This window comes from Kribbella voronezhensis (assembly GCF_004365175.1).
Classification (GTDB): domain Bacteria; phylum Actinomycetota; class Actinomycetes; order Propionibacteriales; family Kribbellaceae; genus Kribbella; species Kribbella voronezhensis.
On the sequence record NZ_SOCE01000001.1, the window covers coordinates 4,731,434 to 4,842,637 of the forward strand.

The 111,204-nt window shown below is 68.2% G+C and carries 117 protein-coding genes (2 of these 117 only partly in view); 97 read left to right on the top strand and 20 right to left on the bottom strand.

The window, feature by feature from the left end; translation table 11 throughout:
- The 16 genes from rpsQ to EV138_RS22195 all read left to right on the top strand — a co-directional run.
- Positions 1-273: the 3' portion of a 30S ribosomal protein S17 gene (gene rpsQ, locus EV138_RS22120; protein WP_112243203.1), read on the top strand. 30 nt of this gene lie to the left of the window's left edge; 273 of the gene's 303 nt are visible here — the last part of the coding sequence; its start codon lies off the left edge, out of view; the stop codon is at positions 271-273.
- A gap of 103 nt (positions 274-376) precedes the next feature.
- Positions 377-745 (top strand): 50S ribosomal protein L14, encoded by a 369-nt coding sequence (rplN, locus tag EV138_RS22125; protein WP_077019238.1) that lies wholly within the window; start codon positions 377-379, stop codon positions 743-745.
- 1 nt (position 746) lies between these two features.
- Positions 747-1,139 carry a 50S ribosomal protein L24 gene (gene rplX, locus EV138_RS22130; RefSeq protein ID WP_112243171.1) on the top strand — a complete coding sequence of 131 codons (393 nt, stop codon included), beginning with the start codon at positions 747-749 and terminating at the stop codon, positions 1,137-1,139.
- The gene (rplE, locus tag EV138_RS22135) at positions 1,139-1,711 is read left to right on the top strand and encodes a 50S ribosomal protein L5 (RefSeq protein ID WP_112243169.1); all 573 of its coding nucleotides are present in this window, start codon (positions 1,139-1,141) and stop codon (positions 1,709-1,711) included. Before rplX ends, rplE begins: the two co-directional genes overlap by 1 nt.
- Before the next feature lies 1 nt (position 1,712).
- Positions 1,713-1,898: a type Z 30S ribosomal protein S14 gene (locus tag EV138_RS22140; protein ID WP_012923674.1), complete on the top strand. Its 186-nt coding sequence runs from the start codon at positions 1,713-1,715 to the stop codon at positions 1,896-1,898.
- A gap of 97 nt (positions 1,899-1,995) precedes the next feature.
- Positions 1,996-2,403 (top strand): 30S ribosomal protein S8, encoded by a 408-nt coding sequence (gene rpsH / locus EV138_RS22145; RefSeq protein WP_112243167.1) that lies wholly within the window; start codon positions 1,996-1,998, stop codon positions 2,401-2,403.
- Positions 2,404-2,430: 27 nt separating this feature from the next.
- Positions 2,431-2,973: a 50S ribosomal protein L6 gene (gene rplF, locus EV138_RS22150; protein WP_133980723.1), complete on the top strand. Its 543-nt coding sequence runs from the start codon at positions 2,431-2,433 to the stop codon at positions 2,971-2,973.
- 2 nt (positions 2,974-2,975) lie between these two features.
- Entirely contained in the window at positions 2,976-3,359 is a 384-nt protein-coding gene (gene rplR / locus EV138_RS22155) for a 50S ribosomal protein L18 (protein ID WP_112243163.1), read from the top strand.
- A 33-nt stretch (positions 3,360-3,392) separates the two neighbouring features.
- A complete protein-coding gene (gene rpsE, locus EV138_RS22160; RefSeq protein WP_112243161.1) occupies positions 3,393-3,992 on the top strand; it encodes a 30S ribosomal protein S5 in 600 nt (199 codons plus the stop codon).
- On the top strand, positions 3,992-4,174 hold the full coding sequence (gene rpmD, locus EV138_RS22165) for a 50S ribosomal protein L30 (protein ID WP_020388092.1): 183 nt from the start codon (positions 3,992-3,994) through the stop codon (positions 4,172-4,174). The genes rpsE and rpmD overlap by 1 nt, the downstream gene beginning before the upstream one ends.
- A gap of 1 nt (position 4,175) precedes the next feature.
- The gene (rplO, locus tag EV138_RS22170; protein ID WP_133980724.1) at positions 4,176-4,616 is read left to right on the top strand and encodes a 50S ribosomal protein L15; all 441 of its coding nucleotides are present in this window, start codon (positions 4,176-4,178) and stop codon (positions 4,614-4,616) included.
- A 133-nt stretch (positions 4,617-4,749) separates the two neighbouring features.
- The gene (gene secY / locus EV138_RS22175) at positions 4,750-6,051 is read left to right on the top strand and encodes a preprotein translocase subunit SecY (RefSeq protein WP_112243157.1); all 1,302 of its coding nucleotides are present in this window, start codon (positions 4,750-4,752) and stop codon (positions 6,049-6,051) included.
- Positions 6,051-6,623 carry an adenylate kinase gene (locus EV138_RS22180; protein WP_133980725.1) on the top strand — a complete coding sequence of 191 codons (573 nt, stop codon included), beginning with the start codon at positions 6,051-6,053 and terminating at the stop codon, positions 6,621-6,623. Before secY ends, EV138_RS22180 begins: the two co-directional genes overlap by 1 nt.
- Positions 6,624-6,629: 6 nt before the next feature.
- Positions 6,630-7,454, top strand: coding sequence for a type I methionyl aminopeptidase (gene map / locus EV138_RS22185; protein WP_133980726.1), 825 nt, complete (start codon positions 6,630-6,632; stop codon positions 7,452-7,454).
- Positions 7,455-7,536: 82 nt separating this feature from the next.
- The gene (locus EV138_RS22190) at positions 7,537-7,989 is read left to right on the top strand and encodes a DUF1707 SHOCT-like domain-containing protein (protein ID WP_133980727.1); all 453 of its coding nucleotides are present in this window, start codon (positions 7,537-7,539) and stop codon (positions 7,987-7,989) included.
- A gap of 80 nt (positions 7,990-8,069) precedes the next feature.
- Positions 8,070-8,828, top strand: a complete 759-nt coding sequence (locus EV138_RS22195) for a type III secretion system chaperone family protein (RefSeq protein ID WP_238158284.1) — start codon at positions 8,070-8,072, stop codon at positions 8,826-8,828.
- Here the strand turns inward: EV138_RS22195 and EV138_RS22200 are convergent.
- Positions 8,812-9,696 (bottom strand): NAD(P)-dependent oxidoreductase, encoded by an 885-nt coding sequence (locus EV138_RS22200; protein WP_133980728.1) that lies wholly within the window; start codon positions 9,694-9,696, stop codon positions 8,812-8,814. The genes EV138_RS22195 and EV138_RS22200 overlap by 17 nt on opposite strands.
- Before the next feature lie 91 nt (positions 9,697-9,787).
- On the opposite strand from EV138_RS22200, the gene EV138_RS22205 reads away from it, so the two are divergent.
- The 13 genes from EV138_RS22205 (at position 9,788) to EV138_RS22265 (ending at position 18,776) form a co-directional block, all read left to right on the top strand.
- The gene (locus EV138_RS22205) at positions 9,788-10,126 is read left to right on the top strand and encodes a winged helix-turn-helix transcriptional regulator (RefSeq protein WP_133980729.1); all 339 of its coding nucleotides are present in this window, start codon (positions 9,788-9,790) and stop codon (positions 10,124-10,126) included.
- 195 nt (positions 10,127-10,321) lie between these two features.
- Complete coding sequence (gene infA / locus EV138_RS22210; protein WP_012923661.1) at positions 10,322-10,543, top strand: translation initiation factor IF-1; 222 nt, start codon at positions 10,322-10,324, stop codon at positions 10,541-10,543.
- Between the two features lie 29 nt (positions 10,544-10,572).
- Positions 10,573-10,686: a 50S ribosomal protein L36 gene (rpmJ, locus tag EV138_RS22215; protein ID WP_008361054.1), complete on the top strand. Its 114-nt coding sequence runs from the start codon at positions 10,573-10,575 to the stop codon at positions 10,684-10,686.
- Positions 10,687-10,873: 187 nt separating this feature from the next.
- The gene (gene rpsM / locus EV138_RS22220; RefSeq protein ID WP_012923660.1) at positions 10,874-11,245 is read left to right on the top strand and encodes a 30S ribosomal protein S13; all 372 of its coding nucleotides are present in this window, start codon (positions 10,874-10,876) and stop codon (positions 11,243-11,245) included.
- Positions 11,246-11,289: 44 nt separating this feature from the next.
- Positions 11,290-11,697 carry a 30S ribosomal protein S11 gene (rpsK, locus tag EV138_RS22225; RefSeq protein ID WP_012923659.1) on the top strand — a complete coding sequence of 136 codons (408 nt, stop codon included), beginning with the start codon at positions 11,290-11,292 and terminating at the stop codon, positions 11,695-11,697.
- Positions 11,698-11,721: 24 nt separating this feature from the next.
- Positions 11,722-12,330 carry a 30S ribosomal protein S4 gene (rpsD, locus tag EV138_RS22230; RefSeq protein WP_133980730.1) on the top strand — a complete coding sequence of 203 codons (609 nt, stop codon included), beginning with the start codon at positions 11,722-11,724 and terminating at the stop codon, positions 12,328-12,330.
- A 103-nt stretch (positions 12,331-12,433) separates the two neighbouring features.
- Positions 12,434-13,459 carry a DNA-directed RNA polymerase subunit alpha gene (locus EV138_RS22235; RefSeq protein ID WP_112243143.1) on the top strand — a complete coding sequence of 342 codons (1,026 nt, stop codon included), beginning with the start codon at positions 12,434-12,436 and terminating at the stop codon, positions 13,457-13,459.
- Positions 13,460-13,509: 50 nt separating this feature from the next.
- Positions 13,510-14,223: a 50S ribosomal protein L17, sunset domain variant gene (gene rplQ / locus EV138_RS38675; protein ID WP_133980731.1), complete on the top strand. Its 714-nt coding sequence runs from the start codon at positions 13,510-13,512 to the stop codon at positions 14,221-14,223.
- 96 nt (positions 14,224-14,319) lie between these two features.
- A complete protein-coding gene (gene truA, locus EV138_RS22245; protein ID WP_133980732.1) occupies positions 14,320-15,132 on the top strand; it encodes a tRNA pseudouridine(38-40) synthase TruA in 813 nt (270 codons plus the stop codon).
- Positions 15,125-15,745 carry a class I SAM-dependent methyltransferase gene (locus EV138_RS22250; protein WP_133980733.1) on the top strand — a complete coding sequence of 207 codons (621 nt, stop codon included), beginning with the start codon at positions 15,125-15,127 and terminating at the stop codon, positions 15,743-15,745. The genes truA and EV138_RS22250 overlap by 8 nt, the downstream gene beginning before the upstream one ends.
- Before the next feature lie 16 nt (positions 15,746-15,761).
- Complete coding sequence (locus tag EV138_RS22255; protein ID WP_232828439.1) at positions 15,762-16,289, top strand: SigE family RNA polymerase sigma factor; 528 nt, start codon at positions 15,762-15,764, stop codon at positions 16,287-16,289.
- Positions 16,282-17,046, top strand: coding sequence for a hypothetical protein (locus EV138_RS22260; protein WP_133980734.1), 765 nt, complete (start codon positions 16,282-16,284; stop codon positions 17,044-17,046). Before EV138_RS22255 ends, EV138_RS22260 begins: the two co-directional genes overlap by 8 nt.
- Before the next feature lie 47 nt (positions 17,047-17,093).
- Positions 17,094-18,776 (top strand): ABC-F family ATP-binding cassette domain-containing protein, encoded by a 1,683-nt coding sequence (locus EV138_RS22265; RefSeq protein ID WP_133980735.1) that lies wholly within the window; start codon positions 17,094-17,096, stop codon positions 18,774-18,776.
- Here EV138_RS22265 and EV138_RS22270 read toward each other — a convergent pair.
- Both EV138_RS22270 and EV138_RS22275 read right to left on the bottom strand, forming a co-directional pair.
- A complete protein-coding gene (locus EV138_RS22270) occupies positions 18,773-19,807 on the bottom strand; it encodes a glycoside hydrolase family 18 protein (protein WP_133980736.1) in 1,035 nt (344 codons plus the stop codon). The genes EV138_RS22265 and EV138_RS22270 overlap by 4 nt on opposite strands.
- Positions 19,804-20,379: a TetR/AcrR family transcriptional regulator gene (locus tag EV138_RS22275; RefSeq protein ID WP_133980737.1), complete on the bottom strand. Its 576-nt coding sequence runs from the start codon at positions 20,377-20,379 to the stop codon at positions 19,804-19,806. The genes EV138_RS22270 and EV138_RS22275 overlap by 4 nt, the downstream gene beginning before the upstream one ends.
- A gap of 106 nt (positions 20,380-20,485) precedes the next feature.
- Here EV138_RS22275 and EV138_RS22280 point away from each other — a divergent pair, with 106 nt between their 5' ends.
- A complete protein-coding gene (locus tag EV138_RS22280; RefSeq protein WP_133980738.1) occupies positions 20,486-20,941 on the top strand; it encodes a nuclear transport factor 2 family protein in 456 nt (151 codons plus the stop codon).
- Positions 20,942-21,014: 73 nt separating this feature from the next.
- Here EV138_RS22280 and EV138_RS22285 read toward each other — a convergent pair whose 3' ends face one another.
- The gene (locus EV138_RS22285; protein ID WP_238158285.1) at positions 21,015-22,301 is read right to left on the bottom strand and encodes a citrate synthase; all 1,287 of its coding nucleotides are present in this window, start codon (positions 22,299-22,301) and stop codon (positions 21,015-21,017) included.
- Positions 22,302-22,605: 304 nt separating this feature from the next.
- Between EV138_RS22285 and rplM the strand changes: the two genes are divergently transcribed.
- The 5 genes from rplM to EV138_RS22310 all read left to right on the top strand — a co-directional run bounded on the left by rplM (position 22,606) and on the right by EV138_RS22310 (position 26,948).
- The gene (gene rplM, locus EV138_RS22290; protein ID WP_112243122.1) at positions 22,606-23,049 is read left to right on the top strand and encodes a 50S ribosomal protein L13; all 444 of its coding nucleotides are present in this window, start codon (positions 22,606-22,608) and stop codon (positions 23,047-23,049) included.
- A gap of 37 nt (positions 23,050-23,086) precedes the next feature.
- Entirely contained in the window at positions 23,087-23,608 is a 522-nt protein-coding gene (rpsI, locus tag EV138_RS22295) for a 30S ribosomal protein S9 (protein WP_112243120.1), read from the top strand.
- A gap of 7 nt (positions 23,609-23,615) precedes the next feature.
- Entirely contained in the window at positions 23,616-24,962 is a 1,347-nt protein-coding gene (gene glmM, locus EV138_RS22300; protein ID WP_133980740.1) for a phosphoglucosamine mutase, read from the top strand.
- 115 nt (positions 24,963-25,077) lie between these two features.
- A complete protein-coding gene (locus EV138_RS22305) occupies positions 25,078-26,124 on the top strand; it encodes an ABC transporter substrate-binding protein (protein WP_238158286.1) in 1,047 nt (348 codons plus the stop codon).
- A gap of 299 nt (positions 26,125-26,423) precedes the next feature.
- The gene (locus EV138_RS22310) at positions 26,424-26,948 is read left to right on the top strand and encodes a hypothetical protein (RefSeq protein WP_133980742.1); all 525 of its coding nucleotides are present in this window, start codon (positions 26,424-26,426) and stop codon (positions 26,946-26,948) included.
- Positions 26,949-27,151: 203 nt separating this feature from the next.
- On the opposite strand, the gene EV138_RS22315 is transcribed toward EV138_RS22310, so the two are convergent.
- A complete protein-coding gene (locus EV138_RS22315; protein WP_133980743.1) occupies positions 27,152-27,475 on the bottom strand; it encodes a hypothetical protein in 324 nt (107 codons plus the stop codon).
- A 502-nt stretch (positions 27,476-27,977) separates the two neighbouring features.
- Between EV138_RS22315 and EV138_RS22320 the strand changes: the two genes are divergently transcribed.
- The 7 genes from EV138_RS22320 (at position 27,978) to EV138_RS22350 (ending at position 37,515) form a co-directional block, all read left to right on the top strand.
- Positions 27,978-29,786: a glycoside hydrolase family 3 protein gene (locus tag EV138_RS22320; protein ID WP_133980744.1), complete on the top strand. Its 1,809-nt coding sequence runs from the start codon at positions 27,978-27,980 to the stop codon at positions 29,784-29,786.
- 8 nt (positions 29,787-29,794) lie between these two features.
- Entirely contained in the window at positions 29,795-31,087 is a 1,293-nt protein-coding gene (locus tag EV138_RS22325; protein ID WP_133980745.1) for an exo-beta-N-acetylmuramidase NamZ family protein, read from the top strand.
- Positions 31,084-32,808 (top strand): serine hydrolase domain-containing protein, encoded by a 1,725-nt coding sequence (locus tag EV138_RS22330; RefSeq protein WP_238158287.1) that lies wholly within the window; start codon positions 31,084-31,086, stop codon positions 32,806-32,808. The genes EV138_RS22325 and EV138_RS22330 overlap by 4 nt, the downstream gene beginning before the upstream one ends.
- 35 nt (positions 32,809-32,843) lie before the next feature.
- Entirely contained in the window at positions 32,844-33,746 is a 903-nt protein-coding gene (locus EV138_RS22335) for a MurR/RpiR family transcriptional regulator (protein WP_112243103.1), read from the top strand.
- A gap of 32 nt (positions 33,747-33,778) precedes the next feature.
- Positions 33,779-34,684 carry an N-acetylmuramic acid 6-phosphate etherase gene (gene murQ / locus EV138_RS22340; RefSeq protein WP_133980746.1) on the top strand — a complete coding sequence of 302 codons (906 nt, stop codon included), beginning with the start codon at positions 33,779-33,781 and terminating at the stop codon, positions 34,682-34,684.
- Between the two features lie 72 nt (positions 34,685-34,756).
- Entirely contained in the window at positions 34,757-35,761 is a 1,005-nt protein-coding gene (locus EV138_RS22345; protein WP_133980747.1) for a GNAT family N-acetyltransferase, read from the top strand.
- 392 nt (positions 35,762-36,153) lie between these two features.
- Positions 36,154-37,515 (top strand): class I adenylate-forming enzyme family protein, encoded by a 1,362-nt coding sequence (locus tag EV138_RS22350; protein WP_133982061.1) that lies wholly within the window; start codon positions 36,154-36,156, stop codon positions 37,513-37,515.
- Here EV138_RS22350 and EV138_RS22355 read toward each other — a convergent pair.
- A complete protein-coding gene (locus EV138_RS22355) occupies positions 37,446-38,078 on the bottom strand; it encodes a 4'-phosphopantetheinyl transferase family protein (protein ID WP_133980748.1) in 633 nt (210 codons plus the stop codon). The genes EV138_RS22350 and EV138_RS22355 overlap by 70 nt on opposite strands.
- Before the next feature lie 17 nt (positions 38,079-38,095).
- Between EV138_RS22355 and EV138_RS22360 the strand changes: the two genes are divergently transcribed.
- The 14 genes from EV138_RS22360 to EV138_RS22425 are packed head-to-tail and all read left to right on the top strand — an operon-like array spanning position 38,096 to position 51,895.
- The gene (locus EV138_RS22360) at positions 38,096-38,350 is read left to right on the top strand and encodes an acyl carrier protein (protein WP_112243095.1); all 255 of its coding nucleotides are present in this window, start codon (positions 38,096-38,098) and stop codon (positions 38,348-38,350) included.
- Positions 38,350-38,655 carry an acyl carrier protein gene (locus tag EV138_RS22365; protein WP_133980749.1) on the top strand — a complete coding sequence of 102 codons (306 nt, stop codon included), beginning with the start codon at positions 38,350-38,352 and terminating at the stop codon, positions 38,653-38,655. The genes EV138_RS22360 and EV138_RS22365 overlap by 1 nt, the downstream gene beginning before the upstream one ends.
- The gene (locus EV138_RS22370) at positions 38,648-39,688 is read left to right on the top strand and encodes a beta-ketoacyl synthase N-terminal-like domain-containing protein (RefSeq protein WP_133980750.1); all 1,041 of its coding nucleotides are present in this window, start codon (positions 38,648-38,650) and stop codon (positions 39,686-39,688) included. The genes EV138_RS22365 and EV138_RS22370 overlap by 8 nt, the downstream gene beginning before the upstream one ends.
- Entirely contained in the window at positions 39,685-40,212 is a 528-nt protein-coding gene (locus tag EV138_RS22375; protein ID WP_133980751.1) for a beta-ketoacyl synthase chain length factor, read from the top strand. The genes EV138_RS22370 and EV138_RS22375 overlap by 4 nt, the downstream gene beginning before the upstream one ends.
- Complete coding sequence (locus EV138_RS22380; RefSeq protein ID WP_133980752.1) at positions 40,209-41,813, top strand: class I adenylate-forming enzyme family protein; 1,605 nt, start codon at positions 40,209-40,211, stop codon at positions 41,811-41,813. The genes EV138_RS22375 and EV138_RS22380 overlap by 4 nt, the downstream gene beginning before the upstream one ends.
- Positions 41,810-43,087 carry a beta-ketoacyl-[acyl-carrier-protein] synthase family protein gene (locus tag EV138_RS22385; RefSeq protein ID WP_133980753.1) on the top strand — a complete coding sequence of 426 codons (1,278 nt, stop codon included), beginning with the start codon at positions 41,810-41,812 and terminating at the stop codon, positions 43,085-43,087. The genes EV138_RS22380 and EV138_RS22385 overlap by 4 nt, the downstream gene beginning before the upstream one ends.
- On the top strand, positions 43,087-44,160 hold the full coding sequence (gene hppD, locus EV138_RS22390; RefSeq protein WP_133980754.1) for a 4-hydroxyphenylpyruvate dioxygenase: 1,074 nt from the start codon (positions 43,087-43,089) through the stop codon (positions 44,158-44,160). Before EV138_RS22385 ends, hppD begins: the two co-directional genes overlap by 1 nt.
- Complete coding sequence (locus EV138_RS22395) at positions 44,157-45,065, top strand: phytanoyl-CoA dioxygenase family protein (protein ID WP_133980755.1); 909 nt, start codon at positions 44,157-44,159, stop codon at positions 45,063-45,065. Before hppD ends, EV138_RS22395 begins: the two co-directional genes overlap by 4 nt.
- A gap of 13 nt (positions 45,066-45,078) precedes the next feature.
- The gene (locus EV138_RS22400; protein WP_133980756.1) at positions 45,079-45,879 is read left to right on the top strand and encodes a DUF3050 domain-containing protein; all 801 of its coding nucleotides are present in this window, start codon (positions 45,079-45,081) and stop codon (positions 45,877-45,879) included.
- Between the two features lie 3 nt (positions 45,880-45,882).
- On the top strand, positions 45,883-46,833 hold the full coding sequence (locus EV138_RS22405) for a thiamine pyrophosphate-dependent dehydrogenase E1 component subunit alpha (RefSeq protein WP_133980757.1): 951 nt from the start codon (positions 45,883-45,885) through the stop codon (positions 46,831-46,833).
- Positions 46,833-47,816, top strand: coding sequence for an alpha-ketoacid dehydrogenase subunit beta (locus EV138_RS22410; RefSeq protein WP_133980758.1), 984 nt, complete (start codon positions 46,833-46,835; stop codon positions 47,814-47,816). The genes EV138_RS22405 and EV138_RS22410 overlap by 1 nt, the downstream gene beginning before the upstream one ends.
- Positions 47,813-49,159: an ATP-grasp domain-containing protein gene (locus EV138_RS22415; RefSeq protein ID WP_133980759.1), complete on the top strand. Its 1,347-nt coding sequence runs from the start codon at positions 47,813-47,815 to the stop codon at positions 49,157-49,159. Before EV138_RS22410 ends, EV138_RS22415 begins: the two co-directional genes overlap by 4 nt.
- Before the next feature lies 1 nt (position 49,160).
- Positions 49,161-50,534: an ATP-grasp domain-containing protein gene (locus EV138_RS22420; protein WP_133980760.1), complete on the top strand. Its 1,374-nt coding sequence runs from the start codon at positions 49,161-49,163 to the stop codon at positions 50,532-50,534.
- Positions 50,531-51,895 (top strand): hypothetical protein, encoded by a 1,365-nt coding sequence (locus tag EV138_RS22425; RefSeq protein ID WP_133980761.1) that lies wholly within the window; start codon positions 50,531-50,533, stop codon positions 51,893-51,895. The genes EV138_RS22420 and EV138_RS22425 overlap by 4 nt, the downstream gene beginning before the upstream one ends.
- Before the next feature lie 2 nt (positions 51,896-51,897).
- On the opposite strand, the gene EV138_RS22430 is transcribed toward EV138_RS22425, so the two are convergent.
- Together EV138_RS22430 and EV138_RS22435 are read right to left on the bottom strand one after the other, a co-directional pair.
- On the bottom strand, positions 51,898-52,869 hold the full coding sequence (locus tag EV138_RS22430) for a methyltransferase (protein ID WP_133980762.1): 972 nt from the start codon (positions 52,867-52,869) through the stop codon (positions 51,898-51,900).
- On the bottom strand, positions 52,866-54,122 hold the full coding sequence (locus EV138_RS22435) for an MFS transporter (RefSeq protein ID WP_133980763.1): 1,257 nt from the start codon (positions 54,120-54,122) through the stop codon (positions 52,866-52,868). The genes EV138_RS22430 and EV138_RS22435 overlap by 4 nt, the downstream gene beginning before the upstream one ends.
- A 158-nt stretch (positions 54,123-54,280) precedes the next feature.
- Between EV138_RS22435 and EV138_RS22440 the strand changes: the two genes are divergently transcribed.
- Positions 54,281-55,555, top strand: a complete 1,275-nt coding sequence (locus EV138_RS22440) for a cytochrome P450 (protein WP_133980764.1) — start codon at positions 54,281-54,283, stop codon at positions 55,553-55,555.
- Here EV138_RS22440 and EV138_RS22445 read toward each other — a convergent pair.
- Positions 55,521-56,222 carry an SDR family NAD(P)-dependent oxidoreductase gene (locus EV138_RS22445; RefSeq protein ID WP_166678656.1) on the bottom strand — a complete coding sequence of 234 codons (702 nt, stop codon included), beginning with the start codon at positions 56,220-56,222 and terminating at the stop codon, positions 55,521-55,523. The genes EV138_RS22440 and EV138_RS22445 overlap by 35 nt on opposite strands.
- A gap of 239 nt (positions 56,223-56,461) precedes the next feature.
- On the opposite strand from EV138_RS22445, the gene EV138_RS38500 reads away from it, so the two are divergent.
- Positions 56,462-56,968 carry a CatB-related O-acetyltransferase gene (locus EV138_RS38500; protein ID WP_305000175.1) on the top strand — a complete coding sequence of 169 codons (507 nt, stop codon included), beginning with the start codon at positions 56,462-56,464 and terminating at the stop codon, positions 56,966-56,968.
- A 328-nt stretch (positions 56,969-57,296) separates the two neighbouring features.
- Here the strand turns inward: EV138_RS38500 and EV138_RS22455 are convergent, their stop codons facing one another.
- From EV138_RS22455 to EV138_RS22465, 3 genes are read right to left on the bottom strand one after another with little or no spacing between them, the layout of a single operon-like run.
- Positions 57,297-57,968: an SGNH/GDSL hydrolase family protein gene (locus EV138_RS22455; protein WP_133980766.1), complete on the bottom strand. Its 672-nt coding sequence runs from the start codon at positions 57,966-57,968 to the stop codon at positions 57,297-57,299.
- Positions 57,965-59,203 (bottom strand): MFS transporter, encoded by a 1,239-nt coding sequence (locus EV138_RS22460; RefSeq protein WP_133980767.1) that lies wholly within the window; start codon positions 59,201-59,203, stop codon positions 57,965-57,967. The genes EV138_RS22455 and EV138_RS22460 overlap by 4 nt, the downstream gene beginning before the upstream one ends.
- A 31-nt stretch (positions 59,204-59,234) precedes the next feature.
- Positions 59,235-60,797, bottom strand: a complete 1,563-nt coding sequence (locus EV138_RS22465) for a class I adenylate-forming enzyme family protein (RefSeq protein ID WP_133980768.1) — start codon at positions 60,795-60,797, stop codon at positions 59,235-59,237.
- Positions 60,798-60,988: 191 nt separating this feature from the next.
- Here EV138_RS22465 and EV138_RS22470 point away from each other — a divergent pair, with 191 nt between their 5' ends.
- The 7 genes from EV138_RS22470 to EV138_RS22500 all read left to right on the top strand — a co-directional run bounded on the left by EV138_RS22470 (position 60,989) and on the right by EV138_RS22500 (position 69,241).
- Positions 60,989-62,278 (top strand): SGNH/GDSL hydrolase family protein, encoded by a 1,290-nt coding sequence (locus tag EV138_RS22470; RefSeq protein ID WP_133980769.1) that lies wholly within the window; start codon positions 60,989-60,991, stop codon positions 62,276-62,278.
- 3 nt (positions 62,279-62,281) lie between these two features.
- The gene (locus EV138_RS22475) at positions 62,282-63,493 is read left to right on the top strand and encodes a cytochrome P450 (protein WP_133980770.1); all 1,212 of its coding nucleotides are present in this window, start codon (positions 62,282-62,284) and stop codon (positions 63,491-63,493) included.
- Positions 63,490-64,710: a cytochrome P450 gene (locus EV138_RS22480; protein ID WP_133980771.1), complete on the top strand. Its 1,221-nt coding sequence runs from the start codon at positions 63,490-63,492 to the stop codon at positions 64,708-64,710. Before EV138_RS22475 ends, EV138_RS22480 begins: the two co-directional genes overlap by 4 nt.
- Positions 64,711-64,728: 18 nt before the next feature.
- Positions 64,729-65,658: a LipP1 family hormone-sensitive lipase gene (lipP1, locus tag EV138_RS22485; RefSeq protein WP_133980772.1), complete on the top strand. Its 930-nt coding sequence runs from the start codon at positions 64,729-64,731 to the stop codon at positions 65,656-65,658.
- On the top strand, positions 65,651-66,703 hold the full coding sequence (locus EV138_RS22490) for an alpha-hydroxy acid oxidase (protein WP_133980773.1): 1,053 nt from the start codon (positions 65,651-65,653) through the stop codon (positions 66,701-66,703). The genes lipP1 and EV138_RS22490 overlap by 8 nt, the downstream gene beginning before the upstream one ends.
- Positions 66,703-67,986, top strand: coding sequence for an aminotransferase-like domain-containing protein (locus EV138_RS22495; RefSeq protein ID WP_133980774.1), 1,284 nt, complete (start codon positions 66,703-66,705; stop codon positions 67,984-67,986). The genes EV138_RS22490 and EV138_RS22495 overlap by 1 nt, the downstream gene beginning before the upstream one ends.
- A 67-nt stretch (positions 67,987-68,053) precedes the next feature.
- The gene (locus tag EV138_RS22500; protein ID WP_133980775.1) at positions 68,054-69,241 is read left to right on the top strand and encodes an MFS transporter; all 1,188 of its coding nucleotides are present in this window, start codon (positions 68,054-68,056) and stop codon (positions 69,239-69,241) included.
- Between the two features lie 81 nt (positions 69,242-69,322).
- Here the strand turns inward: EV138_RS22500 and coaA are convergent, their stop codons facing one another.
- Positions 69,323-70,276: a type I pantothenate kinase gene (gene coaA, locus EV138_RS22505; RefSeq protein WP_238158289.1), complete on the bottom strand. Its 954-nt coding sequence runs from the start codon at positions 70,274-70,276 to the stop codon at positions 69,323-69,325.
- 93 nt (positions 70,277-70,369) lie between these two features.
- Here coaA and EV138_RS22510 point away from each other — a divergent pair, with 93 nt between their 5' ends.
- From EV138_RS22510 to EV138_RS22520, 3 genes are read left to right on the top strand one after another with little or no spacing between them, the layout of a single operon-like run.
- Positions 70,370-70,720 (top strand): holo-ACP synthase, encoded by a 351-nt coding sequence (locus tag EV138_RS22510; RefSeq protein WP_133980777.1) that lies wholly within the window; start codon positions 70,370-70,372, stop codon positions 70,718-70,720.
- 1 nt (position 70,721) lies between these two features.
- Positions 70,722-72,149, top strand: coding sequence for an NAD(P)H-hydrate dehydratase (locus EV138_RS22515; RefSeq protein WP_133980778.1), 1,428 nt, complete (start codon positions 70,722-70,724; stop codon positions 72,147-72,149).
- A gap of 40 nt (positions 72,150-72,189) precedes the next feature.
- Positions 72,190-75,180, top strand: a complete 2,991-nt coding sequence (locus EV138_RS22520) for a PIG-L family deacetylase (RefSeq protein ID WP_133980779.1) — start codon at positions 72,190-72,192, stop codon at positions 75,178-75,180.
- Here the strand turns inward: EV138_RS22520 and EV138_RS22525 are convergent.
- Both EV138_RS22525 and EV138_RS22530 read right to left on the bottom strand, forming a co-directional pair.
- Entirely contained in the window at positions 75,177-75,956 is a 780-nt protein-coding gene (locus EV138_RS22525; protein ID WP_238158290.1) for an META domain-containing protein, read from the bottom strand. The two genes, EV138_RS22520 and EV138_RS22525, sit on opposite strands and share 4 nt — an antisense overlap.
- 60 nt (positions 75,957-76,016) lie before the next feature.
- Complete coding sequence (locus EV138_RS22530; protein WP_133980780.1) at positions 76,017-77,057, bottom strand: aminotransferase class V-fold PLP-dependent enzyme; 1,041 nt, start codon at positions 77,055-77,057, stop codon at positions 76,017-76,019.
- A gap of 75 nt (positions 77,058-77,132) precedes the next feature.
- On the opposite strand from EV138_RS22530, the gene EV138_RS22535 reads away from it, so the two are divergent.
- The 10 genes from EV138_RS22535 to EV138_RS22580 all read left to right on the top strand — a co-directional run bounded on the left by EV138_RS22535 (position 77,133) and on the right by EV138_RS22580 (position 85,357).
- Positions 77,133-78,017 carry a LysR family transcriptional regulator gene (locus EV138_RS22535; protein WP_133980781.1) on the top strand — a complete coding sequence of 295 codons (885 nt, stop codon included), beginning with the start codon at positions 77,133-77,135 and terminating at the stop codon, positions 78,015-78,017.
- Positions 78,014-78,661, top strand: a complete 648-nt coding sequence (locus tag EV138_RS22540) for an HAD family hydrolase (RefSeq protein ID WP_238158291.1) — start codon at positions 78,014-78,016, stop codon at positions 78,659-78,661. The genes EV138_RS22535 and EV138_RS22540 overlap by 4 nt, the downstream gene beginning before the upstream one ends.
- 108 nt (positions 78,662-78,769) lie before the next feature.
- A complete protein-coding gene (gene alr / locus EV138_RS22545) occupies positions 78,770-79,927 on the top strand; it encodes an alanine racemase (protein ID WP_133980782.1) in 1,158 nt (385 codons plus the stop codon).
- Entirely contained in the window at positions 79,927-81,045 is a 1,119-nt protein-coding gene (locus EV138_RS22550; protein WP_133980783.1) for an alpha/beta fold hydrolase, read from the top strand. Before alr ends, EV138_RS22550 begins: the two co-directional genes overlap by 1 nt.
- Complete coding sequence (tsaE, locus tag EV138_RS22555) at positions 81,042-81,965, top strand: tRNA (adenosine(37)-N6)-threonylcarbamoyltransferase complex ATPase subunit type 1 TsaE (protein ID WP_133980784.1); 924 nt, start codon at positions 81,042-81,044, stop codon at positions 81,963-81,965. The genes EV138_RS22550 and tsaE overlap by 4 nt, the downstream gene beginning before the upstream one ends.
- Before the next feature lies 1 nt (position 81,966).
- Positions 81,967-82,635 carry a tRNA (adenosine(37)-N6)-threonylcarbamoyltransferase complex dimerization subunit type 1 TsaB gene (tsaB, locus tag EV138_RS22560; RefSeq protein ID WP_133980785.1) on the top strand — a complete coding sequence of 223 codons (669 nt, stop codon included), beginning with the start codon at positions 81,967-81,969 and terminating at the stop codon, positions 82,633-82,635.
- Entirely contained in the window at positions 82,632-83,084 is a 453-nt protein-coding gene (gene rimI / locus EV138_RS22565) for a ribosomal protein S18-alanine N-acetyltransferase (protein ID WP_133980786.1), read from the top strand. Before tsaB ends, rimI begins: the two co-directional genes overlap by 4 nt.
- A complete protein-coding gene (gene tsaD / locus EV138_RS22570; RefSeq protein WP_133980787.1) occupies positions 83,077-84,129 on the top strand; it encodes a tRNA (adenosine(37)-N6)-threonylcarbamoyltransferase complex transferase subunit TsaD in 1,053 nt (350 codons plus the stop codon). The genes rimI and tsaD overlap by 8 nt, the downstream gene beginning before the upstream one ends.
- Positions 84,129-84,605 (top strand): GNAT family N-acetyltransferase, encoded by a 477-nt coding sequence (locus EV138_RS22575; RefSeq protein ID WP_133980788.1) that lies wholly within the window; start codon positions 84,129-84,131, stop codon positions 84,603-84,605. Before tsaD ends, EV138_RS22575 begins: the two co-directional genes overlap by 1 nt.
- Complete coding sequence (locus EV138_RS22580; RefSeq protein WP_133980789.1) at positions 84,602-85,357, top strand: dienelactone hydrolase family protein; 756 nt, start codon at positions 84,602-84,604, stop codon at positions 85,355-85,357. The genes EV138_RS22575 and EV138_RS22580 overlap by 4 nt, the downstream gene beginning before the upstream one ends.
- Before the next feature lie 291 nt (positions 85,358-85,648).
- On the opposite strand, the gene EV138_RS22585 is transcribed toward EV138_RS22580, so the two are convergent.
- From EV138_RS22585 to EV138_RS22595, 3 genes are all read right to left on the bottom strand, one after another.
- Positions 85,649-86,005, bottom strand: a complete 357-nt coding sequence (locus EV138_RS22585; RefSeq protein ID WP_133980790.1) for a MerR family transcriptional regulator — start codon at positions 86,003-86,005, stop codon at positions 85,649-85,651.
- 186 nt (positions 86,006-86,191) lie between these two features.
- The gene (locus tag EV138_RS22590) at positions 86,192-87,349 is read right to left on the bottom strand and encodes a class I SAM-dependent methyltransferase (protein ID WP_133980791.1); all 1,158 of its coding nucleotides are present in this window, start codon (positions 87,347-87,349) and stop codon (positions 86,192-86,194) included.
- Positions 87,350-87,371: 22 nt separating this feature from the next.
- Entirely contained in the window at positions 87,372-87,974 is a 603-nt protein-coding gene (locus EV138_RS22595) for a peptidoglycan-binding domain-containing protein (RefSeq protein ID WP_133980792.1), read from the bottom strand.
- Between the two features lie 302 nt (positions 87,975-88,276).
- On the opposite strand from EV138_RS22595, the gene groES reads away from it, so the two are divergent.
- From groES to EV138_RS22645, 10 genes are all read left to right on the top strand, one after another.
- Positions 88,277-88,573, top strand: coding sequence for a co-chaperone GroES (gene groES, locus EV138_RS22600; RefSeq protein ID WP_112243007.1), 297 nt, complete (start codon positions 88,277-88,279; stop codon positions 88,571-88,573).
- Between the two features lie 121 nt (positions 88,574-88,694).
- Entirely contained in the window at positions 88,695-90,314 is a 1,620-nt protein-coding gene (gene groL, locus EV138_RS22605; RefSeq protein ID WP_133980793.1) for a chaperonin GroEL, read from the top strand.
- 893 nt (positions 90,315-91,207) lie between these two features.
- Entirely contained in the window at positions 91,208-91,828 is a 621-nt protein-coding gene (gene shbA, locus EV138_RS22610) for an RNA polymerase sigma factor ShbA (RefSeq protein WP_112243003.1), read from the top strand.
- Complete coding sequence (locus EV138_RS22615) at positions 91,821-93,224, top strand: hypothetical protein (RefSeq protein WP_133980794.1); 1,404 nt, start codon at positions 91,821-91,823, stop codon at positions 93,222-93,224. Before shbA ends, EV138_RS22615 begins: the two co-directional genes overlap by 8 nt.
- Before the next feature lie 163 nt (positions 93,225-93,387).
- A complete protein-coding gene (gene guaB, locus EV138_RS22620; RefSeq protein WP_133980795.1) occupies positions 93,388-94,899 on the top strand; it encodes an IMP dehydrogenase in 1,512 nt (503 codons plus the stop codon).
- A gap of 139 nt (positions 94,900-95,038) precedes the next feature.
- Positions 95,039-95,221, top strand: a complete 183-nt coding sequence (locus EV138_RS22625) for a hypothetical protein (protein WP_133980796.1) — start codon at positions 95,039-95,041, stop codon at positions 95,219-95,221.
- On the top strand, positions 95,215-95,949 hold the full coding sequence (locus tag EV138_RS22630) for a DUF7674 family protein (protein ID WP_133980797.1): 735 nt from the start codon (positions 95,215-95,217) through the stop codon (positions 95,947-95,949). Before EV138_RS22625 ends, EV138_RS22630 begins: the two co-directional genes overlap by 7 nt.
- A 214-nt stretch (positions 95,950-96,163) precedes the next feature.
- Positions 96,164-97,270: a GuaB3 family IMP dehydrogenase-related protein gene (locus EV138_RS22635; RefSeq protein WP_133980798.1), complete on the top strand. Its 1,107-nt coding sequence runs from the start codon at positions 96,164-96,166 to the stop codon at positions 97,268-97,270.
- A gap of 43 nt (positions 97,271-97,313) precedes the next feature.
- Complete coding sequence (locus tag EV138_RS22640; protein WP_133980799.1) at positions 97,314-98,042, top strand: acyl-CoA thioester hydrolase/BAAT C-terminal domain-containing protein; 729 nt, start codon at positions 97,314-97,316, stop codon at positions 98,040-98,042.
- A 128-nt stretch (positions 98,043-98,170) separates the two neighbouring features.
- Entirely contained in the window at positions 98,171-98,569 is a 399-nt protein-coding gene (locus EV138_RS22645) for a hypothetical protein (protein WP_133980800.1), read from the top strand.
- Here EV138_RS22645 and EV138_RS22650 read toward each other — a convergent pair.
- The gene (locus tag EV138_RS22650; RefSeq protein WP_133980801.1) at positions 98,566-99,483 is read right to left on the bottom strand and encodes a TIGR03086 family metal-binding protein; all 918 of its coding nucleotides are present in this window, start codon (positions 99,481-99,483) and stop codon (positions 98,566-98,568) included. The two genes, EV138_RS22645 and EV138_RS22650, sit on opposite strands and share 4 nt — an antisense overlap.
- 45 nt (positions 99,484-99,528) lie before the next feature.
- Positions 99,529-100,974 (bottom strand): tetratricopeptide repeat protein, encoded by a 1,446-nt coding sequence (locus tag EV138_RS22655; RefSeq protein WP_238158293.1) that lies wholly within the window; start codon positions 100,972-100,974, stop codon positions 99,529-99,531.
- Positions 100,975-101,101: 127 nt separating this feature from the next.
- On the opposite strand from EV138_RS22655, the gene EV138_RS22660 reads away from it, so the two are divergent.
- The 9 genes from EV138_RS22660 to EV138_RS22700 form a co-directional block, all read left to right on the top strand.
- Positions 101,102-102,694 carry a succinic semialdehyde dehydrogenase gene (locus tag EV138_RS22660; RefSeq protein WP_133980802.1) on the top strand — a complete coding sequence of 531 codons (1,593 nt, stop codon included), beginning with the start codon at positions 101,102-101,104 and terminating at the stop codon, positions 102,692-102,694.
- Entirely contained in the window at positions 102,691-104,391 is a 1,701-nt protein-coding gene (locus EV138_RS22665; RefSeq protein WP_133980803.1) for a GMC oxidoreductase, read from the top strand. Before EV138_RS22660 ends, EV138_RS22665 begins: the two co-directional genes overlap by 4 nt.
- A gap of 78 nt (positions 104,392-104,469) precedes the next feature.
- Positions 104,470-105,390, top strand: coding sequence for an alpha/beta fold hydrolase (locus tag EV138_RS22670; protein WP_202866794.1), 921 nt, complete (start codon positions 104,470-104,472; stop codon positions 105,388-105,390).
- 554 nt (positions 105,391-105,944) lie between these two features.
- Positions 105,945-106,940: a biotin synthase BioB gene (bioB, locus tag EV138_RS22675; protein ID WP_112242981.1), complete on the top strand. Its 996-nt coding sequence runs from the start codon at positions 105,945-105,947 to the stop codon at positions 106,938-106,940.
- Positions 106,941-106,942: 2 nt separating this feature from the next.
- Positions 106,943-107,134, top strand: a complete 192-nt coding sequence (bsaP, locus tag EV138_RS22680) for a biotin synthase auxiliary protein BsaP (protein WP_133980804.1) — start codon at positions 106,943-106,945, stop codon at positions 107,132-107,134.
- A complete protein-coding gene (gene bioA / locus EV138_RS22685; RefSeq protein ID WP_202866795.1) occupies positions 107,131-108,525 on the top strand; it encodes an adenosylmethionine--8-amino-7-oxononanoate transaminase in 1,395 nt (464 codons plus the stop codon). Before bsaP ends, bioA begins: the two co-directional genes overlap by 4 nt.
- On the top strand, positions 108,525-109,781 hold the full coding sequence (locus tag EV138_RS22690; protein ID WP_133980805.1) for an 8-amino-7-oxononanoate synthase: 1,257 nt from the start codon (positions 108,525-108,527) through the stop codon (positions 109,779-109,781). The genes bioA and EV138_RS22690 overlap by 1 nt, the downstream gene beginning before the upstream one ends.
- Complete coding sequence (gene bioD / locus EV138_RS22695; protein ID WP_133980806.1) at positions 109,778-110,551, top strand: ATP-dependent dethiobiotin synthetase BioD; 774 nt, start codon at positions 109,778-109,780, stop codon at positions 110,549-110,551. The genes EV138_RS22690 and bioD overlap by 4 nt, the downstream gene beginning before the upstream one ends.
- A 126-nt stretch (positions 110,552-110,677) precedes the next feature.
- On the top strand, positions 110,678-111,204 hold the 5' portion of the coding sequence (locus EV138_RS22700; RefSeq protein WP_133980807.1) for a cytochrome P450 family protein. 517 nt of this gene lie beyond the right edge of the window; 527 of the gene's 1,044 nt are visible here — the first part of the coding sequence; the start codon lies at positions 110,678-110,680; its stop codon lies off the right edge, out of view.

Sequence of the window (111,204 nt, forward strand, 5' to 3'; positions counted from 1 at the left end):
GTGAGCACGACCCCCGACACGAAGCGCAACAGCCGCAAGACCCGTGAGGGCCTGGTGCTGAGCGACAAGATGGACAAGACCGTGACGGTCGAGGTCGAGGACCGGGTCAAGCACAAGCTGTACGGCAAGGTCATCCGCCGCACCAGCAAGCTCAAGGCGCACGACGAGCAGAACGCCGCCGGCATCGGCGACCGCGTCCTCCTGATGGAGACCCGGCCGCTGTCCGCCACCAAGCGTTGGCGCGTCGTGGAGATCCTCGAGAAGGCGAAGTAGTCGTCCTGAGGGCACTGCAACGCCCAGCTGTACCCCATCGAAATTATTCGTTCCGCAAGGCTCACGTCAGTGAGAACCAGCGAGACAACCAGGAGATCAACAGATGATCCAGCAGGAGTCGCGACTGAAGGTCGCCGACAACACGGGTGCCAAGGAGATCTTGTGCATCCGCGTGCTCGGTGGCTCCGGTCGGCGCTACGCCGGTGTCGGTGACACGATCGTCGCCACCGTCAAGGACGCGATCCCGGGCGGCGGCGTCAAGAAGGGCGACGTCGTCAAGGCCGTCATCGTTCGTACCGTGAAGGAGCGCCGGCGTCCGGACGGCTCCTACATCCGGTTCGACGAGAACGCCGCGGTGATCTTGAAGGCCGACGGTGAGCCGCGTGGTACCCGCATCTTCGGGCCGGTCGGCCGGGAGCTGCGCGAGAAGCGCTTCATGAAGATCATCTCGCTCGCTCCGGAGGTGCTCTGAGATGGCAGCCCAGAAGAAGCTGCATGTGAAGAAGGGTGATCTCGTTCGCGTGATCGCCGGTAAGTCCAAGGGTCACGAGGGCAAGATCATCTCGGTGTTGCCCGAGGCCGAGAAGGTCATCGTCGAAGGCGTGAACCGGGTCAAGAAGCACACCAAGGTGCAGCAGGCCCAGCGCGGCGGCACGACGGGTGGCATCGTCACCCAGGAAGCCCCGATCCACGTCTCCAACGTGATGCTGCTCGTCGAGACCACCGACGCGGATGGCAAGAAGGTCAAGGTCACCACGCGCGTCGGCTACAACCGCGTCGAGGTGCAGAAGCGGCGCCCCGACGGTTCGACGTACACCGGGTTCCGCAGCGTGCGTATCTCGCGCCGCACCGGCGAGGAGATCTGATGACTGCTACGGCAACCGAGACCAAGGTTCAGCCGCGGCTGAAGACCAAGTACCGCGAGGAGATCGTCGCCAAGCTGCGCGACGAGTTCCAGTTCGACAACGTCATGCAGGTGCCCGGCCTCACCAAGATCGTGGTGAACATGGGCGTCGGCGAGGCGGCTCGCGACTCGAAGCTGATCGACGGCGCGATCAAGGACCTGGCCGCGATCACCGGCCAGAAGCCGTCGGTGACCAAGGCCCGCAAGTCGATCGCGCAGTTCAAGCTGCGCGAAGGCATGCCGATCGGTGCGCACGTCACGCTGCGCGGCGACCGGATGTGGGAGTTCCTGGACCGGCTGCTCGCCTTGGCGCTGCCCCGGATCCGTGACTTCCGTGGCCTGTCGGCGAAGCAGTTCGACGGCAACGGGAACTACACCTTCGGTCTGACCGAGCAGGTGATGTTCCACGAGATCAACCAGGACCGGATCGACCGGGTCCGCGGGATGGACATCACCGTGGTGACCACCGCCAAGAACGACGACGAGGGGCGCGCGCTGCTGCGGCAGCTCGGCTTCCCGTTCAAGGAGAACTGACGTGGCGAAGACAGCACTCAAGGTCAAGCAGGCCCGGAAGCCGAAGTTCGCGGTGCGCGGTTACACCCGTTGCCAGCGCTGCGGCCGGCCCAAGGCCGTCTTCCGCAAGTTCGGCCTGTGCCGGATCTGCCTGCGGGAGATGGCGCACCGGGGCGAGCTGCCCGGCGTCACCAAGTCCAGCTGGTGACCCACCGCTTCTCCAGCACCGATCTTTTCTCCAACCACCATCTAGTCACCGTAGGTCGCCGGCCGGCGAAACCACGGCGGGAAAGAGGCCCCAGGCCATGACGATGACCGACCCGATCGCAGACATGCTGACACGTCTGCGCAACGCCAACCAGGCGTATCACGAGTCGACCCAGATGCCGTACAGCAAGATCAAGCAGGGCATTGCCGACATCCTTCAGCAGGAGGGTTACATCTCCTCCTACAAGGTCGAGGAGCCCAAGGAGGGCACCGTCGGCAAGACCCTCGTGGTGGACCTGAAGTTCGGTCCGAGCCGCGAGCGCTCGATCGCCGGTGTCCGGCGGATCAGCAAGCCCGGTCTGCGGGTGTACGCGAAGTCGACCAACCTGCCCAAGGTGCTCGGTGGCCTCGGCGTCGCGATCATCTCGACGTCGCAGGGATTGCTGACGGACCGGCAGGCCAAGCACAAGGGCGTTGGCGGGGAAGTCCTCGCCTACGTCTGGTGACGAAGAACCGGAAGGAGGACCACTCTCATGTCTCGCATCGGTAAGCTCCCGATCACGGTCCCGTCCGGCGTCGACGTCACGATCGACGGCCAGACGGTCACCGTGAAGGGCCCCAAGGGTCAGCTCTCGCACGTTGTTGCGGAGCCCATCGTGGTCGGTCGCGACGAGGACGGCACCATCGCCGTCTCGCGTCCGGACGACCAGCGCAAGAGCAAGGAACTGCACGGCCTGTCCCGCACCCTGATCGCCAACCTGGTGACCGGCGTGACGGACGGCTACGAGAAGAAGCTCGAGATCGTCGGCGTCGGTTACCGCGTCCTGTCCAAGGGCCCGGGCACGCTGGAGTTCTCGCTCGGCTACAGCCACACCATCACGGTGGAGGCGCCGGAAGGCATCACCTTCGTGGTGGAGTCGCCGACCAAGTTCTCGGTGCAGGGAATCGACAAGCAGTCGGTCGGTGAGGTCGCCGCGAACATCCGCAAGCTGCGCAAGCCTGAGCCCTACAAGGGCAAGGGTGTGCGGTACGCGGGCGAGCAGGTGCGCCGCAAGGTCGGAAAGGCTGGTAAGTAACCATGGCGATCGGATTGCGCCACAACAAGCACTCCGCCAAGAAGACCTCTTCCCGGCTGCGTCGTCAGATCCGCGTCCGTAAGAAGGTCAACGGCACGGCCGACCGGCCGCGCCTGGTGGTCAGCAAGTCCTCGAAGCACCTGTTCGCTCAGGTCATCGACGACGTCGCCGGCGTCACCCTGGTCTCGGCCTCCACGATGGAGTCGGACCTGCGGGGCGCGGAGGCGAACAAGACGGACAAGGCCAAGACCGTGGGTGGGCTCATCGCCGACCGCGCCAAGGCCGCCGGTATCGACTCGGTCGTCTTCGACCGGGCCGGGAACAAGTACCACGGCCGGATCGCGGCCCTGGCCGACGCCGCCCGTGAGGGCGGCCTCGGCTTCTGACATGGCGACACAAAAGGAAGAAGGTAGTTCGAAATGAGCGGAGGCCAGCAGCGTCGCGGAGGCGGCGCCGGTGGTGAGCGCCGTGGCCGTGACGGTGGTCGCGGTCAGGCAGCTGACAAGACCGCCTACATCGAGCGCGTGGTAGCCATCAACCGTGTTGCCAAGGTCGTGAAGGGTGGTCGTCGCTTCAGCTTCACCGCCCTCGTGGTCGTCGGCGACGGTGAAGGCACCGTCGGTGTGGGGTACGGAAAGGCCAAGGAGGTGCCCGCGGCGATCGCCAAGGGTGTCGAGGAGGCCAAGAAGGCATTCTTCAAGGTGCCGAGGATCCAGGGCACCATCCCGCACCCGGTCCAGGGCGAGAAGGCCGCAGGCGTTGTCATGCTGCGTCCGGCCGCTCCCGGTACCGGTGTGATCGCGGGTGGTTCGGCGCGCGCGGTACTGGAGTGCGCCGGGATCCACGACATCCTGAGCAAGTCGCTGGGGTCCTCGAACGCGATCAACGTGGTGCACGCCACGGTGGCCGCGCTGCAGGCCCTGGAGACCCCGGAGGCCGTGGCCGCACGTCGCGGCATGCCGGTCGAGCACGTCGCTCCGGCGGCTCTGCTGAAGGCGCGGGCGGAGGTCGCATCCTGATGGCACGCTTGAAGGTGACCCAGACCCGTTCCGGCATCGGTGGCAAGCAGAACCAGCGCGACACGCTGCGCACCCTGGGCGTCAAGCGGATCGGCGACACCGCCGTCCACGAGGACAAGCCCGAGGTTCGCGGCATGGTGCGTGCGGTTCGCCACCTCATCACCGTCGAAGAGGTTGACTGACATGACGCTCAAGGTTCATCACCTGCGTCCGGCGCCCGGAGCCAAGACCGCCAAGACCCGTGTGGGTCGTGGTGAGGGCAGCAAGGGCAAGACGGCCGGCCGCGGTACCAAGGGCAGCAAGGCCCGCAACAACATCCCCGAAGGCTTCGAGGGTGGTCAGATGCCGCTGCACATGCGGCTGCCGAAGCTGAAGGGCTTCAAGAGCAGGAACCGAGTGGAGTTCCAGGTCGTTAACCTGGACAAGCTCGGACAGCTCTTCCCCGAAGGTGGCGAGATCGGCGTTGCCGACCTGGTCGCCAAGGGTGCGGTCCGGCCCAGTCTCCCGGTGAAGGTGCTGGGCGACGGCGAGCTTACCGTTGCACTGCAGGTTTCGGTTCACAAGTTCTCGAAGTCCGCCAAGGAGAAGATCGCGGCGGCCGGGGGAACCACCACCGAGGTGTGAGTGCCAGGGCTCGTGCGAGCCAGCGTTTGTTATTGTCACGCTGGAGTTCGGACGAGCCCTGGTTCGTCTCTTGCCCAGCTGCTTTGCTAGGCCCCTGCCCTGACCGGGCACGGGAAACTTGTGGGAGGACAGGGTGTTAGGCGCCTTTGCCAACGCGTTCAAGACTCCGGACCTGCGCCGGAAGATCTTGTTCGTGCTCTTCATTGTCGTGATCTTCCGGATCGGTTCGGTCGTGCCGGCGCCTGGCGTCAACGTCAAGTCGCTGAACACGTGTCTGAAAGCAGCCACGTCGGGTCAGAACGCGAACCTGTACAACCTGATCAACCTGTTCTCCGGTGGGGCGCTGCTCCAGCTCGCGGTCTTCGCGCTGGGCATCATGCCGTACATCACCGCCAGCATCATTCTGCAGCTGCTCACCGTGGTCATCCCGCGGCTGGAGTCGCTGAAGAAGGAAGGCCAGGCGGGGCAGACCAAGATCACCCAGTACACCCGGTTCCTCACCGTCGGCCTGGCGATCCTGCAGGCGACCGCGTTCGTGGCGCTGGCGCGCACCCCCGGCCGGCTCTTCCCGAGCTGCCAGGAGCCGCTGCTGCACAACGACAAGTGGTTCACCGTCGTGGTGATGGTGCTCACGATGACCGCCGGTACCGGCGTGATCATGTGGCTCGGTGAGCTGATCACCGACCGTGGTGTCGGCAACGGCATGTCGATCCTGATCTTCACCCAGATCGTCGCCACCTTCCCGACGCAGCTGTGGAACATCCGCAAGCAGAAGGGCATCGGCACCTTCATCGTCGTGCTCGCCATCGGCCTGGTGATCATGGCGGCCGTCATCTTCATCGAGCAGGCGCAGCGCCGGATCCCGGTCCAGTACGCCAAGCGCATGGTCGGCCGGAAGATGTTCGGCGGCACCTCCACCTACATCCCGCTGAAGGTGAACCAGGCCGGCGTCATCCCGGTCATCTTCGCCTCGAGCCTGCTCTATCTGCCGGTGCTGGTCAGCCAGTTCAAATCGCAGGAGAAATGGGCCCAGTGGATCCAGGGCAACCTGGTCAAGGGCGATCACCCGATCTACATGGTGACGTATGTCGCCCTCATCATCTTCTTCACGTACTTCTATGTCTCGATTACCTTCAATCCGAAGGAAGTTGCAGACAACATGAAGAAGTACGGCGGCTTCATCCCCGGGATCCGGGCGGGCCGGCCGACCGAGGAGTACCTCTCCTACGTCCTGTCCCGCATCACGCTGCCGGGGGCGATCTACCTCGCGGTGATCTCGATGATCCCGTTGGTCGCCCTGGTGCTCTTGAACGCCAGCCAGAACTTCCCGTTCGGTGGAACGTCGATCCTGATCATGGTCGGCGTCGGACTGGACACGGTGAAGCAGATCGAGAGTCAGCTGCAGCAGCGTAACTACGAAGGGTTCCTGCGCTGATGAGAATGTTGCTGATGGGTCCGCCCGGGGCGGGTAAGGGTACGCAGGCAAAGGTGCTTGCGGACCGGCTCGGCATCCCGGCTGTTTCCACCGGCGACATCTTCCGTGCGAACGTCAAGGACGAGACCCCGCTGGGGCTCGAGGCGAAGCGCTACATGGACGCGGGCAACTACGTGCCGGACGAGGTCACCAATGCGATGGTGCGCGACCGGCTCTCCGACGCGGACGCGGGGGAGGGGTTCCTGCTCGACGGGTACCCCCGCACCCTGCCCCAGGTCGGCACCCTGGACGACATCCTGGCCGAGCACGGCCACAAGCTCGACGCCGTGGTCGCGCTGATCGCCGACACCGACGTGCTGGTGGACCGGATGCTGCGCCGGGCCAAGACCGACGGCCGGGCGGACGACTCCGAAGAGGTCGTCCGGCACCGTCAGGACGTGTACGCCGCCGAGACCAAGCCGCTGCTGCAGGTGTACGCCCAGCGCGGCCTGCTGGTCGAGGTCGACGGCGTGGGCGAGATCGACGAGGTCAGCGAGCGCGTGCTGGCCGCCCTCAAGTCACTGACCGAGTGACCTGCGGTGATTTTCAAGGACCGCGGGATCGAACTGAAGACCCGCGAACAGATCGTCGCGATGCGTGCGGCCGGCCTCGTGGTCGGCCGCACCCTCGAACTGCTCCGCTCCGAGGTCCGGCCCGGCATCACCACCGGCGACCTGGACGCGATCGCCGAGGACAGCATCCGGTCGGCCGGCGCGACACCGTCGTTCAAGGGCTATCACGGCTTCACCGGCTCGATCTGCGCGTCGGTGAACGACGAGATCGTGCACGGCATCCCCGGTGACCGGGTGCTGGCAGAGGGCGACCTGATCTCGATCGACTGTGGCGCGATCGTGAACGGCTGGCACGGCGACGCGGCGATCACCGTCGGTGTCGGCGAAACGGCTCCCGAGCTGCTCGAGCTGGCCCGGATCTGCGAGGAGTCGATGTGGCGCGGCTTCGCGGCCGCCCGGCTCGGTGGCCGGCTGACCGACATCTCGGCTGCCGTCGAGCAGCACGTACGCGCCAACTCGTCGTACGGGATCGTCGAGGACTTCGTCGGGCACGGGATCGGGTCGGCGATGCACCAGCCGCCGAACGTGCCGAACTACGGCAAGGCCGGCCGGGGTCCCAAGCTGGTCGAGGGGCTCGCACTCGCGGTGGAGCCGATGCTCACCCTCGGCAAGCAGGACAATCACACACTCGAGGACGACTGGACCGTCGTCACCGATGACGGCACGGTCGCTGCGCACACCGAGCACACGTTCACGTTGACCCCGCAGGGTCCGTGGGTTCTGACCGCCCTCGACGGCGGTGAGGCGAAGCTCAAGGAGCTCGGCGTCACCTTCGGTCCGCTGGCCGACTGACGCAGGAGCGTATGGGAGTACTACGCCGGGGTCCGTCCGTCGGGGGACGCGGTGCGCTCCCGGGCTGAGGCACACTTGAGACATGCCCAGTCAGTACCAGCCCCACCAGCGTTTCACCGAGGCCGACCGCGACAAGATCGCCGGCCGGCTGCGCGACGCCTTCGCCGACGGCCGGCTGGACCAGCCCGAGTTCAGCTCGCGGCTCGACCAGCTGTACACCGTCCAGACGTACGGCGAGCTGGAACCGCTGGTGCGCGACCTTCCCCCGGTCCGGACCTACCAGACCCCGGCGAACGTGCAGGACGTCGCGCCGGCGCCCGCCCCCGGGCAGTTCCCCGAACGGCAGCGGAACAAGCAGGCGCAGCAGCACGGCCGGCGCAACCTGGGCGGCTTCACCGGCATCGTCATGATCAACGTGGTCATCTGGTTCGTGATCGGGTTGGGCAACGGCGGCCACTGGCCGCACTTCTGGCCCGTCTGGCTGCTGATCCCGTGGGCGATCATCGCCATTGGCCAGCTCGGAAAGCGACGTTGACGGCGGCCCCGGTCAGTCGCCACCCCCGCCGGTCGCGGCTGCGGCCGGACTGGGTGTGGCAGTTCCGGCAGGGGTCGGCCGTGGTTTTCGTGCTCTGGTTCGTGATCGCGGTCCCGTTGGCGATCGCCGGGTTGCTGCTGGAGCCGCGCTGGGTCGGCTGGATGATGATGGGCTGGTTCGTCGTCCTGGTCGTCTTCACGCTGGGGATGCGGTGGTCCGAACTGCGGTTGCGCCGGGCCTGGGAAGACGTCGTCGAGCAGATGGGCTGGCATTTCAGTGCGGTCGAGCCGGCCGTGCGCGACCGCTGGCCGTTCCCGCCCTTCGACGCGGATCCGAACGCGGAGGTGGTCGACGTGACGTCCGGCCGGCACCGCGGCCGCGAGTTCTGGACCGGCCGGTTCCGGCACCAGGTACGGCGGCGCCGGCTCGGCTTCGACTTCCTCGATCTGGAAGTGGAGCGCCCGCTGCCGCCGCTCCAGGTGCTCCCCGCCCCGCTGGCTCCGGTCGCCGCCGCGAGCCTGCTGCCGATCAAGCTCGAGATCGACGGCTCGACGGAGTCCTACCTGGTGTTCAACGGTCGCGAGGATCTGGCGGTGGAGGTCCTGCATCCACGGGCCGTCGACGTGCTGGCCCAGGTGCCGCCGTTCGGCTTCAGCTGTGAAGGACGCCGGTTCGTCGCGATCCTCCCGGCGTACCGCGATGCCAGTACTGCGCTGGCGCACCTGGACGCCGCCTGCGACCTCCTCGACCTGATGCCAGAACACGTCTGGCAAGCCGGCGAACAATGGCTCGCCACCTCAGTAGCGCAGCCTCCCGAGTCCGCTAACCCACCCGAGTGACTTCGGTCGCGAGTCGGGGGACCAGGGCAGACAGGTCCTGATCGCCCAGTCCAGCAGCAACGGCGCTTTCCAGGAGTCGCTGGACCGGACGGAGGAGTGCCGCGCTCACTCCTTGGTCCTCGGCCGCCTGGATCAGGTTCACGAATCCGGCCGCCTGCATGGCGAGGTTGGATCCGGCCGCACCCGGCTCCGCGCCGTACTCGAGGTCCGCGGCCATCCGTGGCAGTGAGGTGAGCATTGCGGTGAGCCAGGGCACCAGCAGGTCCGCGGTGAACGCATTCGGGGAGACCTTCTCGCTGCCGATGAGCGCGTAGGCCTGCAGCGCTCCGGCGAACATGCCGTACATGCCGCTCAGCAACGCGATGTCGTGCAGCGGAGCCAGTCCCGGGTCACTGCCCAGATAGGTCGCGCGCCCGAGTGTGGCCAGCGCGGCCTCGTGCTGCTCGAAGGCGCTGGCGGAGCCGCTGTAGAGCACGAAGGCGGCCGGACCGCCGATCATCGAGGGCACCGCCATGATCCCGCCGTCCACGTACTGCGACCCGTGCTGCCGCGCCCATTCCGCCGTACTGCGGGCTTGTGCCGGCGTGCCATTGGTCAGGTTGACCAGCACTCGCCCGTCCAATGCGGCGGCCGCTGGATGGAGTGCTTCGGAGACGCCGGCGTAGTCGAGGAGACAGACGATCACCAGTTGGGCGGAGGTGACCGCCTCGGTGATGTCTTCGGTCCGGCGGGCGCCGAGGTCGTCGAGTTCGGCGGAGCGGCCGGGGGTGCGGTTCCAGATCGTGGTCGGGTGGCCGGCGGCCAGGAAGGCGCGGGCGAGGGCGGTGCCCATCGCGCCGAGGCCGAGGACGGTGACAGAGGTCTTCATAGGTCCCAGACTTGCCCGGATGCTTTAAAGTCGACAAGTACCTACTAAATAGTCAGGTACTTACCAGGAAGTCAGTAGTGGGAGGACGCGGATGGCCACGATGGCGCCGTACACCTGTGGGCTGGATGCCGCCGCCGATGTGATCGGTGGGAAGTGGAAACCGCGGATCCTCTGGGCTCTGCACCATGGGCCGCGACGGTTCGGGGAGTTGCGCAAGGACGTCTCCGGTGTGACGGAGAAGATGCTGATCCAGCAGCTCCGCGAGCTGGAGAGCCGGCGGATCGTGCACCGGGAGGTCTACCACCAGGTGCCACCGAAGGTCGAGTACTCTCTGACAGCGCTCGGTGAGTCCCTGAACACCGCTCTCGCGCCGCTGGATGCCTGGGGCGCGGACCATCTGGACGAGCTCACCGCTACCCGGAGTTGCTGACCGCCTGGGCCCGATTGGGTTTCCGGCGGGTTGGTGGCGTACACTCTTTCCTTGGCTCTTTGTGGCCTCTGATCGTGCTGCCCGCGGCTGCTCGATGTGCGTGTTTCTGCGCGCCGTCGGGAGGGTGGCTGGTGTTCAGCGGTGTTGAGCTACCAGTAGTACTTTCCATCCAGTTGTCTACAGAAGTGCGAGGACATGCCCAAAAAAGAGGGAGTTATCGAACTCGAGGGCACCATCGTCGAGGCCCTGCCGAACGCGATGTTCCGTGTTGAGCTGTCCAACGGGCACAAGGTGCTCGCGCACATCAGCGGCAAGATGAGGCAGCACTACATCCGGATCCTCCCCGAGGACCGGGTCGTCGTGGAGCTGTCGCCGTACGACCTCACCCGGGGTCGCATCGTCTACCGGTACAAGTAACCAGCCCACCTGTCGAAGAAAGAAGCTCGATGAAGGTCAATCCGAGCGTCAAGAAGATCTGCGACAAGTGCAAGGTGATCCGCCGTCACGGCCGGGTCATGGTGATCTGCGAGAACCCGCGGCACAAGCAGCGGCAAGGCTGATTTCAGCCCCACCTCGAAGCTCCACCCTGCACTTTCGCACCACAGCGCGCATGCTCGTCCAGCACCGGATCCACGCTGGATGTTGCCCCCGGAACAGAGGCCGGGGCCTTGCCGGTGAACAACTCACCGAGGCGGGCAAGGACGCAGCGCGCCACCACACCTCTGCCGACGAAAGGAACACCGCCACATGGCACGCCTCGTAGGGGTCGACCTGCCGCGCGACAAGCGCATCGAGGTCGCTCTCACCTACATCTTCGGTGTAGGTCGTACTCGCGCCCTGAAGACGCTCGAAGCCACCGGGATCTCCGGTGACAAGCGCGTCCACGAACTGGGCGACGAGGAACTGGTCAAGCTCCGCGACTGGATCGAAGGCAACTACAAGATCGAAGGTGACCTCCGTCGTGAGGTGACCGCGGACATCCGCCGCAAGATCGAGATCGGGTCGTACCAGGGTCGCCGGCACCGCAGCGGCCTGCCGGTGCGTGGTCAGCGCACGCGGACCAACGCCCGCAGCCGTAAGGGTCGCCGTAAGGCGATCGCCGGCAAGAAGAAGAAGTGACCCGGATGACCCACAGCCTCGACCTTTCCAGGAGTAACTGACCTATGCCTCCCAAGAGCCGCACAGCGGCCGGCGCGAAGAAGGTGCGCCGCAAGGAGAAGAAGAACGTGGCCGCCGGCCACGCGCACATCAAGAGCACGTTCAACAACACGATCGTGACGATCACCGACCCGACCGGCGCGGTCATCTCGTGGGCCTCCGCGGGCACCGTCGGCTTCAAGGGTTCGCGCAAGTCGACCCCGTTCGCCGCGCAGATGGCAGCCGAGGCTGCCGGCCGGCGTGCGATGGAGCACGGCATGCGCAAGATCGACGTCTTCGTGAAGGGTCCCGGCTCCGGCCGTGAGACCGCGATCCGTTCGCTGGGAGCTGTCGGCCTCGAGGTCGGCACCATCCAGGACGTCACCCCGACCGCCCACAACGGCTGCCGCCCTCCCAAGCGGCGCCGGGTCTGACCCAGAGAAAGGTAGGCAGCGAAAATGGCCCGTTACACCGGACCCATGACCAAGAAGTCGCGCCGTCTCGGGGTCGACCTCGTCGGTGGCGACAAGGCGTTCGAGCGTCGTCCGTACCCGCCGGGTATGCACGGCCGCGGCCGTCCCAAGGAGAGCGAGTATCTGCTCCAGCTTCGTGAGAAGCAGAAGGCCCGCTACGCGTACGGCGTACTCGAGAAGCAGTTCAGCCTGTACTACAAGGAGGCCTCGCGGCGTCCTGGTAAGACCGGTGACAACCTGCTGATCATCCTCGAGTCCCGCCTCGACAACGTCGTGTACCGCGCCGGTCTGGCCCGGACGCGTCGTCAGGCCCGTCAGCTCGTCGTGCACGGTCACTTCACCGTGAACGGCATCAAGGTGAACATCCCGTCGTACCGGGTCGCGGCCCACGACGTGATCGACGTCAAGGCCAAGTCGGCCGAGACGACGCCGTTCATCATCGCCAGGGAGACCCACTCCGAGCGAGTGGTTCCGGCCTGGCTCGAGGCGCTGCCGGACCGGCTGCGGATCCTCGTGCACCAGCTGCCCACCCGGGCACAGATCGACACCCAGGTCGCCGAGCACCTGATCGTCGAGCTCTACTCGAAGAACTGACGTACGCCGGCCGCCGTGGCTCGCGCCGCGGCGGCCGGATCGTCGGTCTTCGATTCGCGACCTCAAATAGTGGTCGTCGCGGAACCAGAAAGAAGAACACCCAGTGCTTATTGCGCAGCGTCCCACCCTGGCCGAAGAGGTCGTCGACGAGCACCGCTCGCGGTTCGTGATCGAGCCGCTCGAGCCGGGCTTCGGCTACACCCTCGGCAACTCCATCCGCCGTACCCTGCTGTCGTCCATCCCGGGCGCGGCCGTCACCAGCATCAAGGTCGACGGTGTCCTGCACGAGTTCTCGACCGTCGCCGGGGTGAAGGAAGACGCCACCCAGCTGATCTTGAACCTCAAGGACCTGGTCGTCTCCTCCGAGCACGACGAGCCGGTCACCATGTACCTGCGCAAGCAGGGCCCCGGTGACGTCACCGCCGCCGACATCGCGCCGCCGGCCGGTGTCGAGGTGCACAACCCGGACCTGAAGATCGCCACCCTGAACGAGAAGGGCCGGCTCGAGATGGAGCTGGTCGTCGAGCGGGGCCGCGGCTACGTGTCCGCGATCCAGAACAAGTCCGCGGACGCCGAGATCGGCCGGATGCCGGTCGACTCGATCTACTCCCCGGTCCTGAAGGTCACCTACAAGGTCGAGGCGACCCGTGTCGAGCAGCGCACCGACTTCGACCGTCTCGTCGTCGACGTCGAGACCAAGCCGTCGATGCTGCCGCGCGACGCCGTGGCGTCGGCCGGTAAGACCCTGGTCGAGCTGTTCGGCCTGGCCCGCGAGCTGAACGTCGAGGCCGAGGGCATCGACATCGGCCCGTCGCCGGTCGACGAGCAGATGGCCGCCGACCTGGCGCTGCCGGTCGAGGACCTGCAGCTGACCGTCCGGTCCTACAACTGCCTCAAGCGCGAGGGCATCCACACCGTCGGTGAGCTGATCTCGCGCAGCGAGCAGGACCTGCTGGACATCCGCAACTTCGGCTCCAAGTCGATCGACGAGGTCAAGCTGAAGCTGGCCGAGATGGGCCTGTCGCTGAAGGACTCGCCCCCCGGCTTCGACCTGCGCGCAGCCGCCGAGGCGTACGGCGACGACGCCGAGGACGAGGACGAGAGCTTCGCCGAGACCGAGCAGTACTGAGCCCATCCAAGGCCCGCACCCGGGCCTGAGATTTCCTGGAGTTACAGAAAATGCCTACCCCCACCAAGGGAAACCGTCTCGGCGGCAGCGCGGCGCACCAGAAGCTGATCCTCAGCAACCTGGCCACCTCGCTGTTCGAGCACGGCGCGATCACCACCACGGCGACCAAGGCCAAGCGCCTGCAGCCGCTGGCGGAGTCCTTGATCACCAAGGCCAAGCGCGGTGACCTGAACTCGCGCCGCCAGGTGATGAAGCGGATTCGCGACAAGTCCGTCGTGCACGTGCTGTTCACCGAGATCGGCGAGCGGTTCGCGGACCGTCCGGGTGGCTACACCCGGATCATCAAGCTCGGCCCGCGCAAGGGCGACAACGCCCCGATGGTGAAGATCGAGCTGGTCGAGGCACTGGCCGACTCGCCGAAGGCGAAGGCTGCCGCGAAGAAGGCCGCCCCGGCCAAGAAGGCGACCGCGAAGAAGGCCGCTGCCAAGGACGAGGCTGCCAAGGACGAGGCTGCCGAGGCTCCGGCCGAGGACGCCAAGGTCCAGGACACCGTCGAGGGCAAGTTCGGCGCCGACTCGGCCGCCCCGAACGCCGACGGCTCCGCGCCCGAGGGCTTCGACATCAAGGGCAACGAGAACTCGATGAAGTACCACACCACCGACTCGCCCTGGTACGACCAGACCGAGGCCGAGGTGTGGTTCCGCACCGAGGAGGCCGCCGCGGCCGCCGGCTTCACGAAGGCCGGCGAGACCGAGGACAAGTAGCTCCTCTGCTGGTCACCAGCAGCGCCCCTGCACTTCTAGTGCGGGGGCGCTGTTGCGTTAGAATGAGCGGCTTTTGCCAGAGCTGGAAGGGTTGCTGTGCGCTTGCGGATTGATCTGAGGTACGACGGCACCGGATTCCACGGCTGGGCCCGTCAGACCGCCCTCAGGAGCGTGCAGGAGACCCTGGAGGAGGCGCTCCGGACCGTACTGCGGATCGCGGAGCCTCCGATGATTACCTGCGCCGGCAGAACCGACACGGGCGTGCACGCCCGCGGCCAGGTCACCCATGTCGACCTGGAGACGGACATGCCGACCCGCGAGCTGCTGAGGCGGCTCAACGGCGTACTGCCCGAGGACGTCGCGGTGACGGCGGTCGCGGTGGCGCCGGAAGGCTTCGACGCCAGGTTCTCGGCCGTTGCCCGGCGCTACGTCTACCGCGTCTGCGACGAACCAGCGGCCTGGGATCCCCTGCGCCGCAAGGAAGTACTGCGAGTAGGCCGGCCACTCGACGTGGACCGGATGAACGAGGCCGCCACCAAGCTGCTGGGCGAGCACGACTTCGCTGCCTTCTGCAAGAAGCGCGAGGGTGCGAGCACTGTGCGAGCCCTGCTGGCCTTCAGTTGGGACAGAGTGGCACCGGGCTTGCTGGAGGGCACGGTGATCGCTGATGCCTTCTGTCATTCGATGGTGCGAGCCCTGGTCGGTTCAGTGATCCCTGTCGGCGACGGGCGGCGTGAGGTGGATTGGCCGGGCGCAGTGCTCGCCGCTGGAGTGCGGGACTCGGCAGTGACCGTGATGCCCGCGCATGGGCTGACCCTGGAAGAAGTGCGATACCCAGCAGACGAAGAACTGGCCAAGCGGGCGCAGGAGTCCCGCCAGGTCAGGGGAGAGGTGCACCAGCGTGGCTGACCACTACTTCTCGGCAGAGCCCACCTCAGCCGACGTACGCCGTGCTGTGCAGGCGCGGATCTGGGGCAAGGAGTACACCTTCACCACAGCGACCGGCGTGTTCTCCCGGGATCGCCTGGACCTCGGTACGTCGGTGCTGCTTCGCGAGGTGCCGCCGCCGACCGGGAGCCACACCGTCCTCGACCTGGGCACCGGGTACGGCCCGATCGCCGTGGCCATCGCGGTGGAGGCGCCCGATGCGCAGGTTTGGGCCGTGGACGTGAACTCCAGAGCCCTCGAACTCACCGCGGAGAACGCGAAGGCGGCCGGTGTCGGCGACCGCGTGCACCCGGTGCTGACGGACGGCGTACCGGAAGACGTACGGTTCGACGAGATCTGGTCGAACCCGGCGATCCACATCGGCAAGCCGGAACTGCACAAGATGCTGCTGCACTGGCTGGCCCGGCTCGCCCCGCAGGGCGTGGCCTGGCTGGTGGTCGGCAAGAACCTCGGCGCGGACTCGCTGCAGAAGTGGCTGGGTGAGCAGGGCTACCCGTGCGAGCGGACGGCCAGCGCCAAGGGATTCCGGGTCCTGAAAGTCACTGCAACGAACCAGGCCGCGACACCGTCCTGAGGGTATGGAGGCGGCCTTGGCGGCGGCAGAGACAGGAACCGAGGCAGGCGCACCCGACTTCGAGTTGTTCGTGACGGAGCGGGTCGACGCCCTGCTGCGGTTCGCCTATGTGCTGACCGGTGACACCTCCCTGGCTGAGGACGCCGTCCAGGACGCCCTGACGACGGCCTGCGCCCGCTGGGGGCGGGTCAGCCGTGCAGACGACCCAGAGGCGTACGTGAAGCGGATGGTGGTCAATGCGCACATCTCGTGGTGGCGTCGCTTCCGGCGCCGCGAGGCACCCGCTGCGGAGCCCACCCGGACAGCGCCGCCCAGTGTCGACGGTGCTGCCGCCAGGGCCGACGCGGAGGCCGTCTGGGCTCTCTGCTCGACACTGCCGGACAAGCAGCGAGCAGCCGTCGTACTGCGCTTCTACGAAGAGCTCTCGTACGCCGAGATCGCAGGGCTGCTCCACTGCGCCGAAGCGACGGCCAGGTCGCATGTACACAGGGCATTGGCGTCACTGAAGGACACACTGAGCAAGGAAGGAGCCGAGGATGCCTGAGCACGAACCAGAGCAGGAACTCGGCCCCAAGATCGCAGACGCCTTCCAGACCAAGGCGGACTCGGCGCGCGGCTTCCGCTCGCAGGGAATGGCCCGGATCGCCCGCGGCAGGGTTCGTCGTCGGCGGCAGACGCTGATCATCGCTGCGGCGACTGTAGTGGTCGCAGTGTCGATCGGGGGCGTCTGGGGCGCCATTGGTGGGCCGTCACCGGTCTCCACCAGCGCCGGCGACAGCAAGGCGGCCGCCGAGGGCAGTGGTCCGCTCAGCGACAGTCCTCAGGCACCTAGCGAGGACAGCGGCACGGCGTGCCCGCAGAGCCATCCGATCGAGACAGCTCCCGGGCCGGAGGCGGTGCCGCCGGGCACCGGCCTCGACGTAGAACAGCCCGTGTACGGGCTCCAGGCGTGCCGCTACCGCATTTCCCCGGGTGACCCGATGCTGCTGGGCTCGGCGGGCTTCAACGCCGACACAGCGCAGCAGGTGGTCGATGCGATCAAGGTGCTGCCGGAGCGCAATCCGGACCTTCCGGTGTTCAAGTGCGCCCCGTCGGCCCGCGCCAAGGAGGCGATCGTGCTCCGGTTCGACACCTCGCGGGGACAGCGGGAGATCTGGGTCGCGTACGACGGGTGCGCGTCGGTCGGGTTCTTCACCGGCTCGCGGACGTTCGGGCTGTACGCGGCACCGCTCAAGTTGTTCATGAAGGGCACTGTTCGCCCCGCCGGCGGGATCTACCTGGACCACCTGAAGGGCTGGTAGGGCATAACCGTTCGCCGTACCGCGAACTGCCGGTCAGACTGGTGGGCATGGGTCACGTGGATGTCGCCGGAATCGGGTTCGAGTTGCCGGACGGGCGGGTGTTGCTGGACGACATCACCTTCCGGGTCGGGGACGGGGCCAAGGTGGCCCTGGTCGGGGCGAACGGTTCCGGTAAGACCACGCTGACCAGGATCATCGCGGGCGACCTGAAGCCGCACAGCGGCAGCATCGCGCGGTCCGGCGGACTCGGGGTGATGCGCCAGTTCGTCGGCTCGGTCCGCGACTCCTCGACGGTCCGCGATCTGCTCCTCGGGGTCGCGCCGGCCGCGGTACAGGAGGCCGCCGTCAAGCTCGATCAGGCCGAGCTGGCGATGATGGAGGCCGACGACGAGAAGACCCAGTTGCGTTATGCCCAGGCGGTCGCGGACTGGGGCGAGGTCGGCGGCTACGACGCCGAGGTGCTCTGGGACGTCTGTACGACCTCGGCGCTCGGCATCCCGTACGACAACTGCCGCTGGCGTGAGGTGAAGACCTTGTCGGGCGGTGAGCAGAAACGCCTCGTCCTGGAAGCGCTGCTGCGCGGCCCCGACGAGGTGCTGATGCTGGACGAGCCGGACAACTACCTCGACGTACCGGCGAAGCGCTGGCTCGAGGAGCAGCTCAACGCCACCCAGAAGACCGTGCTCTACATCAGCCACGACCGCGAGTTGCTGGCCAACACCGCGACCCGGATCGTCACCGTCGAACTAGGTGCCGCAGGCAACACCATCTGGACGCACGGCGGTGGCTTCAAGACGTACCACGAGGCCCGCAAGCACCGGTTCGAACGGTTCGAGGAGCTGCGTCGCCGGTGGGACGAGGAGCACGCCAAACTCAAAGCCCTGGTGCTGATGTACAAGCAGAAGGCGGCGTACAACGACGGCCTCGCCTCGCGCTACAAGGCCGCCCAGACGCGGCTGCGCAAGTTCGAGGAGGCCGGGCCGCCGCAGGCGATCCCGCGCGAGCAGAAGGTCAGCATGCGGCTCACCGGCGGCCGCACCGGCAAGCGCGCCGTCGTTGCGACCGGGCTCGAGCTGACCGGCCTGATGAAGCCGTTCGACCTGGAGGTCTGGTACGGCGAACGCGTGGCCGTCCTGGGTTCGAACGGTTCCGGCAAGTCGCACTTCCTGCGGCTGCTCGCCAATGGTGGAACGGATCCGGACATCGAGCACCAGCCGGTCGGCGACGTGCCGATCAAACCGGTCGCGCACACCGGCAACGTCAAGCTGGGCGCACGGGTCCGGCCCGGCTGGTTCGCGCAGACGCACGAGCACCCGGAGCTGGTCGGCCGGACGCTGCTGGAGATCCTGCACCGCGGCGACGACCACCGCGAGGGGATGGGCCGCGAGCTGGCGTCGCGCAAGCTCGACCGGTACGAGCTGGCGCACGCCGCCGAGCAGACCTTCGACAGCTTGTCGGGCGGGCAGCAGGCGCGGTTCCAGATCCTGCTGCTGGAGTTGTCGGGCGCTACCTTGCTGCTGCTCGACGAGCCGACGGACAACCTGGACGTGGAGTCTGCCGAGGCGCTGGAGGAAGGCCTGGACTCCTTCGACGGAACGGTGCTCGCGGTCACCCACGACCGCTGGTTCTCCCGCGGCTTCGACCGCTACCTGGTCTTCGGCAGCGACGGTTCGGTCTACGAGTCCCCGACCCCGATCTGGGACGAGGGCCGGGTGGAACGCGCTCGTTAATCGTTGAGGCACCAGCCGTCGCGATAGGCGGCCCAGTGTTCGGGGGTCGCGGCGAAGTCGACGTACAGGGCCAGGCCGAAGTTCTGCCGGGTCGATTTGCCGAGGCCGAGGCGGGCGCCGCGAACAGCGGCAGCGACGGTCTCGGCCGATCCGCGGTGGGACATGTCGTTCTCGTAGTACGCGGGTAGTCCAATCAACAGGTCGGTGCCGGGTGGGGTCGCGGCCAGCGCCATTTCGGTCTGCTGGGCAACGAAGCCGCCGTACAGGGATTCGAGTGGCATCGCGGTGTCGTACGACATCACCGCGATCTGCTCGACCCGGCGGGCGACCTCGCCGAAGTACTGCTTGGACCACCACTTGCTCTGGCCGGTGAGCGCGACCAGTACGCCGTTCATGCCGGGCCGCGGGTTGAGTTGTGCGGCGGCGACCGACAGCGGTACGCCGCGGGTCTTGGTCATCGCGTGCACCTGATCGAGCAGGGCGAGGAAGCTCTCGGAGCCGGACTGCAAGGGTTCCAGGTCGAAGTGGATGCCGTCGAAGCCTTCGTCGAGCACCTGCGAGGAGGATGCGGTCACGCGGTCACGGACGGCCGCGTCGTCGAGGTCCATGCCGGGATTCTTCTGCGGCAGCACGACGTCGCCGAGCCAGGCCTGCACGCGGACGTTCGGCATCGCCCGGTGGACGGCATCGAGGAACCAGGTGGCCTTCGGCGCAACGGTTGCCAACGGCAAGGATCCGTCGTGCTCCAGCGGCCCTGTGTGCACGTAGAGATCGCGGATGCCGGTGCCCTCGAGTTGTTTGGCGAGGGCGGTGATGTCGGCCTGCGTCTTACGGCCGTCGACCCAGGCATGGCCGAGCCACAGCGCGTCCTGGCCGCGAGTTCTTGCTTCGCTCGACGGCTCACCGGAGTACGAGATTCGGAGTGACGCGGCGTGTAGTCCGAGTGGCACCGGAATCGCCAGCAGGAAGGCGATCGCGAGGACGAAGAGGATCCGGCGACGGCGCGACCAAGCTCGCCAGCGCTGCCTCATCCGGTCGGCGCCGGGCGAAGTCCGTCGTACAGGATGTCGAGCATCTTGTCCCGGACGGCCGGGTCGAGTCCGGCAGCCGTCGCGCCGCGGGATGCGCCGATCAGCAAGGCATACACCTCGGGGAAGTCGGCATCGGCCCGTACTGCGTTGCTCTGCTGCGCGCGGCTGAGCAACTTCCCGAACGCCTCCCGCATTCCCGCGCCCGCGCTCCTCGCCGTTTCGCCGGCCGCGGACCCCGAAGCGACCAGCGCCTCAGAGATCGCGAGCTTGGTCGACGCCTCGGCGACCACCTGACTGAAGAACCCGTAGAAGGCGGCACCGGCATCCGGCTCGTCGGCGAGTTCGGTGGCGCGGTCTCGCAGTCGTTCCAGCCGCACGGTGAGGACCGCCTCGAGCAGTTCGACCTTGGTCGGGAAGTGCCGGAATACCGTGCCGATCCCCACCCCGGCCTGCTTGGCGACGTCCTCGGTGGAGGCACCGGGCGTCCGGCCGAAGATTTCCTCGGCGGCCGCCAGGATCCGGTTCCGGTTGTCCTGCGCATCAGCTCGCACCAGCCACGCCTCCTTGGTCACCGCACAGCGTAGGAGACGCCGATGTCCGTCGAGAAGTTGTAAACGGAGTCGCTACTCCATATATTCGGAGTCGCTACTCCGTTTAACCACGAGAAGGGTTCCGCGTATGACTCCCACCGAGGTGTTCCTGCAACTGGTCCACGGCGTCTGCGACCGCCGGTACGACGAACTGCCCGACCTGTACGCCGAACAGACCGACGTGCGGCACCCGTTCTCGCCGTACGGGGAGAAACCACTGCTTTCCCGGCAGGCGCTGCGCGAGCACTTCGGCGCGGTAGGGCCGCGGGCCGGCGCCGCCATCCGCTTCGAGCCGGCCAATCTCCAGATCCACGAGACCAAGGATCCGGAGGTGATCGTGGCCGAGTTCGACTACGCCGGCACCGTGATCGAGACCGGCGAACCGTTCACCGTGCCCTGCATCTTCGTCCTGCGGATCCGCGACGGACTGATCGTCGAGTCCCGCGACTATCTCGACCACATCGCGATGTCCCGCGCTCGTGGCCGGCTGGACGAATTGATCGCAGTACTGCGGGAACCGCTCGGCGAACCCGCCGCGTCGTAGTTGCCAGAAGCGCAAAAACGACCCCGGTCCGAGGCCTTGCACCCGGACCGGGGTCGTTCCAATGCTTACTGGGTCAGCGGTCGCCCATGGGGACGTACTGGACGCCGCGCTCGCCGGTGTAGATCTGCTTCGGGCGGGCGATCTTCTGGTCGCTGTCGCCGAGCGACTCCGCCCACTGGGCCAGCCAGCCCGACGTCCGCGGGATGGCGAACAGCACGGTGAACATCTCCGGCGGGAACTGCAGCGCCTCGTAGATCAGGCCGGAGTAGAAGTCCACGTTCGGGTAGAGCTTGCGGGAGACGAAGTACTCGTCCTCCAGCGCGATCTTCTCGAGCTCGACGGCGATCTTCAGCAGCGGGTTGATGCCCGTCACCTCGAACACGTCGTCGGCGGCCTTCTTGATGATCTTGGCGCGCGGGTCGTAGTTCTTGTAGACCCGGTGGCCGAAGCCCATCAGCCGTTCCTCGCCGGCCTTCACGCCCTCGATGAACGACGGCACGTTGTCGACCGAGCCGATCCGGCGCAGCATCTTCAGCACCGCCTCGTTGGCGCCGCCGTGCAGCGGGCCGTAGAGCGCGGCGATGCCACCGGTGACCGCGGAGTACGGGTCGACCTGGGTCGAGCCGATCGCCCGGACCGCGTTGGTGGAAGCGTTCTGCTCGTGGTCGGCGTGCAGGATGAACAGGATCTCCAGCGCGCGCACCAGACGGTCGTCGGCGGCGTACTTCGGCTCGCTCATCTTGAACAGCATCGACAGGAAGTTGGCCGCGTAGCTGAGCTCGTTGTCGGGGTAGACGTACGGCTTGCCCTGCGCGTGCCGGAAGGAGAAGGCGCCCAGCGTCGGCATCTTCGCGATCAGCCGGCGGATCTGCAGCGCCCGCGACTCCTCGTCGAAGATGTCGCGCGACTCCGGGTAGAAGGTGGACAGCGCGCCGACCGAGGCCAGCAGCATCCCCATCGGGTGCGCGTCGTACCGGAAGCCCTGCATGAAGGTCTTCAGGTTCTCGTGCACGAACGTGTGATACGTCACGTCATGCACCCAGGCTTCGTACTCCGCCTTGTTCGGCAGCTTGCCGTTCACCAGCAGGTACGCCACTTCGAGGTAGTTGGACTGCTCGGCGAGCTGCTCGATCGGGTAGCCGCGGTACTCTAGGATGCCCTTGTCGCCGTCGATGAACGTGACGGAGGACCGGGTGGAGGCGGTGTTGACGAAGCCGGGGTCGTAGGTGGCCAGGCCACCGTCTCCCTCGGCCGCGCTGATCTGCTTGAGATCGGCGGCGCGGATGGTGCCATCGGTGATGGCAAGGTCGTAGTCCTTGCCGGTCCGGTTGTCCCGGACGGTGAGCGACTGTTCGGTCACAATGCCCTCTTCGCAAGCTGGCGTCATCGCCCGAGGAAAGCCCCGTGAGTGAGGGTCATCGTCGCCGGCGGGACGCGGATCGGACTTCAATCTTCACCGCTAAACTAGTGCGGTCCTCAGCTCGTTCCAAGCCGGGGTCCCCAGCTGGCCTGGGCTCACTTTGACCCAAAGGCTCCCGCGCCGGTATTCTGGGCTGTCGTTGTGCGTTTCTAGGCCTGTCCCCGGTAGGAGTTGGGGTATGGCGGGCCGCTCGCCGACGTCTGTATCTGTTTTGTCAACCTCTGAGAAACGAAGGTCAACGACCGTGCGCACGTACAGCCCGAAACCTGCTGACGTCACCCGTGAGTGGCATGTGATCGACGCCACCGACGTCGTGCTCGGTCGGCTCGCCGTCCAGATCGCCACCCTGCTGCGCGGCAAGCACAAGCCGACGTTCGCGCCGCACGTGGACGGCGGTGACTTCGTGGTCGTCATCAACGCCTCCAAGATCGCCCTGTCCGGCAACAAGCGGACCGACAAGCTGGCCTACCGCCACTCGGGTCACCCGGGTGGTCTGACCGCTACACCGGTCGGCGAGATCCTCGAGAAGGACCCTCGCAAGGCCGTCGAGAAGGCTGTCTGGGGCATGCTGCCGAAGAACCGTCTGAGCCGGAAGCTGCTCAGCAAGCTGAAGGTGTACGCCGGCCCGGAGCACCCGCACAGCGCCCAGCAGCCGAAGCCTTTCGAGATCACCCAGATCGCTCAGTAGTAGCGGTCGACGAGCCAGTTAAACGAGGATTCCCAGCGTGAGCGACATCACCACCGAGACCGAAGACTTCGACACCGAGGTCCCCATCGACACCGAGGGCCCGGTCGCCTACACCTCCGAGACGAACCCGACTCCGGAGCAGCGCGCCGAGTCCGGTCGCGTCGCGGTGATCAACCCGGCCGGTGCGACCGGTCGCCGCAAGGAGGCCGTCGCTCGCGTCCGCCTCATTCCGGGGACGGGCAACATCACCGTCAACGGCAAGCCGATCGACGTGTACTTCCCGAACAAGGTGCACCAGCAGCACGTGAACGAGCCGTTCGTGGTTGCCGGTCTCGAGGGTTCGTACGACGTGATCGCGCGGATCAACGGCGGCGGCATCACCGGCCAGGCCGGTGCGCTGCAGCTGGGGATCGCCCGCTGCCTGAACGCCGCCGACGAAGAGGCGAACCGGCCGGGTCTGAAGAAGGCCGGTCTGCTCAGCCGCGACGCGCGGATCAAGGAGCGTAAGAAGGCCGGTCTCAAGAAGGCCCGTAAGGCTCCGCAGTACAGCAAGCGCTGATTTCCTGATGTCGCGTTTGTTCGGCACGGACGGTGTCCGTGGCCTGGCGAACGTGGACCTGACCGCGGAGCTGGCGCTCGACCTCTCGGTCGCCGCCGCTCACGTACTCGGCGAGGCCGGTGCCTTCGAAGGGCACCGGCCACGCGCCGTTGTGGGCCGGGATCCACGTGCCAGCGGTGAATTCCTGGAAGCCGCCGTGGTGGCCGGTCTGGCCAGCGCCGGCGTCGATGTCGTCCGGCTCGGCGTCCTGCCGACCCCGGCCGTCGCGTATCTGACCGGTTCGACCGGGTCCGACCTCGGCGTGATGCTGTCGGCCAGCCACAACCCGATGCCCGACAACGGCATCAAGTTCCTGGCCCGCGGCGGGATCAAGCTCGACGACGCGATCGAGGACGCCATCGAGGTCCGCGTCGGCGAGGAATGGCAACGCCCGACCGGCGCGGCTGTCGGCCGCGTGCTCGACGACGGGCAAGGCTTCGAGACCTACGTCTCGCACCTGGTCCGCTCCGCCCCGAACCGTTTCGACGGGGTCAAGGTCGTCATCGACTGCGCCAACGGCGCCGCTTCGCTGACTGCCCCGGAGGCGCTGCGCCGCCTCGGCGCCGAGGTGATCACGTACGGCGCCTCGCCGGACGGACTCAACATCAACCTCGACTGCGGTTCCACCCACATGGAGGGCCTGCGCCGTGAGGTGATCGGCCACCGCGCCGACCTCGGCATCGCGCTCGACGGCGACGCCGACCGCTGCTTGGCCGTCGACGCCGCCGGCGAACTGGTCGACGGTGACCAGATCCTGGCGATCCTGGCGCTGGCCATGCGCGACAGCGGCAAGTTGCACAACGACACCGTCGTGGCGACCGTGATGAGCAATCTCGGGTTCGTCCAGGCGATGGTCCGCGAGCAGATCGCGGTCGAGCAGACCAAGGTCGGCGACCGCTACGTGCTGGAGGCAATGAAGGCCGGCGGTCACAAACTCGGCGGCGAGCAGTCCGGGCACGTGATCCTGTCCGACCACGCCACCACCGGCGACGGCACGCTGACCGCGGCGATGCTGCTGGCCCGGGTCGCCCAGACCGGCAAGTCACTGGCCGACCTGGCCGCCGTGATGACCCGTCTCCCGCAGATCCTGGTCAACGTCCCGGACGTCGACAAGTCGCGGGCCGGCACGGACCCCGAAGTACAGGCTGCTGTAGCTGCTGCCACGGCCCGCCTGGGTGACAGTGGGCGAGTGCTTCTCCGGCCGTCCGGCACCGAGCCTTTGGTTCGTGTGATGGTCGAGGCCGAGTCCTCTGCCATCGCTGACGAAGTGGCGCACGAGTTGGCCGCTGTCGTGGCCAACTCGCTCAAACTCTGACCTCGGCTGTTGGGCGATCGGTTATCGGCTTGCTTTGCCGATAACCGGTTGCCTGCCGGGGATGCAGACGGATGCAATGGCGGGCATGGCCACATCTGGGGTGGATGGATCACCTGTGCGCATTGGCGCTCTCGTTCCGCTGACTCGGCCGGGGTGGGTCGAGGCCGGGCGGCATCTGCTCGCCGGGCTCGAGTTGGCCGTGCGCGACGTGAACGAGGCCGGCGGTGGGCCTCTTGAGCTGCTGGTCCGGGACACCGCGGCCGATCCGGAGCGGGCTGCTGCGGCCGTGGACGAGTTGGCTGAGCTGGGCGTGGTGGCGTTGGCGGGTGAGTATCACAGCGTCGTAGCTCGTGCCGCTGCCAGCAGAGCCGACGCTCTCGGTCTGCCGTTTGTCTGCTCCTCGGCAGTTCTCGACGCGCTGGTCGATCGTCCGACGGAATGGATCGCGCGCCTCGCGCCCCCGCAGTCGCGAGGTTGGCAGACCTACGCGGACTTCCTCCTCGGCGCGGGCCACAGCCGAATCGCCGTGGTCTCCCAGCCGAGCGTCTACTGGGCAGCCGGAACCCGCATTCTGCGGGACCACCTCACGCTTCGCGGTGGCTCGCTCATCGAGCTCGACCTGAACGCGCCTGCTGCGATATGCGACGACTTGGTGGAGCATGGCGCGACGGCTCTCCTTCTTTTGGTCGGCATCCCGGAACCGGCCGTGCCGATCGTCAAAGCCGTACGCCGAGACCAGCGCCTCGCGGACCTCTTGCTCGGCGCTCCAGCCGGCCAGCCGGAGTTCGCCGAATGGGCGAAGCTACTGGGCGAGGACGGCACCGCGATCCCCTTCCTGCGTTACCTTCCCGACCACCTCACCGCGCTCGGCGCCCGAGTCGACGCCACCCTCCGCGATGAGTTGCCCGAGGCCCCTTCTTTCGTAGCCTTCGAGGGCTACGACACGATAGTTGTCCTGGCCGACCTCCTGCGTTCCCACGGCACAGACCGCCGGCGCTTGGCCAACTCCTGGCAGCACGTCGACATCTCCGGCACCCGCGGCCAAATCCAGTTCACCCGTCCGCCAGGCCTCGACCTCTGGCAATGGACCTATCCACCAATCCAGGTGGCAGACCGAGACCCAGCAGCCCTCGACAACTTCCGCACCCGCCACACGCGATGAAAGCCCGACCTGACAGGGGCAACCCTCCCATGCACCTGTTCAGGGTTTAGCTCGTACGACGCCCACGCACCGCCTCCGGGCGCTCCCACCCACCCCCGCCCGGCGCTCCTCCGCCGCGCCTCGTGCCATGGTGCACGTCGCCTTCAGCTGGGGCTGCAGAACCGGGCCCACCAATCGGTCGACGATCCCCAGATGTCGCAGACCTGTCTCGACAACCAGCCCAGATCCCTGACAGCTACCGAGCGAGGTGCTGCCCCGGGGCATTCCCGGGCAGATCGCGGGGCATCGTAGGGAAGCCTGTGGATGACGAGTCGTGCTGGCTCCGAGTCGGTTTATGGTTACTGGTTGTGCCCAGCCACGTGTTTGTCGACGAGAGCAAGGTGCGGGGACTCCTGGTCGCTGCCGTCGTCTGCCCCGCCACCGCGGTGAATTCTCAACGACGAGCGATGGCGGGTCTGTTGATGCCGCGGCAGCGACGAGTGCACTTCACGAAGGAATCGACAGCTCGGCAGCGGCAGATCCTCGACGTGATCGCTGGGTTCGAGGTGAGTTTCCGCTTGTATCAAGCGGATCGCAACGATGCTTCCGGTCGTCGGGCATGTCTGTTCGCCGTCGTCGAGGACGCGGCCGACCACGCCGAACGGCTGGTGGTCGAGCGTGACGAGACGACGGCCGACTTCGACCGCCGGGTTCTGTACTCCGCCACGCGAAAGCACGGCTGCACTGAAACTCTGCACTACGAGCTGCTGCCGCCCCATCAAGACCCGATGTTGTGGATCCCCGACGCTGTGGCGTGGGCATGGGCCAAAGGCGGCGATTGCTAGGTTCCCGCGGCTCAGTCAACAAGGTCTAGACACGCGAAACCCGGCTCGCCAACCGTCCGGATGACTGCCGGGTTCACTTCCCGAGGGCTATTGCCCTGAGCTACCCACAGACTACACCTCGACCTGGACCGCCTGCACCGGAATTCCCTCCCAGATCCACCAAGTGCAGGAGTGGTGCGTTCGGGCAGTCTTGTCTGATTGCATCAGACGGGATCGGTGAACGAGATCGGCTTGCCGGTGGCGCGGGCGTAGGCGATCTCCCTGCTGGTGGACTCGCCGATGTACCCGCCGGGGTTGACGACCAGAACGCGGTCAGCCAGGTCGATCTTGCGCAGGTGGAGGGCGCCCAGTGCGGTCTTCTGCTCGTCGGTGATGGACTCGCTTGCTTCGTCATCTTCCGCGCGCGGGAAGACGCCTGGCGCGACGACGATGGCGCCCGCAAAGGTCAAGTCGCGGTTCGCCGCACGCATCTCGTCCACGAACCGGGTAGAGCCGCAGATGCACACGATTTCAGGTCGGTCAGACACAGCTCGGTCCTTCGGGTCTAGCGGGAAACCGTCGCGCGCGCGTCGACCTCACGGACAGAAACACGAGCCAACAGCTTACGCAGCGAAAGCAGCCAGTTGCCGGCACCAGGTACATCGCACCTGGCAGCGCGCACCCGGCGCCCTCGCCGTAGCACCAGCCCCAGGCGACCCGCACCCGGGCGCGAGCCGCGACGGAGGAGCGGCGGAACAGGGGTGGGCGGGAGCGACGACGCAGGAGTCGCGTGGGGGTAGTAGGCCCAGCCCTAGGCGACCCGCACATGCGCACGAGCCGCGACGGAGGAGCGGCGGACAGGGGGTGGCGGGAGCGCCGACGTAGGAGGTGCGTGGGCGTAGTACGAGCGTCTGACTTGTGCGGTGGGTTGTTGGGGGTGTGCGGGGCGTGTTGGATGAAGGATGGGTTTGCCCTTGACCCGCGTGCTTGGCGTGGGTAACTTTCGCGTGCGGGGGCACGGTTGTAATTCAATTACCTGAGGGGTCCGGTATGTCCGCCTTGCGCCGCTTCGCCATTGCCAGCCTTGCCACTGCGACCGTCGGAGCGTTGGTGCCCGCGGTCGCGGTCAGTGCGCCACCACCTGAGGCGCGGAAGCCTCAACCGATCAGCACCTTGCAGCAAGCGACCCAGGCGATCAAGGGGATGTCGCTCGAGGACAAGATCGGGCAGATGTTCGTCCTGTTCGCCTACGGCCCGGACGCGAACCAGCCCGACGCGCGCAACACCGCGCTGTACGGCGTGGCGACGCCGGCGGAGGTGGTCGCGAAGTACCACCCAGGCGGCTGGATCTACTTCAACGCGCGCGACAACGTGCAGAACCCCACCCAGCTGGCCACCTACAGCAACCAGCTCCAGACGGCGGCGGTGAAGCAAGGTCTCCACCTCCCGCTGACGATCGCCACCGACCAGGAGCAGGGCGTCGTCGTGCGGATCGGCCCGCCCGCCACCCAGTTCGGCGGCAACATGGCGCACGGCGCCACCCGCAACACGGCCGACGCCCGCACGGCCGCCGGTATCACCGGCCGCGAGCTCAAGGCGATGGGTATCCGCGAGGACTACGCGCCGGTCGCCGACGTGAACGTGAACGCGCTCAACCCGGTGATCGGCGTACGGTCCTTCTCGTCCGACCCGAAGCTGGTGTCGGACATGGTCGTCGCCCAGGTGCAGGGATACCAGAACGACGCCGGTATCGCAGCGACCGCGAAGCACTTCCCCGGCCACGGTGACACCGTCGACGACAGCCACACCGCGCTGCCGACGATCAACCACACCCGCGAGCAGTGGGAGACGATCGACGCGCCTTCGTTCAAGGCCGCGATCAAGGCCGGGATCGACTCGATCATGACCGCGCACATCGTGGTTCCGTCGCTCGACCCGTCGGGTGACCCGGCGACGCTGAGCAAGCCGATCCTGACCGGCGTACTGCGTGGCGAGCTCGGGTTCAAGGGCCTGATCGTCACCGACGCGCTGGAGATGGCGGCCGTTCGGGCCAAGTACGGCGATGCCGAGGTGGCCGTGCGCGCGATCGAAGCGGGCGCCGACCAGGTGCTGCTGCCGCCGGCTCCGGACGTGCAGTTCAAGGCGGTCCTGGACGCGGTGAAGTCGGGCCGGATCAGTGAGCGCCGGATCGACGAGAGCCTGCTGCGGATCCTGCTGATGAAGATCAAGAACGGCGTACTCTTCCAGCCGTTCGTCGACCCGGCGAAGATCGCGACGACAGTCGGTACGCCGGCCAGCCTCGCCACCGCGCAGAAGATCGTCGACAAGAGCATCACGCTGGTCAAGAACAACAACAGCACGCTGCCGCTGAGCAAGACCCCGCGCAACATCCTCGTCACCGGCTGGGGCGTCAGCACCACGCAGTCGCTGGCCAACAGCCTCACTGCCAGAGGAGCGACGACGACAGTCGCGCAGACCGGTGCAGCCCCGACAGACGCCGCCATCGCGGACGCAGTGACGAAGGCGCAGGCCAACGACGTCACCGTGGTGCTCACCCAGAAGGCGTGGGACACGAAGGTCACCGACAAGCTGGCCAAGCAGCAGAAGCTGGTGAAGGACCTGCTGGCCACCGGCAAGACCGTGATCGTCGTGGCCGTCCGCGACCCGTACGACATCGCGTACTTCGACGACGCACCGACGTACCTGGCCACCTACGGCTACGCGGCCGTCTCGATGGAGTCGCTGGCCAAGGTCCTGTACGGCGAGATCGCGCCGACCGGCAAGCTCCCCGTCGACATCCCGGTCGCGGGTCAGCCGCAGACCCCCTTGTACCCCTTCGGCTACGGATTGAGCTGGTGAACCCCAAGATGAAGAGACGTTCCCTGCTCGCCGGAGCCGGCGCCCTCGCGGCGGCCCCGCTACTCGAGACCCAGGCAGCTCAAGCGGCACAAGCCCAAGACGCCAAGCAGAAGGGAGTCCTGACCGGCGCCCAGGTGCTGGCGAAGGACGACTGGAAGGCGCTCGCCGGGCAGAAGGTCGGCGTGATCAGCAACCCGACCGGCATCCTCGACGACCTGAGCCACATCGTCGACACCATGCACGCGTCCGGCAAGGTCAACGTGGTCGCGGTCTTCGGGCCCGAGCACGGCTTCCGCGGGACGGCCCAGGCCGGCGGTTCCGAGGGCGACCACATCGATCCGCGCACCGGGATCATGGTGTACGACGCGTACGGCGCGGCCGCCGACAAGCTCGCCACGCTCTACACGAAGTCCGGCGTCGAGACCGTCGTCTTCGACATCCAGGACGTCGGCGCCCGGTTCTACACCTACATCTGGACCATGTACGAGGCGATGCTGGCCGCCGTCCGCACCGGCGCGCGCTTCGTAGTACTGGATCGGCCCAACCCCACCGGTGGCTATGCGCGGGGACCCATGCTGAAGCCCGGGTACACGAGTGGTGTCGGCAAGCGGGAGATCATCCAGCAGCACGGGATGACCGTCGGTGAGCTGGCCCGCTTGTTCAACGCGGAGTACCTGCCGCTGGACACGAACGGCGCGCGACTCAAGGAGTTGCAGGTTATCGAGGCGAAGGGCTGGCGGCGCGATCAGCTGTACGCCGACACGGGGCTGACCTGGGTGATGCCGAGCCCGAACATGCCGACGCCGGACACCGCGCTGCTCTACCCGGGCCTGTGCCTGTTCGAGGCGACCAACATGTCCGAGGGCCGCGGCACTACCCGGCCGTTCGAGCTGATCGGCGCGCCGTACGTCGACTACAAGTGGGCCGAGGCGTTGCACGCGAAGAACATCCCCGGCGTCGACTTCCGCGAGGCCTACTTCACGCCGTCCATCAGCAAGAACGCGAACGTGCTCTGCGGCGGCGTCCAGGTCCAGATCACCGATCCGCACCGGGTCGAGGCGATCCTGGCCGCGACGCACATGATCGTCGAGGCCAAGAAGCTGTACCCCGGTTTCGCCTGGCGTACCGGTGACAACCCGCCCGGCCGCTGGATCGACCTGCTCACCGGCTCGGACCGGTTCCGCACGATGCTCGACGGCGGCGCCACCGCCGAGGAGATCGTCGCGGCCTGGCAGAGCGAGACCGACGCCTGGACCGCGCGCCGCGCGAAGTACTTGCTCTACAAGGGAGATCACCGGTGAAGCTGGTCAAGCTGGTCGCGCTAACCTCTACCCTGATGCTCACCATGACCACCCCGGCAATTGCCTCTGGCAACAAATCTGGCCGCTTCGACCACCCGTACGACGGGTACGCGCCGAAGTCCACCCTGCTGCGCGACGCGACTCCGCAGAAGGCCGGCCTCGACCCCGCCCCGATCGACGCGGCCCTGGCCCAGGTCGCGGCCTGGACCAAGCCGAACGGCACCGCACACCCCCTGTACGCCGGCGCGGTCACCCTCCTCGGCCACGACGGCAAGATCGTCACCCGCAACGCCACCGGCATGGCGCTCAAGTACGCCGATGGCAGCGGCACTGAGCTGCCCGCGGACCAGCAGATCCCGATGCGCACCGACACCATCTTCGACATGGCGTCGGTGTCGAAGCTCTTCACGTCGATCGTGATCCTGCAGCTGGTCGAGAAGGGCAAGGTCGACCTCGACACCCCGATCGCGACGTACGTTCCGGAGTTCGCCGAGAACGGCAAGGCCGCGATCACCGTCCGGCAGGCGCTCACGCACACCACCGGACTGCCCGCGTTCCTCCCGTTGTGGAGTGACCAGCCCACGCCCGAGCTCCGCCTGCACGAGGCGCTGACGGCCAAGCTGGTCAACGCGCCCGGCAGCACTTACCTGTACTCCGACCTGAACCTGATCTCGCTCGGCGAGCTCGCGCACCGGGTCACCGGCAAGACCCTGGACAAGCTGGTCGCCGACGGCATCACCAAGCCGCTGCAGATGCGCGACACCGGCTACAACCCGGATGAGAAGAAGAAGCCGCGGATCGCCGCCACGGAGTACCAGACGGCTCCTCCTCGCGGCATGGTCTGGGGCTCGGTCCACGACGAGAACGCCTGGTCGCTCGGCGGTGTCGCCGGCCACGCCGGAGTCTTCAGTACTGCGGACGACCTGGCCGTGCTCGCCCAGACCTTCCTCAACGGTGGTAGCTATCGCGGCGCCCGGATCCTCAAGGAGAGTTCCGTCACCGCGATGATCACCAACTTCAACCAGGGCTTCCCGGGCAACGACCACGGCCTCGGCTTCGAGCTGAACCAGCGCTGGTACATGGGCGGCCTGTCAGGACCCCGTACGGCGGGGCACACCGGCTACACCGGTACGTCGATCGTGATCGACTTCGACTCGCGCTCGTTCGCGATCCTGCTCACCAACCGGGTGCACCCGAGCCGCAATTGGGGCAGCAACAACCCCGCCCGGAGGGCCGTAGTACAAGGGCTTGCGTTGTCGCTCGGAGTAGGACCGCAGCACGGCAAGGACGCGTGGTTCTCCGGGACGACGGACGCCAGTACGACGACGCTCGCGGTGCCGGTCGCCGTACCGGCCGAGGGTGCGAAGGTGGCCTTCGATCTGTTCGTCGACACCGAGGACTCGGATCTGCTGTATCTGGAGAGTTCGACCGACGGATCCACCTGGACCAAGGTGCCCTTCACCGTGATGGACCGCGGCACCGTGATCGACACGGACGGGTCGATCAGCGGCTCCGGCGACCGGCACTGGCACCAGGTGTCGGCGGAGCTCGGAGCGGGGCAGCAGACGCTGCGCTGGCGGTACACCTCCGACCCGCTCTACCAGGGCCGCGGTGTTTATGTGGACGGGGTCAAGATCACCTCCGGACACCAGCTGCTGTTCGACGGAGAACGAAACCCGGAATCATTTGTCGCTTCCGGTTGGAGACTTTCGCGTCGATGACCCCATTGGGTGCTTAGTCGCCGTACGGTGGCGTCATGACTTCAGTTACCTCTCCAGAACCCACGGGGCCGCTGCTGGTCCGGGTCCGCGCGGTGATGCCCGCGCTGGCCCCGGCCGAGCAGCGGGTGGCGAACGCGGTCCTCGCGGACCCGGGCGGAGTGGCTGCGATGACGATCTCCGAACTGGCCGAGGTGGCCTCCACCTCGGAGACCACGGTCATCCGGTTCTGCAAGCAGATCGGCGTCCCCGGCTATCCGCAGCTCCGCCTGCAACTGGCGGCCCAGTCGGCCACGGAGAGCATGCGCCCGGAGGTCGGAGGCGACATCGAACCGGGGGACTCGCTCGCGGACGTGGTCGGCAAGGTCGCCTTCGCGGACGAGCGGGCGGTCCGGGAGACCGCTCAGCAACTCGACGTCGACGCGCTGGCCAAGGTCGTCGCCGCGGTCGCCAAGGCGCCCCGGGTCGACCTGTACGGCTCGGCGGCCAGTTCGTTCGTCGCGCTCGATCTGCAGCAGAAGCTGCACCGCATCCGCCGGGTGGCGTTCGCCTGGTCGGACGTGCACGTGGCGCTGACCAGCGCGGCCCTGCTCGGCGAGGGCGACGTCGCGATCGGGATCTCCCACACCGGTACGACGGTGGAGGTGATCGAGGCGCTCGAGGAGGCCGCCAGGCACGGCGCCACCACGGTCGCGGTGACGAACTTCCCGCGCTCGCCGCTCGCGCACACCGCGGACCTGGTGCTCACCACCGCGGCCCGCGAGACGACGTACCGGTCCGGGGCGATGTCGAGCCGGATCGCGCAACTCACCGTGATCGACTGCCTCTTCATCGGCGTCGCCCAACTGGTCCTGCCGGACGCCCAGAAGGCGCTCGAGGCCACCGCGAACGCGGTTCGTCGACACAGGGTCAAAGGTCCTGTCAATGATCAACAGAATTGAAATTCCTTCAGTAGAAAACTAACATCATCACTGTGATCACACCCACGGAGCAGCGCAACCCCAGGACGCTCGCGATCGATGCGGTGGGCACCACCGAGATCCTCCGGATGGTGAATGCGGAGGACGCTCGTGTCGCGGGCGCGGTGAGTGCGGTGATCCCTGATCTCGCGCGGGTCGTCGACGCCGGTGTCGAAGCCGTCCGCAACGGCGGCCGCGTGCACTACTTCGGTGCCGGCACGTCCGGCCGGCTGGCAGTCCTCGACGCGGCCGAACTGCTGCCCACCTTTCGGGCGCCGGACGATCTGGTGATCGCCCATCACGCCGGCGGGATGGAAGCCCTGCTCCGGGCCGTCGAGAACGTCGAGGACTCCGAGGAGGGCGGCGCCGCCGACGCCGCCGAGGTCACCGGCAAGGACCTGGTGATCGGACTGGCAGCCTCCGGTACGACGCCGTACGTCGCCGGAGCGCTCAGTGCTGCCCGGGCGGTCGGTGCCACCACCGCGCTGGTGACGTCGAACCCAGCGGCCCCACTGGCGGCGTACGCGGACATCCTGATCGCCGCGGACACCGGTCCCGAGGTGATCGCGGGGTCCACCCGGCTGAAGGCCGGTACCGCGCAGAAGATGATCCTGAACGCGTTCTCCACCACGCTGATGATCAAGCTCGGCCGCACCTGGTCGAACCTGATGGTCGACATGGTTGCCACCAACAACAAACTCCGCGGCCGGATGCTGCGGATCCTGGGGGAAGCGACCGGCGCCGACCAGGAGGCCTGCGCTGCAGCGCTGGCGGCGACGGACGGTGAGCTCAAGCCCGCTCTGGTGCACCTGCTCACCGGCTGCCCGGTGGCGGAGGCTCGCGAGGCTCTCGAGGAGTCGGGCGGCCGGGTCGCGCTCGCCCTCGGCCGGTTGACCACGGCGCGGTCCGACACCGCCTGAGCTTTTCAAACGTTTGCCCTCGGGCGATAAACGGTTGGAGTGCGCTGCCCGCTCCTCTCTACAGTGAGCCGGGTGAGCACCTCTGAGCTGGTCGATCCGCACGATGCCGAAGCCTTCGACGCCTGGTACGACGTTCACCGGGCGGCGACGGACGACGGGCGGGAGTTCGCGGTCACCTGGGCCCGCGAGGAGATGCGGGCCGGTCTGCTGACCGAGTCGGCGTACTTCGGCAAGGAGATCTGGGCTGTCCGGGACGAGGCGGGGGCGATCGCCGGCACGCTGTATCTCGACTTCCCGCTGAAGGACAACACCTCGGTGATCCAGGCGGGCATCGGCGTCCGCGCCGACGTACGCCGTCGTGGCTACGGGACGCAGCTGGCGCGAACCGTGGCTGAGCGGGCCGCGGAGCTCGGGCGGACCGTTGTCCAGGGGCAGCTCGATGTCCCCATCGATGGTGGGCCGACACCCGCACAGGCCTTTGCTGCGGCCAATGGATTGACCGTCGCGAACGTCGAGGTGCACCGGATCCTGGAGTTGCCGCTCGCGGAGGAGTTCCTGTCCGGGCTCGCGGAGAAGGCCGCCGAGCATCACCAGGGCTACCGGCTGATCAGCTGGCAGGACCGTTGCCCCGACGAGTACGTCGACGCCTATGCGGCGATGCAGGCCACTTTCGAGCTGGAGGCCCCGATGGGTGATCTCGAGGTCGAGGCAGCCGTCTACGACGCTGCCAGGGTCCGTGCGGGTGAGGAGCAACGAGTCGCTCAGGGCCGCAACGGCTGGATCACGGTCGCACAGGCGCCCGACGGCACGATGGCCGGCTACACCGAGCTGTACGTCGGCGTGCACGACCCACTCAACGCCTACCAATGGGGCACGCTGGTCGCGCCGGCTCACCGCGGCCACCGGCTCGGGCTGGCGCTGAAGGTCCGCAACCACCTCGAACTGCAGCGCAGCCACTCCGAGCGGCGGATCGCGCACACCTGGAACGCCGAGCAGAACACGGCGATGAACGCGGTCAACGCCGTCCTCGGCTTCCGGCCGGTCGAGCTCGCCCAGGAGCTGCAGCGCCGAATTTGAAAAAAGTTCGCCGTCGCGTGTTCTGGAACAGTCCGCAAAATGCTTGCTTAACGACCGGAAGGGATCCCTTCATCGGGATCCCTTTGGTCGTGTTTCCTAACCGGTTGCTGTTGATCCAGCGGTTTCGAAGCGAAGTGAATGCTTGAGTTCGGTCGCTTTGGAAATGGTGCCGCAAGGTTGGCCGGGGGTGGCTGGAAAAGCCATTGGGACACCATTGCGAACGGTAGTGGGATCATCACTTTAGGTCCATAGCGGGACCGTCGGATCGTGTCGTATGGTCACGTCATCGCCAGGCCTTGGTGGGGGACTGGTGCTCTGAATCCTTTGTGTTCAAGGCGAACTTCGGAGCTCGGATGACCATGGACGGTACTGTCGTGGTGCCCGGAACCACTATGGGTGCCCAGTGGGTCGACGACGTGCTGCTGGCCGGTGATGCCAGTGACGTCTGCTTTTCGCTACCCGCGCCAATTGATCGATCAATGCTGCGCCGGCTGGTCCGGGACAGGCAATCCGAACTGGCTGATTCGGGATTACGTCCCGGTGGCGCCGCCGCTTTGCGTTTACCGCCGTCAATGGCGTTCATCACGCATTTACTGGCGGTTTGGCGGTCCGGCGGGCAGGCGATCCTGCTCGATCACCGGCTGACCGATTACGAGGTCCGCCGCGCGATCGAGCGGCTGGTGCCGCAGGTCGTCGTCTCGCCTGAGCGGCCGGTCCCGTCGGGGCTGCGCACGTTCGTCGAGGTCGACACCGCCGTGGCCAGCTACTCCGGTCATCCGGCCAGTACGGCGCACGCCGTCGTCCAGCTCAGCTCGGGCTCGACCGGCCCCTCCAAGGTGATCGGCCGGACCGCCGAGGACCTGGTCGAGGAGGTTCTGCGCTACACCCAGATCGACGGCGTACCGCAGCGTGGTGAGCGGATCATCCTGCTCCCGTCGATGGTGCACGTGCTCGGTCTGGTCGGCGGGCTGATGTACGGCCTGCATGCCGGCGTCACGCTGGTTCCGCCGGCCCGGCTGACCGGTGACGCGATCCTGCAGGCGATCGCCAGTGGCAGTGCGCCCGCGACGGTGCTCGGCGTCCCCTTCCACATCGGCTTGCTGGCTTCGGTGAACGAGCCGCCGGTCCTGCCGCAGTTCAAGCGGATGACGACCGGTGGTGAGCTGGTGCCGGCGTCGGTCGCGAAGGCGTTCGAGCAGAAGTTCCAGGTCCCGCTCGGGAACATGTACGGGATGACCGAGGTCGGGGTGATCGGCACCGACCTGTTCGGCCGGCACCGCCCGGAGATCCAGCCGGCGCCGGGGATCGAGGTACGGGCTGTCGACGGTGAGCTGCAGATCCGGCGGCCGGAGTCGCCGTACCTGGGGCTGTCCGATCCGTCCCGGTGGGCCGACGGCTGGTTGCGGACGAAGGACGCGGGCGTGGTCGATCCGGAGACCGGGCTGGTGTCGATCAAGGGCCGGCTGGACTCGCAGGTGAGTGTCGGCGGGCTGAAGGTCGACCTGACCGAGGTCGAGTACACGATCGGGACCTTGCGGGGGGTCGAGGCCGCGGTGGTCGTCTTCGACGGCGCGATCACGGCCTACCTGCAACTCAACGAGCGGCGCGACATCGCCCGGATCGAAGCCGAGCTCGCCCAGCGACTGGCGTCGTACAAGCGGCCGCGGAGTGTGCGGATCCTGGATCAGTTGCCGCGGACAACGACCGGGAAGCTGGTCCGCGACGTCACCGTACTGCGCAAGGCCGCGCCGTGATGCTCGGTCAACCGCACCTCGGACGTTGTCACCGGTACTGCGATCGCCAGCACGGCGTCTGCCTGCAAAGGCAACCGCAGGACGGCGAGCTGCGGCTCCGACGGAACGGTCGTCGCCCCGTCGACCGGCATCACGCGACGCAGCCCGGAGCCACGCAACCCACGCCCCAGCGCCTTGCCCACAGCCTCCTTGGCAGTCCACAGCTGGAGGAACGCTTCGAGCTGGTCGGGCTGCTGCCGCAACCAGGTCAGTTCGACGGGATCGAACCAGCGCCGGGCCATCCCGTCGACCTCGAACTCCCGACGACTCTCGAGATCGACCCCCAAAGGCCCGCGACGACTGGCCGCCACGGCAACCAACCCACGCGCGTGGCTGAGGCTCACCGCAAGCCCCGCGACCACCGGCCGCCCAGATTCCTCATGTCCCACTTCCCCTTCGCCACCGAGCGATCTGGCGAGGGCGAGGAGGAGGGCGTGGGCGGCCGATCGCTGGTCTTCGTTCTCCTCGACCGGCGACACCCAGACGTGCGCGGGGTCCAGATCGGACTGCCCGTGTTCTTTCACAGGAAGAAGGTATCCCGATGAGGGAAGAGGTCCGCGAGTTCGTCATCGCGCAGCTGCAGGACATGAACTACGACGTCGAGGGCATCGACGACGACACCACCCTCGGCCCGGCCGGGGTTGATCTGGAGTCGCTCGCGCTGGCCGACCTGTCGATCCGGGTCGAGGACAAGTTCGGGGTGCGGTTCTCCGACGAGGAGTCCGAGCAGCTGGCCTTGATGACGGTGGGCGAGTTCACCACCGAGGTGGCCGGCCGGGTCGCCCAGCAGGTCTGATGAGCAACGCTTCCCCGCTGCCGTCCCCCGCCGAGCCCCTGGCCGTGCCCGGACGGGCCGAGGTGATCGACTGGCTGTCCGGCCTCGGTGAGCGATCCGGTGAGCTGGAACGGATCGACTCGATGGAGCTCGCCTGGCTCGTGCACCAGGTCGAGCAGCGTTACGGCGTCGAGCTCGGTGACGAGTACCTGGACCGGATCAAGACGATCGACGACGCCGTCGCCGTACTCGCCGAGGTGCTGTCGCCGGCGGCGACACCGGAGCCGGCGCTCGGTGGCGAGGCCGACCGGAGCAGTCATGGCTGACCTGTCCGCCGACAAGGTGTCGATCACCGGCATGTCGGTCTTCAGCGCGCTCGGCCGGGGGACCGAGGCGCAGTTGGCCGCGGCGTTGCCGGGGGCCGCCGCATTCGGTGAGGTGCGGCGGTTCGACACCTCGAATCGCCGGGTCACCCGGGCAGCGACGGCAGCGGATGCCCGCTCGCTGGAAGAGGAGATGCTCGACGCGGTCATCACTGCCTGCGCCGACGCCGGTCTGACTCCCGCCGAACGGGCGATGACTCCACTGTTCCTCGCGGTGCACGGCCGCGCCGGCGTACGGGCTCTGGCCACCAGGGCGGCGAAGATCTACACCAGTGCGTGCGTCTCGGCCAGTACTGCGGTCGCCGACGCGGCCGCGCTGATCCGGTACGGCTACGCGGAACGGATCGTCGTTGCCGCCGGCTACCTGGTCGAGCCGGACCAGTACGCGTTGTTCGACGCCGGCCGGGCGTTCACCGACGACAGCACGGTCCGGCCGTTCAGCCTGGACCGCAGGGGCCTGCTGCTGGGCGACGCTGTGGTAGCGGTCGTTCTGCAGAAGGGCGAGGGTCAGGCAGAGATCGCTGGCTGGGGGCGTGCCGGCGATGCGTATCACCCCTGCCAGCCGGCTCCTGACGGCCTTGGTCTGACGGCGGCGATCGAAGCCGCACTACGCAAGGCCGACCTGCCGGCCGACGTGGTCGGCTACATCAACGCGAATGCCACCGGCACCACTTTCAGCGACGCTTCGGAGGCGGCCGCCATCCGTGCTGTGTTCCCGACGGACGTACCGGTCAGCTCGACCAAGTCCGTGCACGGTCACGCGCTGGAGGCGTCCGGCCTGCTGGAACTGGTGATGACGGTGCTCGCGCTGCGGGCCGGGAAGCTTCCGGTCAACGCGGGGTTCACCACGGAGGATCCAGCGTGTCCGTTGGATCTGATCCTGGACGCGCCTCGGCCGGCGACCGCGCAGTACGGGCTTTCCTTGAATGCCGCCTTCGGTGGCGCCAACACGGCCTTGCTGGTGCGTGCTGGATGAACCACCTGGCCGAAATTCCTCAGCTCCGTGTGGTCACGGACAGTCACTGGCCGCAGCCGGGTGACGACGCGCTGGCAGGTCCGCCGTCACTGCCCGGCTTCATCGGGTCATCGTTCAGCCCGCTGGTGGCGATCGTCGCCGATCGGTGCCTGCAGTCGCTGTACGGCGAAGTGGCCGCGAAACAAGGCGAAAAGGTCGGCATCGTGCTGGTCACCCGGACCGGTGACCGGGCATCGGCCGAGCAGGTCCACCAAGCGGTTGCCGACGGCAAGCGAGTTGGCCCGCTCTATTTCTTCCAGTCGGTCCCGAACAGCGTGGCCGGTCATGTCGCGGCTCGCTGGGGACTGCACGGCCCGGTCGTGTGCCTCAGCCCGGCAGGTGACGCGCAACAGGCCGGGTTCGACCAGGCCGCGCTGCTGATCGCGGACGGCGATGCCGACCAGGTCCTGGTCGTGCTCGTGGAACAGGCAAGTCAGGGCGACACCGCCGTCGCCCTGCTGGTGAGTGGGGGAGAACCGTCATGAAAACACTGAGTCGCCGCGCAGCCCTGGCCGCCGACCCGGCCATCGGTGCCGGCAACGTGCTCGCCACGGTCATCGCCCACGGCGCCGACCTGGACGGACCGGGTCTCACGTTCGACACCGCCGTCGACCACTTTCCGGCCGAACATCCTTTGACCCTGGGCGAACTCGACGACCGGGTCCAGGCCCGTACTGCGTGGTTGCGGGCGCACGGAATCGGCCGGCGCGACGTGGTCGCTGTCTGGGCCACCGAGGCAGCCGACGTCGTGCTGAGCTTCCTCGCGCTCACCCGGGTCGGTGCGATCCCCGCGTTGCTGAACGGCAAGATGGCACCGGCCATCGCCGAGGAGTACATCCGCCGGCTCCGTGTCACCGGCGTACTGGCTGACGCGGCGCACCGGGATTTGTTGCACGAGGCACCGATCCTCGCGGAGCCGAAGGAACTGGGGACCGGGAATCCGGCCGATGCGCCGGAGCACTACCGGCATCACCAGGACGACCCGGTCGTGATCACGCACACGAGCGGCACCACCGGCGTACCGAAGGCTGTTCTGCACTCGCACAAGACGTTGTACGCCGCCCTCAAGCATCTGCTGACGATGCCGCAGGCGCAGGGGACCGGGCGGATTCTCAACGCGCTGCCGATCCCGCACACCGCCACGGTCCTGATGGTCAACCAGGTGCTCGGCAACCGGGCCGAGATGCTGTTGCTGTCGTCGCAGGACGCGCCGACCGTGCTGCGGCAGATCGAGCGCTGGAAGCCCGAAGGCGTGTACGGGTTCGCGGTCACCTGGGCGGGCCTTGCCCGGGAGGACCTGAGCAAGCACGACCTCGACTCGGTCCGGATGTGGTTCAACACCGGCGACTGCGCGCACGAGCCGCACATCCGCAAGCTGGTCGCGGTGGGCTCGCGGGAGACCGTCGGCCGCGAGGGCCGGGTGAAGGTCAAGGGGTCGCACTTCATCGACGGACTCGGCTCCAGCGAGATGGGCCACAACGGGTTCCACATCACGCACACGATCGACTCCGACCACTACGGCCGGTGCATCGGCAGGCCGTACCAGTTCGCCGAGGCCGCCGTACTCGATGCTGATGGCAACGAACTTCCGGCCGGCCAGGTCGGGCTGCTCGGGTTCCGGTCGCCGTCGGTGTCGCCGGGGTACTGGAACGACTCGGTCAACACCTACAAGTTCCGGCTGAACGGCTGGTTCCTGACCGGCGACCTCGCCTATGCCGACGACACCGGTCACTACTTCCACCTGGACCGGATCCCGGATGCCGTCGCCGGGTTCGACGGCCCGCAGCTGTTCACCTCGATGTCGGAGGAGCGCATCCTTGCGGCCCTGCCGGAGGTGCTCGACTGCACGGTCGTCATCGTGCAGGAGGACGGCAAGTTCCTGACCGACGTGCTGCTCGAACTCGTGCCGGAGGCCGACCCGGCTCTCGACCGGTCGGCTCAGATCCACCAGGCGGTCGGCGACGAGGTCGCGGCGACGATCCGGCGGATCAGCGCGATCGGTGAGGACGACGTACCGGTGACCGTCACCGGCAAGGTCCGGAAGGTCGCGCTGCGGCAGGAACGCCTGGCCGGGGTGACGTCATGACCGCCGTCACGATCACCGGGATGGGCCTTCTCACGCCTGTCGGACGCGGCGTGCCGGAGGTCTTCGACGCGCTGCTGCGCGGCCGGTCGGGGATCTCCCGGCCACCGGCCGACCACCCGGTCGCGAACTCGGTCGAGCTGGCGGGTTTCCTGCCGCCGTTCGATGCCGGCAAGATCGCCGGCGGGCCCGACGGCAAGGTGATGGACCGGACGGTCGTCCTCGCCCAACTCGCCGCCGAGGACGCGCTGGCCGACGCCGGCCTGGTGGTGGGTGAGAACGTCGACCCGGAACGGATCGGCATCATCGTCGGCGGTGTCGGCGGGATGGCGACCCTCGAGCAGCAGGTGGTCACCCGGGTCGAGCGGGGTCGCGCCTCGGTCAGTCCCTATCTGCTGACCGGCATCCTGCCGAACATGCCCGCGGCCCGCGTCGCGATCCGATTCGGACTGCGCGGCTACACGTCGTCAGTCGGTACGGCGTGTGCCTCGGGCGCCCAGGCGATCGCCGACGCGGTCCGGCTGATCCGTTGCGGCGAAGCGGATGTGGTGATCTGCGGCGCGAGTGAGGCGCCGTTGTTCCCGACCTTCGCGGAGACCTTCGGCAACGCCCGGGCACTGGCTCGTGGTTGGGACGATCCGACCGAGGCGAGCAGGCCGTTCGACCTGCGCAGGAACGGTTTCGTCCTGTCCGAGGGGGCCGGCCTGCTGGTCCTGGAGAGCGCCGAGCACGCCATCGCCCGAGGTGCGCCGGGTTATGCGGACGTGGCCGGGTACGGCGTCAACGCCGACGCGCATCACCCGACAGCACCACGTCCGGACGGGACCGGTGCCGCCGCTTGCATGCGACGTGCTTTCGCCAGCGGGGGCGTGGTACCGGAGCAGGTCGGTTATGTGAACGCGCACGGGACGAGCACGAAGCTCGGTGATGTCGCCGAGACGGTCGCGATCGGCCTTGCGTTCAACGGAGCCGTCCCGGCCGTGAGCTCGACGAAGGCGCTGACCGGTCACATGCTCGGCAGCTCCGGAGTGGTCGAGGCCGCCGCGAGCGCGCTCGCCGTCAACACCGGCTTGCTGCCACCGACGTACAACCTCGACGACCCCGACCCGGCCTGCGGACTGGACCACGTCCGCAAGGAGCCGCGGGAGGTGCGGCTGGAGTACGCGCTGTCCAACTCGTTCGGGTTCGGCGGCCAGAACGTGAGCTTGCTGTTCGGACCGGCGAGCACGCCGGTTCGCAGGGAATCAATGGAGGGGAAGACGGTGAGGTCGCAGTGATGGAGATCTACGGGATCGACCACGTGGAGATGTACGTGGGCGACGCGAGGCAGGCGGCGTTCTACCTCGCCCACGCCTTCGGACTGCAGGTGCACGGCCAAGGAGGACCGGAGACGGGACTGGCCGACCAGCGGTCGCTGCTGCTGCGGGAGAGCGCTGTGCAGATCGTGCTGACCTCGGGGCTGGCTGCCACCCACCCGGCTGCCGAGTACGTGCAGCGACACGGTGACGGTGTCGCCGTGGTGGCGATGGAGGTCGACAACGCGGCCGTGGCCTACACGGAACTGCTGGCCCGCGGCGCTTCGTCCGTGTCGGAGCCGGCGACCTACACCGACGGCCAGGAGACCACGGTGGTGATCGCGGAGGTCGCGGGCTTCGGCGACGTGATCCACCGGCTGGTGGAGCGGCACGGCCCGCGGCGGGAGTTCCTGCCCGGCGCCTTCCACATCAGCGAGCCGACCACCGGCCCGGACGAGAAGCTGTTCAGCGAGATCGACCACCTGGCCATCTGCGTGCCGGCCGGCCAGCTGAAGCCGACCACCGAGTTCTACGAGAAGGTCTTCGGGTTCCTGCCGATCTTCGAGGAGTACATCGAGGTGGCCGGGCAGGGGATGGAGTCGACCGTCGTCCAGAGCCCGTCGACGCACGTCACCTTCACGTTGATCGAGCCGGACGAGACGCGCCGGCCGGGGCAGATCAACGACTTCCTCACCTGGCACGCGGGCGCCGGCGTACAGCACATCGCCTTGCGGACCAGCGACATCGTCGAGGCCGTCGGCACACTGGCCGGCCGCGGCGTCAACTTCCTGGCGTCCCCGGCCACGTACTACGAAGCGCTGCCGGGCCGCGTCGGCGAGGTCGAGACCCCGCTGGAAGACCTGCAGGAGCTGGGGATCCTGGTCGACAAGGACCACTGGGGCCAGCTGCTGCAGATCTTCACCGAGTCCATGCACGTCCGCCGGACGCTGTTCCTCGAGATCATCGAGCGGCGCGGCGCGATGACGTTCGGCAGCGGCAACATCAAGGCCCTGTACGAGGCGAAGGAGCGCGAGCTCGCGGGGGTGGAGGCGTGAGTCTGCGTGAATTCACCCTCTCCGCAGAGGAGATCGAGCTGCTGCCGTCCGACGAGGATGTCGCCTTCTACGGCGAGCACGGGTGGTACCTGTCCAAGAAGCTGCTCACCGACGACGAGACCGACGAGTTGGTGAACGCCAGCGAGCGGTACTACGCCGGCGAGCGGGACCGGACGCTCCCGGCCGCACCGCCGAAGCTCGCGTACTGGGACCCGTCCAAGGGCGATGTCCAGCGGCACAACGACTACGTGCACTACGAGCACGACGGGCTGGCGAAGATCCTGCGCAAGCCACTCATCGGGGCGGTGGCCGCGCGGCTGGCGCAGGTCGACGAGATCCGGGTCTTCCAGTCGACGCTGATCTACAAGCCGCCGGTCGCCGGTGAACCGTCGAACATCGTGCCCTGGCACTTCGACAAGCACTACTGGTCGTCCTCGTCGTCGGAGCGGATGCTGACCGCGTTCATCCCGTTCCACGACTGCCCGCCCGAGATGGGCACGATCACGATGGTCGACGGCAGCCACCGGTGGAAGGAGATCGGCGCCAACGACACCGTCGTCCGGCACTTCGCCGAGCGGGACCGGACCGAGCTGGAGCAGATGCTCGCCGAGAACGCCGCCTACAACGGCGTCGACGTGGTCAAGGTTCCGATCACGATCCCGCGCGGGCACATCAACTTCCACCACTGCCGGACGTACCACGGCAGCGGCGCCAACGTCAGCGACCGGCCGCGCCGCGCGATCTCGCTGCACCTGCAGGACGGCGCGAACTCCTACCGGGAGTTCCCGCTGTCCGACGGATCCCTGGCGACGTACAACCACGACGCCGTGGTCCGCCGGACCACCGACGGGCGGCCCGACTACGCCGACCCGGACTTCTGCCCGACGCTCTGGGCCCAGCGCTAAAAGGAGACAGCCAATGTCACGTTACGACTGGGGTCAGACCCACCCGGGCATCGAACAACTGGAGAAGGCGGTCGGCGCGGCCCGCGACAAGGTCGTCCAGCACCCGCTCTACGCGAACCTGGACACGCACGAGTCGCTGGTCACCTTCATGGAGCACCACGTCTTCGCGGTGTGGGACTTCATGTCGCTGCTCAAGTCACTGCAGCGCGAGCTCACCTGCGTCACGGTGCCGTGGATCCCGACCGAGCACACCAGCAGCCGGCGGCTGATCAACGACATCGTGATGGTCGAGGAGAGCGACGAACTCGCCACCGCCGACGGCAGGCCGGGCTTCATCAGCCACTTCGAGTTGTACGTGAACGGCATGCACGAGGCCGGTGCCGACTCGACCGCGATCGAGAAGCTGATCGACCTGCTGCGTCACGGCGGTTCGGTGGTCGAGTCGCTGCACGAGGCCGGCGTACCGAAGGCTTCGATCGACTTCGCGGCCACCACCTGGGACATCATCGAGAACCACCCGGTGCACTGCCAGGCCGCGGCGTTCGCGTTCGGCCGCGAGGACCTGATCCCGGACATGTTCACCCAGGTGGTCGCGGTGAACGAGCGGTCGAAGAAGCTGAACACCTTCGTCGACTACCTGGAACGCCACATCGAGGTGGACGGCGAGTTCCACACCCCGATGGCGATGCAGATGGTCGCCGACCTGTGCGGTGACGACCAGGCCAAGTGGGACGCCTGCGCGGACACGATCAACACCGCACTGGCCGCCCGCGCCCGGCTCTGGGACTCGATCCTTGTCGCGATCAAGGGCTGACTGATGACGTCCGTCGACCTCTACCGGACCGTGCGGTTGATCCGCCGCTTCGAGGAACGCGCGATCGAGTTCGTCCGGTCCGGGGAGATCGTCGGCGGCATCCACCCCTACATCGGGGAGGAGGCCGTCGCGGCCGGCGTCTGCGCGGCGCTCCGGCCGGACGACCTGATCACCTCGACGCATCGCGGGCACGGGCATGTGCTGGCCAAGGGCGTGAACCCGGCCCGGATGTTCGCCGAGTTGATGGGCCGCGAGTCCGGGCTGAACAAAGGCCGCGGCGGCTCGATGCACGCGGCCGACTTCGGGCTGGGCATCCTCGGCGCCAATGCGATCGTCGGGGCGGCCGGTTCGATCGCGACCGGTGCCGCCTGGGCGCACCGGCGCCGGGGACGCGACGTCGTCGCGGTCAGCTTCTTCGGCGACGGCGCGATGAACGAGGGGATGTTGCTGGAGGCATTCAACCTGGCCGCGCTCTGGCACGTCCCGGTGCTGTTCGTCTGCGAGAACAACGGCTACGCCACCACGATGCCGGTGGCGGGTGCGGTGGCGGGAAGCATCACCGGCCGGGCCAGGGCGTTCGGGATCCCGGCCTTCACGATCGACGGCCAGGACCCGGAGAAGGTGCTGGCGGCAACGACTGCCGCGGTCCAGCGGGCCCGGGCCGGCAAGGGACCGACGTTCCTCGAATGCCTGACGCACCGGCTCGACGCACACCACACGTTCGAGCACCGGGCGCGGCTCAGCTACCGCTCGGCCGAAGAACTCTCCGCTGGGTGGTCGCGGGACCCAGTGGAGATCCAGGGCGCTCGACTCGCTGCCGAAGATCGGGCAGCAGTCGATGCCGAGGTCGAGGCCCTGCTCGACGCGGCGGCCGGGATCGCTTTGGGCAGTGCCCATCCCGACCCGGCTGCCGCTCTTGAGTACCTCTACGCCAGTCCCGAGGTGATGCGCTGATGCCCAAACTGTCCTATTTGAAGGCGCTGAACCGCGCGCTCGGGGACGAGATGGCGGCCGACTCCGATGTCTTCGTGCTCGGCGAAGACATCAGGGTGGCCGCCTCGAACCTGACCGCCGGGCTGTTCGACCGGTTCGGGCCCGAGCGGGTGCTGGACACCCCGCTGTCGGAGCAGGCCTTCACCAACTTCGCCACCGGAGCGGCGCTGGCCGGGATGCGGCCGGTGATCGAGTTCCAGATCCCGTCGCTGCTGTTCCTGGTGTTCGAGCAGATCGCGAACCAGGCACACAAGTTCTCGTTGATGACCGGCGGCCAGTGCAAGGTGCCGGTCACGTACGTCGTCCCGGGGTCGGGCTCGCGGACCGGGTGGGCCGGGCAGCATTCGGACCACCCGTACAGCCTGTTCGCTCATGTCGGGGTGAAGACGGTGGTGCCGGCGACTCCGGCGGATGCCTACGGGTTGCTGTTGTCGGCGATCCGCGACGACGACCCGGTGGTGGTGTTCGCTCCCTCGGGGGCCCTGGGTGTCCGCGAAGATGTCGACTTCTCGACTCTGGCGCCGGTGCCGCTCGGCGTCGGCCGGATCGCGCGCAGTGGCAGCGATGTGACGGTTGTTGCCCTCGGCCACCTGGTGCAGGACGCCTTGGCGGTGGCCGACGAGCTTGCTGGTGAGGGCGTCTCGGTCGAGGTCTTCGATCCGCGCACGGTGTATCCGCTCGACGTCGAGGGCCTGGCCGCTTCGGTGGCGAGGACTCGCCGGCTGGTGGTGATCGACGACTCGAACCGGACCAGCGGGTTCGGCGCCGAAGTACTGGCGGTCGCGGCCGAACGGTTCGACCTCGCGGCGCCACCACGCCGGGTCACCCGGCCGGACGGCGCGGTCCTGCCGTTCGCGCTCGCCCTGGACCGAGCGGTCCAGCCTGGACGGGATCAGCTGCTCGCAGCGGTCCGCGGCGTACTGACTAGTGGGGGACATCGATGACGGAACGACCAGCCGTGCGCGAACTGTGGCCGGAGCTCCCGGAGCACGTGCGCGAACGGTTCCTTGCCTACGGCCACAAGTACTGGTCCCAGGTGTACGAGGACGTGGCGCTGCAGAACCAGGACTGGATCCCGCTGCGCTCACCGGTCGCCACCCACGCGGCGTACGCGGAGATGAACCGGGTGACCGAGGCGGTCTCCCGGCTCGTGCTCGAAGCATGCCGGCGCCGGGCCCGTACGGCGGGAGAGTTGCGCCGCGTACTCGGCGTACCGGAAGGCCGGATCCAGTTGCTCGACGAGAGCGAGCCGCTGACCGGGCGGCTGATCAACGCGATCCGGTCCGACCTGCTGCTCGAACGGGGCGTACCGCGGATGGTCGAGTGCAACGTGGAGAGCGCGCTCGGCGGGGTGCTCGACGCCGACGGCGTGATCAAGCGGTGGATGGATGTGTACGTCGACGAGCCGCTGTTCACCGGAATGGGTGCGGCCGCGCCTCCGTCCGCCGTGGACGCCCGGTTCGACGCGATCCGGGCCGACGTGGGGCCGGGGAAGACCACGGCGATGCTGTTCACCGCCGGTGGCGGCTATCCCGGGGCGGATCGGCCCAACTACATGATCAACCGGCTGATGCCGTTCGCGGACCGTGGTCGCGAGCTGGGGGTCGACCTGATCGTCTACCCGGTCGAGTGGGTGGAGCTGGACGACCAGAACCGGCTCAAGGCGGGCGATCGGGTTCTGGATGCCGTCTGGCGGATGTTCGTCCCGCCGTTCGTCAACGACAGTCCCGGGATGGAGGCGGTCCGGACCGCGAACGCGGCCGGCACCTTCCAGATGTACCTGCCGACGGCGGTCTGGCTGCTCAGCAACAAGACGATCTTCGCCTGGCTCTGGGAGGACCTGGACCAGCTGACCGAGGAGGACGCCGAGGTGGTCCGGGCGACCATCCCGCGGACGTGGGTCTACGGTCCCGAGCTGCGGCAGCGCACGATCGACGAGCGGGAACGGCTGGTCTTCAAGCCGACCGACGACTACGGCGGCCACGGTGTCTTCATCGGTCCGCTCACCTCGCCGGAGGACTGGCAGACCGCGCTGGACACGGCGGACGGGCCGCACATCATCCAGGAGCTGATCGAGGCCGATCCGCTGACCATGCAGTTCCTCGAGCCCGAGACCGGCGACGTCGTCGAGGCCGAGGTCTCGTACTGCGTGTCGACCTATCTGTTCGACCGCATCCCGGCCGGTGTCTTCAGCCGGTTCTCGCCGCCTGGTGCCGGTGGCGTGGTGAACCTGACCCAGGGCGCGCTCACCGGCGGCCTACTGCTCGTGAACGACTTGGAGGCCTGAGATGACGACCCCCGACCTGACTTTCGACTGGCTGCAGACACCCTTCGACCACTGGGAGCAGTTGCCACAGGCAACAAAGGATGAGGTGCTGGCGGCCGGCGCGGAGGACTGGAGCAAGGTCTTCGCCGGCGTACTGACCTTCAACAAGTCCTGGCGACCGCTTCGCCCGGTGCTGATCGAGCAGGCCAAGTACGACGAGTTGGCGCGGGTGATGGACCGGCTGCTCCAGCTGATCCTGGAGACCGCGATGCGGCGGGCGACGACGGCTGGTCAGCTGCGCAAGCTGCTCGGTACGCCGGACGGCCTGATCGAGTACCTGGACGACGAGGAGGTGCTCGACGAGCACCTGATCCAGTCCGGCCGCCCCGACGTCCTGGTCTGCGACGGCGTACCGAAGTTCGTCGAGTTCAACATCGGCAGCGAGGTCGGGTGCGTGTGGGACACGGAGAAGGTGTCCACCCGGTTCCTGGAGATGTTCACCAGCCGCGGGCTGGAGCGTTCGGTGCCGGTGCAGGCACCACCGTCGCCGATCGACGGCCGGTACCGCGCGATGATGAAGTACCTGGACCTGAAGCCGGGGGACCGGCTCACGATGGTGATGCGGACCGACGGCGAGTACCCGGGCAACGACGACATCCCCGCGCTGGTGCGGATGCTCGATCCGTTCGTCGAGCGCGGTCAGGCGCTCGGCATCGACATGGACTGCGTGCCGATCCAGTGGCTCTCGATGGATTCCGAGGGCCGGCTCAACCACGACGGGCGGCCGGTGGAGTCGGTCTTCCGGCTCTACGTCTGCACCGACATGCCGCAGAACCCTGGCCAGGCTGCGCTCAAGGCCGCGGTGAAGGCCGGTACGTCGAAGATCTTCACCTCGTCGGCCGGCTGGCTGCTGGCGAACAAGCTGCTGCTGACGTGGCTGTGGAGCGACCTCGACCAGCTCGCCGCGGAAGATCAGGAGCTGGTACGCCGGCACGTCCCGTGGAGCCGCATGCTGACGGCCGACCTGGTCGACGACGCCCTTGCCAGGCAGGCCGAACTGGTGCTCAAGCCTGCCGACGAGTACGGCGGCTCGGGGGTCCTGGTGGGCCACGAGACCGACCCGGACGAATGGCGAGCAGGCCTCGCCGAAGGCGTTCGGCGTGGCGACTTCCTGCTCCAGGACTACGTCCGGCCGGATCGCCTGACGATGGACTTCACCAACCTGGAGACCGGTGAGCAGCTGCGGACCGACGTGCCGTACTCGGTCGGGCCGTACACGTTCGGACGGCAGTCCTTCGGGTGCTTCCTCCGCGTCGGGTCGCACGAGCACGGCGAAGTACTGAATCTGAAGCGGGCCGTCCATGTCACTGGGCCGCTGCTGGTGTCGCCGCGATGACAGCGTTCGACTGGGCCGACCGGCCCGGTTTCGATGCCTGGGGCAACTTGGCGGACGGCCTGCGAGCCGACATCCTGGCGGCCGGTGGGACGGGGTGGCAGGACGTCTTCCACGAGATCGCCACCTACAACGAGACCTGGCGCCCATTGCGGCCGGTTCTGATGGACAAGGCGTGGCTGGAAGAGCTTTACGCGCTGAGCGACCGGATGCTGCAATTGCTGTTCGACTGCTGCCGCCGCCGGGCCAGTACGGCGGGGGAGCTGCGGAAACTGCTCGGGATCCCGGATGGCCGGGTCGAGTTCCTCGACGACTCCGAGCCGCTCGGCGAGCACCTGCTGATGTCGGGCCGCCCGGACATCCTGCTCACCGACGGCGTACCGAAGTTCGTGGAGTTCAACGTCGGCAGCGATGTCGGCAGCGTCTGGGACTCCGAGAAGGTCTCGGCCCGCTTCCTCGATCTCTTCCGTACGACGGGGTTGGCGGACCGGCTTCCGGTGGAGGCGCCGCTGTCGGCGGTCGACCGGCGTTACGCCGCGATCCGCGAGACGCTCGGGTTGCCCGCCGGCGCCCGGCTGACGATGGTGTTCCGGACGGATGGCGAGTATCCGGAGTCGCACGATCCGGAGAAGCTGGTCGAGTTGCTGCAGCCGTTCGTCGTACGGGGGCGTGAGAACGGCTACGACATGGACGTGCAGCCGGTCGACTGGCTGACGCTGGGGTCCGATGACCAGTTGATCGGCCGGGGGCGCCGGGTCGAGGCGATCCTTCGGCTGTTCGTGTGTTCGGAGATGTCGCCGACCGTCGGCTTGCGGGCGATCAAGGACGCCTTGCAGGCCGGGACGGCGTCGTTGTTCACCTCTGCCGCGTCGTGGTTGATCAGCAACAAGTTGGTGTTCGCGTGGTTGTGGGAGGACGCGGCTGAGCTTCCTCCTGAGGATGCTGCCTTGGTTCGTGCGCACCTGCCGCGGACGCGGATGCTGACCTCCGCGCTGGTGCCGTCCGTCCTGGCTGAGCGGGAGCAGTTGGTGCTCAAGCCCGCGGACGAGTTCGGTGGCTCGGGAGTTGTGGTCGGGCGGGAGGCGTCGCCGGAAGAGTGGACGGCGTTGGTTTCGGAGGGCGTCACTGAAGGGCTGCACCTGGTGCAGGACTACACGCGTCCGGACCGGATGACGATGGACTTCGTGCACCTGGAGTCCGGGGTGCACGAGGAGGCCCAGGTCCCGTTCTCGATCGGGCCGTACACCTTCGGCCGGCAGGGAGCCGGTTGCTACGTCCGAATCGGGAGCCAGGGCGAAGGTGAGGTCCTGAACCTCAAGCGCAACGTGCACGTCACCGGCTCGCTGCTGCTCGGTGACGCGTGATGTCAGCGGTACTCCAGTACCCGTGGCCCGACCGCCGGTTGGTGGATCGCGCTTCTGGTGAGGCCGGCGGCGGTCGCGAGTTCGTCGTACTCGGCCAGTGTGCGCTCCCGGCCGTGGCCGAGGACGAGCATCAGCAGGTCCATCGAGGCGAAGGCGATCGGCGAGGTCTCGGCGGACTCGACCACCAGCACGCAGCCACCCGGCTTGAGGGCCCGGGCGGCCTGGCGCAGCGCATCGGTGGCGGCCTCGTCCTCGAAAGAATGCAGCAGATAGCGGAACACGAAGACGTCCGCGCTGGGCAACTCGAGCTCGAACAGATCACCGGCCAGTACGTCGGTGCGCTCGGTCAGCTGCTTCGCTCGGAAGCGTTCCAGAGCAGCGGGTGCACTGACGGGCAGGTCGACCAGGGTGCCGCGCAGGTGCGGGAGTGCTTCGAGCAGGCCGACCAGTTGGGCACCCGTGCCGCCGCCGACGTCGACGACATGCCCGTACGCCGACCAGTCGAGCGCGGCCGCGAGCAGCGGCGCCTCCTGGACGGCGCGGATCTCCATCAACTCGTCGTACGACCCGGCTGCCTTGGGATCGAGGCTGGTCTTGTTGCCGGCGGCAACCGGCCCGCCGGCTTTCACGGTGCCGAGCAGCTCGAAGAAGGCACGGTCCATGTGGCCGCCGAAGCCGTCCAGGTCCAGCCAGCGGCGCAGGCCGCCGGGTGCGTCGTCGAGCAGCCACTTTCCGGACTCGCCGAGCTCGTATCCGGTGGCGGTGCCGCTGAAGATGCCGCGGGCAACCAGGTAGCGCATCAGCCGGCTGAGGGCCTGCTCGTCGGCTCCGGCCTTGTCGGCCAGGGCGCTCAGCTCGATCGGGCCGGCGGCGAGCAGATCGGCCAGTCGCAGGGTGGCGGCCGCCCGGAGCGCCATCGGCGGGATCAGATCGGCCATCGCGGCCAGCTCGGCGGGACCCAGTGGGTCGGTCATCCTGACTCTCCTGTCGATTGCGCTACGGGGGTCTGCTCGGGCTTCTGTGCGGCGCCGCGCAGGTGTCTGGCCAGCGGGATCACGGTGGCGGCCAGCAGCACCAGTGCGGAGACGAGGATGGTGGCCTGCAGCCCGATCCCGGCGACGGCCGCGCCGGTCAGTGCGCTGCCCAGCGGGATGCCGGCGACCGCGACCGCACCGACGACGCCGAAGACCCGGGTCTGGAGCTCGACCGGGATCCGCTCGTACAGCACCGCGCCGACGACGGGATTCACGCCGGCCATTCCGAGGCCCGCGAAGAATGTCACCACCAGGACCACGGTGAGGTTGCCGGTGAGGCCGAGGACGAGAATCTTCGGCGCCCCGCCGATCGCCGCTCCGACGAAGAACGACAGCATTTGCGGAATCTTTGTCGCAAAGATCGTGAAAAGCAGGTTGCCGGCCAGCGAACCGGCCGCGAAAACTCCCATGATCCAGCCGAGTCCGGTCGCCGAGCCGAATTCCTCGCGAACCCACAGCGGCAGCAGCACGACGCCGTTCGCGTATTGGAAGAAATTAACCATGAACAGCATTCCGAGCATACCGAGCAGAATGCGGTCGGAGCGCAGGAACGCGAACCCGCCGGTCAGGGCTCGCCAGTACGGCTCCTTGGCCGGTGTGGCGGTTTCGGGCTCAGCTGCGGGGTTGACCAGCAGGCCGACCAGGAGCGCCGCGACGGCGTACGTGCCGGCGTCGAGCCAGATCGTGTGGTGGGGCCCGATGGTTGCGACCAGGACGCCGGCCAGTGGGCCGCCGATCAGCCCCGAGGTGCGGTTCATCGCCTCATATGCGCTGGTCACGCGCAACATCGGGATGCCGGACTCGGCTGTGGTGGGACGCAGCAGCACGTGCTTCGTGCGGTCGCTGACGCCGCGCAGACCGCCTGAGACGCCGATCAGCAGGCAGAGTTGGACGAAGCCGAGTTGGCCGATCGCGGCCACCAGGCCCATCGCCACCGCGGAGCCCAGGTCGCAGCAGACCGACGTACGGCGCATGCCGAAACGGTCCGCGATCGGTGCCGCGAGCACGCTCGTCAGCAGGTACGGAATCATTTCCGACGCGGCCACCAGGCCCATCTTCGCGGCACTGCCCGTGCTGATCAGGACAAGCCACGGAATTGCCACCAGAGAAAACCGGCTGCCGAATGTCGAGAACACATCGGCGGTGAGTAGTGCGTAAAGACCGAGTCGTTTGCCCCGGACCTTCTCCGGCATGGTCACCCCCTGCTGCGTCGAGACCGCCCCCGAGGCACACAGTACGACATGGAAAAGGTTCAGGTAAGTGCTCCGGTGGGGGATTCAGCGGAGATTTGGAGAATGCCGAGGCTGCATTTTGCCGCGCCCGGAAACGGGTGCACTCAGGGGAGGAAGACATGACGGAGATCACTGGGGACGCGGAGCGGATCGTGGCGGCGCTGGCGGCCGGTGGCGGGCAACTGGACCCGTACCCGCTGTACGCCGAGCTGCACGAGCTGGGGCAGGCGAGCGCGTTGACCTCCGGCAAGCTGCCGTACGCCGCGGCCGCCTACGGGTACCGGGCGGTCGACCAGATCATGCGGGACGCGACCTTCGAGGTGCACGACGCGCTCCGGCTGGAGCCGATGAGCCCGACCTGGCGCGAGCACCCGGTCCTGGTCACGTTGATGAACTCGATGATGTTCAGCAACGGCGACCGGCACGGCCGGATGCGCGCGCTGTTCCGCAAGGTGTTCACGCCGCGCCGGGTGCAGGAGATGGAACCCGACGTGATCGCGATCGCCGCCGAGCTGCTGGACCGGATCGAGCTGCTGGGTGCGGGGGGCGCCGAGGTCGACTACATGGCCGAGTTCGCCTATCTGCTGCCCGCGCGGGTGGTCGGCCGGCTGCTCGGGCTGCCGGACGACGACATCAGCTGGTTCCGCGCGCAGGTGGACGTGATCAACGACTGGCTGGACTTCCGCCGCAAAGGGCCCGAGGTGCTCGCCGCTGCCGATCAGGCGGCCGCCGACATCACGACGTACTACCTGGATCTGATCGCGCAGCGCCGGGCGAAGCCTGAGGGAGACCTGATCAGCGACCTGACCCGGGCGGTTGCCGACGGCACCCATCAGGTGACCGATCTGGAGCTGGTCGGCAACCTGCTGGTGCTCTTCAACGCCAGCTTCAGCACCACGATCCACCTGTTCGGCAACGCGCTACCGCTGTTGCTGGGTAGTTCTGACGGGCGGGCGCAGCTGTTGAAGGACCCGGCGGCGTACGTCGAGGAGGTGCTGCGGTACGACACCCCGGCGCATGTGTTCATCCGGCTGGCGAGTCGGGACACCGAGTTCCTCGGCGTACCGCTGAAGGAGGGGCAGCTGGTCGCAGTACTGACGGGGGCGGCCAACCGGGATCCGCGGCGGTTCGCCGAGCCGGACCGGTTCGATCCGGACCGGCCGGACAACCAGCCGATCAGCTTCGGTGCCGGCGCGCACTACTGCCTGGGAGCCGCACTCGCCCGGACCGAGGCGCAACTGGCCCTGCCGATGGTCGTCGAGCGGTTCCCGCAGTTGGCACTCGGCAGCGAGCCGGTCCGCACCGACCAGTTCATCCTGCGCGGCTACAAGTCGCTGCCGGTCACCGTCTCGTCGCTGGTTACGGCCGGGGGTAGTGCTGATGCATCAGGGTGATGTCCTTCAGTTCCGCGTCGCGCGGCATGTCCAGCACGTTGCGGATGGTCCGGGCCATCGTCTCGGGCTGCACCCACTCGTCCGGCTGGTACTCCTTGCCCTCCTGCGCGTGCACCTTCGCCTGCAGCGGCGTGGCGACGCGGCTGGCGAAGATGCTGCTCACCCGGACCCCCTTGTCGAACTCCTCCAGCCGGAGCGTCTCGGCGAACGCCTTGAGGCCGTACTTGCTCATCGTGTAGCCGATCCAGCCCGGCCACGGGTAGAGGCCGACGAGCGAGTTGACCAGTACGACGGTGCCGCGGCCTGCCCGGAGCGCAGGCAGGGCGAGCCGGGTCAGCTCGGATGGGCCGACCAGGTTCACCTCGAGATGCTCGCGGATGATCGCCGGGTCGCTGTCCTCGAACGGGCGGCCCTCGCAGATGCCGGCCGCATGCACGACTCCGGCGAGACGGTCGGGGAAGGTGAGCGTGCCGGCCAGGGTGTCGGCGTGGCCGATGTCCCCGGTCAGCACCTGGCTGCCGGGCAGTTCCACGGCCAGCTTGTCGAGCGCTTCGCGGTTGCGCCCGAACAGCACCAGGGCGCGGCCATCGGCGTACAGCAGCCGGGCCAGTGTGCTGCCGATGCAGCCCGAGGCGCCGGAGATCAGGATCGCGTCGTTGTCAGCCATGGCCGGACTGTAGACGAAGTCGGGCATTTTCGGCAGTGTTCGGAAATCACCATCAGGGGATCACCGTGAGCGAGGAGCAGCCAGTGTCGAGTGCGCCCAACCCAAATGTCATCTACCCATTCTCCGATCGTCGGCGCACTGTTTTCCTGAAACCCCTGATTACGGTTCCCTATGTCCAAATCGGGGAATTCACCTATTACGACGACCCGGATGACGCGGCCGGTTTCGAGCGCAACAATGTGCTTTATCCGTTCGGCCCGGAGAAGCTGATCATCGGCAAGTACTGCCCGATCGCGGCCAAGGCGACCTTCCTGCTCTCCTCCGCCAACCACCCGCTGGTCGGCGTGACGGCGTACCCGTTCTTCATCTTCGGCGGCGAGTGGGCCGAGCGGACCCTCGAGCCTGCCCTGGGCGCCCCACGCAAGGGCGACACGGTGGTCGGCAACGACGTCTGGATCGGGTACGGCGTCACCGTGATGCCCGGCGTGACGATCGGCGACGGCGCGATCATCGCCACGGGAGCCGTGGTGACCACCGACGTCCCGCCGTACTGCGTCGTCGGCGGCAACCCGGCGCGCGTCATCAAGCAGCGGTACCCCGAGGAAGACGTCGCTCGCCTCCTCCGAGCCGCCTGGTGGGACTGGCCGGTAGAGCTCGTCACCGAACACGCCCACACCATCTTCACCGGCACCCCGCGGGAGGTCGAGGAGATCGCGCTCAAGGCGGGGTTGGTGGAGGAGGAGTAGGGGCGTGTAGCCCACGCCACCACCCCGCCCATGCGGGGTGCCTGGGCGGCGATCGTGCTGTGACGCACGAGCCGAGATGCCGCTGAGCTGCACACCTGGAAGACAGGCCTGCGAGCTCGCACCAGAGCGCGCAGTAGCTACCGGGTGGCTCGCCTTGGCGACTCCCGCACCTTGGCCACCGCGGCGATGCGCCGGTCCGAACCCGCCTTCCCTCACCCGCACATGACGGCGAGCCCGAGCCAGGCACCCACCAAGCGGGCGACGGAGGAACCCGCGCCTAGGGGTGGGAGCCAGCCGCCGGAGGACGCGACGCAGGAGCGCCCGTGGGCTACACCCGCTGCAAGTGCTCACCCAGGCGGCGGACGGTGACGGCTGCGGCTACCGCGTCGCTGCGGGCGTTGCCGTGGCGGCCGTCGGCGCTGTACAGGCCTGGGTCGGTGGAGAGCGGGTGGTCGGTGAGGTGGACGTGGATGGTGTTCAGGCGGGCGGCCATCGACTGGGTGCGCTCGGCCAGCACGCTCATGCGGGTGCGGAGGCCGGGGCGGAGCCAGTCGACGACGGCGGGGGAGTAGCCGACGTTGAACATGCCGAGGGTGATGACGTCGGCGCCGGCCGACTGCAACGCGGCGACCATTGCGGTCAGCTCGGCGTCGACGGCGTCCGGGTTGTAGCGGGCGCTGAAGGCGTCGTTCCCGCCACCGACGACCAGGGCCAGATCCGGCTCGAAGGCGAGCGCTGGTTCCAGCTGTTGAGCGCGGATCTCGTGCGCCCGCAGCCCGCTCACACCCAGGTTCAAGTACTCCAGCGACGGCCCGGCTGACCGCAGCTCAAAAGCCAGCCGATCAGCCCACTGCAGGTCGCTGTAGCCGGGCACTGGCTCGCACAGCCCTTCGGCGACGCTGTCACCCAGTACTACGAATCGCCGCCACGGGTGACCGGTCAGCAGCTTCAAAGACTCGCCCTCGGCGAGGCAGTACTCGTCGGTGGCCTCGGTGGTCATGCCGCCTCCTCAGGCGTCGGCGCCTTGTAGTGCGCGAGCTCAACAGGTCGCCGCCACAGCCGGTACACGGGTACGAGCGTCACCAGCAGCAGGATCACCCCAGACGCCACCACAGCCGGCCGCAGCCCGACCACAGCGACTCCCCACCCAGCGAGCACCCCACCGATCGGGATGCCGATGAAGGCGATCGCCCCCGTCACCCCGAACACCCTGGTCTGCAGCGCAGCCGGCACCCGCTCGTACAGCGTCACGCCCATCACCGGGTTCACCGCTGCGTTCGCGACGCCACAACAGAAGCTCACGGTGACCACCAGCCACAGGTGATGCGACAGCCCGAGCGTGAACAGCCGGGGCGCTCCACCGACCGCAGCGCCGATCACGAACGACCCGTACTGCGGCAGGCGCGGCCCCAACACGGTGAAGATCACGTTGCCGAGCAGTGCACCAGCAGCGAACCCGCCGAAGAGCAGTCCGAGCGCTGCGGGCGACTTGAGCACCTGCTCGACCCAGAGCGGCACGAAGACCGCAGTACTGGCCTGGTTGAACACGTTGAGGAAGAAGATCATCACGATCATGCCGAGCAGCAACTGGTCCTTGCGGATGTATGCGAAGCCACCGCGCAGCGCCCGGAAGTAGGGCTCACGCTCGGGCACCGGCTCGCCGGAGGCAGCCGGTGGGAGCCGGACCAGCGAGCCGATCAGCGCGGCGCAGACCAGGAACGAGATCGCGTCCACGGTGATCGCTTTGTTCGGCCCGATCCAGCTGATCAGCAGACCACCGAGCGGCGCCCCGATCAGCGTGGCGGTCCGGGTGAACCCCTCGTACGAGGAGGTGACCCGGATCATCTTCACCCCGGCCGCGTCGGCCATCGGCTTGAGCATCACGTGCTTGACCCGGTCGCCGAGGCCGCGCAGCGCGCCCGCGACGGCGACCAGCAGGCACAACCCGATGAACGACGACCCGGGCGACAGCACGATCACGGCCATCGCGACCGCGCTGCCGAGGTCGGTGACGATCGACGTACGGCGTAACCCGAACCGGTCGGCCAGGGGAGCGGCGAGCACACCCGATACGACGTACGGGAGCATCTCCGCGCCGGCGACGAGGCCCATCTTCGCCGGGCTGCCGGTGGTGGTCAGCACCAGCCAGGGGATCGCCACCATCGACACGCGGTCGCCCAGGACAGACAGCACGTCCGCCGTGAACAGCGCTATCAACCCCGTCCTGCGACTCATGACCAGCTCGCGAAGGTGCTCGTGGTGCGGCTCATGACTGGGAGGCGTAGCTGGCTCGCAGGGCGACCTTGTCGACCTTGTGCGCGGACGTGAGCGGCAGCTCGTCCAGGAACTCGACAGTGCGCGGAGCCCACATCTCGTTGAACTCGTCGCGCACCAGCTTGCGCAGCTCCTGGTCGGTGACGACTGCACCCGGGTAGCGCACGACGTACGCGTGCGGCACCTCACCGAACGCCTCGTCCGGTACGCCGATCACAGCAGCGGCCTGCACTCCGGGCACGGACTGCAGCAGGTCCTCGATAGGCCTGCAGTACACGTTCCAGTTGCTCGCGCCCGTGACGATCGTGTCCTGCACCCGGTCCACGACGTACAGGTAGCCGTCCGCGTCCAGGTAGCCCAGGTCGCCCGTGCGGACCCAGCCGTCGACGATCGCGCGCTCCGTGAGGTCCGGACGCCCCCAGTAGCCGACGAAGCGCAGCTTGCTGGTCGCGTAGATCTCCCCGGTCTCGCCCGGCTTCAGGACGTGCCCGTCGGCGTCGCGGATCTCCACCCGGACGTCCCCGTACGGCGCTCCCGAGGACCGCAGCCGCTCGGGGTGCTCCGGGTCTTCGGTGAGCCCTGGCTGGGCAGTGACCACGATGACTTCGCTCAGCCCGTAGACGATCCGCAGTACCGGTCCGAACCGCTCGATGGCCTGCCGTAGCCGCGACGGCGCCGCAGGGCCGGCGCCGACGTTGAGCATGAACAGGCTGCTCACGTCGGTCGTCGGCAGGTCCGGGTGGTCCAGTAGTTGGTAGAGCAGGGGCGGTGACACGTACGTCGAGTTGATCCGCTCGCGCTCGATCGTCGCCAGCGCGCGGCCCGCGTCCCACTGGTCCTCGAGGAACAGCACGCCGCCCATGAACAGGTTGAAGAAGCTGGTGATCTGGCCGCTCGCGAACGCCATCGGCGAGTGCGACAGGTGCCGCAGTACCGGCAGGCCGGCGGCCAGGTAGTCGGCGGCCAGGGTCAGGATCTGCTCGTAGAACGCCTGCCGGTGGTGCACCAGCTTCGGCTCGCCGGTGGTGCCGCTCGTCTGCAGGCAGGTGGCCGGCTCGTAGTCGCCAGACTCCGGCTGGAACGGCTCGGCAGCTCTCGCCGCGAGCAGGTCCGGCCCGAGCCCGCCGGGCCCGAGGCAGTGAACCGGTACGCCGAGTTGGACGGCCAGCCGCTCGCCGAGCACCGCCTTGGTGGTGGCGTCGTAGACGAAGACATCCGCCTCGGACAGCCGGGCGAACGCCTCGATCTCGCGCCGGCCGGCGATCGGCGCGATCCACATCGTCCGCGCGCCGACCAGGTGCAGCGCGAGTTGCAGGGCCGGGAGCTCGATCGTGTTGCCCGCGAGCACCAGCACACCGGTCCCGGCTCCGACTCCGCGCTTCTGGAGGACAGCGGCCAGATCGAGCACCTGCTGCCGCAACTCGGCGAAGCTGAGCCTTCGGCCACCGGCAACGATCGCGTCGGCATCGCCGTACTGCGCGAACAGCCGCAACGCGGCCACGACATAGGAACCGGACTTTTCCAGGCTTTTGTCCAGCACGATATCGACCGACATCACACCCCACCCTCCTCGATCCGGCCCGAGCGTACGTCGAGAATTCCGCGGCCACCAGTTCTCGGTGAATTCAAGCGAGTAATTCAAAGCTCCCGTTGACGTGTCAGGGATCCGGAACTAGGTTTCCGTCACCGCCATACGCGCAGGGCAATTCTCGCCCGTCGCGCGCCAACCCATTGGGGGGTTGTTCCATGCGCATTCCCAGTAGTCTCCGTACGGCCGCGGTGGCCGCGGCCGTCTCACTCGCGGGCTCCAGCCTGGTGTTCACCGGATCGGGGGCGTCGGACTCCTCCGACGGTCACCGCTCCGAGTGGGTCGGGAGTTGGGCGGCCGGTGTCTCGCACGGCGAGGCGACCGGCTTCACCGCCACCGGCCTCAACAACCAGAGCGCCCGCTACGTGGTCCGGCCGTCCGTGGGGGGCGACAAGGTCCGGATCCGGTTCTCCAACATCTACGGCGACCGGCCGATCCAGATCGGTGCCGCCACCGTGGCCAAGGCGGACACCAGTACGCCGGTCGCCTCCGACATCGACACCGCGTCGCTGCGGACGCTGACCTTCAACGGCTCGCCGACCGCGGTGATGAACAAGGGCGCCGAACTGCTCAGCGACCCGGTCAACCTGCGGGTGCCCGACCTGAGCACGCTGGTGATCAGCGTCTTCTACCCGACCGCGACCGGCCCGACGACCTGGCACGCCTCGTCGACGCAGCAGAACTTCTTCGGTCCCGGCGACCTGACCAGCGCGGCCGACGGTACGCCGTACATCACGACGCGGGCCTGCTGCTGGACGTTCCTGTCCGGCGTCGACGTGCAGACCGACCACTCCGACGGCGCCATCGTCGTGCTGGGTGACTCGATCGCGGACGGCCTGCTCAGCACGCTGAACGGCAACAACCGCTGGCCCGACCAGCTCGCCGAACGGCTGGCGGCCGACCACCGCCACGACACCCCGGGCGTGCTGAACGTCGGCATGGCCGGCAACCGGCTGCTGCACGACAGCCCGGACCCGATCCTCGGCGCCCCGAACGGCATCGAGCAGCTCGGCGTCAACGCCCTGGCCAGGCTGAACGAGGACGTCTTCGCCCAGACCCAGCCCAAGGTCGTCATCACCCACCTCGGCGTCAACGACATCTGGATGGACGACGCTCCGGCCGACCAGATCATCGCGGCGCTCAAGCAGATCAACAGCCAGTTGCACGAGCGCGGCATCCGCAGCCTCGGCGCCACCATCACGCCGTACGGCGGTTTCACCACCCCCGGTGGCTGGACCCCGGAGCGCGAGCAGACCCGGCAGACGGTCAACGCCTGGATCCGCAGCACGCACGAAACGGACGGGTTCATCGACTTCGACAAGGCCGTTCGCGACCCTGCCGACCCGACCAGGACCCTGGCCGCGTACGACGGTGGTGACCACATCCACATGAGCGATGCCGGCTACCAGGCGATGGCCGACGCGATCCCGTTGCAGCTGGTGCGGTGAGGGATGACCACCGCCGCACAGGTGCTCAAGGGGCTGTTCAGCGCAGCCGGTCTGGACGACCCGTACCAGTACTACGCCGAACTGCACCAGCTCGGACCCGTCTGCCTGCTCGACGACGGCGGCCCCTATGCGGCGGTGGTCACCGGTTACGAAGCCGCCGACCAACTGCTTCGTGATCAGCGCTTCCGCGTCACCGACGACGCGTTCACCGACGAACGCAGTGGGTCGGGATGGCGTGAGCATCCGCTGCTGGCGGTGCTCAACAACTCGATGATGTACAGCAACGACAGCCGCCATACGCAGGCCCGGCGGTTGTTCCACCAGGTGTTCACCCCGCGCCGGGTGGTCGACCTCGAGCCGGCCGTCAGCCAGTTGGTCGACGGCCTGCTGGACGCGATGGCGGAGCGGCTCGCCACCGACGGGAAGGCGGACTTCATGACGGAGTTCGCCTACCTGTTGCCGAGCAGCGTGGTGGCTGCGCTGCTCGGCATCCCGCAGAGCGACCTGGCCTTCTTCCGGCCGCGGGTCGAGCGGATCAACGATTTTCTCGACGTCACCGGCAAGACCGACGAGGTGCTGGCCGCCGCCGACCAGGCGACGGTCGAGCTGTCGGAGTACTACCGGTCCCTGTTGGCTGAAAGGCGAGCCGCTCCGGAGGGCGACCTGATCAGTCAGCTGGTCGCGGCGATCGACGCCGGCGAGCACCAGGTGTCCGACGACGATCTGATCAGCAACCTGCTGGTCTTGTTCAACGCCAGCTTCGTCACCACCATCCACCTGATCGGCAACGGGATGCGGCTGCTGCTCGACCGGCCGGAGGTGCGGAAGGCCGAGGTCCCGGCGTTCGTCGAGGAAGTCCTGCGGTACGAGGCGCCGGTGCAGTTCGTCGCGCGGTTCTCGAACGAGGAGACGACCTTGGCCGGCACGGTGATCCCCGCCAAGCAGTTGGTGCTGGTCATGCTCGGCGCGGCGAACCGGGATCCCTCCCGCTACAAGGATCCGGACATCTTCGACCCGGCGCGGACCGACGTGAAGCCGCTCAGCTTCGGTGCGGGACCGCACTACTGCCTGGGTGCCGCGCTCGCGCGCGCCGAGGGGCGAATCGCCTTCCCGCGTCTGCTGGAACGGTTCCCGTCCTTGCGACCGGCCGGACCACCGGTTCGCAATCCACAACAGTTCCTCCGTGGCTACAAGTCGATGCCGGTGGCGCCATGACGATCATTGGGACAGCCGATGAGATCCTTGCCGAGTTGCAGACCGACGCCGGTCGTCGGGCGCCGTACCCCTTGTACGAAAGGCTGCATGCGCTCGGGCCCGTCAACCTGACACCCGCCAGCCCGGCGTACGCGGCAGTGGCCAACGGGTATGCGGCCGTGGACCAGATCCTGCGCGATCCCCGGTTCGTCAAAGGTGGTCCACCACCCGCACCGGACGCGGATCCGATCACGACGGCGCTGAGCAACTCGATGATGTTCCGGACCGAGCCGGACCACGGCCGGATGCGGCGTGCCTTCCATGCGGCGTTCACGCCAAGACGGGTGGCGGCGCTGGAACCCGAGATCACAGCGCTCACCGATGACCTGCTGGATCGCCTTGCAGGCCTGGGTTCTGACGGTCCGGTCGACTTCATCGCCGAGTTCGGCTACCTGTTGCCGGCCGGCGTGATGAGTGCGCTGCTCGGCATCCCGGCGCCCGATCTGGACTGGTTCCGGACCCGGGTGCAGCGGGTCGAGGACTACCTCGACTTCGGCGGCCGTACTCCGGAGAAGGTTGCCGCTGCCAACAATGCCGCCACCGAGATGTCGGAGTACTACGCGTCGCTGATCGCCGCCCGCCGCTCGAAACCCGGCGACGACCTGATCAGCGCGCTGGTGCAGGTGATCGACGCCGGTGACGGCGACCTCACCGACGAGGAGCTGATCGGGAACCTGCTGGTGCTCTTCAACGCCAGCTTCGTCACCACCATCAACCTGCTCGGCAACGCGATCCCGCCGCTGCTCGAACGGCCTGAGCTGGTGAAGGCGCTCGCGAGCGATCCCGCGGTGGCGGAAGCTTGCGTGGAGGAGGTACTGCGCTGGGACGGTACCGCGCAGCTGGTCGTGCGGACAGCGTCGGAAGACCTCGAGGTAGCAGGGGTCACCATTCCTGAGGGCGGTCTGGTGCTCGTCATCCTCGGCGCCGCCAACCGTGATCCCGCACGATTCCCGAATCCCGAGGTGTTCGACGTCGAGCGACCGGACAAACGGCACATCACCTTCGGCGCCGGGCCGTACTTCTGCATCGGCGCGGTCCTCGCCCGGGCGGAAGGTCGGCTGGCGCTGCCGCGGCTGTTCCAGCGGTTCCCCGACCTGGCGCTCGCGAGCCCACCGGTGCAGAGTGCCGGACTCGCCCTCCGCGGCTTCGCCACCATGCCCGTTGTCCTGGGCAACTGAGACTTCTGGAGAACTCTGATGCCGTTGGATCCGCAGGTCGAGGCGATGCGTTCGCAGCGTGAGACCGAGAAAGTTCCGCAGCTCTACACCCAGACGCTGGCCGAGGCGCGGGCGGCAGACCTGGCCTCGATCCAGGCGGCCGGTGGCTCACTGGAGCAGGTCCACCACGTCGAGGACTTGGTGATGGAGGAGTCCGGCCTGCCGTTGCGGATCTACCGGCCCGAAGGGACCGACCCGCTGCCGACGCTGGTGTACTTCTTCGGCGGCGGCTGGACGCTGGGCAGCATCGACACCGCCGACGGCATCTGCCGGCAACTCGCCAACGCCGTACCGTGCCAGGTGATCACCGTCGGCTACCGGCTGGCGCCGGAGAACCCGTTCCCGACGGCTGTCAACGACTGCCACCAGGCGGTCCAGTGGATCGCCGCCCACGCTGCTGAACTCCAAGTCGATCCTGCCCGCATTGCTGTCGGTGGAGACAGTGCCGGCGGCAACCTTGCCGCCGCAACCACCTTACTGGCAAGGGATTCCGGCCCAGCACTAGCCGCTCAGCTGCTGGTCTACCCGAATACCCTGTACGGCTCCGACACCGCCTCGATGCGCGCCGGTGACGACCCGTTCCTCTTCAACCGGACGTCCGTCGACTGGTACTGGGGCCACTACCTCAAGGACCCGGCGGACGGCCGTAACCCCCTCGCCTCCCCGCTACTGGCCGAGTCGCACGCGGATCTCCCGCCTGCCCTGGTGATCACCGCGGAGTACGACCCGCTCCGGGACGAAGGCGAGTTCTACGCCGAGAAGCTGTACGCCGCGGGTGTGCCGACCCAGCTCAGCCGGTACGACGGGATGGTGCACGGGTTCTTCGCGATGTCCGGCGTCCTCGACGGTGGCCGGAAGGCGATCGCGGAGGCCGCCGAGTTCCTGCAGCGGACCTTCGCCGATGGCTAGTTCACTGGATGACTACGAGCAGCTGGCGTCGCTGCTGCTACCGGCCGGCGTCCGCGATTTCGTTGCCGGAGGCAGCGGTTCCGAGACGACACTCCGCCGGAACCGGTCGGCGCTCGACGCGGTGACGGTGACTCCGCGGGTCCTGACTGGAGTCTCCTCGCCCGACCCGTCGACGCGGCTCCTCGGTACGCCGGCCGCGATGCCGGTCGCCGTCGCTCCGATGGCGTACCAGCAATTGGTGCATCCGGACGGCGAGCTCGCCCTCGCCCGAGCGGCCGCGCACGCTGGAATCCCCTATGTCATCAGCACTTTGAGCAGCCGGCCGCTGGAGAAGATCGCGGCCGAGGCGACCACCTGGTTCCAGTTGTACTGGCTTCGGGACCGTTCGATGGTCGAGTCGCTGATCGATCGGGCCGAGCAGGCGGGGTGTGCGGCGCTGATGGTGACGGTCGACGTGCCGGTGATGGGGCGACGGCTGCGCGACGTACGGAACTCTTTTCAGCTCCCTGCCGAAGTCGTCGCCGCCAACCTCGTCGGGGCGCGGACCGAGGCTCATGTGGGGGTTGCCGGGGCCTCGGCGGTGGCAACCCACACGGCTTCGGCGTTCGAGCCTTCGCTGTCCTGGAATGATCTGGAGTGGATCCGGCGCCGCTGCCGGCTTCCCCTGGTGGTGAAGGGGATTCTCGACCCTCGGGACGCCAGGTGCGCCGCTGAGGCAGGTGCCGAGGCCGTCGTGGTGTCGAATCATGGCGGTCGCCAACTGGACGGCGCGCCGGCCTCGATCGATGCGCTGGCCGCTGTGGTCGAAGTGGCCAATTGTGAGGTGCTGCTGGACAGTGGCGTCCGTAGCGGCACCGACGTACTGCGTGCGCTCGCGCTCGGAGCGTCCGGCGTACTGATCGGGCGACCGTTGCTCTGGGCAATGGCTGTTGACGCTGCCGCCGAAGCGCTCGGGTTGCTCACCGCCGAGCTGACGCAGGCGATGATGCTCGCGGGGTGTGCGACCGTGGCCGATGTCGCCGAGTTGACGACCGGGAGGGCCTGATGGCTGATCTGCAAGTGCTGGACCTGCACGCCTCGCTCACCGATCGCGCGCTGAACTCGATGAACTTCCTCAACGAGATCTCCCACCACTACCCGGACGCGATCTCGCTGGCGGCCGGGCGGCCCTCGGAGGAGTTCTACGCGATCGAGGACCTGCATTCGTACCTGGACATCTTCAGCCGGCACCTGTGCGACGACCTCGGGTACGACGAGGAGGCGGTCCGGCGCACCCTGTTCCAGTACGGGCGGACCAAGGGCATCGTGCATCACCTGGTCGCCCGCAACCTCGCCCTCGACGAGGGGATCGAGGTCGATCCCGAAGCCTTGGTGATCACGGTCGGCTGCCAGGAGGCGATGGTCCTGGTACTGCGGGCGCTCCGGGCCGACCCGAAGGATGTCCTGCTGGTCGTCTCGCCCGCCTACGTGGGCATCACGGGTGCCGCTCGACTGGTCGATCTCCCGGTGCTGTCAGTTGCCGGAGGCAACGATGGTGTCGACCTGGAGGACCTGGTCGCCGTCGTCAAGGCCGCCCGGGCCGAAGGGCTCCGGCCGCGAGCCTGTTACGTCATGCCCGACTTCGCCAACCCGTCCGGGCTGAGCCTCGACCTGGAGAGCCGACGGCGGTTGCTGACGGTCGCGGCGGAGCAGGAGCTTCTGCTGCTCGAGGACAACCCGTACGGGCTCTTCCCAGCCGCGGGTGTGGATCGCGTGCCGACGTTGAAGTCGCTCGACACCGAACGCCGGGTGATCTATCTCGGCTCCTTCGCCAAGACTGCCTTGCCCGGTGCTCGCGTCGGCTATGTGGTCGCGGATCAGACCGTGGCCGCGCCGGACGGCTCGGTCGGCCTGCTTGCCGACGAGTTGTCGAAGATCAAGAGCATGGTCACGGTCAACACCTCGGCCGTCGCCCAGGCGGTGATCGGCGGGAAGTTGCTGGCGAACGACTGCAGCCTGGTCGCCGCGAACCAGCGCGAGCGGGCGATCTACGCGGACAACCTGCGCGCGGTGACCGACGGTCTGGCCGCCCGCTTCCCCGGTGGCGAGGTGACCTGGACCGTTCCGTCCGGCGGCTTCTTCGTCGTCGTCACGGTCCCGTTCGCGGTGGACGACGCGTTGCTCGAGAAGTCGGCCCACGAGTACGGCGTGCTGTGGACGCCGATGAGCCACTTCTACGACGGCGACGGCCCGATCACCGCACTGAGGCTCTCCTGCAGTTCGGTCACTCCGGACCAGATCGATGCCGCACTGAACCGCCTGGCCGCGCTCATCACTGATCAGCTCTGAATTGGTCCTCTCGCCGGGTTGAGAACTGGATCTGTAGGGGAGACCGGTTCGCTTCTACCGTGAAGGTATGACTGAGATCGCGTGTGAGGCACCCCTGCTCCCCGTTGTGGCGCGGCGGGAGCGCCTCGTCACCCGGCAGTTCGCGCTCCTGCTGCTGATGGTGCTCGGCTCCGGGTTGAGCATGTACCTGCTCACCTCGGTCGTGCCGCTCTACCTCGCGGCGAACGGCGCCGGCGGTGTCGGGGCCGGCCTGTCGACCGGCGCGATGATGCTCTCAGCGGTCGCGGTGGAACTGCTGGTACCGCGGATGCTGGGCCGCTTCGGCTACCGCGGCACCCTCGGCCTCGGCTTGGTCCTTCTCGGTGCGCCCTCGCTGGTACTGCTGCTGACCGCCTCGCTTCCGGCCGTCCTGGCCGTCTGCGTGGTGCGCGGTGGCGGCCTGGCGATCATGGTCGTCGGCGCTGTCGCCTTGGTCGCCGACCTCATCCCGGCCCACCGCCGAGGCGAAGGACTGGGCCTGTACGGCGTAGTGGTCGGCGTACCGGCAATCGTTGGCCTGCCGCTCGGGGTCTATCTGACCAACGTGATCGGATTCGGAGCGCTGTTCGTCGTCGCGGCGGTCGCGTCGCTGGGTGGCCTGGCGTTCTTGGCCGGACTGCCAACCCGTAGTACAGAGTCTGAGCCGCAGCACGTGAAGGTGTTGGGTGGGCTGCGGGGGAGCGGCCTGCTGATGCCGACACTCGTGTTCGCCGCGGTGACCGTGGCGGCGGGGATCAGCGTGACCTTCGTACCGCTCGCGGTCTCCGCCGATCGGCACGCGCTGGTGGCTGTCGCGCTGCTCGTCCAGGCGATCGCGGCTCCGGCTGCTCGCTGGGTCGCCGGCCGGTACGGCGACCGGGTCGGGCCGGCCAGACCACTGGTCGCCGCTTTGCTACTGGCCGCCTTCGGTGCGGGCGCGCTGGTGTTCATCGGCAGCGGCGTCGCCGTGGTGGTCGGCGCCGCTGCCTTCGGCCTCGGCTTCGGCGCCGCCCAGAACCTGACCCTCGCGATGATGTACGACCGAGTCGACCGAACCCACTTCGGCCAGGTCAGCGCCCTCTGGAACCTCGCCTACGACGGCGGCTGGGGCCTGGGCGCCATCCTCTTCGGCGCGGTAGTAGCCGGCACGGGCTACCCACTGGCCTTCGGCTTGACCGCAGCAGTAGTAGCCGTCGCAATCGTCCCCGCCTTAAAAGCAGCCCGCACCGCCGCCTAACTCAAAACCTGAGACCACCAGCACCGTCGCGAGTTCGGCAGTTGCCGACGTAGGAGGTGCGTGGGATACGGCGTACGGGGGTCAGAGTTTGCGGAGGCGGACCCAGCGGACGGCGTGGTCGGCGCCTTTGCGGAGGACGAGGGTGGCGCGGGAGCGGGTGGGGAGGATGTTCTCGCGCAGGTTCGGGCCGTTGATGCCGTCCCAGAGTGACTCGGCTTTGGCGATCGCCTCTTCGCGACTCAGTTCGCCGTAGCGGACGAAGTACGACTCCGGGTTGCGGAAGGCGGTCTCCCAGAGTTTGAGGAAGCGGTGCACGTACCAGGAGCGGATGTCGTCGGCCGCCGCGTCGACGTACACCGAGAAGTCGAAGAAGTCGCTGACCGCGAGCCCGCTCTTGCCGTCGGCGTGCCGGGGCGCCGGCTGCAGGACGTTGAGACCTTCGAGCAGCAGGATGTCGGGCTGCTCGACCGTGGTCCGTACGCCGGGCATCCGGTCGTAGTGCAGGTGGGAGTAGACCGGCGCCTCGACGCTGTCCATCCCGGACTTCACCTCGACCACGAAGCGCAGCAGCGCCTTCCGGTCGTACGACTCCGGGAATCCCTTGCGCAGCATCAGATTGCGCCGCTCGAGCTCCGCGTTCGGCCAGAGGAACCCGTCGGTGGTGACGAGCGCGACCCGCGGGTGCTCGGGCCAGCGCGCCAGCAACTCGCGCAGCAATCGCGCCGTGGTGGATTTGCCGACGGCAACCGAGCCGCCGATGCCGATCACGAACGGTGTCCGCATCGCGGCGGGCTTGCCGAGGAACGCTTCGGTGTCGGAGTGCAGCGCGCGGGCGTGCCGGACGTACAGCGACAGGATCCGCGACAGCGGCAGGTAGACCTCGCGGACCTCGTCGATGTCGATCTCGTCACCGAGACCGCGCAATCGCTCGATCTCCTCGGCCGTCAGCGGTGACTCGGTGGTCTCGGCCAGTTGCGCCCAGGCGGCGCGATCCAGCTCGGTGTACGGGGTCACCTCCCGCGGCGGCTGCAGCATGGGGCCCATTCTTCCCATACCCGGCCGGGCTACGCTGACCGGCATGTGCGGCTACGAGACTGCGGGTGTGTCAGTTGTCACACCTGGTCCCTCATGATCGTCGGCGTGGGCATCGATGTGGTCGACGTCGAGCGCTTCATGAAAACGCTGGAGCGCACCCCCGGACTGCGGACCAAGGTGTTCACCCCGGCGGAGGCGAGCAAGCCGCCGGCGTCGCTCGCCGCCCGGTTCGCGGCGAAGGAAGCGCTCGCCAAGGCGCTGGGAGCGCCGGCCGGGATGCACTGGCACGACGCCGAGGTCCGCACCGATGACACCGGTCGGCCGTGGCTGGAGATCACCGGCACGGTTGCCGAGCGCGCTTCGCAGCTGGGAGTTCAGAGCATGCACCTGTCGCTGAGCCATGACGCCGGCATCGCGTCGGCGGTCGTCGTCCTGGAGGGTTGAGATGCGGCACGCCCACACCGTCGAACAAGTCCGCGCCGCCGAGGCCGATCTGATGGCGCGCCTTCCCGAAGGCACGCTGATGCAGCGTGCCGCCAGCGGCCTAGCTGTTGCCATCAGCAACTACCTCGGTCACACGTACGGCGCCCGCGTGGTGCTCCTGGTCGGCTCCGGCGACAACGGCGGAGACGCCTTGTACGCCGGTGCGCAACTGGCCCGCCGAGGCGCCCAGGTCACCGCGATCCTCCTGTCCGACAAGGCCCACGACGCAGGCATCGCCGCCCTCACCGCCGCCGGCGGCCGAATCCACCCACTCGCCTCGTCCGCCAAAGGTGCGGCGATTGCCTCGGCTGACATCGTCGTTGACGGGATCGTGGGGATCGGCGGGCGGCCGGGGTTGAAGCCCGAGGCGCAAGCCGTCGTACAGGTTGCTGTTGACCACGACGTACCGATTGTTGCCGTGGACATGCCTTCCGGGGTGGATGTCGACAGCGGTGAGACGCCGGCCGAGCACGTCAAAGCCGCCTTCACGGTGACCTTCGGTACGCACAAGATCTGTCACTTCGTCGATCCGGCGGCCGCCGCCTGCGGTCCGGTCCACCTGATCGACATCGGCCTGGAGCTCCCGGCACCTGCTGTGTCGGCGATCCAGGACGCGGACATCCGCGAGCGCTACCCGGTCCCGCACGGCGAGTCCGACAAGTACTCCCGTGGCGTACTCGGCCTGATGGCCGGCTCCTCGCAGTACCCGGGAGCAGCCGTCATCGCCACGTCGGGTGCGCTGGCTGGTCCGATCGGCATGCTCCGGTACCTCGGCCCCGACGAGGTCGCGACCGCGGTCCGCGCTGCCCATCCCGAGATCGTCGCGGGTGAAGGCCGGGTCCAGGCGTGGGCGATCGGCTCGGGGTTGGGCGACGAACTCGAGGTCGACAAGGTCCGCGAGCTGCTGAACGCGGAGGAGCCGGTCCTGCTGGATGCCGACGGATTGAAGGCGCTCGACGATTCGGGCGACCACATCGGCGTACTGGCCACTCCGCATGCCGGTGAGCTGGCCCGGCTGCTCGGCGTCGAGCGCTCCACGGTCGAGGCCGAGCGGCTGAAGCACGCGAAGTTGGCGGCGGAGCGATTCGACGTGACTGTCCTGTTGAAGGGCGCGACAACCGTCATCGCGGCCCCCGACGGCCAAGTGCGCGTCAGCAGCAACGCCACCCCCTGGCTCGCCACCGCCGGCGCCGGCGACGTACTGGCCGGCCTCTGCGGATCACTCCTCGCGGCCGGCCTGACCCCGCTCGACGCCGCAAGCCTCGGCGCATACCTCCACGGTGCCGCCGCCCAGCTGGCCTCAGCCTCCGGCCCCCTCACCGCGATGCAGGTGGCCAAGAAGATTCCGGAGGCGACCAGGCTCTTGCTTGATCAGGACATTCCTGGGTAGGACGGACACGTAGTGCCTCCACCGCCCGAGGAGTCCGCACATGAAGCGTCTGCTGGTCCTGCTCGCCGCTCTGCTTCTCGCCGTCCCCCTGCAGGCTTCGGCGGCCGCGCCACCCAAGCCGTACGTCGCGGACCGCAACACCAAGATCGACGTGATGGGGGAGTGGGCACACCCCGACGACGACACGTCCATCATCGGACCGTGCGGCGTCTGGCATCAGCGGTACGGCGTGAAGTGCGGCGTGATCATGGTGACGCGCGGTGAGGGCGGCGGCAACGCGGTCGGTACCGAACTCGGTCCGGAGCTCGGCCTGCGACGGGAGAACGAGGACCGCGTCGCGCACTATCGGTCCGGCACCGTGGACATCTTCAACCTGGACCGGGTCGACTTCTTCTACAACCAGAGCGCCCCGCTGACGCAGTACTTCTGGGACTCCGAGGAGACGTTGCGCCGCGTCACCCGGGTGATCCGGACGACGCAACCGGAGATCTACATCGGCTTCACCCCGACCCTCGCGGCCGGACACGGCAATCACCAGCAGGCCGGTCGATTGATCTGGGAAGGCGTCCTGGCCGCCGCTGACCCGAGCCGCTTCCCCGAGCAACTCCGCGGTCCCGGCGCACTGAGCACCTGGCAGGTGAAGAAGGTCTTCTCCGGCGGTACGACGGCCGGCACGGGCGGCACCACCACAGCCGCGAACTGTACGACCGGCTTCACCCCGGCCGCCGGCAACCTGGACACCGTTGCCGGAGTGTGGACCGGCTACGACTCGCCGTACAAGTGGCCGACGGGCAACCTCCAGGGCCGGCCGGCCGGGACGGCGAAGAGTTGGCAGCAGGTGGCCGACGAAGGCCGCGCCGCCTATCCCACCCAGAGCCGGGTGATGTTCAAGGGGACCTCAGCTCCGGCCTGTCCGCGGTTCGGCATGACCCAGTCGTTCGTGCCGTTCCAGCCGAACACCCTGCCGGACGGTACGCCGAACCCGAAGGCCGGTCAGGACGACGCGATCCTGTTCGGCGCCACCAAGGCCGATCCCGGCGGGCTGCCGGCGGGGACCCTGGAGTACCTGACCTTCTCCCGCTTCTTCAACGTCGCGGGCACGCCCTTCCAGGTAACGGTCCAGCTCCGTGGAAAGCTTGCCCCAGGCGACGTTGCTCTCACGGTTCCACCCGGCTGGACCACCGACGGACCCAAGCACGTCTCCGGGAGCGGCCAGGTCACCTTCACCGTGACGCCGGCGGCCGACGCGCCCGTCAACCAGAACGCGAAGATCTCGGCGCTCTACACCTCCGGCGGCAGGACCGGCTACACCGACAACGTCGTACGGATCGTGTCGCCGGTGGAAGGCCGGTTCCAGCGCTGGGGGAACTGGCAGGAGTACGACGAGTGGCTCGCCGGAACCGCTCCGCAGGCGAACCGGCTCGGGCGATCGGCGGCGATCCAGTCGATGGCCGTCGGCAGCACGATCGCCGTACCGGTCGTGGTGCACAACTGGTCGGAGCAGCCGCAGAGCGGTGATGTATCGCTGGCGTTGCCGGCCGGCTTCACGGTCGACGCGAGCTCGAAGCCGTACGCGAACCTCGCCGCCGGAGCCGAGACCACGGTGACCTTCCAGCTCACCAATACCGACTCGGCCTTGCCCGTCACGCAGAACGTCTCCATACCGATCACCACGACGTACGGCGGTGGCTCGGGCAACGAAGTCCTCACACTGTCCGTGGTGCCGAAGACCGCCATCGCCAAGGCACCCACAGCACCGACTGTCGACGGCACTGCCGGCCCAGGTGAGTACGACGGGCCTACGCTCGACCTCGGCCGCATCTGGCAAGGCGCTGCCACCTGTAGCGGCACGGACGACTGTGGAGTCTCCAGCGCCGGTGAAGGCAGTACTGCCAAGGTCAGCTGGTCGGACGACGCCCTGTACTTCTTCATCCATGTCCGCGACGACTACCAGTCGTACGCCGTCACGCCGGCCGAATGTGTCGGCCACTGGCAGGCTGACTCGGTCGAGATCCTGCTGGACCCGCGGGGCAACTCTTCGCAGGTGCTCAAGGACACTGCGAACACCTTCAAGTTAGGCATCTTCCCGTTCACCAACGACCCGTCCGGCACCAACGGCAACGGTCCGAACGGTCCGTGCTGGTCCCGGGACGCCGACAACCACCAGGGCTACTCGACCGGACCACTGAGCATAGGCAACGCGCCCGGCGTCGAGGTGGCGTCCACTGCGACCTGGGTAGGCAGCAACGAGACCACGACGGCCCACGGCTACACAGGTGGCGGCTACGACCTAGAGGTGAAGATCCCGCTGGCGGACCTGCCGGCCGCCGTCGACCCGGCTCACCTGGGACTCAACATCACGCCGTACGACAACGACGACACCTCAGCAGCCGGTACGACGACACTGCGGCACATCGACATGAGCACCCGCCTCGGCTGGTCCGCTCTCGGCTCGGTGCAGTCGGATCCGTACCGCTGGGGGCAGGCAACCGTCGACGGCTACACGCCACCAGCAGACCGCCCGACCGTACCGAGCCCGCCCAACGTCTCCAACCCGAACCTGAACGGGGCCTTGTCCCCGCAGACGATCGCGCAGTCGGCACGCAACGGCGTACCGATCTCCGGCCGCGTCCCAAGCACCGACCTGAAGGTTCTGTACGCCGGGTTGGGGCGGGCGTCGGCGGACGTCTACACGTTGTCGCGCGGCTCGGGCACGGCGCGGTTGTTCCTCACCACGGGTCGGCTCGCCGCGATCCCGGTCTACACGACGAGCTGTACGGCCGATCCAGCACCGGACTACGGGTTCACGCCTTGCGCGGTCACCGATGGCGGCATCCCGGCCTGGTCGCCGGACATGAGCGGGCACCTGGTCGGCCAGGCAACAAAGCAGGTCAGCCCTGGCGTTCAGCACTTCTCGATTCCACTGACCTCAGCTCAGCGGGCCCGGTTGGCAGCAGGCGGCCACCTGCTCCTGTCGTACGAATCCAGCCAGAACAAGGTCCAGGCCTTCGACCTGAGGCTGAGCCGCTAGCGGCTGCCGATGAAGGAAAGACCGGTGCCGGGGGCGTTCGTGGGGCTGAGCTGGAGGTTCCCCGAGCTGATGTCGTAGACGACGTCGCCCTTGAGTGCGTCGAGGACCGTCTTCTCCAAGGTGGCGGCGTCGCCCGTGCAGGCTCGGCGGGTGGTGCCCAGTTCACCGAAGGTCAGCTTGTCGCCGGTGTGCGAGACGATGCCCTGGAAGTCGTTGCAGCCGGTCGATCCGGTGACCCGCTCGCCGCTGATCGTGAAGTGAACCTTGTCGGCATCCATCGAGTGCGACGCGGTCTCGCCACTGACCACGGTGTCGAGAGTCCACTTGGTGCCGTCGAGAGGAAGGTCCGGTACGGCGGTCGCGCGGTCGACCAGCGAGATCACGGTGGTCCCCGAGCTGAGTTTCAGCTTGTCGCCGGTCAGTTTCCAGGTCGGTCCGGAGGTCAGCAGCTTCGACAACCAGTCGTCCTGGGCGTGCCGCGGGGCGTCGCAGCCCATGTCGGTGATGGTGAGATCCTTCACGCCGAGCCTGCCGCCGCTGGTGGTGACCTTGTCGGCACCCATCGAATTGCAGCCGGCGTTGGCACTCAGCCGCCCGTCCGGCAGGAACTGCAACTGGATCCGGGTCTTCGGCGCGAGCTGCTTCGGTTTCCCGTTCTCCGTCACCGCGGTAGACAGATAGGACTTCCCCTGCAGGGTCGACCCGCCGGTGCCGGACTCGTCCCCACACCCACTCAGGGCGACGGCCAGTCCGGCCACGACGACAGCAGCAATCATCCGTATCCTCACAACCTACGGACGCCATCGAGCGGCCGGACGTTGCAGAGGTCCGCAGCCTCAGTCCGAGATGTGATCCCGCAGTACTGCCGCGGCGTGCTCGACGTCCCGCTCCGTGGTCGACAAGTGGAAGCCCAACCGGAGGCGCCCGGCCCGGAACGACGCGATGATTCCGGCCTTCTCCAGCAATCCCGGCACGTCGTCGTCCGCGCCGGCCGACACGATGGCCGAGGCGAACGCGGGAGCCTTCAGCCCAGTCTCGCCACGGAACCGCTCGGCCAGGCCGGTGCTGTGCTCGTACAGAGCCGGAATCCCTACCTCCCGAAGGAGTTCCAGCGCGGGCGCGGCCGCGATCCAGCAGTGCCAGGCGGGCGACAGATCAAGGCGTCGGGCGTTCGTGGCGAGCCGCAAGGGTGAGCCGTAGATGCTGTTCCACGGTTCCTCGCCGGCGTACCAGTTGGCATTGAGTGGGGTCAGCTCGTCGAGCAGTTCCGGCTGCACCGTGAAGTACGCCGTACCGCGTGGCGCGAGCAACCATTTGTAACCGCCCGCTGCCGTGAACGCGTACTGCGAGGCGTCGATCGGCAGCCACCCGATCGCCTGCGTGGTGTCGAGCAAGATCCGTACGCCGGTCGCCCGCAACGCGTCGAGATCGGCGACCCGGCCGTCCGACGACTGCACGGCAGACACGGCGACCAGGCTGGTCCCGGGCCGTACTTCGTCCGCGAGCCGTTCCAGCGGCACCTCGCGAACCCGGTGCCCGAGCGCCAAGAACGGGAACGTCAGGCTGGTGAACTCACCCTCCGCGACCAGAACCTCCCCACCCACCGGCAGCCACTGAGCGACCAGCCCCACGAAGGCCGACACCTGACTGCCGACCGCGACCAGGTTCGGATCCATGCCCACCAACTGCCCGTACGCCGTGCGTGCGCGCTGCAGCGGATCGTCATAGCTCACCGGGTTCGCTGTGCCGCCTCGCCAGTCGGCAAGCCCCTGCTGCAAGGCATCCCAGCTCCGTCGGGGAGGCAACCCGAACGTCGGGGTGTTCAGGTAGGTCACCGCGGAATCGAACTCCTGTTGCGCTTCGGCCACTGATGTCATACCTCCAGCCTCGGCAGAATCCAGCTCAAGCACTAGACCGTCCTGCTGTGACGAGATCAAAGCTAGGCTTTGGGGATGGATCCACGGCGACTGCTGATCTTCCGCGAGGTCGCGCGGCTCGGGTCGCTGTCCAAGGCCGCCGACGCACTGGGCTGGACACAACCGGCCGTGGGTCAGCACATGCAGCGACTGGAACGCGAGGTCGGGATCCCGCTGCTCCTCCGCTCGGTTCGGGGGATCACCCTCACGGAGGCCGGCATGGCTCTGCTCGTCCACGCGGACGCGATGGCGGCCCGTCTCTCGGCAGCGGAATCCGAGTTGCAGGCGCTCGCGTCTCTGCAGCAGGGCACGCTTTCGCTGGTGGCGTTCCCGTCGGCCGCGGCCGTACTCGTCCCGCCCGCGCTCGCCGACCTGGCCGGCCGGGCACCCGCTCTCGACGTACGGCTGACCGAGGCCGAACCGCCCGAGGCGCGGGCCGAGATCCTCGCCGGAAATGCGGACCTCGCACTGGTCTTCGATCATCTCGGCCTGCCGGAGCACGGGGATCTGGTGACCGAGGAACTGTTCGAGGACCCACTTCGCGCAGTACTGCCGGCCGGGCATCGACTGGCGCGACGCGGGAAGCCGGTCGCGTTGGGGGATCTCGCGGGAGAGCGGTGGATCGCGGGATGTCCGCGGTGTGAGGCGCATCTCCTGAGTGCGACCGCCGAGGCCGGGTTCGTGCCCGACGTACGGCATCGGACCGATGACTACGTGGTGGTGCAGCGGTTGGTCGCTGAAGGACTGGCCGTGACGTTGTTGCCACAGCTCGCGTTGACTGCGGCGCCTGGACGGGGTGTCGTCGCGTTGCCGGTTCGTACGTCGCCTCGCCGGGTGGTCTCCGCGTTGCTCCGGGCCGAGATGAGACAGAACGCCGCGGTCGTCGCGGCCATCGAGGCGCTGCGTAGGGTTGCGGTGTGACTCGACCCGCGCTGGTGATCTTCGACAACGACGGTGTACTGGTGGATTCCGAGCGACTGGCCAACGGGATCCTGGCTGAGCTGCTCACCGAGGCCGGCCTGCCGTACACGTTCGAGGAGGCGGTCCGGGACTACATGGGCGGCAGCATGGTGTCGATGCGGCAGAAGGCCGAGGCCAAACTGGGTGCGCCGCTACCGGCCGACCTGGAGGACCGCTACCACCAGCGGTTGTTCGAGGGTTTCGAGCACCTGCAGCCGGTGCCCGGCGTACGGGAGGTCCTGGACGGGCTGGATGCCGACGGTACGACGTACTGTCTGGCCTCGTCGGGGACGCATCGGCGGATCCGGACGGCGCTCTCCACGGTCGGATTCTGGGACCGGTTCGAGGGGCGGATCTTCAGTGCGGAGGATGTCGAGCACGGTAAGCCGGCGCCGGATCTGTTCCTGCACGCTTCGAACACGATGGGTGTGAAACCGGACGACTGCGTGGTGGTCGAGGACAGCCCGCTCGGCGTCGCCGCCGCCAACGCCGCCGGTATGCGCGTCTTCGGCTTCGCCGCGATGACCGCGCGCGAGAAACTCGCCTCCGCCACCGCGATCTTCACCGACATGAGAGAGCTTCCGGCTCTGATCGAGAGTGCCTGAAAGTGTCCGCTGCGACCGTTCTGGGTATTCTCTCGGGACCGACCGGAGGAGGGGTGTCCGGACCGCCTGGGGGAGTTGGGCCGGAGGGCCTGAGAGACTAGGTGGGCTATGTATGACGCTGCCGAACCACTGACGGTGCGGGCCGAAGCAGTGGTGGACCTCGCTGCGATCCGCCACAACGTCGCTGCGCTGCGCTCCCGGGTGGGGTCCGCGCAACTGATGACGGTGGTGAAAGCCGACGCCTACGGCCACGGAATGGTCCCGGTCGCCCGCGCCGCGCGCGAAGCCGGTACGGACTGGATCGGCGCGGCCGTCCTGGACGAGGCGCTCAGCCTCCGGGCAGCCGGTGACACGGGGCCGATCTTCTGCTGGCTGACCACACCGGGCGAGCCGGTCGGCGAGGCGATTGCCGCCGGCATCGACCTGTCCGCCGCCGCGCCGTGGGAGATCGCCGAACTCGCCGATGCCGTCACGGACCGGCCGGCCCGCGTGCACCTCAAGATCGACACCGGTCTGAGCCGCGGCGGCGCAGTGGCGGAGGAGTGGCCGGCTCTGCTGCGCGCGGCGCAGCGTGAGGAGAAGGCAGGACGGATCGAGATCGCCGGGATCTGGTCCCACCTGGCCAATTCGGACGAGCCGAAGAGCCCGGTGAACGAGGTCCAGGTGGCCGCGTTCGTCTCGGCCGTCGAGGTCGCGGCCTCGCTCGGCGTGGAGCCGCCGCTGAAGCACCTGGCCAACTCGGGCGGCACGCTGGCGCTGCCGGAGACCCATTTCGACCTGGTGCGGCCCGGCATCGCGACGTACGGGCTGTCGCCGTTCGGGCACGCGCTGCCGTCGGCCGAGCTCGGGCTGCGGCCCGCGATGACGTTGCGGGCCCGGCTCGCCATGGTCAAGCGGGTGCCGGCCGGGACAGGCGTCTCGTACGGCCTCACCTGGACCGCGCCGAGGCCGTCGACGCTGGGGCTGGTCCCGCTCGGGTACGGCGACGGGCTGCCGCGGCACGCCTCGAACTCGGCCCCCGTCCAGGTCGCCGGTCAACGGCGAGGGATCGTCGGGCGGATCTGTATGGACCAGTGCGTGGTCAACCTCGAGGACGACCCGGCGGACGCCGGCGACCCCGTCGTACTGTTCGGATCGGGTGCCGGCGGTGAGCCGACCGCCGACGACTGGGCGGATGCCGCGCAGACCATCAACTACGAGATCGTGACCCGCCTCGGCGCCCGCGTGCCGCGGCGGTACGTCGACACCGCGGAGGCGACCGGCTGATGTCGAAGGCAGGACGCACCGCGGGGTTGATCGGAGCCGCGGTCGGAGTGCTGGCTGCGGGAGCAGCGGCCGGTGTCGCGGTCGAACGGCAGATGATCGGCCGTCGTTCGGGCCAGCGCGCCCAGCTGGAAGCCGAGCCGTTCGGTTCACTGCGCGGTACGCCGCACGTCTTCACCGCGGACGACGGCGTCGAGCTGTACGTCGAGATCGACGAGCTGAAGCGCTCCCGGCGGCCCGCCGCACCGCCGAAACGCAGGCTGCGGCGCAAGACGCCGGACGGACCCGAGGACCTGACGCTGATCTTCGCGCACGGGTACGGCCTGAACATGGACTGCTGGCACTTCGAGCGGCGCGACCTGGCCGGGATCGGCACGATGATCTTCTACGACCAGCGCTCGCACGGGCGGTCCGGGCGGTCGCCGAAGGAGAACGTCACCATCGAGCAACTCGGCCGCGACCTGTACGGGATCCTGCAGAAGTTCGCGCCGAGCGGACCGGTGATCCTGATCGGCCACTCGATGGGCGGCATGTCGATCATGGCGATGGCCGAGCAGCACCCGGAGATCTTCGGCGACCGGATCATCGGCGTCGGGCTGTGCTCCACCAGCGCCGGTGCCCTCGACCAGACCCCGATCGCCTTGCCAGGCAGGGCCGGCATGCTGGTACGCCGGCTGGCCACCCCCACCGTCGCCGCGCTCGCCCGGATTCCCGACGTCGTCGAGCGCGGGCGCAAGGCCGGGACGGACATCAGCTACCTGCTGACCCGCAAGTACTCGTTCGGCTCCGAGGTGCCGCCGGCCTTCACCGAGTTCGTCAACGAGATGATCGCCGCGACGCCGATCTCGGTGATCGCGGAGTTCTACCCGATCTTTGCCCTGCACAACAAGTACTCCGCGCTGGAGCCGTTGCAGAAGGTGGAGTGCGTGGTGGTCGGCGGCGACTCCGACCACCTGACGCCGTTCGAGCACTCCGAGGAGATCGTCCGGCACGTGCCCGGCGCCGAACTGGTCGAGGTGAAGAACTGCGGTCACCTCGGCCTGATCGAGCACCACCGCGAGTTCACCGCCGCTCTGCTCGGGATGATCGAGCGAGCCGAACAATCCCTGGGACACAGATGACCGACCTGCACGTGGTGGACGCCACGGAAGACAACGTCGACGAGATCGTGACGGTGATCCACCACGCCTTCTCGGCCCGGCGAGTACTCGATCCGCCGTCGACGGCCCTGTCCGAGAACGCCTCCACCGTCGGCGCCGCCGTCGCGGCGCACGGCGGCCTGCTCGCGCGCATCGACGGCGTACCGGCCGGTGCGATGCTCTTCGATGTGGCCGGTGATGTGCTCGGCCTGCGGCGAGTCTCGGTGAACCCGCGTTTTCAGGGGCGTGGAGTCGCGTCGGCGATGGTCGGTTGTGCCGAGGACGCCGCCCGGCTGCGCGGGTTGCGGCGGGTTCGGCTGATCGCCCGGGAGGAGCTGCCCGAGACGGTCGAGTTCTGGCGCCGGCGCGGGTACTCGGTGGTGGAGCAGCGCGGCCACGACCTGATCTACGCGAAGGCGATGCCGATCGAGCTGACCGTGCCGACGGCCGACGAGATGCGGTCGTACGGCGAAGAGCTCGCCGGGCAACTGCGGGCGGGCGACGTACTGGTGTTGTCCGGTGACCTCGGTGCGGGCAAGACGACGTTCACGCAGGGACTCGGTGCGGGGCTGAAGGTGCGCGGCGACATCACCTCGCCGACGTTCGTGATCTCGCGGGTACATCCGTCGCTGTCGGGTGGTCCGGCGCTCGTGCACGTCGACGCGTATCGGATCGGTGGGATCGCCGAGTTGGACGATCTCGACCTGGACGCCAGCCTGGACGACGCGGTCACCGTGGTCGAATGGGGACACGGGCTGGCCGAGACACTGGCCGCGGACCGGCTCGACATCGTGGTGACGCGCGGCGACGACGACACGGACGAGACCCGCGACCTGCGCGTGACACCGGTCGGCCGGCGCTGGGCCGAGACCGGCGTACGGCTTTCTGTTGTGGAGGACTGAAGTGCTGCTTGCTTTCGATACGTCCAGTGCTGCCGTGACGGTCGCACTGGCCACGCCGACTGGCGAGGTGCTCGCTTCCTCGTCGACCGTCGATGCTCTGCGGCACGGCGAACTCCTGGCGCCGGCGATCGCTGCGGCGCTCGCCACCGCCGGTTGCACGCCGCGAGACCTGACGAAGATCGCGGTCGGCGTCGGACCGGGGCCATTCACTGGCCTGCGGGTCGGGCTGGTCACCGCGCGGACGATGGCGGACGTGCTCGGCATCGAGGTCGTAGGGGTTTGCAGCCTCGACATCCTCGCTCTGCAGTCTCCTGTCGAGCAGCCGGTCGCGGTCGCCACCGACGCGCGTCGCAAGGAGATCTACTGGGCTCTGTACGACAGCCCCGCCGAGGACGGCAGCCGTCGCCGCATCGAGGGCCCTGCCGTCGATCGCCCCGCCGACGTCGCGCATGTGCTGGCCGGCCTACCGATCACGGGCCGAGGCGTCACCCTGTACGCCGAAGCCCTCGGCCGCGGCCCGTCCGCGGAGGTCATCGAGTACCCGTCGGCGGAGGTGCTCGCGGTCGGCGTTGCGACCGGCACGTTGCCGACCGTTCTTCCTGATCCCCTCTACCTCCGGCGCCCCGACGTCACCATGTCAGGCGGCCCGAAGAGCGTGTTGCCCACATGAGACCCAACATCCGCCCGGCGAATCCCGCTGACCTGCCGGCGATCACCACTCTGGACGAGGTGTGCTTCGACTCCGATGCCTGGAGTGCGGCTGCTTGGGCCGAGGAGTTTGCTCGGCTGGGGAGCGACCGGGTGGTGCTGGTTGCGGATGAGGGTGAGGTTGCTGGATACGTAGTACTGCTGGTGCCGGGTGCGGTGGAGGATCCGGTGGATCTGCTGCGGATCGCGGTGGCGCCGGCGGCGCGGCGTACGGGGATCGGCCGGCAGTTGATGTCCGCGGTCGTGCAGCGGTGCGCGGGACGCACCATCTTGTTAGAAGTTGCTGAGAGCAATGAATCCGCGGCCGCGTTGTACCGCGGGTTCGGATTCACCGAGATCAGCCGCCGGCGCGGGTACTACGCCGGCGGCGAGGACGCCGTCATCATGCGATGGCAGGAGGACCATGAGTGAGAACGAGCCGCTGATCCTGGGCATCGAGACGTCGTGCGACGAGACCGGGGTCGGCATCGTCCGCGGGCAGACCCTGCTCGCCGACGCGATCGCCTCCAGTGTCGAGGAGCACGCCCGCTTCGGCGGCGTCGTACCAGAGGTCGCCAGCCGCGCCCACCTCGAGGCGATGGTGCCGACGATCCGCCGGGCCTGTGAGACGGCGGGCATCAAACCGACCGACGTCGACGCTGTCGCGGTGACGAGCGGCCCTGGTCTGGCCGGCGCCCTGCTGGTCGGCGTCGCTGCGGCCAAGGGACTCGCGCTGTCACTCGAAAAGCCCTTGTACGGCGTGAATCACCTTGCCGCGCACGTTGCCGTCGACACCTTGGAGCACGGCGATCTCCCGAAGGGCTGCGTGGCGATGCTCGTCTCCGGCGGCCACTCGTCGCTGCTCGCCGTCGAGGACATCACCGACGGCGTACTGCCGATGGGCTCGACCATCGACGACGCCGCGGGGGAGGCGTTCGACAAGGTCGCACGGGTGCTCGGCCTGCCGTTCCCCGGAGGTCCATATATCGACAAAGCGGCGCGGGACGGCGGCGACCGGCTGTACGTGAAGTTCCCGCGGGGGCTGACCAGTCAGCGCGACCTGGAGCGGCACCGGTTCGACTTCTCCTTCTCCGGCTTGAAGACCGCGGTCGCCCGCTGGGTGGAGGCGAAGCGGCGTGATGGTGAGGACGTGCCGGTGAACCACGTGGCGGCCGCCTTCCAGGAAGCGGTCTGCGATGTGCTGACCCGCAAGGCGATCGATGCCTGCAAGGACCGTGGCTACGAGCACCTGCTGATCGGCGGCGGCGTCGCGGCGAACTCGCGACTGCGGGCGATGGCCGAAGAGCGTTGCGCCGAAGCAGGCATCGCCGTACGGGTGCCGCGGCCGGGGCTGTGTACCGACAACGGTGCGATGGTCGCCGCCCTCGGATCGGAGCTCGTCCGCGCCGGCAAGGCCCCGTCCCCGCTGGACCTGCCGGCCGACTCGTCCATGCCGATCACGACGGTTCTCAACTGATGATCCGCGAACACCCAGCCGGTTTTGTGGCCGACGACGATGCCTCGCGGGTCGATCTCGACGTGGTGCACGGGTTCCTGCGTACGGCGTACTGGTCGCCAGGCGTTCCCCGCGAGACAGTGGCGCGGGCGATCGCCAATTCGGTCGTCGTCGGCGTTTACGCACCGGACGGAGCCCAGGTCGCCTTCGCACGGGCGACGACCGATCGCGCGACTTTCGCCTGGATCGCCGACGTTTTCGTGCTTCCGTCCCACCAGGGTCAGGGCCTCGGCCGCTTCGTCGTGGAGACCCTGCTCGATCACCCGGAGCTGCAAGGTCTGCGCCGTACCATGCTCGCCACGGCCGACGCCCACGAGTTGTATCGCTCGTACGGCTTCAAGGATCTCGCTGATCCGAGTCGCTTCCTCGTCATTCAGCAATCGCCGGCCAGCCTGTACGGCGCGGTCTCCAACGGCACTGCTGCCGAGCGGGCATGACCGACGCCGAGCCGTGGATCGATCTGCTGGCTGCTCCTGAAGGAGCGACCGAGCTCGTGCTGCTCGCCCATGGCGGCGTGGTCGACTCGTTCAAGAACCCGCATTCCTGGCGGGCGCCGCTGCTGCGGATGTGGCCGTTCGCAACCGCTGCTCGCTCCGCCGCGCCTGATGCCGCCGTTGGATTGATGCGCTACCGGTACCGCGGGTGGAACGGCACCGCCGCGTCACCGGCGGCCGACCTGCGCACTGTCCTCGACGGCCTTCCGTCCCGGATCCGCCGCGTCGTGCTGATCGGGCACTCGATGGGCGGCCGCGCCGTCGTTGCTGCGGGCAATCATCCCTTGGTGTCGGGTGTTCTCGCGCTGGCGCCCTGGCTGCCTCCCGGCGAACCACTCGTTCAGCTCCGCGGGCTCGTCGTCTTCGCACACGGCACTCGCGACCGCATCACCTCTCCGGCGCAGACGGCCGCGTACGCCCGCCGACTCCGCCGTACGGGGATCCCCGTCGCCATGCTCACCGTCGACGGCGACAAACACGCGATGCTGCACCGCGCCGCAGACTGGAACACCCTCGTCCACCGCTTCACCAAAGCGGCCCTGACCACCCACGCCGATCCCACCGACTGTGATGCCCTCACCACGGACCCCGATCGCACCGATCCACTCCCGGTCTGGAACGGACCGGCATCTTTCACGTCGGGCATCGCCTCGATCGCCAAAGCTCGCTTCAGCGCCCGCCTGAAAACCTGGTAGTCACCGCAAGCTGAAAGAGCTGGGGACGCCTTACGCCGCTCCGCCCCCAGCTAACGGCCAGCGACCAGCCGGTTCGACAGCCAGCCTGTCGGTTCAACGTGAACACCCGCCTGCACCGAGATGACCCCCACAAGAACGACGGTGAGGTCGTGTGGGGGTCGAGCTGACGACGAGGCCGAAGGTGGCGGACCGACGGTGAGGTCGCGTGGCGGGTCGAGCTGACGACGAAGCCGGAGGAGACGGGCCGAGCTGGTCTGCTGGTGTGCGGCCTGCTCGGGGGTGCGGGCGGCGTCAGGTGTTGCGGTAGTGGGCGATCTTGTCGTCGAGCACGTCCAGGGCGACGCTCATCTTGGCGATCTCGGCGCGGAGTCGGTCGCGGTTGCTCTCGAGCAACTCGACCACGTCGGCGTTGCCGTTCGAGCGGTCCCGGAGTCGGCCCATGAACCTTTGCAGGTCAGTGATCCCAAGGCCGGCCCGGCGAAGGCAGACCAGCAGTCCCACCCACGCGACGTCGTGATCGGTGTAGACCCGCTGTCCGCTGGAGTTCCGTTGCACCGGGCCGAACAGGCCCAGGCGTTCGTAGTACCGCAAGGTGTCCAGGCTGAGACCGGTGCGCTCGGATGCCTCGGCCGGTGCGTATGCCGTCATGACCTCCATCCTCCGACCGGGAGCGCACTCCAGGTCAAGCCGCCGTCCGCGAATCGATTAGCGGCGAGTGCCCGGCCGGGAGCGGCAACGTACGCAGCACCTCGTCCGTCGGCTGGTCGACCGGGCACTCGCTCATGTGTTCGAAGATACATTCGAATACACTGCGAAAGCAAATCGCCGAAGAAGTCAGGCGGGGATCCGCCGGCAGGAGTAGGCGACCGCGTCACGGCCGATCCGGGTGACGATGAGGGTAGCGCTCGCCGCCCCCTTCGGCGCCAGCCGCTTCCGCAGGACGGCGGGGTCCACATCCACGCCCCGCTTCTTGATCTCCAGGGTCCCGATTCCCTGCGCGCGCACCCAGGCCCGCAGCGCTTTCTCGCGGTACGGCAACTCCTCGATCACCTCATAAACAGAGGCCAGCGGTGTCGCCACCAAGGCGTCCGCAGTGACATAGGCGATCCGTAGATCCAACAGCCATCCGCCGACCGCTTCTGCGACAGCGGTGACCAGCCCAGCGCGAACGACCGCGCCGTCCGGCTCGTAGATGTACCGCCCGACCGGACCCTCGACAGCCTCAGGCGCAGCCGCCACAGTCGCTCCGCCCGGCAGCAACGTCGCGCGCCGCGCAGTACCGCCGTAGAGCTTCCCCGACCACAGCGCGGCCTCCTTGACCTCACCTGCGTCGCTCACCCATTCCGCTTCGACCCCTGCCGGTACTGCGTCGTGCGGAATCCCCGGCGCCACCTTCACGCACGCAGTCCGCTCCAGGAGCTCGCTGATGAAGGACCACGGCGGCGAGTACGCGTTGTGGTCGAACACCCTCCTCCCATCAGCCCGCCGCGCCGGATCAGCAAAGACCACCTCGTACTGCGTGACGTCCTGCGCCTCCGCGTCTCCCACGACGACCTCACCAGCCAGCCCGAGTGCGGCAAGGTTCGCCCGGGCTGCGGCAGCGGTCTCCGGGTCGCGTTCGACGCCAGTGACCCGCAGTCCCGCTCTGGCTGCGCTGATCAGGTCACCACCGATCCCGCAGCCCAGGTCGACGACGGATGCGCCTGGCAGTGTCGCAGCGATCCGTGCAGCGCGGTGAGTCCCGACGGTGGAGCGCGTGGCCTGCTCCAACCCGTCCGGGGTGAAGTACATCCGCGCGGCGTCCTCCGCCCCGAACTTGGCGACGGCCCGATGACGTAGTGACGCCTGCGTGACCGCGGCGGTCACCACAGCAGCGTCGTACCGGCGTCTGAGTTGCTCGACGAGCTTCAGTTCACCGCCTGGCGCGTACGCCGAGCAGGCCTCGGCCAGCACTGTGCTGCCGATTGGGTCGAGCAACAGAGTGAGCGTCACTCGCCCAAGTCTGCCTGGGTGGTCACAGCGGGCTGTAGCAACCCGTGCTCCACTGACTGGTGGAGTTCTTGAACAGGCGCCAGTTCATGGCTGACCGGGTCTTCGGGCCGTAGATGCCGTCCGCGGTGAGCTTGTGCTTGCTCTGCACCGCCTTCACTGCGGCACGTGTCTTGCTGCCGTACATTCCGTCGACTGCCAGGTGACTGCCGTAGCAGTAGTTGAGGTTGCGTTGCAGGGTGCGGATCGCGAGGTCGGGGTCGCCGGACCTGGAAGAGCCGCGGTGCGGGCTGTCGCCGTACATGAGGTTGCAATTCGTACTGCCGCTCGCCGACACCGACGGCGCCGGCACACCCCACCCATTGCTGGCAGGGGCCAGCCGAGCCGACTGACACTGCCCCATTGCGGCCGCTGCCAGGGTCTCTGCCTGCTTGTCGGTCTTCGCTGCTGACTGAGGTGCCTGTACTACGGGCGCCGCGGCCGGCCCGGCGCTGCCTGTCTCGGAGGAGTGCTTGCCAGCGGCGGCCAATCCGGCCACTGCGACCGGGCTGATCACGAGCACGGCGATCACCGCCAAGGCCTTCGGGGGAAGCTTGCGGAGCGAGAGATTGCGCAGTGAGAGTGCCATCGTGCTCTCCTGGTTCGATCCTGGCGGGAACCCCTTCAGATACGACGGTCCCACGTTCGCGGGCCGTCGCCCAGTGCTCGGTCGCGGAAAGTACAGAAGCGGTGACGAGCGGTACGAGCGTTCGCCGGAGGCGAGATTCTGGCACTCGAGTTGACCGAGTGCTAATCGCGGCCTAGATTCGGTGTTGGCACTCTCCACTCGAGGGTGCCAGCGGCCCGGCCTCTGATCCCCGCGACGGCAGAGGCGGACGGCCGCCTGCAGCACCCCGAAAACACGAGAAACTCGACCGTGGAGGTCAGCAAGTGTCGGTCACGATCAAGCCGCTCGAGGACCGTATCCTCGTAGCGCCGCTCGAAGCCGAGCAGACCACGAAGTCCGGCCTGGTGATCCCGGACACCGCCAAGGAGAAGCCGCAGGAGGGCGAGGTCATCGCGACCGGCCCCGGCCGCATCGACGACAACGGCAACCGCGTCCCGCTGGACGTCAATGTCGGTGACAAGGTCATCTACTCCAAGTACGGCGGCACCGAGGTCAAGTACGACGGCCAGGACTACCTGATCCTGGGCGCCCGCGACATCCTCGCCATCGTCAGCAAGTGACGATCGCTCGCAGCAGCTGACTGACACCGCTCCGGTGCCCGGAACACCGGCGCCGGGGCGGAGTCGGTTCTGCCCGCGGGCACCATGATCGCCAGTAACCCAGAGAGGGACAGAGTTTTCCATGCCGAAGATCCTCGAGTTCGACGAGAACGCGCGGCGCGCCCTTGAGCGCGGCGTCGACAAGCTCGCGAACACGGTGAAGGTGACGCTGGGGCCCAAGGGCCGCTACGTCGTGCTGGACAAGAAGTGGGGCGCCCCGACCATCACCAACGACGGTGTCACCGTCGCCCGTGAGGTCGAGCTGGACGACCCGTTCGAGAACCTTGGCGCGCAGCTCGCCAAGGAGGTTGCCACCAAGACCAACGACATCGCCGGCGACGGAACCACCACCGCGACGGTGCTGGCCCAGGCGCTGGTGCACGAGGGCCTGCGCGCCGTCGCCGCCGGGGTCAACCCGATGGGTCTGAAGAAGGGCATCGAGGCGGCCGTCGAGGCCGTGTCGGCGAAGCTGATCGAGACCGCGCGCCCGGTCGACGACAAGGGCGACATGGCCCACGTCGCCACCATCTCCGCGCGGGACGCCGAGATCGGCCAGCTGATCGCGGAAGCCTTCGACAAGGTCGGCAAGGACGGCGTCATCACCGTCGAGGAGTCGAACACCTTCGGTACCGAGCTGGACTTCACCGAGGGCATGCAGTTCGACAAGGGCTTCATCTCGCCGTACTTCATCACCGACGCCGAGGCCGGCGAAGCGGTGCTGGACGACCCGTACATCCTGATCCACCAGGGCAAGATCTCCGCTGTCGCGGACCTGCTGCCGCTGCTGGAGAAGGTCGTGCAGTCGGGCAAGACGCTGCTGATCATCGCCGAGGACGTCGAGGGCGAAGCCCTGTCGACCCTGGTGGTCAACAAGATCCGCGGCAACTTCACCTCCGTCGCCGTCAAGGCGCCGGGCTTCGGCGACCGCCGCAAGGCGATGCTCGAGGACCTGGCCGCGCTGACCGGCGCCCAGGTGATCGCGCCCGAGGTCGGCCTCAAGCTCGACCAGGTCGGTCTGGAGGTGCTCGGCACCGCTCGCCGGATCGTCGTCACCAAGGACAACACCACCGTCGTCGAGGGCGCCGGCAAGACCGACGACATCGACGCCCGGGTCAACCAGATCAAGGCCGAGATCGAGCGCACCGACTCCGACTGGGACCGCGAGAAGCTCCAGGAGCGCCTCGCCAAGCTGGCCGGCGGCGTCTGCGTGATCAAGGTCGGCGCGGCCACCGAGGTCGAGCTGAAGGAGAAGAAGCACCGCATCGAGGACGCCGTGTCGGCGACCCGTGCGGCGATCGAGGAGGGCATCGTCGCCGGTGGCGGCTCCGCTCTCGTCCACGCCGCCGCGGTACTGGAGAACGGCCTCGGCCTCGAGGGCGACGAGCTCGCCGGCGTCCGGATCGTCCGCAAGGCGATCGTCGAGCCGCTGCGCTGGATCGCCGAGAACGGTGGCTACGAGGGTTACGTCGTCACCGCCAAGGTCGCGGAGCTCGAGGTCGGCAGCGGCTTCAACGCCGCCACCGGCGAGTACGGCGACCTGCTGGCCCAGGGCGTCCTGGACCCGGTCAAGGTGACCCGCTCCGCGCTGGCCAACGCCGGCTCGATCGCGGCCCTGCTCCTCACCACGGAGACCCTGGTCGTCGACAAGCCCGAAGAAGAAGAGCCCGCCGCAGCCGGTCACGGCCACGGCCACGGTCACTGATCTTCACCCCGCACCACCCAACTGCCCGGCCGGTCCTCGGACCAGCCGGGCAGTTTCGTACTACGACCAGCCCCACGCCACTCCTCCGTCGCGGCTCCCGCCCACCCGGGCGGCGCCCGCTCGTGCCTTGCGGGCTTGAGTAGCCCACCCCGTCGCGCGCTCCTGACGTCGCGGCTCCCGCCCACCCGAGGTCGCCCGCTCGTGCCTCGCTGGCTGAGTAGGCCCACCCCGTCGCGCGCTCCTGCGTCGCGCACTCCTCCCGCCCGGACGCCCGCTCGTGCCTCGCGGGCTTAGGTTGGCCGACCCCTTGGCGCGCTCGTGCTCGCTGTTCTGGCCGGCCCCGGGGACGCCCTGCTCGTGCCTCGCGGGCTGAGTAAGCCGCCCCCTTAGCGCTCGTGCTCGCTGCTCCCACCCACCCCGGGGGCGCCCTGCTCGTGCCTCGCGTGCTGAGTAGCCCACCCCGTTGCTGCTCCCGCCCACCTGGGCGCCAGCTCCGGCGTGGCTCACTCCTCCCACCCCGGGTCGCCGGGTCCTCCGTCGCCGCATGGCGGAGTGCCGGCGAGATCGTCAAAACCATGCAGAAGCTGCCGTCGTGCTCCGTTGCTGGCTCCTGCATTGCCGCTCATGCCACGTCTTCTACTGAGTCGTGGCTCTGGAACAACCGACACCACTGACAACGGCCACCTAGCGCGCGAGCGGCGACGAAGGAGCCGCGGCCGAGGGGTGGGCGGGAGCTGCGAACGGAGAGAGCTGCGTGGGGCCGGCGACGTGACTCGCGGGTAGGTTACAGGTTGTAATGAAAAAAGCTCAGTGATCACCGATTGCCACTATGCAAGGGGAGTTGGCGGCCGTACTATCTTGCAGGCTGACCGGTCCGATACGAGGGGGGCGAGGTGACCGAGGTCCAATTACCGCACACCCCTGACCGGGTTGAGCTGCGTGATCTCGCCGCACTGGCGAGCGGCGGCGACCGGACAGCGTTGAACGATCTGCTGACGCGGGTGCGTGCTGTTGCCCACCGCTACGTGCGGTCGAGGCTGTGGACTTATCCGGGTGGCGCCGACATGGTCGATGACGTCGCTCAGGAAGTGTGCGTCGCGGTGTTCGGCGCACTGGGCCGGTACCGTGACGAGGGAAGGCCGTTCGAGGCGTTCGTCTACGGCATCGCGGCGCGCAAGGTCGCCGACGCGCAGCGTGCGTTCGCGGTGGCCGACGTGTCGACGCCGGATCTTCCGGACGGGGCGGACGAATCGCCGACGCCGGAGGAGCACGCCGTACGGTATGCAGAGCTCAGGCACGTGATGAGCCTGATGGACAGGTTGCCGGAGAAACTGCGGGAGATCCTGCGGCTCCGGGTGGTAGCGGGGATGTCAGCCGAGGAGACCGGCCGGGCACTGGGGATGACACCGGGGGCGGTGAGGGTCGCACAACATCGAGCGTTGAACACGCTCAGGGGGTTTGTGGGGCATGAGGCAAAGGTGGAACGACGGGCAGGGGAGGAGCGACATGGCTGAGCGATTCGATCTTGACGCGATCGAAGCCGATGACGCGCTGCTTGATCTGCTCGCAGCCGGTGGGGAGACCGCCTGGGCGGCGGCCGAGCACGACCCGGCCCTGATGCTGCTGGCCGAACTGCGGCTGGCCGTCGAGGTCGAGGACGAGCTGCCGGTGGAGACGATCGACGATCCGGAGAGTTTCCTGGCGCGGTGTGCTGCGTTGAACCCGGTGACCGACCCGTTCGCTCGCAAGATGGCGGCCCGTGGCCTGGCGCTCGGCGTCGCCGCGGTGGCCGCGCTGTCGGTGTCCGGTGTGGCCGCGGCCTTCACCGGTAACCCGCTGTCGCCGTACGAGAAGGTGATCGAGAAGGTCGTCCAGGGGCTCAGCCCGGAGACGACGGTCCCGAAGGAACAGCTCGACGGAATGCCGATCTTCGACAAGACGAAGATCGTCAAGGTCCAGAAGGACTACCAGAAGAAGCAGGAAGAGCAGCAGGCCGCGAAGGACGCCGAGGAGAAGAACGATCCGTCGGTCGCCGGCCCGGTGCTGCTGAAGGATCTCTTCAAGCCGCAGCCGCTGGCCCGGCCGGTTCCGGCGCAAGTGGAGAAGCCGACCACGATCAAGGATCCGGATCCGCCGCAGGTGGTCGAGCCGACCCAGCCGTCCGACCCGGGTGATCAGCCGACCAGCGATCCCACCGATCAGCCGACCGGTGACCCGACGGATCCGCCGACCGAGCCGACCACGCCGCCGCCGAGCGAGCCGACCAGCGACCCGACGACGCCGGCTCCGACTGACCCGCCGAGCAGCGATCCGACCCAGCCGGCCGACGGCGGTGCGAGCGACCACGGTTCGACCGGCGCGGGCTCCACGGACAACCCGGCCACGACGCCGGTCCCGACCACGATCCCGGGCGAGTCCACCGGCGAGAACACGACCGGCGACACCACCACGGGTGACACCGCGACTGGTGGAACCACGACCGGCGACACCACGACGGGTGACACCCCAGCCGGGGACACCACGACTGGTGACACCACAGTCGGGGACACGGCAACTGGTGACACCGGCGACGGTCAGACCGGTGCTGGCACGACGGAGAGCACCGAGTCGGCCAGCCAGACCGACGCGGCCACGCTCGGTGAGTTGCTGCCGACGCCGAGCGGTCGACCGACCGAACTGCCGAAGCGCCTGGAGCAGTACTTCGGCGGATCGCTCGCCTCCTCCGCGAAGCACTCGAGCGGCAAGGTGTCGCTCGGCTACGCCAAGGGCAAGTACCAGCCGGGCAAGCACTCGAACGGCAAGTACGTCGAGGGCAGGCACGCGGCGATCGCCCGCGCGCACGGCTCGATGGCCCCGATGACGCTGCGCCAGATCCTCACCGTCCTCAACATCCCGATGACCGAACGCTGACCGGACCCACTCCGCGCTGAGCGGCGAAGTCAGTACTGCGTACGCAAGGTCGTGCCCCCGGGCGCGGCCTTGCGGCCCCTGTGGATGACCGATTAAGGGCTCGAGGCGGGTGCGGCATAGGATGGGGTCCCGTTCTCGCCGTGCAAAGGTGCTTGCCTCCCTCATGGACATCACAGCCTCCGGAGTTCCCGACAAGTTCGCCGTCCTCGGTCTGACCTTCGACGACGTGCTGCTGCAGCCCGAAGAGTCCGACGTCATCCCGTCCGAGGCGAACACCCGGTCCCGGGTCAGCCGCAACATCGAGGTGTCCATCCCGCTGCTGTCGAGCGCGATGGACACCGTCACCGAGGCCCGGATGGCGATCGCGATGGCGCGCCAGGGCGGCCTCGGCGTGCTGCACCGCAACCTGTCGATCGAGGACCAGGCCCAGCAGGTCGACCTGGTCAAGCGGTCCGAGTCGGGCATGATCGCGCAGCCGATCACGATCGGCCCCGACGCCACGATCGGGGAGGCCGACGCGCTCTGCGCGCAGTACCGGATCTCCGGGGTGCCGGTGGTCGACAACGCCGGTGTGCTGGTCGGCATCGTCACCAACCGCGACATGCGGTTCGAGACGAGTCAGGACCGCCCGGTGCACGAGGTGATGACCAAGCAGCCGCTGATCACCGGCAAGCAGGGCATCTCCGCCGACGACGCCATGGCGCTGCTGAGCAAGCACAAGGTGGAGAAGCTCCCGCTGGTCGACGCCGACGGCAAGCTGACCGGCCTGATCACGCTGAAGGACTTCGTCAAGCGCGACCAGTTCCCGCTGTCCACCAAGGACCACACCGGCCGGCTGCGGGTCGCGGGCGCGATCGGCTTCTTCGGCGAGGCCTACAAGCGCGCGATGACCCTGGTCGAGGCCGGCGTCGACCTGCTCGTCGTCGACACCGCGCACGGTCACTCGCAGGCGCAGTTGGAGATCATCCGCAAGCTCAAGGCCGACCCGGCGACCGACGGCGTCGACGTCGTCGGCGGCAACGTCGGCACCCGCGCCGGCGCGCAGGCGCTGGTCGACGCGGGCGCGGACGGCGTGAAGGTGGGCGTCGGCCCGGGCTCGATCTGTACGACGCGAGTCGTCTCCGGCGTCGGCGTACCGCAGGTCACCGCCATCTACGAGGCGTCCCTGGCCTGCAAGCCCGCCGGTGTGCCGGTGATCGGCGACGGCGGCCTGCAGTACTCCGGTGACATCGCCAAGGCCCTCGTGGCCGGCGCCGACACCGTGATGCTCGGCTCGCTGCTGGCCGGCTGCGAGGAGTCGCCGGGCGACCTGGTGTTCATCAACGGCAAGCAGTTCAAGGCGTACCGCGGGATGGGCTCGCTCGGCGCGATGCAGTCCGGTGGCCTGCGCAAGTCGTACTCCAAGGACCGCTACTTCCAAAGCGACGTCGGCAGCGACGAGAAGCTGATCGCCGAGGGTGTCGAGGGTCAGGTCCCGTACCGCGGCCCGCTCGCCGCCGTCGCCCATCAGCTGATCGGCGGCCTGCGCCAGTCCATGTGGTACTGCGGTTCCCGCACCGTCGCCGAGCTCCAGGAAAAGGGCAAGTTCGTCCGAATCACCTCGGCGGGCCTGCAGGAGTCGCACCCCCACGACATCCAGATGACAGTAGAAGCCCCCAACTACTCCGGCCGCTGACCCGACCCGCCACCCACCCCGCCGACGACCAGACTCGACGGGGTGAGCCGCCGATGAACGAACCACGGCGGCCCACCCGACGAGCCAGCACAACCAGGCGGTCCGCCCGACGAGCGAGCACGACCTGAGGATCCGCCCGGTGAGCGGGCACGACCAGGCGGTCCGCCGGATGCTCGGCCGACCAGGTGGTCCGCCGGATGATCCGGCGTCGCTGGGCCGGCTGCCGCGGGTCGGCGGCGCCTCGGGAGGGAGGTCGTCAGCGCAGGTCGAGCGCGACGGTGCGCTGCTGATGAGCGAGCACGACGAGGTGGCTTGGTGGTGAATGAGCGCGGGTTCTTGCGGCGGTTGCTCAAGGCGGTGCCTGCGCTGCGGGGCGAGTGGGATCGTGCGCGAGCGGTCTACGAGCAGAACAGAGGCGTGGGGCTGCGGGCGCCGACACCGGGCAGTTTCTTGATCGGGCTCGCGTTCAGCACGGTTCATCGGTGGGTCGAAGGCGATGCCGAGGCGGGGGATCGGCTGCGGGCGTTGCTTGCGTTCCTGGAGAACGAGGCCGCCGACCCGGAGACGGCGGAGTTCGCTGCGAGGTTCGTCAGTTGCCTGCCCGATCCCGGGGAGCGCGACTCCGCAGTACTGGACCTGCTCGGGCCGCGGTTGCGCGAGCTCAAGAACGAACAGGTTCGCCGCGACGACGAGTCCGTCTCCCCGGCTGTGGTCGCTTTCCTGCACCGGTTGGCCGACGAGATCCCGTTCTTGCGGCAGCAGGTGCTGGAGCACTTCGAGGAGTACCGGAACCCCCTCGGGCATGTGGTCGTGGGCGGTCTCGTGCCTGAGGTCTGCGCCCGGTACGCCGGCGGCGAGGTCGAGCTGATCCGCCCGCTGCTGGCGTTCCTGGAGCGCGAGTTCGAGCAGAACCCGGACGTCGACAACGTGATCGCCGTCTCGTTCGTGGAGATGCTGCCCTCACCTGACCAGCCCGGGGCCGGAATCGAGCACGCGCTCGGCCCGAAACTCCGCGCCGAACTGGACCGCCAACGCACCTGGCACCCCTGACCGCAAAGCACACCGGCGGCGACCGGGGCATCGGTCACCGGCCTGCCGCCGGGGTGCGCCAGCGCCGAACTGGACCGCCACGCCCCCTCCCGCCCCTGACCGTCGGCGGTGGGCCGACTGCGAGGGGTGTTCTGGACCGCGACGGGCATCCCTGCCGCGACAGGTGGTTTGGACTGAAGTAGGTCTCGTCCGTGCGGCTCGGTAGGCTGCGGGCATGACCGAGATCGAGATCGGCCGTGCCAAGCGCGGTCGGCAGGCGTATGCGTTCGACGACATTGCGATCGTGCCGTCGCGGCGGACCAGGGATCCCGAGGAGGTCTCGGTCGCCTGGCAGATCGACGCGTACCGGTTCGAGTTGCCGATCCTGGCCGCGCCGATGGACTCGGTGATGTCGCCGGCCACCGCGATCGCGATCGGCAAGGCCGGCGGGCTCGGCGTGCTGAACCTCGAAGGTCTGTGGACCCGCTTCGACGACCCGACCTCGCTGCTGGAGGAGATCACCACCCTCAGCCGCGAGCAGGCCGTGCACCGGCTGCAGGAGATCTACTCGGCGCCGATCAAGCCCGAGCTGATCTCGCAGCGCGTGCAGGAGATCCGCGATTCGGGCGTCACCGTGGCCGGCGCGTTGTCGCCGCAGCGGACCAAGCAGTTCGCCAAGCACGTCGTGGATGCCGGTGTCGACCTGTTCGTCATCCGCGGTACGACGGTGTCGGCCGAGCACGTGTCCGGTCAGGCGGAGCCGCTGAACCTCAAGCAGTTCATCTACGACCTCGACGTACCGGTCATCGTCGGTGGTTGCGCGACCCACCAGGCCGCGCTGCACCTGATGCGGACCGGCGCCGCCGGCGTACTGGTCGGCTTCGGTGGTGGCGCGGCGCACACGACCCGCAAGGTGCTCGGCGTCGCGGTGCCGATGGCGTCGGCGGTCGCGGACGTCGCGGCGGCGCGTCGGGACTACATGGACGAGTCCGGCGGCCGCTACGTGCACGTCATCGCGGACGGTTCGGTCGGCCGGTCCGGCGATGTGGCCAAGGCGATCGCGTGTGGCGCGGACGCGGTGATGGTCGGATCGCCGCTGGCTCGGGCCAGCGATGCGCCCGGCGGTGGCTTCCACTGGGGAGCCGAGGCCTGGCACGCGGATCTGCCGCGCGGCGAGCGGGTCGAGGTCGGGGTCACCGGCACGATGGAGGAGATCCTGTTCGGCCCGTCCTGGGTCCCGGACGGCACGATGAACCTGGTCGGCGCGCTGAAGCGGGCGATGGCGACCACGGGGTACACGGAGCTCAAGGAGTTCCAGCGCGTCGAGGTCGTCGTCGGTTGACCTTCGGCCGGGTGATGCGGAGCACGTACGCCGGGGCCGACGCGTGAGCACCGGGATCCTGCTGCTGCACGGTTCGAGCGGTGTCCCTGACCTGGATCGGGCCAGGATTCTGGCGGCTCAGGGGTACGACGTCCTCGCGCCGAAGTGGTTCGACGAGCGGGTCAGCGAGATCCCGCTGGAGTCGTTCCCGCTGGACGAACTCGCAGCCCGCAACGACCGGCTGGTCGTGATGGGGACCTCCTTCGGCGCCGAGGCAGCGCTTCTGCTCGGCACAGTGGACGACCGGATCGACGTGGTGGTGGCGCAGGCACCCAGCGCCTATGTCTGGGGCTGGATCGAGGACGGCGTACAAACCTCACATTGGAGTTGCCGGGGCGAGCCGCTGCCGTTCGTCCCGTTCGACCTGGACTGGCGGCCGGATGGCGATCCGCCTAGTTACGTCGACTCCTACCGGTCGAGGCTGCGGAAGTTTCCCGCCGAGGCAGCCGCCGCACAGATCCCGATTGAGCAGTTCGAGGGCGACCTCGTACTGATCGCCGGCGGTGACGACAAGGTGTGGCCGTCGGTGGAGTTCGCCGAGCAGATCGCGCTGCGGCGCGGCAGTCTGGACACGCGGATGATGGTCGATGCCCAGGCCGGGCACCGGATCGTGTTCCCGGGAGAGCAGCCGAAGGTCGGCGGCCAGACGATGGCGCGCGGTGGCTCCGAGCAAGCAGACCGAGCCTTCGGCGCCCAGATCTGGGCCGACCTCCTCAAAACCCTCGCCGGCTGAGCCGGCGCAGGCGAGCCGCTAGTGGGCGTCGCGTGGCGGGATCAGGATCGGCACTCCTGCGCCGCTTGTGAGGCGGCCCACTTCGGGTGGCGGGCGCGTGGGGTGGGGGGACCTGGAAGGATTGGGCCATGGGATTGTTCAGCCGCCGCAGCAAGGACGCCGACAACGTTGCCCTCGCCGCCGCGAGGGCGAAGCTCTCCTCGCAGGACGTGGATCAGATCCGCTTCCTGCTCACCACGAAGAAGACGCTCTTCGCGGTCAAGTACGTGCGCGAACGCACCGACGTCGACCTCCATCTGGCCCGCGACCTGGTCGAGGAGATCCGCCTCGGCCGCTACGTCCCGCCCGTCACCGACACCCCCGTACTACGGATGCCCGGTACCAACCTCGCCGAGCGCACCCGCGCGCTGAAGGCGGCCGGTGAACTGCATCAGGCGACCGCGCTGGTGGTCAGCGAGACCGGCATGACCGAAGCCGAGGCCGGCCTTTTCGTCGGCGCGCTCAACCTCGACCTGCAGGACAACTAGCCCTTCACGTAGGACAGCTTCTCGCAGACCTTGCCGTCTCGCAGTCGCAGCACGTCCACGCCCCGAACGTGACCGCGGTGCCCGTCCGCCTCGTTCCACGAGAACCGCCAGCGCACGACCGCGCGGTCGCCAAGGACGACCGTCTCCTCGGTCTCGAAGACGGCGTCGTTCGTCTGGTCGAACAACTGCTCCCACTGTTCGCGGACAGCCTTACCTCCGACGACGCGGGTCCCGTCCGGTGCCGGTGAGGTCGACTCGAAGACGCAGTCCGGGGTCAGCTCGTACATGATCGCGTCGACATCTCCCCGCGCGAAGGCCGCGCCGAGCCGCTCTACCGTCGCGTGCGCGGGAGTCCAGGCCGGATCTCGACCGAAGGCACCCAGCAGAGTGCTCGTCGGATCGGAGTAGCCCTCGAGTCGCGGGCCGATCGCGCCGCCGCCGCGGTAGAGGTCCTCCCGCTCCTTGAACCAGGTCGAGATCCCGTCGACGACCTGCGGATCCAAATGAACCGGCGCGCCGATCGAGACTGCCAGGTCCCAGCCGTGCACGAGATGGTCGGCAGCGAGTTGGTAGACGTATTCGGCCGCCTGCTCCTCGCCGTACGAGAGATGGACGGTGGCGCCTCGTAGTACGGGTTCGGTGACGGCGTTCTGGGCGGCGCGGGCCGCGTGGGAGGCGGCCGATGCCGGGTCGTCGCCGAGCAGGTCGCCGTCGAGGGAGTCGCCGACGTCCTCGATCGTCCGGCCGGCCAGCAACGGTACGGTCCAGCGTTCCTCGCCGACGACGTGGTTGACCAGGTCGCGCACGGTCCAGTCGGAGCAGGGCGTCGGATCACCCCACTGGTGCGGCCGCACCGAAGCAACCTGACGGACGAACTCTTCGCTGGCACGCCGATGCAGCTCTACGACATCCATGGCCAACCCCCTTTGCCGCCAGCGTGCTCCCAGCGGCGGGAGGCGTCAATGTTGCAGTTGGGCGGCCGCGTCGTGAGCGTGCTGGGAGGCGGTGAAGTCACCGGTCGCGGCGAGCAGGTCGCCGTGGTGGCGGTAACAGGCGCCCGCCAGGTCTTTCACCTCGCCGTCGGTCATCGTGAACGGGATCAGCGCGGTCGCCACCTCGGCGCTCCAGCCGGCCAGGTCGAGCGCCAGCTCGGTCCGCCCGGCCGCGTGGTACGCCTCGGAGATGTCGAGCAGCACCTGCGCCCAGATCGGCGCGTACGTCGAAGTCTCGTACCGCATCCGGTGTGACTCGCGCTCGGACGAGATGGCGAACAGGTAGTGCGCCTCCAGCCCCAGCGTCAGCGCGGTCTCGGTGTCGTGCACGAGCATCGGGCGGACCAGTTCGGCCAGCTCGGTGGCCCGGACCGCGGCCGATTCGGGGTCGGTCCGGCCGGACACGGTCGCCAGCGTCATCCCCGGCGCGGGCTCGCTCAGCGCGAGCAACCGGTAGTACTGCTCGTACGGGCCGAGCTTGATCTCCGCGTTCTCCAACGCGGTGGTCAGCGACGGCGGGATGCCGCGGTCCAGCTCCTCGGACACCCGGGCGGCGGTCTCCGGGTCGGTCGCGACCGCGGTGCGCAGGCAGGTCTCGCCTTCGATCAGCCGGCCGACGATGCCCAGGTGCTTGCCCTTGCGGGTCAGCGCGGACACCAGGGTTCGCAGGTCGGTCGCCGACTCGGAGTCGGCCAGGGTGTCGGCCGTACTCAGGCCGATCTCGTCCGCCTCGAGCGCGAGGTCGAGCCGGCCCTCGGCCGCGTGGATGTCGGCGGACACGGCCGTCGACGAGCACAAGTAGCGTGCGTACGACAACGACTGGGGACTCGCGTTGATCTGGTCGGCCAGTTGCAGGAACAACTGGGTCGCCGCGTCCGCGGAAGCCACGGCCAGGTCGGGATCGCCGTACCGGCGCAGGATGAGCGCGTTCATCGCGAGCACCCGGGCGAAGTCGGGCTGGTGCTGGATGCCGTTCTCGCCGCCGACGAGCTGGCCGTACGCGATCACCGCGCCGTCCATCTCCAGTACGGCGGTCGCTCCGAAGCCGCGGTGCGCCTGGGTCATCGCGCGCCGGGCCCGGACGTCGGCCAGGAACGAGGTCGCGTCCAGTACGCCGGCGTCGCTGAGCTCGGTGTACCCGAGTTGGGCCTCGTGCAAGGCGGCCAGCGCTTCCTCGTGCCGGCCCGAGGCGTTCAGCGACCCGGCCAGCTCGTACTGCGTGGCTGCCATCAGGTGCTTGGCCTCGTAGTGGTCCGGGCGGTCGCCGGCACGCTCTCGGGCAAGCTCGATCACACGCTGCTGGTACGGCCCGGCCTCGTCGGCCCGGCCCTCCTCGATCAGCACCTGGGCTGTCTGCAACGCTTCGCCGAGCTCGTCCTCAGGAGGCGTCCAGAGCCCCCCGCTGTCCACCATCTTTACAACCCCGCCCTTCACCAGTTCAGTCGCTCACACTAGCGTTTAGTTCGCCGGTATGCCTCACGTCTGCGACATCAGGAACACAACTGCTGACACAGCTGTTACCGGCAGGTAGCCTGGGCAGATGAGCGAGCAGACCTCGATCCCTGCCGACCCCGAGCTCGACCCCACCGCGTCGTACGCCACCGACCAGTCGGTGATCCGCCGGCTCGGGGGTCTGCTGCGCGCCACGGCAGGAACGCGCACGTCGTACGCACCCGCCACCGGGCAACCGGTTGCCGAGCTGCCGCTGTCCAGTCCCGACGACGTCCTCGCCGCCGTTCGGACGGCTCGCAGGACCCAGCGGACCTGGAAGAACACGTCCCTGGACGACCGCGCCGCGATCCTGCTGCGCTATCACGACCTCGTCCTCGACCACCGGCACGAGCTGGTCGACCTGGTCATCCTGGAGTCCGGAAAGGCCCGCAAGCAGGCCTTCGAGGAGGTCGCGCACGTCGCGCTGACCGCCCGGTACTACGGACGCAAAGCCGCCGAACTCCTTGCACCACAGCGCAAACTGGGCATGTTCCCCGTGCTCACCCGCGCCGAGCAGCGGTTCGTGCCGAAGGGTGTCGTCGGCATCATCTCGCCCTGGAACTACCCACTCAGCATGGCGATGGCGGACGGCATCCCCGCGGTCCTCGCGGGCAACACCGTGGTCCACAAGCCCGACAGCCAGACCCCGTTGACCGCACTCCGGGCGATCGAGTTGCTGTACGAAGCCGGGCTGCCCCGCGACGCCTGGCAGGCCGTGAACGGCGACGGCCCGACCGTCGGCGGCGCGATCATCCAGAACACGGACTACGTCTGCTTCACCGGCTCGACCAAGACCGGTCGCCTGGTGGCCAAGCAGGCCGGTGAACGCCTGATCGGCTGCAGCCTCGAACTCGGCGGCAAGAACCCGATGCTCGTACTACGTGATGCCGACGTGCACCGCGCTGCCGAGGGCGCGGTACGAGCCTGCTTCTCCAGCGCCGGCCAGCTCTGCGTCTCGATGGAACGCCTGTACGTCGCCGATCAGATCTACGACGCCTTCGTCACCGCCTTCCTGGACCGGGTGAAGAAGATCCGTCTCTCGGCCGGTACCGGCTGGGACGTCGACATGGGGTCGCTGATCTCCAAGGCCCAGTTGGAGACGGTCAGCCGGCACGTCGAGGACGCGAGGTCGCGCGGGGCCGTAGTACTGGCTGGTGGGAAGGCTCGGCCGGATCTCGGGCCGCTGTTCTACGAGCCGACCGTGTTGTCCGGCGTGACGCCGGAGATGGAGTGCTTCGACCACGAGACGTTCGGGCCGGTGGTGTCGATCTACCGGTTCTCCGACGAGTCCGAGGCGATCGAGCGGGCCAACGAGGGCGAGTACGGGCTGAACGCGAGCGTCTGGACCAAGGACGGCCGGCGCGGCCGGAAGGTCGCCGCGCAACTGGTCGCCGGCTCGGTCAACGTGAACGAGGGCTACGCCGCCACCTTCGGCTCGATCGACACCCCGATGGGCGGGATGCGCTCGTCCGGCCTCGGCCGCCGTCAGGGTGTCGAGGGCATCCGCCGGTACGTCGACCCGCAGGCGATCGCGACCCAGCGGATGCTGCCGATCGCCGCCTCGCACGGCCTGAAGGACGAGGCGTACGCCGAACTGATGACCGGCGCGCTCCGGGTGCTGAAGAAGCTCGGCCGCGCATGACCGATCACGACGTCGTCATCATCGGATCCGGTTTCGGCGGGTCGGTCAGCGCGCTTCGCCTGGTGGAGAAGGGATACGACGTCGCGGTCCTGGAAGCGGGGCCGCGGTTCGAGGACAACACCTTCGCGAAGAACTCCTGGGACACCAAGCGGTTCCTGTTCGCACCGTCACTCGGGATGTACGGGATCCAGCGGATCAGCGCGCTCCGGGACGTGATCATCCTGTCCGGCGCGGGAGTCGGCGGCGGCAGTCTCGTCTATGCGAACACCCTGTACGAACCGCTGCCCGCGTTCTACGCCGACCGGCAATGGGCGCACATCACCGACTGGAAGTCCGAGCTGTCCCCGTATTACGACCAGGCGAAGCGGATGCTCGGCGTCACCACCTACCCGCATTTCACGCCGGCCGACAAGGTGATGAAGCAGGTCGCCGACGACATGGGCGTGGGGGACACCTTCCACCCGACCCCGGTCGGCGTCTTCTTCGGCGAGCCGGGCGTCGAGGTGGACGACCCGTACTTCGGTGGCGCCGGGCCCCGGCGTACGGGGTGTATCGACTGCGGCGAGTGCATGACCGGGTGCCGGCACAACGCGAAGAACACGCTGACGAAGAACTATCTGTACCTGGCCGAGAAGGCCGGCGCCAAGGTGTTCCCGATGACCACGGTGACGTCGATGACTCCGCTGCCCGAGGGCGGCTATGCGATTGAGACGCGGCGTACGTCGAACCGCAAGCTGACGCGCAGATTCACTGCCCAGCAAGTGATTTTCGCCGCCTCCGCGCTCGGCACGGCCAAGCTCCTGCACCGGTTGAAGGACGAGGGCAAGCTGCCGAAGCTGTCCGGCCGGCTCGGCGTGCTGACCCGGACGAACTCAGAATCGTTGCTGGGGGCAATCGCTCGCGACCGGACCGTCGACTACAGCCGTGGCGTGGCGATCACCTCGTCGTTCCATCCGGACGACATCACCCACATCGAGCCGGTCCGGTACGGCAAGGGCAGCAACGTGATGTCGTTGCTGCAGACCGTGCTGACCGACGGCGACGGCGACCGGGCGCGCTGGCGGGTGTGGCTGAAGGAGATGGCCGTGCAGCGGAAGAACCTGCGCCGGCTGTACGACCTCAAGCACTGGTCCGAGCGGACCGTGATCGCGCTGGTGATGCAGACCGCGGACAACTCGATCACGACGTTCGGCCGGCGGGACAGGTTCGGTCGCTGGCGGCTGTCGTCCAGGCAGGGGCACGGCGCGCCCAACCCGTCCTGGATCCCGGTCGCCAACCAGGTGGTCCGGCGGATGGCCAAGCTGATGAACGGTACGCCGGGCGGCACGATCGGCGAGCCGTTCAACGTGCCGATGACCGCACACTTCATCGGCGGCTGCGCGATCGGCGACTCGGCCGAGACCGGCGTGGTGGATCCCTATCACCGGGTCTACGGGTACGACGGCCTGCACATCGTGGACGGCTCGACGATCTCGGCCAACCTCGGCGTGAACCCGTCCCTGACGATCACCGCACAGGCCGAGCGGGCCTTGTCGTTCTGGCCGAACAAGGGCGAGCAAGACGCCCGGCCCGCCCTCGGCACGGCGTACCAGCGGCTGACACCGGTGCGCCCCGCTCACCCTGTGGTGCCTGCCGACGCGCCTGGAGCGCTGCGGCTGCCGATCGTCGAGATCCGGTCGACGACGGACGCCGGATAGCCCTCACACCTCGCGCGCTGCCGACGTTCTATCGGCAGTGGGGCACCCGCTCCGCGCCAGACGCAGAGAGGTGCCCCGATGTCGAACGAGGTCAATCACCCCGCCGGACGGCTCATCGAGGCGACGGCCGGTCGCCGGCTGTGGGTCGAGCGGGACGGCGCAGGCGAACCTGTGCTGCTGCTTTCCGGACTCGGCCCGGCAGGCTCCCACGTGATCTTCCATCCGCACCTGGACTCCCTGGCCGAGGACCACGAGGTGATCTACCTCGACCTGTACGCACGCGGGCGCTCGGAAGCGCCGGCTGACCTGCGCGAAATCACCTTCGCCACCGATGTCGCCGACGTCGCAGCCGTCATCGAACGACTCGGCGTCGGCCCCGTCCACCTGTACGGCTTCTCGTACGGCGGGTTGCTCGGCCAGGCGGTGGCGCTCGAGCACCCCGAGCTGGTCCGGTCGCTCGTGCTCGCCAACACCCTGCACAGCCCGGAGATGTGGCAGCTCAACCACGCCAACATCAACCGTGAACTGGCCGCTCAGTTCCCGGAGGTGTGGGAGCGGATTCTGGCGTTGCGCGCTGCCGGAGTCCGGTCGACCGATCCCGAGCTGCAGCGGGAGTTCGCCGCGGCCGTCAAGCTGGTGCGGTTCTACAACCCGGACAACGCGGCGCTGCTGGCGACCGAACCGGGTGCTCGCAACGTCGAGCTGTATCCGCTGTTCTGCGGTGACGACGTGGACTTCGTCATCGGCGGTGAGGTGGCGCGGATCCCGGACTTCCGGCCGCGGCTGCGAGGGCTGACCGTTCCTCTGATGCTGCTCGCGGGGCGCTACGACCGGGCGCTGTATCCGGAGCTGCAGCGGGACTTCGTCCGGTTCGCCCCGGGTGCCCGGTTCGAGGTGCTGGAGCGGAGTGGTTCCTTCGGGCACGTCGAGGAGGCGACGGCGGTCAAGGATCTGCTTCGAGACTTCTGGGCGAGAGTGACTTCCGGCTCCACGCTGTAACGGAACCGTGACGTTGCGACAACAATACTCTGCGGCTGGTGGGAATGGCGGGGGCGGAATGGCATCAGGGAGAAAATGAAAAACCCTCAACCTTGGTCAGGATGAGGGTAAAAGGTGGAGAAAAGGGAGCAGGTCCCTCGGGAACGTTTCCGCCCAAATCGTTTCCCGAGGGACCCACTCAAGCCGGGGTGAGGCGCCCGGCGCTTTGGGATCGGGTCACCAACCACAGCTGGCGACCCGAGCTCATGTGCCTCACTCTACTACCGATTCGAGCCATTTTGACCGGCTCGCGGTGACCGTAATCACTCTGCGTGCTGATCGTAATGTGCGACATTTCAGTCGCTCCTCGTAACCGGAGGCTGTGTTCTTGCGATCACCGCCTCTGCACACATCAACGAGGCCACTCACAAGGGGTTACGAGGTTCGCAAAAACTTTTTCGGGAGATCTTCGCTGAGGCACTTCGGTGACGGGTGTTCCAAGGTGACGCCCCTCGCAGTGCGGATCGGTCCCACTGGCTTACTGTGGGCCGACCGTTCGATGAGGCAGGAGAACCATGACCGACATCCTCGAGGTGGCTCGTGAGCAGGTACTGGGAAGAGGCGTCGGCCTGTCCCAGGAGCAGCTGGTCGAGGTTCTGCGATCGCCGGACGAGCAGCTGGACGACCTGCTCGCGCTGGCGCACGAAGTACGGGTGAAGTGGTGTGGTGAAGAGGTCGAGGTCGAGGGGATCATCTCGCTGAAGACCGGCGGCTGCCCCGAGGACTGCCACTTCTGCTCGCAGTCCGGGCAGTTCACCTCGCCGGTCCGCTCGGTCTGGCTGAACATCCCCGAGCTGGTCGAGGCCGCCAAGGAGACCGCGAAGACCGGCGCGACCGAGTTCTGTATCGTCGCCGCCGTCCGCGGACCCGACGAGCGGCTGATGGCGCAGGTGAAGGCCGGCATCGAGGCGATCAACGCCGAGGTCGACATCAACATCGCCTGCTCGCTCGGCATGCTCACCCAGGCTCAGGTCGACGAGCTCAAGGCGATGGGCGTGCACCGGTACAACCACAACCTCGAGTCCGCCCGCTCGTACTTCGGCGACGTGGTCACCACGCACTCCTTCGAGGAGCGCTGGGAGACCTGCCTGATGGTCCGCGACTCCGGCATGGAACTGTGCTGCGGCGGTCTGGTCGGGATGGGCGAGTCGCTGGAGCAGCGCGCCGAGCTCGCCGCCCAGCTGGCCGAACTCGAGCCGCACGAGGTACCGCTGAACTTCCTCAATCCGCGCCCGGGCACCCCGTTCGGCGACATGGAGATCATGGCCGGCAAGGACGCGCTGCGCACGATCGCCGCGTTCCGGCTCGCGATGCCGAAGACCGTACTGCGGTACGCCGGTGGCCGTGAGCTGACCCTGGGCGACCTCGGTACCCGCGAAGGCCTGCTCGGTGGCATCAACGCGGTCATCGTCGGCAACTACCTGACCACCCTGGGCCGCCCGGCCACCGCCGACCTCGACCTGCTGGCCGACCTCAAGATGCCGGTCAAAGAGCTTCAAAAGACACTGTGACCGTGACCACCGTCCTGTACTGCGGCCACTGTGGCCGCGAGACCACCGACGGCGCGCACGAGGCGTGCCGTCAGGCCCTCACGCTCGAACCACCCCGGTACTGCGACCAGTGCCGGCGCCGCATGATCGTCCAGGTCCATCCCATGGGCTGGACCGCCCGCTGCTCGGCCCACGGCGAGGTCACTTCGCCATGACCGAGCTGTCCACCTCCGGATCGCCGAGGCCCGACGCCCCGGCTGCGACGTCCGCCGCGCTACCGACGTCCGCCGCGCTACCGGTGTCCGCCGCCGGACTGCTGGCTGCCGATGCCGAGTCGCTGTGGCATCCGTACTCGTCGTTGAGCGAGCCGTCGCCGATGCGGCTGGTGCGCGGGGCGTCCGGCGTACGGCTGTCGTTGGACGACGGCGACGGCGGCACGGTGAAGGCGATCGACGCGATGGCCTCCTGGTGGTGCATGATCCACGGCTACCGCAACCCGGTGCTGGATGCCGCGCTGAAGGAACAGGTCGACGACTTCAGCCATGTCATGTTCGGCGGCCTCACCCACGAACCGGCGATCCGGCTGGCGTCGCGGCTGATCGAGATCACCCCTTCGTCGCTGCAGCACGTCTTCTTCTGCGACTCGGGATCGGTGTCCGTCGAGGTCGCGATCAAGCTGGCGCTTCAATATCAGGTGGCGCGGGGACGGCACGGGCGGACGAGGATGCTCACCGTCCGCGGCGGGTACCACGGCGACACCTTCGCGCCGATGAGCGTCTGCGACCCGGTGAACGGGATGCACTCGCTGTTCACCGGTGCGCTGAAGGAGCAGGTCTTCGGTCCGCAACCGCCGAGCGGGTTCGACCGGCCGGACGACGATCCCGAGTTCCTCGCGTGGGCCGCGGCGATGCGGCAGGTCGCCGCGCAGTACAAGGATCAAGTGGCGGCGATCATCGTCGAGCCGATCCTGCAAGGCGCCGGCGGGATGTATCCCTACAGCCCGGCCTGCCTACGGCTGCTGCGCGAACTCGCCGACGAGCACGGCTTTCTGCTCATCCTGGACGAGATCGCCACCGGCTTCGGCCGCACCGGCACGCTCTTCGCCTCGTCCCACGCAGATATCGAGCCGGACATCCTCTGCATCGGCAAGGCCCTCACCGGCGGCTACCTGTCGATGGCCGCCACGCTCTGTACGACGGACGTCGCGCGGGTCGTCTCCGACGGACCGGGCGGCGCGTTGATGCACGGCCCGACCTTCATGGCGAATCCCTTGGCCTGCGCCGTCGCCCTCGCGAGCATCGACCTGCTGCTCGCCTCCGACTGGTCTGCTCGGATCGCTCAGATTTCAGCAGGACTGTCCGCTGGGCTGACGCCCGCGGCCTCGCTCCCCGGGGTCAAGGACGTGCGAGTCCTGGGTGCGGTCGGGGTCGTCCAACTGGCAGGCCCCGTCGACATGAAGGGCATGACGGACGCCGTACTGCGACGTGGCGTCTGGGTCCGCCCGTTCCGCGACCTGGTCTACACGATGCCGCCGTACATCTGCACCGACGAGGAGATCGCGTTGATCTGCTCGGCGATCGTCGAAGCGATTGCCGAGGGCAACTGATGACAGGTGACGGCGTTGCTGAGCCGTCGAAGAGCGGCGCCGCCGGGCCCGCGGACAGTGACGTTGCTGGGCCCTCGGAGAGCGGCGTTGCCGGGCCCGCGGACAGTGGCGTTGCCGGCTCGTCGGACGGCGGCCTCCTGGTGGAGTGGCTGGCGCCGAAGGCGGCTGCGCTGGAGTCCCGTGGGTTGACCCGGCGACTGCGGGCACGCGCGGCCGACGAAGTACTGATCGACCTTGCCAGCAACGATTATCTCGGCCTGGCTCGCGATCCGCGGGTCATCGAGGCAGCGGTTGCCGCAGTACGGGAGTGGGGCGCGAGCGCCACCGCCTCGCGGCTGGTGACCGGTACGACGGCGCTGCATGCCGAGCTGGAGTCATCGCTTGCTGCCTATGCAGGCCAGTCGAGTGGGCTCGTCTTCTCCTCGGGCTACCTCGCCAACCTGGGCGTCATCACAGCCCTCGGAGGCCCCGGAACCCTCCTGGTCTCCGACGAACACGTCCACGCCTCGATCGTCGACGCCTGCCGCTTGTCCCGCTCGCGAGTCGAGATCGTCCCCCACAACGACGTCGAAGCAGTCGGCAAAGCCCTTGCCGAACGCAACGAGCCTCATGCCGTCGTCCTGATCGAATCCGTCTACAGCGTCCTAGGCGATGCCGCACCCCTGGAAGCCCTGTCCGCCGTAGCCCTTGAACACGGCGCAGTCCTCCTGGTCGACGAAGCCCACGGACTAGGTGTCACCGGCAACGGTCATGGCTCGGTCCACGCCGCCGGCCTAGCGGGCCTGGACCACGTCATCGTCACCATGACCCTCTCCAAATCCCTAGCCAGCCAAGGCGGCGCGGTCCTGGGCCCAGCGGTCCTGCGCGAACACCTCATCAACCGCGCCCGCCCTTTCATCTTCGACACCGGCCTCAACCCCGCCGCCTGCGCCGCCGCCCTGGCCGCCCTCCGCGTCCTCATCGACGAGCCGACCCGCCCCGACACCATCCACACCACCGCAGCCCGCCTAGCCGCAGCCTGCAACGTCACCCCCTCCGCCGGCGCCGTCGTCTCAGTCCCGATGCCCGGCCCCCGAGAAGCCGTCCACGCCGCCTCCCTATGCCTCGAAAACGGCGTACGAGTAGGCAGTTTCCGCCCCCCAAGCGTCCCCGACGGCATCTCCCGCCTCCGCCTAACCGCCCACGCAGGCCTGTCGACCGACGACCTCGACCGAGCCTGCGCCGTCATCACCACCGCCATCAAGGAAGCCTCATGACCACCACCCCATGGCAGCCCTTCGGCAAAGATCGGCCCGTACCGCGCGTTCTCTTCGTCACCGGCACCGACACCGGCGTAGGCAAAACAATCACCACCGCCGCCCTAGCAGCCGCCGCCTCCGCGCACGCCGCATCCGCCCACGGCTCGGCCGCCGCCTCCGCCCACGGCTCGGCCGCCGCCTCCGCGCACGGCTCGGTCGCCGTGGTGAAACCCGCTCAAACCGGCGTCACCGCCGACGAACCCGGCGACCTCGACGACGTCCACCGCCTCACCGGCCTGACCGACCTCCACGAAGGCATCCGCCTCCTCGACCCCCTGGCCCCCACCACAGCCGCCCGCCGCCAAGGCGTCCCCCTGCCTTCCGTCGACACTCACGCAAAGCTGATCGGCGACCTCGCCACCACCCGCGACCTGGTCCTGGTCGAAGGCGCCGGCGGCCTCCTCGTCGGCCTCGACGCCGACGGCAACGACCTCGCCGACCTGGCAGCCCACCTCACCACCCCCTCCGCCTTCATCATCGTCACCCGCCCCGGCCTAGGCACCCTCAACCACACCGGCCTCACCGTAGAAGCCCTCCGAGCCCGCCACCTCCCCATCGCCGGCCTGGTCATCGGCTCGTGGCCGGCCGAGCCCGATCTCGCCGAGCGCTGCAATCTCGACGACCTCCCCGTCACCACCGGCGTACCGATCATCGGACGGATCCCCGAAGGAGCGGGTTCGATGGGCCGCGACGCCTTCGTCGGCGCGGCACCCGTTTGGTTGAGCTGAAACAGTGTGTTCGGAGCTGAGACGCTGTTTTAGTAGGCGGCTGACTCTCGTGTCAGGCCGTCGTCTCTGGGTCTTGCGGGGGCTGCGGTGACTCGGTGTCCGGCTTGGTATGACGGAGTGCTCGGGATGTGGGTTGTTGACGATCCGGGTGAGGTTCGGGGAGTGCTGCTGGATCCGGAGGGGTTTCGGCCGGACAACGCGGTGGTGGCCCATACCGCGTTGAGCGTGAAGGCGTTGCGGGTGTTGCAAGGGGTTGGGTTCGCGTTGCCGCCGACGTTGGCGAACAACGCGGGGGCGTCGCATCGGCCGATTCGGGCGGCGGTGGCGCGGTTCTTCAGTCCGGCTCGGGTTGCAGCGGTCGAGCCGTTGACTCGTCGGTTGGTGACTGAGCGGGTCGGCGTCGCCCTGGAGTTGTTGGCTGCGGGTCCGGTGGATCTGGTCGAAGTGGTGGCTGCGGAGCCGCCGGCGTTGGTGTTGCTGGAGATGCTCGGTGTGCGCGACGTCGACATACCGGCGTTGAAGGCGTGGAGCCGGGAGTCGCTGGAGTTGTTCTGGGGGTGGCCGGACGAGGATCGGCAGCTGGAGCTTGCGCACAGTGCGGCTGAGTTCTACGGGTGGTTGCGGAAGCGGGTGACGGCTGCGCGCGTCCAGCC

Excerpts from the sequence above, each read along its gene's own strand:
- rpsK (WP_012923659.1), top strand. The coding sequence starts at position 11,290 with ATGCCTCCCAAGAGCCGCACAGCGGCCGGCGCGAAGAAGGTGCGCCGC.
- EV138_RS22350 (WP_133982061.1), top strand. The coding sequence starts at position 36,154 with ATGGGTGCCCAGTGGGTCGACGACGTGCTGCTGGCCGGTGATGCCAGT.
- EV138_RS22490 (WP_133980773.1), top strand. The coding sequence starts at position 65,651 with ATGGCTAGTTCACTGGATGACTACGAGCAGCTGGCGTCGCTGCTGCTA.
- rplF (WP_133980723.1), top strand. The coding sequence starts at position 2,431 with ATGTCTCGCATCGGTAAGCTCCCGATCACGGTCCCGTCCGGCGTCGAC.
- EV138_RS22650 (WP_133980801.1), bottom strand. The coding sequence starts at position 99,483 with ATGGATGTCGTAGAGCTGCATCGGCGTGCCAGCGAAGAGTTCGTCCGT.
- EV138_RS22580 (WP_133980789.1), top strand. The coding sequence starts at position 84,602 with ATGACCGACGCCGAGCCGTGGATCGATCTGCTGGCTGCTCCTGAAGGA.
- EV138_RS22495 (WP_133980774.1), top strand. The coding sequence starts at position 66,703 with ATGGCTGATCTGCAAGTGCTGGACCTGCACGCCTCGCTCACCGATCGC.
- EV138_RS22445 (WP_166678656.1), bottom strand. The coding sequence starts at position 56,222 with ATGGCTGACAACGACGCGATCCTGATCTCCGGCGCCTCGGGCTGCATC.
- EV138_RS22510 (WP_133980777.1), top strand. The coding sequence starts at position 70,370 with ATGATCGTCGGCGTGGGCATCGATGTGGTCGACGTCGAGCGCTTCATG.
- EV138_RS22405 (WP_133980757.1), top strand. The coding sequence starts at position 45,883 with ATGACGTCCGTCGACCTCTACCGGACCGTGCGGTTGATCCGCCGCTTC.
- EV138_RS22270 (WP_133980736.1), bottom strand. The coding sequence starts at position 19,807 with ATGAGGCAGCGCTGGCGAGCTTGGTCGCGCCGTCGCCGGATCCTCTTC.
- EV138_RS22260 (WP_133980734.1), top strand. The coding sequence starts at position 16,282 with ATGCCTGAGCACGAACCAGAGCAGGAACTCGGCCCCAAGATCGCAGAC.
- bioA (WP_202866795.1), top strand. The coding sequence starts at position 107,131 with ATGACCGAGCTGTCCACCTCCGGATCGCCGAGGCCCGACGCCCCGGCT.
- EV138_RS22200 (WP_133980728.1), bottom strand. The coding sequence starts at position 9,696 with ATGAAGACCTCTGTCACCGTCCTCGGCCTCGGCGCGATGGGCACCGCC.
- EV138_RS22455 (WP_133980766.1), bottom strand. The coding sequence starts at position 57,968 with ATGACCACCGAGGCCACCGACGAGTACTGCCTCGCCGAGGGCGAGTCT.
- EV138_RS22425 (WP_133980761.1), top strand. The coding sequence starts at position 50,531 with ATGACAGCGTTCGACTGGGCCGACCGGCCCGGTTTCGATGCCTGGGGC.
- rpsM (WP_012923660.1), top strand. The coding sequence starts at position 10,874 with ATGGCACGCCTCGTAGGGGTCGACCTGCCGCGCGACAAGCGCATCGAG.
- EV138_RS22370 (WP_133980750.1), top strand. The coding sequence starts at position 38,648 with ATGGCTGACCTGTCCGCCGACAAGGTGTCGATCACCGGCATGTCGGTC.
- EV138_RS22690 (WP_133980805.1), top strand. The coding sequence starts at position 108,525 with ATGACAGGTGACGGCGTTGCTGAGCCGTCGAAGAGCGGCGCCGCCGGG.
- EV138_RS22325 (WP_133980745.1), top strand. The coding sequence starts at position 29,795 with ATGAAGAGACGTTCCCTGCTCGCCGGAGCCGGCGCCCTCGCGGCGGCC.
- rplR (WP_112243163.1), top strand. The coding sequence starts at position 2,976 with ATGGCGATCGGATTGCGCCACAACAAGCACTCCGCCAAGAAGACCTCT.
- EV138_RS22205 (WP_133980729.1), top strand. The coding sequence starts at position 9,788 with ATGGCCACGATGGCGCCGTACACCTGTGGGCTGGATGCCGCCGCCGAT.
- hppD (WP_133980754.1), top strand. The coding sequence starts at position 43,087 with ATGGAGATCTACGGGATCGACCACGTGGAGATGTACGTGGGCGACGCG.
- rplE (WP_112243169.1), top strand. The coding sequence starts at position 1,139 with ATGACTGCTACGGCAACCGAGACCAAGGTTCAGCCGCGGCTGAAGACC.
- EV138_RS22375 (WP_133980751.1), top strand. The coding sequence starts at position 39,685 with ATGAACCACCTGGCCGAAATTCCTCAGCTCCGTGTGGTCACGGACAGT.
- EV138_RS22645 (WP_133980800.1), top strand. The coding sequence starts at position 98,171 with ATGGGATTGTTCAGCCGCCGCAGCAAGGACGCCGACAACGTTGCCCTC.
- EV138_RS22435 (WP_133980763.1), bottom strand. The coding sequence starts at position 54,122 with ATGCCGGAGAAGGTCCGGGGCAAACGACTCGGTCTTTACGCACTACTC.
- EV138_RS22420 (WP_133980760.1), top strand. The coding sequence starts at position 49,161 with ATGACGACCCCCGACCTGACTTTCGACTGGCTGCAGACACCCTTCGAC.
- EV138_RS22460 (WP_133980767.1), bottom strand. The coding sequence starts at position 59,203 with ATGAGTCGCAGGACGGGGTTGATAGCGCTGTTCACGGCGGACGTGCTG.
- EV138_RS22380 (WP_133980752.1), top strand. The coding sequence starts at position 40,209 with ATGAAAACACTGAGTCGCCGCGCAGCCCTGGCCGCCGACCCGGCCATC.
- rpsD (WP_133980730.1), top strand. The coding sequence starts at position 11,722 with ATGGCCCGTTACACCGGACCCATGACCAAGAAGTCGCGCCGTCTCGGG.
- rimI (WP_133980786.1), top strand. The coding sequence starts at position 82,632 with ATGAGACCCAACATCCGCCCGGCGAATCCCGCTGACCTGCCGGCGATC.
- rpsE (WP_112243161.1), top strand. The coding sequence starts at position 3,393 with ATGAGCGGAGGCCAGCAGCGTCGCGGAGGCGGCGCCGGTGGTGAGCGC.
- infA (WP_012923661.1), top strand. The coding sequence starts at position 10,322 with ATGCCCAAAAAAGAGGGAGTTATCGAACTCGAGGGCACCATCGTCGAG.
- rplX (WP_112243171.1), top strand. The coding sequence starts at position 747 with ATGGCAGCCCAGAAGAAGCTGCATGTGAAGAAGGGTGATCTCGTTCGC.
- EV138_RS22585 (WP_133980790.1), bottom strand. The coding sequence starts at position 86,005 with ATGACGGCATACGCACCGGCCGAGGCATCCGAGCGCACCGGTCTCAGC.
- EV138_RS22400 (WP_133980756.1), top strand. The coding sequence starts at position 45,079 with ATGTCACGTTACGACTGGGGTCAGACCCACCCGGGCATCGAACAACTG.
- EV138_RS22480 (WP_133980771.1), top strand. The coding sequence starts at position 63,490 with ATGACGATCATTGGGACAGCCGATGAGATCCTTGCCGAGTTGCAGACC.
- EV138_RS22635 (WP_133980798.1), top strand. The coding sequence starts at position 96,164 with ATGACCGAGATCGAGATCGGCCGTGCCAAGCGCGGTCGGCAGGCGTAT.
- EV138_RS22465 (WP_133980768.1), bottom strand. The coding sequence starts at position 60,797 with ATGTCGGTCGATATCGTGCTGGACAAAAGCCTGGAAAAGTCCGGTTCC.
- rplN (WP_077019238.1), top strand. The coding sequence starts at position 377 with ATGATCCAGCAGGAGTCGCGACTGAAGGTCGCCGACAACACGGGTGCC.
- EV138_RS22655 (WP_238158293.1), bottom strand. The coding sequence starts at position 100,974 with ATGGTGGACAGCGGGGGGCTCTGGACGCCTCCTGAGGACGAGCTCGGC.
- lipP1 (WP_133980772.1), top strand. The coding sequence starts at position 64,729 with ATGCCGTTGGATCCGCAGGTCGAGGCGATGCGTTCGCAGCGTGAGACC.
- EV138_RS22665 (WP_133980803.1), top strand. The coding sequence starts at position 102,691 with ATGACCGATCACGACGTCGTCATCATCGGATCCGGTTTCGGCGGGTCG.
- EV138_RS22180 (WP_133980725.1), top strand. The coding sequence starts at position 6,051 with ATGAGAATGTTGCTGATGGGTCCGCCCGGGGCGGGTAAGGGTACGCAG.
- EV138_RS22575 (WP_133980788.1), top strand. The coding sequence starts at position 84,129 with ATGATCCGCGAACACCCAGCCGGTTTTGTGGCCGACGACGATGCCTCG.
- EV138_RS22515 (WP_133980778.1), top strand. The coding sequence starts at position 70,722 with ATGCGGCACGCCCACACCGTCGAACAAGTCCGCGCCGCCGAGGCCGAT.
- rplQ (WP_133980731.1), top strand. The coding sequence starts at position 13,510 with ATGCCTACCCCCACCAAGGGAAACCGTCTCGGCGGCAGCGCGGCGCAC.
- EV138_RS22550 (WP_133980783.1), top strand. The coding sequence starts at position 79,927 with ATGTCGAAGGCAGGACGCACCGCGGGGTTGATCGGAGCCGCGGTCGGA.
- EV138_RS22430 (WP_133980762.1), bottom strand. The coding sequence starts at position 52,869 with ATGACCGACCCACTGGGTCCCGCCGAGCTGGCCGCGATGGCCGATCTG.
- EV138_RS22470 (WP_133980769.1), top strand. The coding sequence starts at position 60,989 with ATGCGCATTCCCAGTAGTCTCCGTACGGCCGCGGTGGCCGCGGCCGTC.
- EV138_RS22520 (WP_133980779.1), top strand. The coding sequence starts at position 72,190 with ATGAAGCGTCTGCTGGTCCTGCTCGCCGCTCTGCTTCTCGCCGTCCCC.
- rpsH (WP_112243167.1), top strand. The coding sequence starts at position 1,996 with ATGACGATGACCGACCCGATCGCAGACATGCTGACACGTCTGCGCAAC.
- EV138_RS22190 (WP_133980727.1), top strand. The coding sequence starts at position 7,537 with ATGCCCAGTCAGTACCAGCCCCACCAGCGTTTCACCGAGGCCGACCGC.
- EV138_RS22670 (WP_202866794.1), top strand. The coding sequence starts at position 104,470 with ATGTCGAACGAGGTCAATCACCCCGCCGGACGGCTCATCGAGGCGACG.
- EV138_RS22385 (WP_133980753.1), top strand. The coding sequence starts at position 41,810 with ATGACCGCCGTCACGATCACCGGGATGGGCCTTCTCACGCCTGTCGGA.
- EV138_RS22280 (WP_133980738.1), top strand. The coding sequence starts at position 20,486 with ATGACTCCCACCGAGGTGTTCCTGCAACTGGTCCACGGCGTCTGCGAC.
- guaB (WP_133980795.1), top strand. The coding sequence starts at position 93,388 with ATGGACATCACAGCCTCCGGAGTTCCCGACAAGTTCGCCGTCCTCGGT.
- EV138_RS22535 (WP_133980781.1), top strand. The coding sequence starts at position 77,133 with ATGGATCCACGGCGACTGCTGATCTTCCGCGAGGTCGCGCGGCTCGGG.
- EV138_RS22365 (WP_133980749.1), top strand. The coding sequence starts at position 38,350 with ATGAGCAACGCTTCCCCGCTGCCGTCCCCCGCCGAGCCCCTGGCCGTG.
- EV138_RS22360 (WP_112243095.1), top strand. The coding sequence starts at position 38,096 with ATGAGGGAAGAGGTCCGCGAGTTCGTCATCGCGCAGCTGCAGGACATG.
- EV138_RS22410 (WP_133980758.1), top strand. The coding sequence starts at position 46,833 with ATGCCCAAACTGTCCTATTTGAAGGCGCTGAACCGCGCGCTCGGGGAC.
- coaA (WP_238158289.1), bottom strand. The coding sequence starts at position 70,276 with ATGCTGCAGCCGCCGCGGGAGGTGACCCCGTACACCGAGCTGGATCGC.
- EV138_RS22440 (WP_133980764.1), top strand. The coding sequence starts at position 54,281 with ATGACGGAGATCACTGGGGACGCGGAGCGGATCGTGGCGGCGCTGGCG.
- EV138_RS22530 (WP_133980780.1), bottom strand. The coding sequence starts at position 77,057 with ATGACATCAGTGGCCGAAGCGCAACAGGAGTTCGATTCCGCGGTGACC.
- alr (WP_133980782.1), top strand. The coding sequence starts at position 78,770 with ATGTATGACGCTGCCGAACCACTGACGGTGCGGGCCGAAGCAGTGGTG.
- rpmD (WP_020388092.1), top strand. The coding sequence starts at position 3,992 with ATGGCACGCTTGAAGGTGACCCAGACCCGTTCCGGCATCGGTGGCAAG.
- groL (WP_133980793.1), top strand. The coding sequence starts at position 88,695 with ATGCCGAAGATCCTCGAGTTCGACGAGAACGCGCGGCGCGCCCTTGAG.
- EV138_RS22320 (WP_133980744.1), top strand. The coding sequence starts at position 27,978 with ATGTCCGCCTTGCGCCGCTTCGCCATTGCCAGCCTTGCCACTGCGACC.
- EV138_RS22265 (WP_133980735.1), top strand. The coding sequence starts at position 17,094 with ATGGGTCACGTGGATGTCGCCGGAATCGGGTTCGAGTTGCCGGACGGG.
- EV138_RS22475 (WP_133980770.1), top strand. The coding sequence starts at position 62,282 with ATGACCACCGCCGCACAGGTGCTCAAGGGGCTGTTCAGCGCAGCCGGT.
- rpmJ (WP_008361054.1), top strand. The coding sequence starts at position 10,573 with ATGAAGGTCAATCCGAGCGTCAAGAAGATCTGCGACAAGTGCAAGGTG.
- bioB (WP_112242981.1), top strand. The coding sequence starts at position 105,945 with ATGACCGACATCCTCGAGGTGGCTCGTGAGCAGGTACTGGGAAGAGGC.
- EV138_RS22660 (WP_133980802.1), top strand. The coding sequence starts at position 101,102 with ATGAGCGAGCAGACCTCGATCCCTGCCGACCCCGAGCTCGACCCCACC.
- tsaD (WP_133980787.1), top strand. The coding sequence starts at position 83,077 with ATGAGTGAGAACGAGCCGCTGATCCTGGGCATCGAGACGTCGTGCGAC.
- EV138_RS22615 (WP_133980794.1), top strand. The coding sequence starts at position 91,821 with ATGGCTGAGCGATTCGATCTTGACGCGATCGAAGCCGATGACGCGCTG.
- EV138_RS22415 (WP_133980759.1), top strand. The coding sequence starts at position 47,813 with ATGACGGAACGACCAGCCGTGCGCGAACTGTGGCCGGAGCTCCCGGAG.
- EV138_RS22595 (WP_133980792.1), bottom strand. The coding sequence starts at position 87,974 with ATGGCACTCTCACTGCGCAATCTCTCGCTCCGCAAGCTTCCCCCGAAG.
- EV138_RS22525 (WP_238158290.1), bottom strand. The coding sequence starts at position 75,956 with ATGATTGCTGCTGTCGTCGTGGCCGGACTGGCCGTCGCCCTGAGTGGG.
- rplO (WP_133980724.1), top strand. The coding sequence starts at position 4,176 with ATGACGCTCAAGGTTCATCACCTGCGTCCGGCGCCCGGAGCCAAGACC.
- tsaE (WP_133980784.1), top strand. The coding sequence starts at position 81,042 with ATGACCGACCTGCACGTGGTGGACGCCACGGAAGACAACGTCGACGAG.
- EV138_RS22500 (WP_133980775.1), top strand. The coding sequence starts at position 68,054 with ATGACTGAGATCGCGTGTGAGGCACCCCTGCTCCCCGTTGTGGCGCGG.
- glmM (WP_133980740.1), top strand. The coding sequence starts at position 23,616 with ATGTCGCGTTTGTTCGGCACGGACGGTGTCCGTGGCCTGGCGAACGTG.
- EV138_RS22335 (WP_112243103.1), top strand. The coding sequence starts at position 32,844 with ATGACTTCAGTTACCTCTCCAGAACCCACGGGGCCGCTGCTGGTCCGG.
- bioD (WP_133980806.1), top strand. The coding sequence starts at position 109,778 with ATGACCACCACCCCATGGCAGCCCTTCGGCAAAGATCGGCCCGTACCG.